99 protein-coding genes, 4 tRNA genes and 4 pseudogenes (2 of these 107 only partly in view) are annotated in these 115343 nt (G+C 38.9%); 60 read left to right on the forward strand and 47 right to left on the reverse strand.

What is annotated here, in order from left to right:
• Both CSB87_RS03350 and CSB87_RS03355 read right to left on the reverse strand, forming a co-directional pair.
• Nucleotides 1-877, reverse strand: partial view of an NAD(P)H-dependent glycerol-3-phosphate dehydrogenase gene (locus CSB87_RS03350; RefSeq protein ID WP_002049214.1) — the 5' portion only. Its footprint begins 197 nt before the window's first position; the window shows 877 of its 1074 coding nt (coding positions 1-877); its start codon is at nucleotides 875-877; its stop codon lies beyond the left edge, outside the window.
• Nucleotides 878-911: 34 nt separating this feature from the next.
• A complete protein-coding gene (locus tag CSB87_RS03355; protein ID WP_031952895.1) occupies nucleotides 912-1487 on the reverse strand; it encodes a nitroreductase in 576 nt (191 codons plus the stop codon).
• A 203-nt stretch (nucleotides 1488-1690) separates the two neighbouring features.
• Between CSB87_RS03355 and CSB87_RS03360 the strand changes: the two genes are divergently transcribed.
• Nucleotides 1691-2071, forward strand: a complete 381-nt coding sequence (locus CSB87_RS03360; protein ID WP_002049100.1) for a hypothetical protein — start codon at nucleotides 1691-1693, stop codon at nucleotides 2069-2071.
• Between the two features lie 39 nt (nucleotides 2072-2110).
• Here CSB87_RS03360 and rhlB read toward each other — a convergent pair whose 3' ends face one another.
• On the reverse strand, nucleotides 2111-3262 hold the full coding sequence (gene rhlB, locus CSB87_RS03365; RefSeq protein ID WP_004886271.1) for an ATP-dependent RNA helicase RhlB: 1152 nt from the start codon (nucleotides 3260-3262) through the stop codon (nucleotides 2111-2113).
• 109 nt (nucleotides 3263-3371) lie between these two features.
• Nucleotides 3372-3584 (reverse strand): cold-shock protein, encoded by a 213-nt coding sequence (locus CSB87_RS03370; RefSeq protein WP_000126912.1) that lies wholly within the window; start codon nucleotides 3582-3584, stop codon nucleotides 3372-3374.
• Nucleotides 3585-3958: 374 nt separating this feature from the next.
• Between CSB87_RS03370 and CSB87_RS03375 the strand changes: the two genes are divergently transcribed.
• The 5 genes from CSB87_RS03375 to CSB87_RS03395 all read left to right on the forward strand — a co-directional run bounded on the left by CSB87_RS03375 (nucleotide 3959) and on the right by CSB87_RS03395 (nucleotide 6689).
• A complete protein-coding gene (locus CSB87_RS03375) occupies nucleotides 3959-4204 on the forward strand; it encodes a sulfurtransferase TusA family protein (RefSeq protein ID WP_004886267.1) in 246 nt (81 codons plus the stop codon).
• Nucleotides 4205-4337: 133 nt separating this feature from the next.
• Complete coding sequence (rpoH, locus tag CSB87_RS03380) at nucleotides 4338-5204, forward strand: RNA polymerase sigma factor RpoH (RefSeq protein WP_002049311.1); 867 nt, start codon at nucleotides 4338-4340, stop codon at nucleotides 5202-5204.
• Between the two features lie 109 nt (nucleotides 5205-5313).
• Nucleotides 5314-5679 carry a DUF423 domain-containing protein gene (locus tag CSB87_RS03385; protein WP_002049118.1) on the forward strand — a complete coding sequence of 122 codons (366 nt, stop codon included), beginning with the start codon at nucleotides 5314-5316 and terminating at the stop codon, nucleotides 5677-5679.
• Between the two features lie 13 nt (nucleotides 5680-5692).
• Nucleotides 5693-5890: a sulfur carrier protein ThiS gene (gene thiS / locus CSB87_RS03390; protein ID WP_022575392.1), complete on the forward strand. Its 198-nt coding sequence runs from the start codon at nucleotides 5693-5695 to the stop codon at nucleotides 5888-5890.
• A 13-nt stretch (nucleotides 5891-5903) separates the two neighbouring features.
• Entirely contained in the window at nucleotides 5904-6689 is a 786-nt protein-coding gene (locus CSB87_RS03395) for a thiazole synthase (protein ID WP_022575391.1), read from the forward strand.
• 217 nt (nucleotides 6690-6906) lie between these two features.
• Here CSB87_RS03395 and yaaA read toward each other — a convergent pair whose 3' ends face one another.
• The gene (gene yaaA, locus CSB87_RS03400) at nucleotides 6907-7686 is read right to left on the reverse strand and encodes a peroxide stress protein YaaA (RefSeq protein ID WP_031952898.1); all 780 of its coding nucleotides are present in this window, start codon (nucleotides 7684-7686) and stop codon (nucleotides 6907-6909) included.
• 125 nt (nucleotides 7687-7811) lie between these two features.
• Between yaaA and CSB87_RS03405 the strand changes: the two genes are divergently transcribed.
• Nucleotides 7812-8444, forward strand: coding sequence for an alpha/beta hydrolase (locus CSB87_RS03405; protein ID WP_031952900.1), 633 nt, complete (start codon nucleotides 7812-7814; stop codon nucleotides 8442-8444).
• Nucleotides 8445-8503: 59 nt separating this feature from the next.
• Here CSB87_RS03405 and CSB87_RS03410 read toward each other — a convergent pair.
• Nucleotides 8504-8701 (reverse strand): annotated as a pseudogene (locus CSB87_RS03410) (sigma 54-dependent transcriptional regulator); the annotation flags it as partial.
• Between the two features lie 5 nt (nucleotides 8702-8706).
• Between CSB87_RS03410 and rtcA the strand changes: the two are divergent.
• Nucleotides 8707-9675: pseudogene (gene rtcA / locus CSB87_RS03415) on the forward strand (RNA 3'-terminal phosphate cyclase); the annotation flags it as partial.
• Between the two features lie 36 nt (nucleotides 9676-9711).
• Here rtcA and CSB87_RS03420 read toward each other — a convergent pair.
• From CSB87_RS03420 to pheA, 5 genes are all read right to left on the reverse strand, one after another.
• Nucleotides 9712-11172 (reverse strand): aminoacyl-histidine dipeptidase, encoded by a 1461-nt coding sequence (locus CSB87_RS03420; protein WP_031952910.1) that lies wholly within the window; start codon nucleotides 11170-11172, stop codon nucleotides 9712-9714.
• Between the two features lie 148 nt (nucleotides 11173-11320).
• The gene (locus CSB87_RS03425) at nucleotides 11321-12751 is read right to left on the reverse strand and encodes a formylglycine-generating enzyme family protein (protein ID WP_031952912.1); all 1431 of its coding nucleotides are present in this window, start codon (nucleotides 12749-12751) and stop codon (nucleotides 11321-11323) included.
• A gap of 233 nt (nucleotides 12752-12984) precedes the next feature.
• Complete coding sequence (locus CSB87_RS03430) at nucleotides 12985-13368, reverse strand: hypothetical protein (RefSeq protein WP_002049301.1); 384 nt, start codon at nucleotides 13366-13368, stop codon at nucleotides 12985-12987.
• Between the two features lie 127 nt (nucleotides 13369-13495).
• On the reverse strand, nucleotides 13496-15742 hold the full coding sequence (locus CSB87_RS03435) for a bifunctional prephenate dehydrogenase/3-phosphoshikimate 1-carboxyvinyltransferase (protein WP_031952913.1): 2247 nt from the start codon (nucleotides 15740-15742) through the stop codon (nucleotides 13496-13498).
• Between the two features lie 108 nt (nucleotides 15743-15850).
• Complete coding sequence (pheA, locus tag CSB87_RS03440; RefSeq protein ID WP_002049199.1) at nucleotides 15851-16960, reverse strand: prephenate dehydratase; 1110 nt, start codon at nucleotides 16958-16960, stop codon at nucleotides 15851-15853.
• A gap of 185 nt (nucleotides 16961-17145) precedes the next feature.
• On the opposite strand from pheA, the gene CSB87_RS03445 reads away from it, so the two are divergent.
• Entirely contained in the window at nucleotides 17146-18090 is a 945-nt protein-coding gene (locus tag CSB87_RS03445; RefSeq protein WP_079377789.1) for an alpha/beta hydrolase, read from the forward strand.
• Nucleotides 18091-18198: 108 nt separating this feature from the next.
• Complete coding sequence (locus CSB87_RS03450) at nucleotides 18199-18822, forward strand: hypothetical protein (RefSeq protein ID WP_031952918.1); 624 nt, start codon at nucleotides 18199-18201, stop codon at nucleotides 18820-18822.
• Nucleotides 18823-18872: 50 nt separating this feature from the next.
• Here the strand turns inward: CSB87_RS03450 and CSB87_RS03455 are convergent, their stop codons facing one another.
• Nucleotides 18873-20018: an acyl-CoA dehydrogenase family protein gene (locus tag CSB87_RS03455; protein WP_004707843.1), complete on the reverse strand. Its 1146-nt coding sequence runs from the start codon at nucleotides 20016-20018 to the stop codon at nucleotides 18873-18875.
• A gap of 159 nt (nucleotides 20019-20177) precedes the next feature.
• Nucleotides 20178-21533: a dicarboxylate/amino acid:cation symporter gene (locus CSB87_RS03460; RefSeq protein WP_002049312.1), complete on the reverse strand. Its 1356-nt coding sequence runs from the start codon at nucleotides 21531-21533 to the stop codon at nucleotides 20178-20180.
• A 498-nt stretch (nucleotides 21534-22031) separates the two neighbouring features.
• Between CSB87_RS03460 and CSB87_RS03470 the strand changes: the two genes are divergently transcribed.
• Nucleotides 22032-23036 (forward strand): glycosyl transferase family protein, encoded by a 1005-nt coding sequence (locus tag CSB87_RS03470; RefSeq protein WP_004886239.1) that lies wholly within the window; start codon nucleotides 22032-22034, stop codon nucleotides 23034-23036.
• Between the two features lie 211 nt (nucleotides 23037-23247).
• Here CSB87_RS03470 and CSB87_RS03475 read toward each other — a convergent pair whose 3' ends face one another.
• On the reverse strand, nucleotides 23248-23520 hold the full coding sequence (locus CSB87_RS03475) for a YeaC family protein (RefSeq protein WP_003650690.1): 273 nt from the start codon (nucleotides 23518-23520) through the stop codon (nucleotides 23248-23250).
• The gene (locus CSB87_RS03480) at nucleotides 23517-24425 is read right to left on the reverse strand and encodes an NAD(+) kinase (RefSeq protein ID WP_002049094.1); all 909 of its coding nucleotides are present in this window, start codon (nucleotides 24423-24425) and stop codon (nucleotides 23517-23519) included. Before CSB87_RS03480 ends, CSB87_RS03475 begins: the two co-directional genes overlap by 4 nt.
• Before the next feature lie 185 nt (nucleotides 24426-24610).
• Between CSB87_RS03480 and mrcB the strand changes: the two genes are divergently transcribed.
• Both mrcB and CSB87_RS03490 read left to right on the forward strand, forming a co-directional pair.
• Nucleotides 24611-27007: a penicillin-binding protein 1B gene (gene mrcB, locus CSB87_RS03485; protein WP_031952920.1), complete on the forward strand. Its 2397-nt coding sequence runs from the start codon at nucleotides 24611-24613 to the stop codon at nucleotides 27005-27007.
• Between the two features lie 20 nt (nucleotides 27008-27027).
• Entirely contained in the window at nucleotides 27028-27579 is a 552-nt protein-coding gene (locus tag CSB87_RS03490; protein WP_031952922.1) for a tetratricopeptide repeat protein, read from the forward strand.
• Nucleotides 27580-27601: 22 nt separating this feature from the next.
• Here CSB87_RS03490 and CSB87_RS03495 read toward each other — a convergent pair whose 3' ends face one another.
• The gene (locus tag CSB87_RS03495; RefSeq protein ID WP_004886228.1) at nucleotides 27602-28504 is read right to left on the reverse strand and encodes an NUDIX domain-containing protein; all 903 of its coding nucleotides are present in this window, start codon (nucleotides 28502-28504) and stop codon (nucleotides 27602-27604) included.
• 136 nt (nucleotides 28505-28640) lie between these two features.
• Between CSB87_RS03495 and hemP the strand changes: the two genes are divergently transcribed.
• A complete protein-coding gene (gene hemP, locus CSB87_RS03500) occupies nucleotides 28641-28811 on the forward strand; it encodes a hemin uptake protein HemP (RefSeq protein ID WP_000993415.1) in 171 nt (56 codons plus the stop codon).
• Nucleotides 28812-28876: 65 nt separating this feature from the next.
• Here hemP and CSB87_RS03505 read toward each other — a convergent pair whose 3' ends face one another.
• The 4 genes from CSB87_RS03505 to CSB87_RS03520 form a co-directional block, all read right to left on the reverse strand.
• Nucleotides 28877-30235, reverse strand: coding sequence for a sensor histidine kinase (locus tag CSB87_RS03505; protein ID WP_031952925.1), 1359 nt, complete (start codon nucleotides 30233-30235; stop codon nucleotides 28877-28879).
• Nucleotides 30232-30894 carry a response regulator transcription factor gene (locus CSB87_RS03510; protein WP_002049133.1) on the reverse strand — a complete coding sequence of 221 codons (663 nt, stop codon included), beginning with the start codon at nucleotides 30892-30894 and terminating at the stop codon, nucleotides 30232-30234. Before CSB87_RS03510 ends, CSB87_RS03505 begins: the two co-directional genes overlap by 4 nt.
• A 104-nt stretch (nucleotides 30895-30998) precedes the next feature.
• Nucleotides 30999-31349, reverse strand: coding sequence for a NirD/YgiW/YdeI family stress tolerance protein (locus tag CSB87_RS03515; RefSeq protein ID WP_031952928.1), 351 nt, complete (start codon nucleotides 31347-31349; stop codon nucleotides 30999-31001).
• Nucleotides 31350-31424: 75 nt separating this feature from the next.
• Complete coding sequence (locus tag CSB87_RS03520) at nucleotides 31425-33182, reverse strand: GspE/PulE family protein (protein ID WP_004707823.1); 1758 nt, start codon at nucleotides 33180-33182, stop codon at nucleotides 31425-31427.
• A gap of 288 nt (nucleotides 33183-33470) precedes the next feature.
• On the opposite strand from CSB87_RS03520, the gene CSB87_RS03525 reads away from it, so the two are divergent.
• Nucleotides 33471-34739: an MgtC/SapB family protein gene (locus CSB87_RS03525; protein ID WP_031952930.1), complete on the forward strand. Its 1269-nt coding sequence runs from the start codon at nucleotides 33471-33473 to the stop codon at nucleotides 34737-34739.
• A gap of 9 nt (nucleotides 34740-34748) precedes the next feature.
• Here the strand turns inward: CSB87_RS03525 and tsaA are convergent, their stop codons facing one another.
• On the reverse strand, nucleotides 34749-35477 hold the full coding sequence (gene tsaA, locus CSB87_RS03530; RefSeq protein WP_004746622.1) for a tRNA (N6-threonylcarbamoyladenosine(37)-N6)-methyltransferase TrmO: 729 nt from the start codon (nucleotides 35475-35477) through the stop codon (nucleotides 34749-34751).
• Between the two features lie 104 nt (nucleotides 35478-35581).
• Here tsaA and CSB87_RS03535 point away from each other — a divergent pair, with 104 nt between their 5' ends.
• A complete protein-coding gene (locus CSB87_RS03535) occupies nucleotides 35582-36361 on the forward strand; it encodes a ferredoxin--NADP reductase (RefSeq protein WP_031952932.1) in 780 nt (259 codons plus the stop codon).
• 53 nt (nucleotides 36362-36414) lie between these two features.
• Here CSB87_RS03535 and CSB87_RS03540 read toward each other — a convergent pair whose 3' ends face one another.
• The gene (locus CSB87_RS03540) at nucleotides 36415-37284 is read right to left on the reverse strand and encodes a PhzF family phenazine biosynthesis protein (protein ID WP_031952934.1); all 870 of its coding nucleotides are present in this window, start codon (nucleotides 37282-37284) and stop codon (nucleotides 36415-36417) included.
• A 228-nt stretch (nucleotides 37285-37512) separates the two neighbouring features.
• Here CSB87_RS03540 and CSB87_RS03545 point away from each other — a divergent pair, with 228 nt between their 5' ends.
• The 4 genes from CSB87_RS03545 (at nucleotide 37513) to abeS (ending at nucleotide 41236) form a co-directional block, all read left to right on the forward strand.
• Nucleotides 37513-38979: a PLP-dependent aminotransferase family protein gene (locus CSB87_RS03545; protein WP_079377790.1), complete on the forward strand. Its 1467-nt coding sequence runs from the start codon at nucleotides 37513-37515 to the stop codon at nucleotides 38977-38979.
• Nucleotides 38980-39035: 56 nt separating this feature from the next.
• Nucleotides 39036-40406 (forward strand): tRNA 5-hydroxyuridine modification protein YegQ, encoded by a 1371-nt coding sequence (yegQ, locus tag CSB87_RS03550; RefSeq protein WP_031952937.1) that lies wholly within the window; start codon nucleotides 39036-39038, stop codon nucleotides 40404-40406.
• A 2-nt stretch (nucleotides 40407-40408) separates the two neighbouring features.
• Complete coding sequence (locus tag CSB87_RS03555) at nucleotides 40409-40672, forward strand: YfhL family 4Fe-4S dicluster ferredoxin (protein ID WP_004707811.1); 264 nt, start codon at nucleotides 40409-40411, stop codon at nucleotides 40670-40672.
• 234 nt (nucleotides 40673-40906) lie between these two features.
• Nucleotides 40907-41236 (forward strand): multidrug efflux SMR transporter AbeS, encoded by a 330-nt coding sequence (gene abeS / locus CSB87_RS03560; RefSeq protein ID WP_000121131.1) that lies wholly within the window; start codon nucleotides 40907-40909, stop codon nucleotides 41234-41236.
• A gap of 70 nt (nucleotides 41237-41306) precedes the next feature.
• Here the strand turns inward: abeS and CSB87_RS03565 are convergent, their stop codons facing one another.
• The 5 genes from CSB87_RS03565 to adeL all read right to left on the reverse strand — a co-directional run bounded on the left by CSB87_RS03565 (nucleotide 41307) and on the right by adeL (nucleotide 45577).
• A complete protein-coding gene (locus CSB87_RS03565; RefSeq protein WP_000438610.1) occupies nucleotides 41307-42083 on the reverse strand; it encodes an ABC transporter ATP-binding protein in 777 nt (258 codons plus the stop codon).
• Between the two features lie 9 nt (nucleotides 42084-42092).
• On the reverse strand, nucleotides 42093-42806 hold the full coding sequence (locus CSB87_RS03570) for an ABC transporter permease (RefSeq protein WP_106105033.1): 714 nt from the start codon (nucleotides 42804-42806) through the stop codon (nucleotides 42093-42095).
• A complete protein-coding gene (locus CSB87_RS03575) occupies nucleotides 42803-43492 on the reverse strand; it encodes an ABC transporter permease (protein WP_000010370.1) in 690 nt (229 codons plus the stop codon). Before CSB87_RS03575 ends, CSB87_RS03570 begins: the two co-directional genes overlap by 4 nt.
• Before the next feature lie 91 nt (nucleotides 43493-43583).
• Nucleotides 43584-44369 carry an ABC transporter substrate-binding protein gene (locus tag CSB87_RS03580; protein WP_031952938.1) on the reverse strand — a complete coding sequence of 262 codons (786 nt, stop codon included), beginning with the start codon at nucleotides 44367-44369 and terminating at the stop codon, nucleotides 43584-43586.
• 176 nt (nucleotides 44370-44545) lie between these two features.
• Nucleotides 44546-45577, reverse strand: a complete 1032-nt coding sequence (adeL, locus tag CSB87_RS03585; protein WP_002049092.1) for a multidrug efflux transcriptional repressor AdeL — start codon at nucleotides 45575-45577, stop codon at nucleotides 44546-44548.
• Nucleotides 45578-45774: 197 nt separating this feature from the next.
• On the opposite strand from adeL, the gene adeF reads away from it, so the two are divergent.
• From adeF to adeH, 3 genes are read left to right on the forward strand one after another with little or no spacing between them, the layout of a single operon-like run.
• Nucleotides 45775-46995 (forward strand): multidrug efflux RND transporter periplasmic adaptor subunit AdeF, encoded by a 1221-nt coding sequence (adeF, locus tag CSB87_RS03590; protein ID WP_031952939.1) that lies wholly within the window; start codon nucleotides 45775-45777, stop codon nucleotides 46993-46995.
• A 6-nt stretch (nucleotides 46996-47001) separates the two neighbouring features.
• Nucleotides 47002-50181 carry a multidrug efflux RND transporter permease subunit AdeG gene (adeG, locus tag CSB87_RS03595; protein WP_004886189.1) on the forward strand — a complete coding sequence of 1060 codons (3180 nt, stop codon included), beginning with the start codon at nucleotides 47002-47004 and terminating at the stop codon, nucleotides 50179-50181.
• 12 nt (nucleotides 50182-50193) lie between these two features.
• On the forward strand, nucleotides 50194-51642 hold the full coding sequence (gene adeH / locus CSB87_RS03600; RefSeq protein WP_031952941.1) for a multidrug efflux RND transporter outer membrane subunit AdeH: 1449 nt from the start codon (nucleotides 50194-50196) through the stop codon (nucleotides 51640-51642).
• A 40-nt stretch (nucleotides 51643-51682) separates the two neighbouring features.
• On the opposite strand, the gene glyA is transcribed toward adeH, so the two are convergent.
• The gene (gene glyA / locus CSB87_RS03605; RefSeq protein WP_002049224.1) at nucleotides 51683-52936 is read right to left on the reverse strand and encodes a serine hydroxymethyltransferase; all 1254 of its coding nucleotides are present in this window, start codon (nucleotides 52934-52936) and stop codon (nucleotides 51683-51685) included.
• A 60-nt stretch (nucleotides 52937-52996) separates the two neighbouring features.
• Here glyA and CSB87_RS20045 point away from each other — a divergent pair.
• Nucleotides 52997-53074: pseudogene (locus tag CSB87_RS20045) on the forward strand (hypothetical protein); the annotation flags it as partial.
• Nucleotides 53075-53182: 108 nt separating this feature from the next.
• Here the strand turns inward: CSB87_RS20045 and CSB87_RS03610 are convergent.
• Nucleotides 53183-54412 (reverse strand): alpha/beta hydrolase, encoded by a 1230-nt coding sequence (locus CSB87_RS03610; protein WP_004707800.1) that lies wholly within the window; start codon nucleotides 54410-54412, stop codon nucleotides 53183-53185.
• A gap of 248 nt (nucleotides 54413-54660) precedes the next feature.
• Here CSB87_RS03610 and CSB87_RS03615 point away from each other — a divergent pair, with 248 nt between their 5' ends.
• The 11 genes from CSB87_RS03615 (at nucleotide 54661) to CSB87_RS03665 (ending at nucleotide 63827) form a co-directional block, all read left to right on the forward strand.
• Nucleotides 54661-55347: a 3'-5' exonuclease gene (locus CSB87_RS03615; protein ID WP_004707798.1), complete on the forward strand. Its 687-nt coding sequence runs from the start codon at nucleotides 54661-54663 to the stop codon at nucleotides 55345-55347.
• A gap of 149 nt (nucleotides 55348-55496) precedes the next feature.
• Nucleotides 55497-56120: a hypothetical protein gene (locus tag CSB87_RS03620; protein WP_031952943.1), complete on the forward strand. Its 624-nt coding sequence runs from the start codon at nucleotides 55497-55499 to the stop codon at nucleotides 56118-56120.
• Nucleotides 56121-56221: 101 nt separating this feature from the next.
• Nucleotides 56222-56298, forward strand: a tRNA-Arg gene (locus CSB87_RS03625).
• A gap of 117 nt (nucleotides 56299-56415) precedes the next feature.
• Nucleotides 56416-57351, forward strand: coding sequence for an ABC transporter ATP-binding protein (locus tag CSB87_RS03630; protein ID WP_002052950.1), 936 nt, complete (start codon nucleotides 56416-56418; stop codon nucleotides 57349-57351).
• Nucleotides 57348-58121 carry an ABC transporter permease gene (locus CSB87_RS03635; protein WP_002052782.1) on the forward strand — a complete coding sequence of 258 codons (774 nt, stop codon included), beginning with the start codon at nucleotides 57348-57350 and terminating at the stop codon, nucleotides 58119-58121. Before CSB87_RS03630 ends, CSB87_RS03635 begins: the two co-directional genes overlap by 4 nt.
• Nucleotides 58118-58930, forward strand: coding sequence for an NADPH-dependent 7-cyano-7-deazaguanine reductase QueF (queF, locus tag CSB87_RS03640; protein WP_017393148.1), 813 nt, complete (start codon nucleotides 58118-58120; stop codon nucleotides 58928-58930). The genes CSB87_RS03635 and queF overlap by 4 nt, the downstream gene beginning before the upstream one ends.
• 23 nt (nucleotides 58931-58953) lie before the next feature.
• Complete coding sequence (locus CSB87_RS03645) at nucleotides 58954-59604, forward strand: hypothetical protein (RefSeq protein WP_002052502.1); 651 nt, start codon at nucleotides 58954-58956, stop codon at nucleotides 59602-59604.
• Nucleotides 59605-59730: 126 nt separating this feature from the next.
• Nucleotides 59731-60873: a rod shape-determining protein RodA gene (rodA, locus tag CSB87_RS03650; protein ID WP_004707770.1), complete on the forward strand. Its 1143-nt coding sequence runs from the start codon at nucleotides 59731-59733 to the stop codon at nucleotides 60871-60873.
• A gap of 19 nt (nucleotides 60874-60892) precedes the next feature.
• Nucleotides 60893-61894, forward strand: a complete 1002-nt coding sequence (mltB, locus tag CSB87_RS03655) for a lytic murein transglycosylase B (protein WP_002052939.1) — start codon at nucleotides 60893-60895, stop codon at nucleotides 61892-61894.
• A 290-nt stretch (nucleotides 61895-62184) separates the two neighbouring features.
• The gene (locus CSB87_RS03660) at nucleotides 62185-62802 is read left to right on the forward strand and encodes a septal ring lytic transglycosylase RlpA family protein (RefSeq protein ID WP_002052473.1); all 618 of its coding nucleotides are present in this window, start codon (nucleotides 62185-62187) and stop codon (nucleotides 62800-62802) included.
• 572 nt (nucleotides 62803-63374) lie between these two features.
• Nucleotides 63375-63827, forward strand: a complete 453-nt coding sequence (locus tag CSB87_RS03665) for a DUF962 domain-containing protein (RefSeq protein WP_106105034.1) — start codon at nucleotides 63375-63377, stop codon at nucleotides 63825-63827.
• 38 nt (nucleotides 63828-63865) lie between these two features.
• Here CSB87_RS03665 and CSB87_RS03670 read toward each other — a convergent pair whose 3' ends face one another.
• From CSB87_RS03670 to rpsB, 6 genes are all read right to left on the reverse strand, one after another.
• Nucleotides 63866-64183: an AzlD domain-containing protein gene (locus CSB87_RS03670; protein ID WP_004707767.1), complete on the reverse strand. Its 318-nt coding sequence runs from the start codon at nucleotides 64181-64183 to the stop codon at nucleotides 63866-63868.
• A 1-nt stretch (nucleotide 64184) separates the two neighbouring features.
• A complete protein-coding gene (locus CSB87_RS03675) occupies nucleotides 64185-64901 on the reverse strand; it encodes an AzlC family ABC transporter permease (RefSeq protein WP_004707764.1) in 717 nt (238 codons plus the stop codon).
• A 94-nt stretch (nucleotides 64902-64995) separates the two neighbouring features.
• Nucleotides 64996-65820, reverse strand: a complete 825-nt coding sequence (locus CSB87_RS03680; RefSeq protein WP_004707762.1) for an AraC family transcriptional regulator — start codon at nucleotides 65818-65820, stop codon at nucleotides 64996-64998.
• 96 nt (nucleotides 65821-65916) lie between these two features.
• The gene (locus tag CSB87_RS03685; RefSeq protein ID WP_004707760.1) at nucleotides 65917-66399 is read right to left on the reverse strand and encodes a DUF3465 domain-containing protein; all 483 of its coding nucleotides are present in this window, start codon (nucleotides 66397-66399) and stop codon (nucleotides 65917-65919) included.
• Between the two features lie 64 nt (nucleotides 66400-66463).
• A complete protein-coding gene (gene tsf, locus CSB87_RS03690; RefSeq protein ID WP_002052897.1) occupies nucleotides 66464-67339 on the reverse strand; it encodes a translation elongation factor Ts in 876 nt (291 codons plus the stop codon).
• A 137-nt stretch (nucleotides 67340-67476) separates the two neighbouring features.
• Nucleotides 67477-68229 carry a 30S ribosomal protein S2 gene (gene rpsB, locus CSB87_RS03695; protein WP_001982118.1) on the reverse strand — a complete coding sequence of 251 codons (753 nt, stop codon included), beginning with the start codon at nucleotides 68227-68229 and terminating at the stop codon, nucleotides 67477-67479.
• A gap of 210 nt (nucleotides 68230-68439) precedes the next feature.
• On the opposite strand from rpsB, the gene map reads away from it, so the two are divergent.
• The 4 genes from map (at nucleotide 68440) to CSB87_RS03715 (ending at nucleotide 73724) form a co-directional block, all read left to right on the forward strand.
• Entirely contained in the window at nucleotides 68440-69264 is an 825-nt protein-coding gene (map, locus tag CSB87_RS03700; RefSeq protein ID WP_004707758.1) for a type I methionyl aminopeptidase, read from the forward strand.
• A gap of 206 nt (nucleotides 69265-69470) precedes the next feature.
• On the forward strand, nucleotides 69471-70589 hold the full coding sequence (locus tag CSB87_RS03705; RefSeq protein WP_004707756.1) for an OmpW/AlkL family protein: 1119 nt from the start codon (nucleotides 69471-69473) through the stop codon (nucleotides 70587-70589).
• Between the two features lie 404 nt (nucleotides 70590-70993).
• Nucleotides 70994-72340: an MFS transporter gene (locus CSB87_RS03710; RefSeq protein ID WP_004707755.1), complete on the forward strand. Its 1347-nt coding sequence runs from the start codon at nucleotides 70994-70996 to the stop codon at nucleotides 72338-72340.
• Between the two features lie 169 nt (nucleotides 72341-72509).
• Nucleotides 72510-73724, forward strand: a complete 1215-nt coding sequence (locus CSB87_RS03715) for an MFS transporter (protein ID WP_022575359.1) — start codon at nucleotides 72510-72512, stop codon at nucleotides 73722-73724.
• A gap of 243 nt (nucleotides 73725-73967) precedes the next feature.
• On the opposite strand, the gene sthA is transcribed toward CSB87_RS03715, so the two are convergent.
• On the reverse strand, nucleotides 73968-75380 hold the full coding sequence (gene sthA / locus CSB87_RS03720) for a Si-specific NAD(P)(+) transhydrogenase (protein WP_002052850.1): 1413 nt from the start codon (nucleotides 75378-75380) through the stop codon (nucleotides 73968-73970).
• 196 nt (nucleotides 75381-75576) lie between these two features.
• On the opposite strand from sthA, the gene lipA reads away from it, so the two are divergent.
• The 3 genes from lipA (at nucleotide 75577) to CSB87_RS03735 (ending at nucleotide 79824) form a co-directional block, all read left to right on the forward strand.
• On the forward strand, nucleotides 75577-76590 hold the full coding sequence (gene lipA / locus CSB87_RS03725) for a lipoyl synthase (RefSeq protein ID WP_001289255.1): 1014 nt from the start codon (nucleotides 75577-75579) through the stop codon (nucleotides 76588-76590).
• Nucleotides 76591-76871: 281 nt separating this feature from the next.
• Nucleotides 76872-79337 carry an acyl-CoA dehydrogenase gene (locus tag CSB87_RS03730; protein WP_106105035.1) on the forward strand — a complete coding sequence of 822 codons (2466 nt, stop codon included), beginning with the start codon at nucleotides 76872-76874 and terminating at the stop codon, nucleotides 79335-79337.
• A 103-nt stretch (nucleotides 79338-79440) separates the two neighbouring features.
• Complete coding sequence (locus CSB87_RS03735) at nucleotides 79441-79824, forward strand: carboxymuconolactone decarboxylase family protein (protein ID WP_031952947.1); 384 nt, start codon at nucleotides 79441-79443, stop codon at nucleotides 79822-79824.
• A gap of 38 nt (nucleotides 79825-79862) precedes the next feature.
• Here CSB87_RS03735 and CSB87_RS03740 read toward each other — a convergent pair whose 3' ends face one another.
• A complete protein-coding gene (locus CSB87_RS03740; RefSeq protein WP_031952949.1) occupies nucleotides 79863-80399 on the reverse strand; it encodes a cysteine peptidase family C39 domain-containing protein in 537 nt (178 codons plus the stop codon).
• Nucleotides 80400-80620: 221 nt separating this feature from the next.
• On the opposite strand from CSB87_RS03740, the gene ahcY reads away from it, so the two are divergent.
• From ahcY to CSB87_RS03770, 6 genes are all read left to right on the forward strand, one after another.
• Nucleotides 80621-82003, forward strand: coding sequence for an adenosylhomocysteinase (gene ahcY / locus CSB87_RS03745; RefSeq protein ID WP_031952953.1), 1383 nt, complete (start codon nucleotides 80621-80623; stop codon nucleotides 82001-82003).
• Nucleotides 82004-82073: 70 nt separating this feature from the next.
• On the forward strand, nucleotides 82074-82910 hold the full coding sequence (metF, locus tag CSB87_RS03750) for a methylenetetrahydrofolate reductase [NAD(P)H] (protein WP_004707740.1): 837 nt from the start codon (nucleotides 82074-82076) through the stop codon (nucleotides 82908-82910).
• A gap of 18 nt (nucleotides 82911-82928) precedes the next feature.
• Nucleotides 82929-83651, forward strand: a complete 723-nt coding sequence (locus tag CSB87_RS03755; protein WP_004886148.1) for a 16S rRNA (uracil(1498)-N(3))-methyltransferase — start codon at nucleotides 82929-82931, stop codon at nucleotides 83649-83651.
• Nucleotides 83652-83785: 134 nt separating this feature from the next.
• Nucleotides 83786-86638, forward strand: coding sequence for a putative bifunctional diguanylate cyclase/phosphodiesterase (locus CSB87_RS03760; RefSeq protein WP_031952954.1), 2853 nt, complete (start codon nucleotides 83786-83788; stop codon nucleotides 86636-86638).
• Between the two features lie 236 nt (nucleotides 86639-86874).
• On the forward strand, nucleotides 86875-89145 hold the full coding sequence (locus CSB87_RS03765; RefSeq protein WP_002052468.1) for an NADP-dependent malic enzyme: 2271 nt from the start codon (nucleotides 86875-86877) through the stop codon (nucleotides 89143-89145).
• A gap of 91 nt (nucleotides 89146-89236) precedes the next feature.
• Nucleotides 89237-90475 carry a multifunctional CCA addition/repair protein gene (locus tag CSB87_RS03770; protein ID WP_031952957.1) on the forward strand — a complete coding sequence of 413 codons (1239 nt, stop codon included), beginning with the start codon at nucleotides 89237-89239 and terminating at the stop codon, nucleotides 90473-90475.
• Between the two features lie 49 nt (nucleotides 90476-90524).
• Here the strand turns inward: CSB87_RS03770 and CSB87_RS03775 are convergent, their stop codons facing one another.
• Nucleotides 90525-91700 carry a S1C family serine protease gene (locus tag CSB87_RS03775; protein ID WP_002052780.1) on the reverse strand — a complete coding sequence of 392 codons (1176 nt, stop codon included), beginning with the start codon at nucleotides 91698-91700 and terminating at the stop codon, nucleotides 90525-90527.
• A 193-nt stretch (nucleotides 91701-91893) separates the two neighbouring features.
• Here CSB87_RS03775 and CSB87_RS03780 point away from each other — a divergent pair, with 193 nt between their 5' ends.
• The 6 genes from CSB87_RS03780 (at nucleotide 91894) to CSB87_RS03805 (ending at nucleotide 94490) form a co-directional block, all read left to right on the forward strand.
• Nucleotides 91894-92652 carry a Nif3-like dinuclear metal center hexameric protein gene (locus CSB87_RS03780; protein ID WP_031952960.1) on the forward strand — a complete coding sequence of 253 codons (759 nt, stop codon included), beginning with the start codon at nucleotides 91894-91896 and terminating at the stop codon, nucleotides 92650-92652.
• Nucleotides 92653-92799: 147 nt separating this feature from the next.
• Nucleotides 92800-93426: a superoxide dismutase gene (locus CSB87_RS03785; RefSeq protein ID WP_000208083.1), complete on the forward strand. Its 627-nt coding sequence runs from the start codon at nucleotides 92800-92802 to the stop codon at nucleotides 93424-93426.
• 147 nt (nucleotides 93427-93573) lie between these two features.
• Nucleotides 93574-93649, forward strand: a tRNA-Asn gene (locus CSB87_RS03790).
• A gap of 8 nt (nucleotides 93650-93657) precedes the next feature.
• A tRNA-Asn gene (locus CSB87_RS03795) sits at nucleotides 93658-93733 on the forward strand.
• Nucleotides 93734-93914: 181 nt separating this feature from the next.
• A tRNA-Asn gene (locus CSB87_RS03800) sits at nucleotides 93915-93990 on the forward strand.
• A gap of 56 nt (nucleotides 93991-94046) precedes the next feature.
• The gene (locus tag CSB87_RS03805) at nucleotides 94047-94490 is read left to right on the forward strand and encodes a DUF2726 domain-containing protein (protein WP_017393161.1); all 444 of its coding nucleotides are present in this window, start codon (nucleotides 94047-94049) and stop codon (nucleotides 94488-94490) included.
• Nucleotides 94491-94500: 10 nt separating this feature from the next.
• Here CSB87_RS03805 and CSB87_RS03810 read toward each other — a convergent pair whose 3' ends face one another.
• The 5 genes from CSB87_RS03810 to glnA all read right to left on the reverse strand — a co-directional run bounded on the left by CSB87_RS03810 (nucleotide 94501) and on the right by glnA (nucleotide 99308).
• Nucleotides 94501-94701 carry a hypothetical protein gene (locus CSB87_RS03810; RefSeq protein WP_004886133.1) on the reverse strand — a complete coding sequence of 67 codons (201 nt, stop codon included), beginning with the start codon at nucleotides 94699-94701 and terminating at the stop codon, nucleotides 94501-94503.
• Between the two features lie 107 nt (nucleotides 94702-94808).
• On the reverse strand, nucleotides 94809-96266 hold the full coding sequence (locus CSB87_RS03815) for an alpha/beta hydrolase family protein (RefSeq protein WP_031952962.1): 1458 nt from the start codon (nucleotides 96264-96266) through the stop codon (nucleotides 94809-94811).
• A gap of 115 nt (nucleotides 96267-96381) precedes the next feature.
• Nucleotides 96382-97260, reverse strand: coding sequence for a 4-hydroxybenzoate octaprenyltransferase (gene ubiA, locus CSB87_RS03820; RefSeq protein ID WP_002052447.1), 879 nt, complete (start codon nucleotides 97258-97260; stop codon nucleotides 96382-96384).
• Nucleotides 97257-97766 carry a chorismate--pyruvate lyase family protein gene (locus CSB87_RS03825; protein ID WP_002052747.1) on the reverse strand — a complete coding sequence of 170 codons (510 nt, stop codon included), beginning with the start codon at nucleotides 97764-97766 and terminating at the stop codon, nucleotides 97257-97259. Before CSB87_RS03825 ends, ubiA begins: the two co-directional genes overlap by 4 nt.
• A gap of 126 nt (nucleotides 97767-97892) precedes the next feature.
• On the reverse strand, nucleotides 97893-99308 hold the full coding sequence (gene glnA / locus CSB87_RS03830) for a type I glutamate--ammonia ligase (RefSeq protein ID WP_002052696.1): 1416 nt from the start codon (nucleotides 99306-99308) through the stop codon (nucleotides 97893-97895).
• Between the two features lie 703 nt (nucleotides 99309-100011).
• Between glnA and CSB87_RS03835 the strand changes: the two are divergent.
• The 3 genes and pseudogenes from CSB87_RS03835 to CSB87_RS03845 all read left to right on the forward strand — a co-directional run bounded on the left by CSB87_RS03835 (nucleotide 100012) and on the right by CSB87_RS03845 (nucleotide 104251).
• Nucleotides 100012-101573, forward strand: a pseudogene (locus CSB87_RS03835) (peptide MFS transporter).
• Nucleotides 101570-103372, forward strand: a complete 1803-nt coding sequence (locus CSB87_RS03840) for an aminopeptidase P family protein (protein ID WP_031959597.1) — start codon at nucleotides 101570-101572, stop codon at nucleotides 103370-103372. Before CSB87_RS03835 ends, CSB87_RS03840 begins: the two are co-directional and overlap by 4 nt.
• 294 nt (nucleotides 103373-103666) lie before the next feature.
• Nucleotides 103667-104251 (forward strand): anthranilate synthase component II, encoded by a 585-nt coding sequence (locus tag CSB87_RS03845; protein WP_031952968.1) that lies wholly within the window; start codon nucleotides 103667-103669, stop codon nucleotides 104249-104251.
• A 96-nt stretch (nucleotides 104252-104347) separates the two neighbouring features.
• Here CSB87_RS03845 and CSB87_RS03850 read toward each other — a convergent pair whose 3' ends face one another.
• Both CSB87_RS03850 and CSB87_RS03855 read right to left on the reverse strand, forming a co-directional pair.
• Nucleotides 104348-107113 (reverse strand): M1 family metallopeptidase, encoded by a 2766-nt coding sequence (locus CSB87_RS03850; RefSeq protein ID WP_079377791.1) that lies wholly within the window; start codon nucleotides 107111-107113, stop codon nucleotides 104348-104350.
• Between the two features lie 13 nt (nucleotides 107114-107126).
• Nucleotides 107127-109859: a TonB-dependent receptor plug domain-containing protein gene (locus CSB87_RS03855; RefSeq protein ID WP_106105036.1), complete on the reverse strand. Its 2733-nt coding sequence runs from the start codon at nucleotides 109857-109859 to the stop codon at nucleotides 107127-107129.
• Nucleotides 109860-110215: 356 nt separating this feature from the next.
• Between CSB87_RS03855 and trpD the strand changes: the two genes are divergently transcribed.
• Genes trpD through CSB87_RS03870 form a run of 3 tightly spaced genes read left to right on the forward strand, consistent with a single transcriptional unit; the run spans nucleotide 110216 to nucleotide 112786 of the window.
• Entirely contained in the window at nucleotides 110216-111265 is a 1050-nt protein-coding gene (gene trpD, locus CSB87_RS03860) for an anthranilate phosphoribosyltransferase (RefSeq protein ID WP_009498528.1), read from the forward strand.
• Between the two features lie 9 nt (nucleotides 111266-111274).
• On the forward strand, nucleotides 111275-112081 hold the full coding sequence (gene trpC / locus CSB87_RS03865) for an indole-3-glycerol phosphate synthase TrpC (RefSeq protein ID WP_031952974.1): 807 nt from the start codon (nucleotides 111275-111277) through the stop codon (nucleotides 112079-112081).
• A gap of 9 nt (nucleotides 112082-112090) precedes the next feature.
• Nucleotides 112091-112786: a Smr/MutS family protein gene (locus CSB87_RS03870; protein ID WP_031952976.1), complete on the forward strand. Its 696-nt coding sequence runs from the start codon at nucleotides 112091-112093 to the stop codon at nucleotides 112784-112786.
• Nucleotides 112787-112796: 10 nt separating this feature from the next.
• Here CSB87_RS03870 and xdhC read toward each other — a convergent pair whose 3' ends face one another.
• Both xdhC and xdhB read right to left on the reverse strand, forming a co-directional pair.
• Entirely contained in the window at nucleotides 112797-113780 is a 984-nt protein-coding gene (xdhC, locus tag CSB87_RS03875; protein WP_031952978.1) for a xanthine dehydrogenase accessory protein XdhC, read from the reverse strand.
• Between the two features lie 6 nt (nucleotides 113781-113786).
• Nucleotides 113787-115343, reverse strand: partial view of a xanthine dehydrogenase molybdopterin binding subunit gene (gene xdhB, locus CSB87_RS03880; RefSeq protein WP_106105037.1) — the 3' portion only. It continues 819 nt past the right edge of the window; only the last 1557 of its 2376 coding nucleotides appear in the window; the start codon falls outside the window, past its right edge; the stop codon is at nucleotides 113787-113789.

Here is a 115343-nt window from a genome sequence, read left to right on the forward strand (position 1 = left end):
CCAATTCTTTACTTGCTTGATCAAGTGTCTTGCCAGAACCTAATGCATATCCGATTTGATAATTACGGCTCAATGGACTATTACATGTCGCAAATAAATCACCCACACCAGACAAACCTAAAAATGTAAGCGGGTTTGCGCCCTGCTTTACCGCGAAACGGCTCATTTCAGCCAAAGCACGCGTTAAAATCATACTTTTGGTATTTTCACCAATTTTATATGCAGCCCCAATTCCCATCGCGACTGCATAAATATTCTTAAGTGCACCGCCCAACTCAACTCCATGCACATCATCGCTACCAAAAACACGGAATAACGCACTATGAAGCGCATGCTGCACGGCATAACGGACGAGTTCAGAATCACTAGCAATCACTGTACCAGATGGCATACCTGCCATAATTTCTTTGGCAAGGTTTGGACCTGACAATACACCATAGGGAACTTCTGGTAGTTCTTCACGAATAATATCGCTCATAAAACTAAATGTTTTAGCTTCAACACCTTTGGTTAAAGATACAACTGCTTGTGCAGTAATATAAGGAGCAATTTGTTTTAAGACATCGCGGAAAGAATGGCTAGGAATTGCAACTAAAATAATATCTCGGTCACATACCGCTTGCTCAAGATCAGACACAGCACGTAGTGAAGATTCTAAAGTGAAGTCTGGTAAATAACGTTTATTAATATGGGTTTTATTAATTTCTTCTGCTGTTTCGGCATCACGAATCCAGATCATGGTATCGCAGCCATTACGAGCAGCTAAATTCGCCATGGCTGTACCAAAGCTACCGCCCCCTAAAACGGTAATACGTAGTGCCGTTTTTTTATCGACCGCAACAGGTTCCACCAAATCTGTAAACTTAAATTCAGCCATGCTTTATTATCCTATTTCTTACTTTTACAGACGCTTAAGCCTGCCAAACTTTTACGAATTCTTTACTTTCAATATCTGCACGCGGTGCAATTGCTTTAGCTGCTGTGCCAACGTAAATAATACCTGAAATTAAATCATGCGGTTGCAGGCCTAAATGCTGTTTTAACCAAGTTGATTCAACAACAGCACCACTACGCCACATAGTTGAAAACCCCTGAGCTTGTAAAGACAACAAGAGATTTTGTACTGCCGCACCAGTACTTAAGATTTGCTCAAAATGTGGCACTTTTGGATGATCTTGTAACTGTGTAAGAGCTAAAATCAGTAGCGGAGCGCGAAAAGGATGTTGCTTAACACGTTCCAGCTGAGCGGGGTCAGACTCTCCTAAATCTACCAATGCTTTTGCTAGAACCTCACCAAAAGCAGCACGTTGTTCACCAGAAATAACGACAAAGCGTGTTGGCTTAAGCCTATGATGATCTGGAGCAGTTAAAGCAGCCTGAAAAGCCAACTCTAATTGATCTGAGTTTGGAGCTGGCTCAACTAATTGGCCAATAGACTGACGCTGATGAATATTTTGGTGAATTATTTGTATTGCTGAATCCGTCATTAATATTGATCTAACTCAAAAATTCGAAATAGATTAGCATAATCTACCGTTAATCCACCATGGAATCTAGCCTATAAACTTAGTGAACTTATAGTTTGACATTTTTTAATACAAAACTTCAAAACTCATACAACGTATTCAAAATCAAATAGAAAACTTATGTTCAAATAGCTATGTCTTTTAGCGATTAACTTAGGTGAATCATGAAAAAAATAATTTTAGCGAGCGCAATGAGCGGCGTTGTTTTATTACTTGGTGCTTGTGCTACCACTCCTAAAAATACTTTAGCAATTCAAAAAGAAAATAATCAATTTGAAGTGACTGGTATCGGCAAAACTAATTTAATTGCAAAGAATAATGCAGTTACTGCCGCACAGAAAACGTGCTCTAAGAATACAACTCCTGTTATTGTTGATGAAAAAACCACTTATCATGGTGTATTAAAAGATGTAGTAAGTGAAAAGACGGGTCAAATGGTAGAAGCCGCTGCAGGTGTTATTGGTACTTTAACTGGTAAAAATGCGTCTTTAGCAAAAGATGATGACTATCAAACAACGCTTACCTTCTATTGTAAAATTAATTAATTGAAAAAAATCCCAATCAATTGATTGGGATTTTTTTTATTAGCAATACCCGTCTAATCGGGTAAGTGGTAGTTTTTTACCAATTGCTTTTTCAATTTCTGGTAAATAGAAAGCATCATCTTCAGACAAGAAACTAATACTCACTCCTTGTGCACCTGCACGACCTGTACGCCCAATACGGTGAACATAGTCATCAGACTGCTCAGGTAAAGTGAAGTTGATAACATGCGACACGCCATCTACATGAATACCACGACCTGCAACATCCGTTGCAATCATGATGTTATGCTTCCCTTGCTTAAATTGCTCTAGCATTTTCAAACGTTTATCTTGAGCAATCTCACCAGATAGCATTCCTACTTTATATCCATCTTTTTTCAAATGGTCATAAAGACGGCGCACTTGATCACGGCGGTTGGCAAAGATCATGACTTTATCAATTGGTTCTTCACGTAAAATATCTTGTAAAAGACGATATTTATCTTGTTTAGCTACGACATAAACACGTTGTTCTACATCGTTATTGGTCTTTTGTTCAGGCTCAATTTCAACTGTTACAGGCTCAAACAACCACTGTCTTGCTAAATTTAAGACGTCGTAACTAAAAGTCGCCGAGAACATCAGGGTTTGACGTTGTTCCTTACGTGGTGAATAACGAACAATACGTTTTACCGAAGGAATAAAGCCCATATCTAATAATCGGTCAGCTTCATCAATCACCAAAAATTCAATTTGATCGAGCCAGACTTCTTTTTGTTCTACAAAATCGATTAAACGTCCTGGTGTAGCAACCATGATATCGACAAAATTAGCATCAAGTTGCTTCTTCTGCTTATCAAAATCAACACCACCCAATAGGGTCACTAAATGTAAATTAGAGAATTTTGTGAGAAACTTTGCATCGCTTTCAATTTGCAAGGCCAACTCACGAGTAGGCGCCAAGATTAAAGCACGAGGTTCACCACGGAAACGTTGTTCTTTAACCGGATTATTGAGTAAATCATTAATTACACTAATCAGAAAAGCAGCTGTCTTACCTGTTCCTGTCTGTGCTCGCCCAATTGCATCGTGCCCGGCTAATGTATATTTTAAAACCTTTTGCTGAATTGGGGTCATTTGAGTAAACCCTAAAGCATCAATCGCCTTTTTAAGTTGCGGATGTAAATTCAAGGTTTCAAAACCAGATGTCATAAATACGCGCTCTAACAAACAATCTCTCGAATGAGAAGATCATTATAAACAAAAACGCCCCAATTCAAAAATTGGAGCGTCCATGATTCATCAAAAAGATGAATTAGTCTTAGTCTAAAGGCTGAACGTTTTCAGCTTGAAAACCTTTTTGACCTTGTACAACGCTAAATTCTACACGTTGACCGTCACGTAGAGAACGGTGACCGTCACCTACGATTGCACGGAAGTGAACGAATACATCGTCGCCGCCGTTACGTTGAATAAAACCAAAGCCTTTAGTGTCATTAAACCACTTTACTACGCCTTGTTCACGAGCTGTCATAAGTCAATCCTCAGATGATGAAAAAAGGACCTTCCGGTGTTGCAAACAGCAGAGCAAACAAGGTTTTAAAATTTTTATAATCTTAAAGCTTGTAATCATTCTGTAAAACTATCAACAATTTCCGGTTACATCCATTTGTTATAGGTTATTAAAACAATTTAACTGTGTGGTAATTCCTAAAACGGTTCGAGCTTAACACGGGTTTATGACAATTAATAGAATTTTTTTCAAATATTTCCCCTATTTTTAGCTCTTTTTTTAAACAGCTTATTACAATAATTTTTATGTATTCCTTTAGCTCTTAATTTTTATAAAACACCTAGAGTTCGTAAAAAAATTTGTTAAAATATTTTTTTTAGTTGTTTTTAAAATGAATGAGCACTACTTCTTCTGCTGTAGCACCTATTGAAATTAATGCCCTTGGTCAACCATGTCCAATGCCTTTATTAATGTTAAAACGTGAACTTAAGAAAGTATCAGGAAAGCAGCTATTTTTATTGAAATCATCTGACCCACATAGTGAAATTGATGTAACGCGTTACTGCACTTTACATCATTTTATGTGTCAAACCATGCAGATTTCAGAAAGAGAATTTCACTATTTAATTGAAACTCAATGATTCTTTGTTAAAATCTAAGATTAGAAACTGCATAAAATTTTACATTTTTCTACCCAATTTTCCTTAATTATGAAGCCAATTCAAATTAAGATGAATTTATTGGTTAATCCATCCTATCCTATAAGGAGAACTCATGAGTGACAGCAGCAATCAATTGATGCCCCTGTCATTGTCTGCGCCCGGTGTAAACCTTGGTGCATATATCAGTACTGTCAATCAGATTCCTATTTTAACGGCCGAGCAAGAAAAAGAACTTGCTGAACGTTATTATTATGACCAAGATCTTGATGCCGCAAAAATGCTGGTAATGTCGCATTTACGTTTTGTCGTTCATATTGCGCGCAGCTATGCAGGTTATGGCCTCCCTCAAGGCGACCTTATTCAAGAAGGTAACTTAGGCTTAATGAAAGCCGTAAAACGTTTTGACCCAAATATGGGCGTACGTCTCGTATCTTTTGCCGTCCACTGGATTAAGGCAGAGATTCATGAATACGTTATTCGTAACTGGCGTATTGTAAAAATTGCAACAACTAAAGCTCAACGTAAACTTTTCTTCAACTTACGTAGTTTGAAAAAATCGAGTAAAAAATTAACACTCGAAGAAGCACAATCTATTGCTAACGACTTAAATGTAACTCCCGAACAAGTTTTGGAAATGGAAGGTCGTTTAACTGCTTATGATGCTGCTTTTGAAGCGCAAGGCGATGATGACGATGATACGCCACATACAGCACCTGCATTATATCTTGAAGATAACCGTTACGACCCTGCTCGTTTAGTTGAAAATGAAGACTGGGAAGAGCAAAGTACATCTGCTTTACATGATGCAATGGACCAGTTAGATGATCGTTCGCGTAATATTTTGCAGCGCCGTTGGTTAGATGATGATAAATCTACCCTACATGAGCTTGCTGCTGAATATAATGTATCAGCAGAACGTATTCGTCAGCTTGAAAAAAATGCGATGGAAAAAATTAAAGTCGCTATGTCAGCAAGCTAAAGTAAATAAAAAATAAAAGGGCGATCAGCCCTTTTGTTTTATCTGGCTATGTTTAGCCAACCTATTCTATGGTAACGTTGCCTTTCATTATTCAGTTGCGTTTTTTGTTATGTGGATTGCCATTTCAGCCCTTAATCTTGCTTTTGCAGTCATGTTGGGTGCTTTTGGAGCACATGGTCTTAAAGCTCACGCGAGCCCTGAACAAATTGCTTGGTGGCAGACTGCAACCGACTACTTTTTTTATCATGCACTTGGGCTATTAGCCCTTGGTATTCTAAGTAAGGTTCTTCCCCATTTCCCAATCAAGTTATCTTTCCTGCTTATTCAGATTGGCATTCTGTTCTTTTGTGGTTCGCTTTATATCATGGCATTAGGTTTACCACGCATATTAGGTGCAATTACGCCAATCGGTGGAGCCTTAATGATTGCTGGATGGCTAGTTTTGGCTTGGAATGCTTTCAAATACGCAAAATAATCGGAATGTGATCATGCAAATTTATTTAAATGGCGAATTAACGGACACGCCTAGCCAAAACCTTTTGCAACTCATTCAGGAGTTGGCACTTGAAGGAAAACGTTTTGCTGTTGAACACAATCAGCAAATCGTACCTAAAAGCAAATTAGAGCAAATTATGATTGCTCAACATGACCGTATCGAAATTATTCACGCTGTTGGCGGCGGCTAAGTCGGAGTTATCCATGCAAGACACCCCTCTCATTATTGGTTCACGTTCTTTTCAATCTCGTTTATTGGTAGGAACTGGCAAATATAAAGACTTAAATGAAACGGATTTAGCTATTCAAGCCAGTGGTGCAGAAATCGTAACTGTCGCAATCCGCCGTGTGAATATTGGACAAAATCCAGATCAACCGAATTTACTTTCAGTTATTCCACCAGAAAAATATACTATCTTGCCAAATACCGCAGGTTGTTTTGATGCTGACAGCGCAATACGTACATGCATGTTAGCCCGTGAATTACTCGATGGTCATAACCTAGTAAAGCTTGAAGTGTTGGGTGATGAAAAAACCTTATATCCAAATGTAACCGAGACTTTAAAAGCTGCTCGCACTTTAATTGATGACGGTTTTGAGATTATGGTCTACACCTCGGATGACCCAATCATTGCGCAAGAACTTGAAAGTATGGGTTGTGTTGCAATTATGCCTTTAGGTAGTTTGATTGGTTCAGGTTTAGGTATTTTAAACCCGCACACCATTTCAATTATTAAAGAAAATGCGAAAGTACCAGTTTTAGTAGATGCAGGTGTTGGTACAGCAAGTGATGCAGCTATTGCGATGGAACTTGGTTGTGATGGCGTGCTGATGAATACAGCAATTGCTGCTGCGCAAAATCCTATTTTAATGGCTTCTGCAATGAAGAAAGCTGTTGAAGCTGGACGTGAAGCATTTCTAGCAGGTCGCATGCCACGTAAACGCATGGCAAATGCTAGTTCACCTGAGACTGGTTATTTCTTTAAGTAATCATTAATTTTGCCTAAATTTTAAAGCACGATAACAAAAGCTATCGTGCCAAGTGGCATGGATGCCACTGTTGAACAGGGGCCACATGGATGTGCCCTCTGTTCAACAAAGGTTTTTGTTACTTTTGACCTTTCAAAAGTAAAGCATAGCCAATATAGAGCTTAATAAATTAAACATGAGACCAAAGGTCGCATATCATGTAAAATTATTAATTTAATTAAGCCACTTGCTCATCGCGCTTAAATACCAACTCTTTTGCCGATGAGTTATCAGCATCAAAGTAGTAACCTTCAGTATTAAAAGCTTTAAGTTCCTCGGCTTTATTTAATTGGTTTTCAACAATAAAACGAGCCATTAAACCACGTGCTTTTTTAGCATAGAAACTAATGACTTTATATTTGCCATTTTTCTGGTCAAGGAAAACAGGCTTCACAATATCAGCCTTAATTTTCTTTTCATTGACAGACTTGTAATATTCATCCGAAGCTAGATTTACCAGCAGCTCAGATTTAATTGCTGCCAAGTCTTCATTAATCTGGTTAGTGATGATATCACCCCAGAATTCATACAAATTATGGCCACGCGTATTTTTTAATTTAGTACCCATCTCTAAACGATAAGGCATCATTAAATCTAAAGGACGCAATAAACCATATAGACCAGAGAGCATACGCAAATGCTGCTGTGCAAAATCAATATCTTTGTCTTTTAAATGATAAGCATCTAAACCAGTGTAAACATCACCTTTAAATGCATAGATTGCTTGGCGAGCATTTGAGAAATTAAATTCGGGATTCCAACCTCTAAAACGGTCTGCATTGAGTGTGGCAATTTTTTCACTAACACTCATTAAAGTCGCAATTTCCGAAGCGGAAAGTTTGCGGCAAACATCAATTAATTGTGCTGAGTTTTCTAATAAGCGCGGCTGAGTAAACTCATCTGTAGGTAACGCTGTTTCATAATCTAAAGTTTTTGCAGGAGAAATTAAAGCAAGCATAGACAACCTGAAAAAATTATTCTTAATACCAACTATAACAGTAGATATTTTTTAATGCTAACTCGTGTTTTCAATGACGACTATCGGTAAAATAGGAATACGTATTGTTATTTATCGATTCTTATATGTCTGAGCAAATTTTCATTCAGGGTCCAGTAGGTAAAATTGAACTTTTTGTAGACCGCCCTGAAGGTGAAATCAAAGGCTTTGCGGTTGTTTGCCATCCGCATCCATTGCAAGGTGGAACTCCTCAACATAAAGTCCCTGCTCTTTTAACCCAAATCTTTAATGAATATGGTTGTATTGTTTACCGCCCAAGTTTCCGTGGTTTAGGTGGTAGTGAAGGCATTCATGATGAAGGTCATGGTGAAACCGAAGATATTTTAGCTGTGATTGAACACGTTCGTAAGCTTCATGAAGGCTTGCCGTTCTATGCAGGCGGTTTTAGCTTCGGCTCACATGTTTTGGCAAAATGTTATGCGCAGCTTAGCCCAGAATTACAACCAGTACAGTTAATTTTGTGTGGCTTGCCAACAGCGACTGTAGTTGGCTTGCGTCACTATAAAACTCCTGAAATTCAAGGTGATATTCTACTCATTCATGGTGAGCAAGATGACATTACCTTACTTTCAGATGCAATTGCATGGGCAAAACCACAGAAGCATCCAATTACGATTTTGCCAGGCGCTAACCACTTCTTTACAGGTTATTTAAAACAGCTTCGTCAAATCATTACACGCTTTATTATCATGAAATAAAGTGTATTTGATGGGCATAGATTGAGTCTATGTCCATCATTTCATAAGCACAGTAACTGCTAAAAATTATTCCAACTTAACCCAAAACGCGCTAAATATTTTTTTACTCGGTCGCTATCATTTGTTGTATTACGTTGTTGGCGAGATACTGAAAAGAGTTTTCTTCCCGCCTCTGCCATTGATTTTGAATTTTCACAGACTTTGAGCACACCTCGTAATTGAATCTGATCAAATTCATCTATTTGCTCTATTTGTTCAGAATCGAACTGCCCTTGCGCTTTCAATGATTACAGGCCAACCGTTTGAATTAATTAATATACGTGCAGGACGTAAAAAACCAGGGCTAATGCGTCAACATTTAGTTTGTGTACAGGCATCTCAACAAATTAGCCAAGCTTATGTGGAAGGCGCTGAATTACATAGCCAGCGTTTATATTTCGCACCTCAGCATGTTCAAAGTGGTAAATATCAATTTCAAATTGGTTCAGCCGGTAGCACAACACTGGTTTTACAAACACTTCTACCTGTTTTGTTATTACAAAATGAAGCTAGCGAACTCACCATTTCAGGCGGTACACATAACCCACTTGCACCAACAGCAGATTTTATTGAACACTGCTTTTTACCTGCTCTAGCGAAGACTGGAATTAACGTAAATTTTAAATTAAATAAAGCTGGCTTCTTTCCAATTGGTGCTGGTGAAATTCAAGTTACCATTCAGCCATGGCAAAATCGAAACAAGCTAAATTTATTAGATCGTGGTGTTTTACAAAGCAATGAAGCTTTTGCAGCAGTATTAAATCTTTCAGAAGAAGCACAAATTGCACAACGTGAATTAACCACATTAAGTAAAAAGCTAAACTTAAGCTCTCAGCAGCAATTTCATTTAAATGGAATTAGCCAAGGTAATACCGTGTATGTGAAAGTTACTCATCAATATCACAGCCAACTATTTACAGCTTTAGGTGAGAAGAGCAAAAGTGCAGAGCAAATAGCTGATCATTTAGCAAAAGATGTAAAGCTATATTTATCTTCGCAGGCTGTTGTAGATGAATATTTGGCAGACCAGTTACTGCTACCTTTGACATTAGGTCAAGGGGGTGAATTCACCGCACAATGTATTAGTGAACACACTTGTACTCAAGCAGCCATGATTGAAAAATTTATTGATTGTGAAATTGAATTTATAGAGTTAAATCCAGATCATTTTCATGTAAAGGTTAAAATTTAAAAAGCTCATAACTGAGCTTCTTATTTCTTAAAAAAATTACTCTACAGATGCCAAAGCAGTTACTAGTAGCTTCCAGCATTTCTCTACAGTATCTACTTTTACTCGTTCGCCCGGTGCATGTGCACCTTGAATATCAGGCCCAAACGAAACCATCTGTAAATGTGGATAATGCTCGGCAATAATCCCACATTCTAAACCCGCATGAATTACTTTTAGATTTGGTTCAATATTAAACGCATTTTGATAGGCTTGTTGTAAGCACTTTAGTGCGGCTGAGTCAGGATTTGGTGTCCAACCTGAAACTAATGGCGTGAGTATAGAGGCGATATTAAATTGACTAAAATGTGCCTGAATTTTTTCGGCAAAATCTTGAGCTTCTTGGTTCACCATTGAGCGAACCATTAAAACAGCTTTTCCGCCTTCTCTATTTAGTCTCACCACTCCAATGTTATTTGAAGTTTCAACCACATCTGGTAAAGCTTGACTCATACTTGCAACGCCATAAGGACTTGTTGCTAAAGCTTGTAACCACTCGTTTTGCTGTTGTTGAGTAATCACTTCTTTCACTTCAGCACCAGTGGGTTGAATACTTAATTGGAAATTGTCATCAATACCCTGTAGCTGTTTTTTCCATGCCGTTTGATATTCAGCAAGTAACTTTTCTAGATTTGATAACTGATTAGGCGAAATTGCAATAGTGGCGCGTGCTTCTCGCGGCAAAGCATTACGGGCCGTACCACCTGTAAACTCAATAAGATGCCCACTAAGTGAGCCTAAATATTGATTTAAAAAACGAGCCAAAATAACATTTGCATTGCCGCGTCCTAAATGGATATCTATGCCAGAGTGTCCGCCTTTAAGACCAGCCACCTGAATATTCACAATATTTAAATCTTTAGAAATTGGTTCATAGCTAAGCGGCTGCTCTACCTCAACATCAATACTACCAGCACACCCTAGATACAACTCCCCCCATTCTTCTGTATCAATATTAAATAACCATTTTCCTTTTAATATACCGGCTTCTAAAAGTCGTGCACCGCTCATACCTGCTTCTTCATCGACTGTTAAAAGAACTTCTATTGGTCCATGAGCAATATCATTTGAATCTAATACTGCCAACGACAAAGCTACCCCTATGCCATTGTCTGCACCTAAAGTAGTGTCTTTGGCAATTAACCAGCCATCTTCGAGGACTGGACAAATCGGGTCTTTAAAGAAATCATGTACCGTGCCAGTGTTAGCTTGTGTGACCATATCTAAGTGGCCTTGAAGAATAACGCCAGATACATGTTCTTTACCCGTAGTTGCATCCTTTCGGATAATTAAATTACCAACTTCATCTACGTAAGTTTCTAAATTTCGACTTTCGGCCCAGTTTTTTAGATACTCACGAAGCTGTTGTTCATGCTTTGAGGGACGCGGAATCGTACAAAGTGTTTGAAAATGCTGCCAAACAATTTGAGGAGATAAGTTTGAAAAATCAAATGGCACCATATATTTATACTCTCACAAATATTCTTAATAAACTTAGGTTTATTCAAAGATAAGAATTTATCAGCGCAGTTTTAGCCTTTATTAAAATCGACGCTGATAAATTAAAAATGACTCTAAATGTAGAATAGATTAGATATAAAAATCAAAGCTAAATTTCACGAACCAAACGGAAACCCCACATGATTGAACGGGCTTGTGAAGTTACATAAGCATTACGATAGGCAGTTCGTACGTTATAAGTGTTATATATCCATGCTCCCCCACGTAAAACTGGGAAGTTACACTGCCCATTATTTTCCTCACCCCAACGACGATTTACACTAGGAGCATTTTCATAATTTGCATGCCAGCAATCATCGACCCATTCTCGGGCATTGGCACTCATATCATATAAACCGAAATTGTTTGGTAAAAACTTCCCTACTGGTGACGTAAAAGGATAACCATCTGTGCAATTAAATAAACTCCAACCACTGGTTTGTGGTAGTGCTACAACTGTTGCTGGATCTAATACATTTGCATATTTACAAGCTTGGTCAAGATTAAGGTCATCTCCCCAATAATAGGCTGTTGTCGTTCCAGCACGAGCCGCATATTCCCACTCAACCTCTGTTGGTAAACGGTAAGTCTGGCCCGTTTTTTTAGATAACCATTTCGCGAATGCTCTTCCATCTTCACGGCGTACACATACAACAGGATCCTGAGGTGTCTGATTCATACCCGAATTATTTGTATTTAAATCATCTCGATACCACATATTGAAAACACCATTTCGCGTTTCCCAATTACGGCATCCTTCGACTTCCCAGCCAGTTTCCTTTTGGAAAGCCTGAAACTCAGCAATTGTTGTTTCATAAGTTGACATTGCGAATGGTTTTTCGACTTGTACTAAATGTTGAGGTAATTCATATGGCCGAGATTGAGCAGGTACATTTTGTTGCTCTTGCTCATTTATATTTCCGCCCATTAAAAAGCTACCAGCTGGAATAACCGTCATTTCTGGACAAAAACTATCTGAACAATCTTTGAATTTAGATTTTGCTGCCGTTAATTGATTAATATTGATATTGGTTAATGACGCTAATTTAATTTCAGGATTCATACTAGGAGGATTATTGATTTGACGAATTAATAAATTAATTGTTCCTTGCCATTCACTTAACATTTCCCTTAGCATGGCAGGTCGTTCAATACTTACGCCTGTTCCATCATAGTCAGGAGCATTACATCTCGCTCTTAATACAGTCGACTCATCGGTAAGCTGAGCTAGTTTCGGAATAATTTGATTATCAAGAAAAACTCCTAAATTATTTGAACTCGCGATATTGGCTCTTAGTTCTGCCGTTGATTTTTGAGCAATTGTCGCCTCACCGATAACTTTAGAATATACACTATCACATTGATTTTCTTGCCATACCAAAGTTTGTTTAAGATTTTCCAAGGAAGTAATAGTTTCTTCTAGCAACTTCTGATTCTTCGAATTTATGGTTGTATCTTTATCATCATTATTACAAGCTGATAATAAGGAGATAATCAATATACCAAAGCCTTTTGAATAATTACTGGAAATTATGTTCATGTTAATTCTCTGTAAAATAATATAAATAAAAAGAGGAAATTGATTAATTGTTTGTTAAATAGCATTTTTAAATTAATAGAAATTTAGATCAAAATTCAAACAATATTGTTTTTTTGTTTGTTAATTTTTATTAAATAATGTCACTACAAAAATAAAAAATTCTTATCAATATTAATAAATCAAAAGGGTGAACAAATATGTTCACCCTCTCTTCACAAAATATGCTTAATTGGTCAAGACTTCCAAACAAATTCGGAGAAACTCTGATCGGCTTTCAAACTATTTTCAACAGCCTGCGCAAGCTGACGAATAATGCTTTGTGTTTCGATTTTCTCAAACCAGTCTTGCTCTTCATCTGGATTGGCAGAAATTTCACACATTAAATGCCCATCGTGGTCCGTTTTCTGGCAAGTAATAGACAACGGCAAAAGATGATTATCAATACTTACTTCTACTTTTTCATGCTCATGTACAATATGCTGTGCATCAAAACCATAATGCCCCAATTGTTTAAATAATAAGGCCGCTACATATTCTTGAGTGATATGGCATTCATTTGGTGGATGATCAAGCACCCCATGTTCTGGGCAACTGGCAATAAATTGTAATTTTTTCATCCTTTGTCCTAACACTATTATCATTATCTGCACTTAGCATAAGCAATAAACAAACAGCAGCCAAGCCTTTAGCTCGCTGCTGCCGTTGCTATTGTGTTAGCAATTATAAAATGTATTAGGTCAAAAGTTATTGGCTAACTTCAATCGTTAAACCTGCACGATTCGCCAACTCAGTAAATGTTGGGAAACTTGTAGCAACAGTTTCAGTACCATGAATTGTAATCGGACCAGAAGTACGAAGACCTGCCATACTAAAACTCATAGCAATACGATGGTCATGATGCGATTCGATTTCACCGCCAGCAAAGATTGGTGACCAATCGCCAGATTTGCCTTTTCCTTCGATAATGATGCCATCTTCAGTTGGTGTGCAGTCAATACCCATGATTTTTAAACCATCTGCCATAACTTGAATACGGTCAGATTCTTTCACACGAAGCTCTGCCGCACCTGTGAGTACTGTTTGCCCTTCAGCACAAGCCGCTGCAATAAATAATGCTGGGAATTCATCAATTGCCAAAGGTACTTGATCTTCAGGCATATGAATACCTTTAAGGGTACGTGAACCTTTAATATGAATATCAGCAATAGGTTCGCCACCAGCAATACGTTCATTTTCAACAGTCAGGTCGGCACCCATCTGTTTTAAAATTTCAATTACACCTGTACGTGTTGGGTTAATGCCTACCGCTTCAAGTACAACGTCTGCACCCTCAGTAATTGCAGCACCCACCATAAAGAAAGCAGCAGATGAAATATCAGATGGTACTTGAATATTAGTACCTACTAATTTTCCACCACCAACGAGTGAGATTTTATTACCTTCAGTTTTAACATCATAGCCAAATGCACGAAGCATACGCTCTGTATGATCACGTGTTGGTTCCGGCTCAGTTACCGAAGTTTCACCTTCAGCCCATAAACCGGCAAGTAAAATACCAGACTTCACTTGAGCAGATGCCATAGGTAAATCGTATTGAATACCTTTTAATTGCTGACCACCAGTAATACTTACAGGTGGTGTACCTTTCTCGCCTGTTGTTTGAATTTGCGCACCCATTAAACGTAAGGGTTTAGCAATACGCTCCATTGGACGTTTAGAAAGTGATGCATCACCTGTCATAACAGAATCAAACTTTTGTGCAGAAAGCATACCTGAAAGCAAACGCATGCTTGTACCAGAGTTACCCATATACAATGCACTTGCTGGTGCTTTTAAGCCATGCATACCCACGCCATGAATGGTCACTTCACCATTTTTAGGGCCTTCGATGCTTACACCCATATCACGAAAAGCTTGTAAAGTTGCTAGAGCATCTTCACCTTCTAAGAAGCCAGTTACATGGGTGGTGCCTTCGGCAATAGCACCAAACATAATGGAGCGATGTGACACAGATTTGTCACCCGGTACGGTAAATTTACCTTTAAACGCCTTATTTCCCGGTAAGATACTGAATTGCTGTGTCACCTTATTTTTCTCCATTAAAGGTTTTTTGGCTAACATATGATTGAAATGTTGGCGTGCTGCCTGAGCATGGCCGAGTAAACCCATTAATGCATGAGAATCTTCGTTTTCAATCAATTTTCTAAGTACGGTAAGTTGCTTTTCGAAGCCATCTACAGCATTTAAGATAGCGGTTTTATTGGCAAAGAAAATGTCATGCCACATTTGAGGATCACTTGCTGCAATTCGTGAAAAGTCACGGAAACCACCAGCCGCATAACGGAAAATATCCAAGTTATCTTCACGGTTTGCAAGTTGCTCGACTAGATTAAATGCCATTAAATGCGGTAAATGGCTCGTATGTGCCAAAACCTCATCATGCTTGGCAACATCCATACAAATAACTTCAGCTTTAGCAGCTGACCAAAGTTGAATCAGTTTATCAACAGCCCATTCTGCACTTGTTGGTAACGGCGTTAAAATCACTTTATGATTTGCAAAGAGATCGACCTTACCTGCATGAACACCCGTGTGTTCACTACCTGCAATAGGATGCCCTGGTACAAAACCTGTTGGTAAATTTTCACCAAATACAGCTTTTGCTGCATCAACCACATTACCTTTTGTACTTCCCACATCGGTCACAATTGTGGTTTCTGACAAATAAGGCTTAATTTGCTCAAGCACTTTTTGTGTAGCACGTACAGGTAAGGCTAAAACAATTAAATCCGCCCCTCTCACGGCCTCTACAGGATCGGAAAATCCTTCTTGTATTAAACCAAGTGATTTTGCATCTTCTAAAGTTTTCTGTGAACGTGTAGATGCCACAATAGTTGTCGCCAACTTTTCGGCAACGATAACGCGAGCCAAACTCGACCCGATGAGTCCTAAACCAATAAATGCAACTTTTTTAAATAGGGGTTGTGACATAACTTCAACTTTGCTTTTGCTCAAAGTTATTTAAATCTTTGAGCAATTTGTTTTTTAAGCTTAATGACATATTCCTTTGAATATATGTCATTATTCCAACGTAAGTAATTAAAGAACAGCAGCAGGATAAGAACCTAAAATACGAAGCTCTTTTACCATTGGACGGATATCATTGATTGCAGCAGCAACGTTTTCTTGATCAATATGACCTTCTAAATCTATAAAGAATACATAAGCCCATTTTTCAGGTAATGCTGGACGGGTCTCAATACTCGTTAAGCTAATATTATGTTTTGCAAACGGCGCTAAAATTTCTAATAAAGCACCTGCACGATCATGTGCTGAAATTAATAACGATGTTTTGTCATTGCCACTTTGTGGAATTTTTTCACGGCCAATCACTAAGAAACGAGTGGTATTTTCCGGATTATCTTCAATATTGCTATGCAAGATTTCAAGATTATACATACCTGCTGCAATATCAGATGCAATTGCTGCTGAGTGCCATTCGTTGCGAATACGGCGTGCAGCTTCTGCATTTGAGTTTAAGGCAACACGTTCAACACCTGGATAATGCGCGTCTAACCACTGACGGCATTGCGCCAACGTTTGCTGGTGCGCATAAATCTGTTTAATGCTATCTTTACGCGTATTTTCAGAAACCAAGAATTGATGATGAATACGCAATTCAACTTCACCAATCACATTTAAATTCGATGTTTTAAAGCAATCTAGTGTGTGGTTCACAATACCTTCAGATGAGTTTTCAACTGGAACTACACCATAATGTGCACTACCCGCTTCTACTTCACGGAACACTTCATCAATAGTTGGTAATGGACGTACAACTGCATCTTTACCAAAATGTTTAAGCACAGCAGATTGCGTAAAAGTACCTTCAGGTCCTAAGAATGCAATGCTTTGCGGAGCTTCTAAAGCAAGGCAAGCAGACATAATTTCACGGAACAGACGCGCCATGGTTACATCAGATAAAGGTCCCTGATTGCGTTCCATAACTTTGCGTAATACTTGTGCTTCACGTTCAGGACGATAAAACAAAGGATTCTCTTCGGAAGCAAATTTAGCTTTAGCAACAGCTTCAGCAAGGCTTGCGCGGCGATTTAATAACTCTTGAATCTGTTGATCTACGCTATCAATATCTTCGCGAATTTGTTCTAAACTAAGAGAAGTCGTTTTGTTTTGATCATCGTTGATCATTGGAATGCAGCCTCAGAAAAATCATCTTTTAAACGAGAGTATAACAATAGTCGGCTTTGATTTGTTAGGCAATATCGGTGTACTGGCTTTTTTCGTTAATCACTCTCAAACCTGTCAATAAGATTACTTTATTTGATAATGATTTTCATTTATTATTTTACTTATAACATTTTCTTAACTTTATTATGCTTAAACCATTTTTCTTTTTATCTTGTAGTTTTCTCTTGGGAACTTTAATAAGTATGCCTGTTTTGGCTCAACCTTCAATAAAAGATCAATCAAAAATCGTTTTTCAAAATAATCAGGCACAATTCCAAATCAAATCTAAAAATACAGGTCATGAATATCTAATTCAAATTTATAAACCGCCTGTGGCCCCGCCCCAACATGGTTACCCTGTACTTTATATATTAGATGGAAATGCAACTTTCCCTAGTGCTGCCAATATTGCTCAGTCAATTGGAGCAGGTTCGACTAAATTAGGTTTAGATCCACTCATGATTGTAGCTGTTGGTTATCCACATCAAAAAACCTTTGATGTGCAAAAGCGTGCTTATGATTACACACCAGAACCTTCTGCCCAATTTCAAGCACACGGTAAATATAAATATGGTGGTGCTGATCAGTTCATTGCCTTTTTAAATAACGAACTCAAACCTGAAATTGCAAAACAGTTTCCGGTTAACAGCCAGCAACAAAGCCTCTATGGGCACTCTTTTGGAGGCTTGTTTGTACTTTATCATTTTTTTCAAAAGCCAAATGCATTTCAGCGTTACTTCGCTGCAAGTCCTTCTTTGTGGTTTGATCAAGGCATGTTATTTCAACAGTTAGAACATTGGCAAAGTCAAAAACTAAATCATTTCCCTTTACTCATGACCACAGTCGGTACACATGAACAAGGTGGCCCTCTTACTCAACTTAATAATACGCTTAATGAAGCAGACTTTTTTAAAGCTTTAGAAAATAAACGTTCAAACGAATTTAGTTATTGGCATTTTTATAACCCTGCCGAACAACACATTACAAATTTGTATGCGAGCTTACCTAAAGCACTTATGTTTGCTTCTTGTCAAAATTTAGAAAGCTGTAAATCTTTATTTGATGGACCATTAGATCAGCCAGCCAAGTAAAAACATAATTACATTTAAAGCTGATTATTTCGTTGTTCTTAAAGATAGCCCTCTTAATGCATGGATTGGTTATACTGACCCAATATGTCATAACAACAGTAAAATAGAATGAATAAAATTATTGTTTTAAGCCTATTGGGTTTTACAACTTTTAGTTTAACGGCTTGTGGCGGTTGTCCAATAATTGCAGGTTGCAATGGTACTGATAATTCTCCGTACTATATGACGACTGTCAGTAATCAAATTCGTGGTATTCCAATCCCACCTCAAACCAAGCTGACCTATCAATCGCAAAATTTCAGACAGAAATTTGAGCAAACACATGCTTTAAAAGAAAAAAATTTATCAGGCATTGCATTACCAGAAAATACAGCAATCATTTGGGGAGGTATGCCAGTAGATATGTTTATACAATTTTCTAATCCCGAAATGAAAGGCTTCTCGGTCTATCCAGCAGGAGGATTTAAAACAGAATTATCAAATGAGTTTTTACATTTATGGAAAAGCTGTGAAAGTGATTTAGACATTAACTTAAAGAATCCAAATGACTGGTCATTTAATCCTGAAAATATGGAAATAACGGGTTGTGGCATCAATCAAAAACGTAGCAAATATACCGAAGACTCTTTTCGTCAAGATGAAGCCGATGCATTTTTAATAAAGATCAATCAGGCCTTACACAAGTTACCCAAGCAACAAGACTATCCTGTTATTTATCGAACTAACAAATAGGTAATATAAAAAAGCCTACTCAAAGGTAGGCTTTTTTTAAAACTATTTAATTAGGCTTTACCAATTAAGCCACGCGCTACGATTTCTTTCATAATTTCATTTGTACCACCGTAAATACGTTGAATACGGGCATCTACAAAGAAGCGTGAAATTGGATATTCAGTCATATAGCCATAACCGCCAAAAAGTTGCAGCAAGTTGTCAGCTACTTTCATTTGCATATCCGTACTAAAACTTTTAAGTGCGGCTGCTGTTTCAACATCAAGTTTACCTTCTTGATATAGAGCAACGTTTCTCTCGTAAAAAGCAGCCGTAGCAAGCTCATCAATTTTTGCTTGAGCTAAAACAAAACGCGTATTTTGGAATTGAGAAATAGGCTGGCCAAATGCATGACGTTCTTTTACATAAGCCGTTGCTAAATCAATTGCACCACGAATAGCTCCAATTGCGGTAGATGCAATAGCGGTACGTTCACGTGGTAACTCTTGCATTAAATAAGCAAAACCTTGTCCAGCTTGACCGAGTAACTGGTTTTTAGGAACCTTAACATTGTCAAAAAATAGCTCAGAAGTATCTTGAGAATGTAAACCGATTTTGTCGAGGTTGGTACCTTTCTTAAAGCCATCCAAATGTGTATCTGCCAATAATAACGATACCCCTTTCGCACGCGCTTGAGGATCGGTTTTTACTGCAAGCACCACAAGGTCAGCATGTTGACCATTTGAAATAAATGTTTTTGATCCATTTAATAAATAATGGTCATCTTGCAAAATAGCGCTCGTACGCATTGATTGTAAGTCTGAACCAGCACCCGGTTCAGTCATACCAATTGCCCCAACCACTTCACCAGTTACCATTTTCGGCAACCAATATTGTTTTTGCTCTTCTGTACCAATATGTAAAATATAAGGTGCAGCAATTTCAGAGTGACATGAAATAGCAGTTGATAATGCACAAAAACCAGCTCGAGCAGACTCTTCAACTAACATTAATGAATAGTAAGTTGGAACCCCATAACCGCCATATTCTTCTGGGACATCCACACATAAAAAGCCATTTTCGCCCAGTTGATTCCACACTGAACGCGGCATAATTCCTTCACGTTCCCATTGGTCGTAATGTGGAGCAATATGCTCATTCATAAAACGTTTAAAATTATCACGGAATAATTCTAAATCTGCATCATATGCCAACATAATATTTTCCTTCGGCTTTATTGTTTTATCGAATCTCATTGCTGTGCATGCTAATCATTTTTTTAGTTACTGTCATGGCATAGCTGCTCATTTAAACTGTACTTTTCAGTCAGCCAATAAAAAAGGAAGCTTAGCCTCCTTTTTTATTACGATAAATGATTAGTGAGATGCCTCAGCAATTACACTTTTTTGCTCAAGCATTTTTCTATCTACTTCATCGGGATTATTCAGTGCATCATTTAGTTTATCTTTATCTAATGCACCAACCCATTTCGCAACCACAATCGTTGCTAAAGAGTTACCAACAAGGTTCGTTAAAGCACGTGCTTCTGACATGAAACGGTCAATACCTAAAATCAATGCCAAACCTGCAACTGGTATATGACCAACAGCAGATAAAGTTGCAGCCATAACAATAAAGCCAGAACCCGTTACACCCGCCGCACCTTTAGATGAAATTAAAAGTACCAATAGCAAAGTAATTTGATGCTGGATATCAAGCTGTGTATTTGTTGCCTGAGCAATAAAGATTGCAGCCATGGTCAAATAAATTGAAGTACCATCGAGGTTAAATGAATAACCTGTTGGGATGACTAAACCAACCACAGACTTTTCACAACCTGCGATTTCAAGCTTACGTAGCATACGTGGTAGAACTGACTCAGAAGAAGATGTACCAAGTACAATTAAAAGTTCTTCACGAATCAAACGCACCATTTTAAGAATGCTAAATCCACTCAAACGGCTGATGGTTCCTAATACTAAGAAAATAAATAATAAACAGGTAATGTAGAAACAGAGGATGAGCTGGCCCAACTGTACCAGTGAACCCACACCATATTTACCGATAGTAAACGCCATTGCCCCAAAAGCACCCAGTGGAGCAAGCTTCATGATCATATTTACAATGTTAAAGAACACATGAGCAATTTGATCAATTAACTTTAAAACTGGACGTCCTGCATCACCTAGCTTATGCAGTGCAAAGCCAAATAGAATGGCAAAAAGAAGGACCTGCAAGATTTCACCATTTGCAAATGCACCCACTACTGTATCTGGGATGATATGCATTAAGAAATCAACGGTAGATTGTGACTCACCAGAAGTGACGTATTTTTGGATACCTGAAGTGTCCAGAGTCGCAGGATCAATATTCATTCCTACGCCTGGCTTTGCAATATTAATCACCACAAGGCCAATCAGAAGTGCGATTGTTGAAACGATCTCGAAGTATAACAACGCAACACCGCCAGTTTTACCCACTGACTTCATACTTTCCATACCAGCGATACCACTGACCACTGTACAGAAAATAACAGGTGCAATGATCATTTTAATCAAACGAATAAAAGCATCACCTAATGGCTTGAGTTGCTCACCTAAACCTGGAATATGGTGTTCAACACCATTCACTATTTGCGTTGTACTTGGTGAGAAATGCCCAACCAGAACACCCGCAATAATCGCAATAATCACTTGAAAATAAAGTGATTTATAAATCGGTTTTTTAGCCATAACTTTACTTCAATCTATATTTCCAAGTCCGTTGGAAATATCAAAATGAAACGTCTATTCTTTACGAATACACAGCCCTAACCTTTCACATAAACACCGCAAAAGGGAAACGGTTTTTTGGGAACAAAAAACCTTCCTACTACCTCAATGAAAACGAAATACAGTTTTCTAAAACAGGAGAATACCTGAAGTTTCCAACCACTTTGAGTAGCCAGAAATAACCTCTTACTTTTCCAATAAAAAGCTGAAGATATAGGAGAATCACATAAAATTATGATATGAGTGCTCAAAAAAGCACGTGAAAGTTTACTCGAATTAAATAGCAATTCGGTTAAAATTTTGGCTAATACGCACAAAAAACACTCATGCAGCCTTAAGACTTTAGTATGAGAAACACTTTTGATATTTTTTCAGCAGTTTTTTATGTCATATTGATAAGTCCTTGTAGACAATTCATTTTGAGCTGTCTCCCCCTTATTTTTACTGTTTTGAATTGCCATGAATACTAAACGTAATATCTATAAAGATGCTGAACATCCCTTTGCTCAATATGTCCGTATTTTAGGTAAGGGGAAAACCGGCTCTCGCTCACTAAGTTATGAAGAGGCCTATCAGGCTTTTACCATGATTTTAAAAGGTGAAGTTCTTGATGTTCAGTTGGGTGCTTTTTTAATGCTGCTACGTGTTAAAGAAGAGTCCATTGATGAGCTTGCAGGCTTTGTACAAGCCACCAAAGACCAACTTAATTTTCAACCTTTAGATGTGGACTTAGACTGGTCATCTTATGCAGGCAAGCGGAAACATTACCCTTGGTTTTTATTAGCAGCTCTTACCCTTGCTCACCACAGCTATAAAATCGTCATGCATGGCGCTTCTGGACATACGATTAACCGGGTCTATACCGAACAAGTTTTGCAATATTTAGATTATAAAATTTGCCATTCTGAACAAGAAGTCCGCACACAATTGGCCGAACAGAATTTTGCTTACTTACCATTAGATGTAATTTCACCTGTTTTAAGTGATTTAATTTCTTTGAGAAATGTGATGGGTTTACGCTCGCCTATTCATACGTTAGCCCGCCTCATTAATCCTTTTAGCGCTAAGGCCACCTTGCAAGCCATATTCCATCCCGCGTATAGAACTTCCCATCAGCATAGTGCGCTTCGCTTAGGCTATCAAAATAGTGCAGTCATTAAAGGTGAAGGCGGTGAATTTGAACGAAACCCAGACGCGAAAACCCTGATTTGCGGAATTAAAAATGGAGAACTCTATGAGCATGAGTTGCCAAAGCTTACGCCTGAACGTAGCCCAATTGAAGAAGAGTTAGACTTAGCCACCTTTAAAGCGGTCTGGCTTGGAAAGCAAAATCATGAATATGGGGAAATGGCCGTAACAGAAACTATGGGTATTGCGTTATATACCATGGGCGTTGTTTCTAATTTTGAGGAAGCAATGCAAAAAGCAAAAGTGTTATGGGAAACACGTAATTCAAGCCAATAAAACTAATATAAGACCATACAGCCTTCTATAGCATGTTTTTCTTATATTGCTACATATAGGCAATACTTACTTTTCAAAGATGAAAAGTAACAAAAATCTTTTGTTGAGCAAACAGTACTTCCATGTACTGTTGCTCAACTGGCGACATCCATGTCGCCGACGCGATAGCAAATGCTAACTAGGATTTATTCTTTTGTTTTAAAATACGGTTTTAAACAAAACGAATCGGTTTAAATTCAGGCTCATGCTTGTGATGATCATCTTCACAAACCTCACCCTCTTCTTTTGTACCACGGTCAATATAACCGCTACGCTGTTCTTCCGGTAAGTTCTTTAACTCCCAAGCAATCACGGCTTGCATACATGTTTCGCGCTGCTCTTTCGTTAAAACAACACCATTTGGCCATTTACCAATTTCTACTGCTGTTTTTAAACGCTCTACAATTTCAGGGTTTAAAACAGATAGCATTTGTTCAATATTCATGATTCATCTCTTTGAAAAGATTCAAAATCTTGGTTCCAACCCAGTTTGGTACGACAAGCCATATAGAAATCATAACCTGGTGGGTGTAATAAACTTAATTTAAATGGGTGTTTGCGGATGTGCAAACTGTCACCAACATTGAGCGATACACTATGTTGCCCATCTGCACTCACCATCGGTAATACCCGATTTTCGCGAATGACGATTTTAATTTCACTTTGCCCACCAACTACGATCGGGCGTGAAGATAATGTATGGGGGTGCATAGGGACTAATGCAATAGCATCCATACTCGGATGTAAAATTGGACCACCACCTGACAATGCATAAGCAGTTGATCCTGTCGGGGTCGAAACAATTAAACCATCACTATGCTGACGGTAAACATATTGACCATCAATATTAAGTTCAAAGTCGATCATATGTACCGACTTACCTGAGTGTAGTACAACGTCATTTAAAGCAATTGCATCATAAATGACTTCACCATTGGTCCGTACTTCCATTTCAAGCAAGAAACGGCGATCAAGTTGGAAATGACCTTGTAATACCTGATCAAGTTTAAAAATAGCTTCCGCAGGCTTAATATCAGTTAAAAATCCTAAACGCCCACGGTTAATACCAATGACAGGTGTATTGTAGCGAACTAAAGCTCTAGCTGCATGAAGTAAAGAACCATCACCACCTACTACAATCACCAGATCAGCAACTTCACCTAATAAGTGACGACTAACAACTTGTGCATGATCATAGGGCACTAATTCGGCAGTTTCCTGATCAAAAATGGGGTTTAGGCCTAAACTTAGCAAATGGTCATGAATTAAACATAGTGTTTCTACAACTGATGATTTATCCGGTCGACCAATTAACCCGACGTTTCTGAAGGACTTATGTGAAATTTGCACGAATGAGTAAGCTCCGCTGCGATTCTACGCTATCATAACATTAACCTGATTAATTTAAAAAAACATAACAACAAGATGCTGTAAAATTCAATCTAAGTTTTCCATTTATTCACAGTTTTATCATTGCAAATTGATGACAAGCTATCGCATCATTAACGTATTGTTTAGGGTTTTATCTCATTTATATGAAGTTTGAACGTGGTATCGGTTTCTTCGCACTAATTTTTTCCATATTGGTGATTGGTGCTTTTATTGCTCTTAGTATCTATCTGATTCGTTTAGATAATATTATCCGTGAAAAATTTGAAGGACAGCGCTGGGACATTCCTGCCAAAGTGTTCGCTCGGCCTTTGGAAATTTATAATAATGCCCCAATTACTCAAGCAAATTTTACCCAAGAATTAAAATTATTAGGTTACAAAACTTCAAGTAATTATGACAAGTCTGGAACCTTCGTTGCTCAAGGCAGCAACATGTATGTACATACACGCGGTTTTGACTATGGTGATAGCGTAGAACCGGAACAAGTTTTAGAACTTAGCTTTGCAAATGACCAAGTTGCAGAGGTACGCAGTACAAAACCTTCTTCAACAGGTGTGGCTCGTTTAGAACCTTTACTGATTGGTGGGATCTATCCTCAGCATAATGAAGACCGTGTTCTGATCAAACTCAATAATGTTCCTAAACCACTCATTGAAGCTTTAATTTCTACAGAAGACCGTAATTTCTACCATCACCACGGTATTTCAATTCGTGGTACAGCACGTGCTTTAGTAAGTAATGTCACTGGAGGACGTCGCCAAGGTGGTTCAACCCTGACACAACAGTTAGTCAAAAATTTCTATCTAACCCCTGAACGTACATTAAAGCGTAAAGTTAATGAAGCATTAATGGCTTTACTTATTGAGCTTCATTACAGCAAAGATGAAATTTTAGAAGCTTATTTAAATGAAGTAAATTTAGGCCAAAATGGTAACTATTCAATTAATGGTTATGGCTTGGCTTCGCAGTTTTATTTTGGTTTACCACTTCGGGAACTTAATGTCGCGCAACAAGCTTATTTAGTCGGTTTAGTTCAAGGGCCATCTTTATATAACCCTTGGAAAAACCCTGAAGGAGCAAAAAATCGTCGCGATACAGTATTGAATAACATGCGTGTAATGGGTTATTTAACTCAAGCCGAATATGAAACTGAAATTGCACGTCCTTTAGGTGTTCTCAGCAAGCCAAGCTTAGGTCCTGCAAAATTCCCTGATTTCCTAGATATTGTGCGCCGTCAGTTACGTACCGAATATCAAGAAAGCGATTTAACTAATCAAGGATTACGTATTTTTACGACCTTGGACCCAATTGCACAAACTCAGGTTCAAGATGCATTTAAAGCATCTGTAGAACGTCTTACTCAAAGTAACCCTGCCCGCTTGAAAAACTTGCAAGGTGCGGTACTGATTGCACATCCTGAAAATGGTGAGTTGATTGCAGCCGTTGGCTCAACTCAAGATTTTACTGGCTTTAACCGTGCTTTAGATGCAAAACGTCAAGTCGGTTCTTTATTGAAGCCAGTGATTTATTTAAGTGCAATTGAGTCTGGACGTTATAACTGGGCAAGTAAGATCGAAGATGCTCCTATTAGCATTCCGGTAGATGGCGGTAAAAGTTGGACACCGAAAAACTATAGTGGCGGTGGTCATGGCGTTGTAAGTTTAAGTGAAGCCTTAGCAAACTCTTACAATCTATCTGCAGTTCGTCTAGGTCAAGAATTTGGGTTATCTACATTTACCAACAACTTAAGAAAATTTGGCGTTGAATCACCAATTCCAGCCTACCCTTCTATTTTCCTTGGTGCAGTTAATATGTCACCAATGGAAGTACTCGGTATTTATGAAAACTTCGCTACAGGTGGTTTCAAATATCCAACTCGTGCGATTCGTTCTGTGGTAGATGCAAATGGCCGTTTACTTGATCGTTATGGTTTAAACGTACAACAAACCATTGACCCTTCGGTTGGCTATATCATGAACTATGGCCTACAACAGGTCATGTCATCAGGTACGGGCCGCGCAGCGTATAACAGCTTACCTCCTACTTTAAAATTGGCTGGTAAATCAGGTACAACTAACGATACACGAGACTCATGGTTTGCCGGTTATTCGGGGAACCATGTCGCTGTAGTATGGTTAGGTCTAGATGACAACAAAGTAACTGGCTTAACAGGTTCATCTGGTGCATTACCAGTGTGGATTAATGTGATGAAACAATTACGTCAAACACCAGTAAATCTACGTCAGCCAGACACGGTACAGTGGCAATGGATTGACCATGTAACAGGTGATTTATCAGCACAAGCTTGTGCTGGCGCGATGTATATCCCTATGCTGACACATACGGTTCCGCATCGTGCTACGCCATGTGGAGCACCGTATTATCAAGTTGATCCAACATACGCACCACAAAGTGATAACACAGCACCAGCTTCTCAACCGGATAATAGCGATAGCTATATTCGTGAGAGTGAAAGCCAGATGGAACAAGATCTGTCGAATAACACACGAGTGATTTCTAGTGGTAGTTATAACAACTAAGCATTAACAGGAAACAGGATATGTTAAAGAAAGGTGTTTTTTATATTGGTGCTGTACTTATGGTCGGCTGTACAACTTTACCGGATCATTCAGCTCCAAAAGACAAAACACCACCTGTTACTGAAAAAAAGAATGCTGAGACACCATCTGGTGTAAAAATTACACCCTATGATCATCCAGATATTCAACGTAAAAGTTTACAGGTGATTGTTCCTCAGCAGAAAAAGCCCCAACGCTTTAATGAGGATGGAAGCCAGTTACCAGCTTTTAAAACTTTAATGCAAAAAACTGAGCAAGCTTACAAAAACCAGCAATGGTCAGATGCAGAGCGCTACGCCCTTCAAGCCCAGCGTTTAGCTCCACAGGCCGCCGAGACTTATTTATTTCTTGCACTGACTGCAAATCATAAACAGCAATATGCTAATGCTGAGTCTCTTGCAAGACGTGGTTTAAGCTTTGCTCAGAGCCAAGCGATGAAAAAACAGCTTTGGCTAACAATTTTAAAAGCGGGTCAACAACGTAATAACCCAAAAACTGTTCAGGAAGCTCAGCAAGCATTAAAAGCGCTCTAGCTTTTAATGCTTTTATGTCTTTTTAAAAATTACGAATACCTGCCAAGCCATACGCACCATATTGCTGTGCTGTGGCTAAATCATCAGGACTCATGCCCCCTAAAGCAAAGACGGGAATCTGGCATTTGTCAATTAAGTCAGCAAAACGATCCCACCCTAATGCGATAGCGTCAGGATGGGTCTCTGTTACTTTGACAGGGCTTACAAAAACAGCATCACAACCAATTTGCTGAGCATGCTGTAAAGAAACCGCATCGTGGCAAGCAGCAATAAAACGTACTCCCACTTCTAAGTCGCCTTTATGCAAACTCATTAATTGAGACTGTTTAAGATGTACTGTTCTTATACGGCTTTTTAAATCAGGTTTTAGTTTGTGCCAAACATCGACATTCATGATTAATTTTGAAAGCTGATTTGTATCTAAAAGAGCTAATTTTTCTAGATCATCCTCACTAACATTATCTTTTTCACTGCGCCAATACACTAAAGTTTCATCATTTTCGGGTAGTGTGAGCGTAGCGCTAATTTTAATAAAATGCGGCCAATACAATCTTTTAATAATATCTTTATTGGCTTTCGGGAAGTTTAAGTTAACTAGCTGATCACGCGTATACCATGTCCAAGGCTGATGAATAAGATTTAATAATTCATCAGGTACATAGCTATGGAACAAATGAAGGTTGACGATAATGTCATCATATTCATGGTGAATATAATCAAACTGATGCCAATCTTTTAAACCAATACCGACTTCTTCATAAATTTCACGGCGGCATGCTTCTTCAGGCGTTTCACCCTGCTCAACCTTTCCTCCTGGAAACTCATGCTTTCCACCTTGATGCTGCTGTTCACCACGCCATCCAACTAATATTTTTCCGCGATGAATTAAGATAGCTATTGCGACATCGACTATCGGTTTAGGCATTTTTCTACTCACTCAAATTTTTCCCAAGTGTAAGCAAATTTTATCAATTTATAAATTCTTTAAAATCTCATTGACAGATCTATTCGATAATGATTATCATTTAAATCGTTCAAGAATATACCACGGAGCACAACAAATGAACGCACCTTTTAGCTTATTTACTCGTAACACTGACTCAGCTCATGCCTTACCAATGCTGCATTCTAACAACCTATTTGCATTAGGTCGTGAAATTCGAATTATGCATGCTGGCGAGGAATATCGACTACGCCTTACTCGCAATAACCGTCTCATTTTAACTAAATAAGAACTACCCTCGCGTTTCAATAATATTCGTGGGAAAACAAAAAATGGATAGCATGGGCAACCATGCTATTTTTGTATTTCATGATTAAAAGGCAATGTCACCTCAACTTTTAAACCACCTTGGTTTGCATGCATAAATTGCAGTTCCCCACCATGGAGTTGAATAATTTTTTTAGTAATTGATAGTCCTAATCCTGAGCCTTGTTGCTGCGTACCTAATACACGAAAAAAACGCTGTCCTAGACGTCTTAAAACTTCATCATCTACGCCATTTCCAGTGTCTTCTATAGAAATTTTTAATTGTTGCTGATCATGACTGAGCTCAACATGAATAAAACCCAACATAGGACTATAGCGAATAGCATTATCAAACAGATTTCTAAAAGCAATGAAAAGTAATTCTTCATTTGCAAATATTTTGGTTTCATTTGACAAAATATTTGTCTCAATCATCATTTGTTTGGCTTGTGCATCCATACTTACAGTTTCAATTACTCGAGACAATAGATGGTTTAAATCAATCACACTCTTAAAGAGTTCTGGTTGTTCTATTTCATTAGGTTCCAAACGAGCAAGAAGCAGTAAATTTTCAAGAATTTTGGTACTTCTTGAAACATCTTCTTGGATGCGTTCAAAGTCTTGATCAAGCTCTGGAATATGCTGATATTTACGTTGTAAAACTTGCAGACGCATTTGTATGGCAGATAAAGGTGAACGTAACTCATGTGATGCATCTGCGGTAAATCGCTGTTCAGCAACGAGTGCCCTTTGGAGCCTTGCAAGTAACTGGTTTAATGCATCTATGACGGGTTGAATTTCTGTAATGACATCTGGGTCTTGAATCGGTTCTAAATTTGATGCGGTTTTTTGAGCAATACGTTTAGAGAGTAGATTGAGAGCCGCCAATTGTTGTTCGGTACGCCAACTTACAATGACCCATTGTAGTAGCCAGAACAAAACCATAAGACCACTATATCCAGCGAGTGCTTTGAGTACCTCTTCAACACGAGTACTCATGGGTTGAAAAACCTCAACTTGCAGCTCTGAATCTTTTTGTTGTGCGGCCAGACTACGCCATAATTGACCATCAAACCAAAAATATGAAAAACCTTTTGATAAATTGCCTTGTTCAAAAAGTTCATGTTGGTAGGTATGAGAATGAGTAAGCAATTGACCAGAATTTAATAATTCATACTGAATATCAAACTCATCACTGAGCTCGTCAAATTGTCTCATAGAATGTTTAGAGAGATCAGAAACCAATAAGGTATCTGAAATTTCATCCATGATTTCATCTTGCACTGACATGTTGTGATAAATCGAAAATATGGTAAGCAAGCTTAAAGCGAGCAGCCCCACCACGATACTGCTCCACATAGTGGTTTTAACCAGTTGAGACTGCAAAGAGGAGCGATTCGTTTTCATTTTAAATCTCCCATACGGTAGCCTAGTCCCCGTATGGTTTTAATACTGCTACTGCCGATTTTTTTTCGAAGTTGATAGATAAAAACCTCTATTGCATTACTTTCAATCTCGTCCCCCCATGCATAGAGCGCTTCTTCTAATTGATCCCGAGTAACAATATGTTCAGGATGAACCATGAGCTTACGTAAAATTTGGAACTCTTTCGCTGTTAAATCAATGGAATTTCCGGCCAACGATACAACTTTTGCTTGAGTATCTAGATGTAAATCTCCCCATATTAAAATCGATTGCTGAGTTAAAGTTTGATTACGTAATTGAGCACGGATTCGGGCAGATAACTCTTCTAAGCTAAAAGGTTTAATCAAGTAGTCATTTGCGCCTAAATCTAGTCCCTCTACCCGGTCATGAATGCTGTCACGCGCTGTAATAAAAATGACAGGTACATTTTTTTGTTTATAACGGATTGTTGTTAAGACTTTTTCACCTGCCAGTTGAGGTAAACCTCGATCAAGTAAAATACAATCATAGTCATGCTGCTCAATCGCAGTAAGGGCATAATCACCTCTTTCGACCCAATCGACTTGATAGCCATCTAACTCTAACCAAGATTGAATACTTTCCGCTTGAGAGCGATCATCTTCCGCAAGCAAAATTCTCATCTATTTTTCCTGTTATATTCTGTCTTGATCTTGCCAAGCCTTTATTAAAAAAGCAAAGCCGCATCATCAGTGCGGCTATAAATATTATATGTAAAGTCCAGTGCTTAAAACTGGATTTGTTCTACATCAATTTCTACATGTTTTGAGGGTTTAAAGTCTATATCTACTTCACCAACTAAACCAATATTAGTTGTTGGGGAAATAGGATGGCCTTGCCAAAGCTCATCATCTACATTAATAGTGATAGTACCTGTTTTATCTCGGAACTGATATTTCTCATCTCCAATAGTTTTCACGACTTGTCCATGTAGTTTTACAGGCGTATCGTCTTTTGCCGTTAATGCTTGCTTAACAGTAGTGACCGTTGCAGATATAGCCGCTGCTTGACTCATAGATATAGGAGCTAGCGCTATACCAGTAAGAGCTGTCATCAAGATCACTTTAAATGCTTTCATAAAATCACCTATTTGATTACATCTTGGAATGACATCAGTAAAACAAGCATAAATGAGGTGAATCTTAAGAAAATTTTAGTTTAATGGAACAACTCTTAATACCTCTTCTAAAGTGGTAAGCCCTTCAATGACTTTATGTGCTCCCGCAATTCTCAAAGGCTCTACACTTTCTTTTTTGGTTTGGCTTCGTAGTTCATTTAATGTCGCATGGCTGCTAATAAGATGCTTAAGCTCAAGACTAACGGGCATAAACTCATAAATACCAACTCGACCTTTATAGCCCGTATGTCGGCATTGTTCACACCCTACTGCTTGATAAACTTTTTCAGGCATTTCCATAATATAGTCAAATGTTAGGTGCTGCCATTCTTCCTCATTTATATGAGTTTCTTGTTTACAGTGTGGGCAAAGTCGTCGCACTAAACGCTGAGCCAATACCCCTAAAATAGTCGCTGCTGTTAAAAATGGTTGTACGCCTAAATCGTGTAAACGGGTCAAACTAGACGGCGCATCATTGGTATGTAAAGTTGATAAAACCAAATGACCTGTGAGTGCTGCCTGAATGGCCATATTTGCAGTATCTTGGTCACGAATTTCCCCAATCATAATAATGTCTGGGTCTTGACGCATCAGGGCACGCACACCATCAGCAAAGCCCAGCTCAATTGCATTATTGACCTGCATTTGGTTAAAACTAGGCTCTAGCATTTCTATCGGGTCTTCAATGGTACAGACATTGACCTGCTCGGTTGCAAGCTGCTTTAAAGAAGAATATAGCGTTGTGGTTTTACCAGAACCTGTTGGACCAGTAACCAAAATAATGCCGTGACTATTTTGTGTTATGCGTTGCCATTGTTGCAGCAATGACTGGTCAAAACCCAATTGCTGAAAGGAACGTACCAGTACATCTGGATCAAAAATACGCATAACCAGTTTTTCACCAAACGCTGTTGGTAAGGTAGATAAACGGAGCTCGGTTTCTTGCCCTTTCGGTGTGCGTGTTTTTAACCGACCATCTTGCGGTTTACGTTTTTCCGCTACATTTAATCGCCCTAAAATTTTAATTCGGGAAATCACGGCAGTCAGTGTATTTGAGGGCATGTTATAAATGGTATGTAAAACACCATCAATACGGAACCGAACTTTGCCATTGTCTTTACGCGGTTCCATATGAATGTCACTGGCGCTTTGTTCAAATGCAAACTGTAAAATCCAGTCGACCAATTTCACAATGTGTTGATCATTGGCATCAGGGTTTTGGCTATCACCAAGCTGTAAAAGTGCTTCTACTCCCTTGTTATCACGGTCATGCGCAGCATCTTTCTGAGCTGAATTTACTGCTCGGCTAACCTGATAATATTCTCGCAAATAACGTTGCAACTGTTCGGGATTAAGCAGTACGCGTTCAATTTTCTTCGGTGCCAGGCTTCTTTCCAAATTGTTTAACCAATCTGTTTTAAAAGGCTGGTCTGTACCAATCACAATTCGGTCCGCATGAACTTCTACAGCTAAAATATGGTTTCGAATTGCAAACTCTTGTGACATGACTTGAGTTAAAGCGCTTACATCTGCTTTTAAAGGATCAATCACAAATAAAGGTAATTGCGCTCGATCGGCAAACCATTGGCACAGGCGGTTTAGACTTAAATGTGCTTGTACGTGCTGTTGGTCTTTTAAATTAAAATGTGCAATCCACTGTAATGGATGCCATTTCAATTGATCTTTTTGTCTATTTGTCGTTTGTACCAATAATTTGTCCCGTTCAGTAATGCGGCCTTCTTGTAATAGTTGTTCCAGACACCAATGTGCGTCTATTTCTACATGTGCATTCATGTGTTATCCCCAATATATTTTTATAATATAGCAGAGATGTTTTAGATTTAGCTGGTCTAAAAATCTTCAAATTTAGCTTTTAAATATCTTTTAACTTCAAATAATTAAACCAATTCTCAACTTAGATTTTTTTTGCGTCATAGATCATATTTATAAAGATATTTATTATGATAGTTTGATTAAAAAAGAGACTAGGCTCAATACAATAAAAAGCATAAACTGGACATGAATATATGATTTAAAAATGACTGACATCTACATATAACAATAAACCCAAGAGGAAGTATTATGAATCTTCCAATGACAATGTCATTACAAACTGCATCATTTGAAGAATTTATCACTATCATTGCTGCTGCATTGGGCTGCGGGTTATTAATTGGTCTGGAGCGCGAACGAAGTAAGTTAAAACACGAATATAAAACTTTCGCAGGTTTTCGATCTTTTGCAATTAGCTCCCTACTCGGAGCAATATGCTTTTTATTTGGTACTGAAATTGGGATTGTAGGTGCTCTACTTATAGGCGCGATCAGTATTGTCTCTCTTAAAAACCAGCCGAATGACCCCGGTGTTACTACAGAACTCGCTTTTATTATGACTTACTTTATAGGAGCGCTTTGTATCTGGAATATTTCGTTAGCTGCGGGTCTCGCAGTCATCATGACGATTATTTTATTAGCAAAACAATCGATGCATGGCATAGCCAGTCAATGGATTACCGAATCAGAATTGCGCGACGGGATTTTTTTACTGGCATTACTTTTAATTGCCTTACCCTTAGTCCCCAATAAACCTTTTTGGGGCCCCGTTCTAAACCCTCATGTGATTTTAAAGTTACTGACGTTGATTTTATTTGTGCAAGCCCTCGCACATATTGCAAAGCGGCTTTTATCTTCTAAAAATGCTTTATTACTCTCTTCTTTAGCATCAGGTTTTGTTTCAAGTACCGCCACTATCGCGAGTCTGGGCTTGGAAGTACGCTCTGGTCGTGCAAATGCCAAGACAAATGCAGGTGCAGCATTAATGTCATGTGTTTCCACATTGGTACAAACCTTAATTATTGTCGTCGGTATAAGTTTGGCATGGTTCAAACTCATTATATTTCCAACACTCATTGCATTGGCTTTTTTAGCGGTATGGGCTTTCATCTTATTACGTAAGGCAGAACCAAGTACGACTTCATCTGAACTCGATACCAGAATGTTCAGCTTAAAAGAAGCGATTATTATTGCTGGGACACTTACGCTCATTCAGGCAGGGGTTTATGGCCTAAGCCTATATTTAGGTAATGCAGGCTTAATCGCTGGGACACTACTTGCCTCTTTGTTCGAAATACATGCCGCTATTGCAGCAGTGATTGTACAAGGTGAACCAAATAACTCTCAGACGTCGTTATTAATCGCGTTCATGGGTGGCTTTGCTGTTCATGCGATTGCTAAAAGCATTAACTCGGCTATTTCTGGTGGACTGCATTATGCCCTTGCTTTCATACCTGCCCAAATTTTGCATATGACAATATTTATTGGCTTGCTCTGGATGAACATACATTGGTTCTAAATAGCTTTATTACACGAGCGATGTGTCTTTCACCATATCAACAACTGTAATGACATTGCCATTAACTTTAAAATGAATATCAAAATTCGAAAATTTCATTTTATAGACTCGTTCAGGGTCTTCTTGATAGGCAGGTCTAGGATCTAATGACAATACTTGTTCTAATTCATCAAGATATTGTGCATTAATTTCTTTATTTTTAAAAAGAGGCTGCTGGGAAGACAATGCATTTTCAGACCATAAGACCGATTTTCGTTCTGGTTCGGCCTGCGCATAACCACTTTGAGCATCAACAATTGCATCTGAATATTGAATATAAGGCTTAATATCTAAAATTGGCGTGCCATTTAATAAATCACTGCCAGTAACATAAACTCTTAATGATTTACCGACTTTTTCAACCTTGTTTAAACGTACTACAGATAAGCCTATAGGCGCCGGACGATACATACTACGTGTTGCAAACACACCTATTTTTTCATTGCCCCCTAGACGTGGTGGGCGAACTTGAGGCCGAAACTTAGTTGCAGTCTCCTGATTTTTATTGTCATGAAACTGCCAGATGAGCCAAAGATGACTAAATTGTTCGATTCCCTCAAAAGCTAATAAGTCATTATAAGGTTCTACCATTTCGATATAAGACTCGATATTGACCAAATTAGGCTGACGTGGAATACCAAATTTTTCTCGAAAAGGTGAGCACATGTGCCCGACTATTGGGAGGGTGACAGAATTCATCATCACTTTTTCTTATAAACACAATTAAATATATTCAGTTTATCGGGAATGAAATTAGATTAGAATAGCAACCTGTTTTCTTTTAATCGTGATCGAGACCTTTAATGGCTGCTTTTAACGTTGAACGCATTACTCATGTGCACCACTGGAATGACACCCTTTTCAGTTTTAAAACTACACGCGACGCTAGCTTACGTTTTAAAAATGGTCAGTTCGTGATGATCGGACTTGAAGTGAATGGCAAACCGTTAATGCGTGCATATTCGATTGCAAGTGCGAACTACGAAGAAGAGTTAGAATTCTTCTCGATTAAAGTACAAGACGGTCCTTTAACTTCGATTTTGCAAAAAGTACAAGTTGGCGACGAAATTTTAGTTTCTAAAAAACCAACAGGTACATTGGTTCATGATGATCTTTTACCAGGTAAAAACTTGTACCTTTTATCTTCCGGTACTGGTCTTGCTCCATTCTTGTCAATTATTCGTGACCCAGAAACTTACGAACGTTTTGAAAAAGTAATTGTTGTTCATGGTACCCGCTATATTTCTGAATTAGCTTATCAAGACCTGATCTTGAACGAATTACCAAACCATGAATTCTTTGAAGAGTTAGGTATTAAAGACAAACTTGTTTATTACCCTACTGTTACTCGTGAACCTTTCCACACACAAGGCCGTGTAACAACTGCAATTGAAACAGGCGCTTTATTTGAAAAAATCGGTTTACCACGTTTCAACCGTGAAACTGACCGTGCAATGCTTTGCGGTAGCCCTGCATTCTTAAAAGACGTTGCTGCGTTACTTGACCAACATGGTTTAGTTGAATCACCTCGTATGGGTGAAATGGGCGACTACGTGATTGAACGTGCGTTCGTAGAAAAATAAGATTTTTTAAATAAAAAACCGAGGTAAAGTCCTCGGTTTTTTTATAGCTCTTTTTATAAGGTGATGCTGCCATCAATACAGGTAACAGCTGTTCCACCCACTAAAATTTTACCTTGATGCAATTCAAGCTTAAGTTGTCCATTGCGCCCTAAAGCACGACCTTGTGAAGAAAGCACAAGGTCATTTTGTGCTGGCAAAATACCATAGTAACGAATAAAAGACGCTACACTCCCATTACCACTACCACAAACTGGATCTTCGTTTACACCACATGAAGGTGCAAATGAACGGACCTCTATATGCTTTTCTACATCATCATTTTCATAAAAACCGAAAACTGTCGCACCCGTAACTTTCATTTCTAAATCATGTTCTTTTAGAGCAGCAAAGTCGGGTTGGCTATCTAAAACAGCCTTAGCATTTACAGCTTGTAATACAACCCAACGCGCACCTACATCTATCAATGCTGCATTCCATTGTGTATTAATTTTACATTTTAAAATTTCTGCCAATTTTTCAGTATGCATTGCATCGAGTGGAGTAATTTTAGGCTTAGGGAGTTCAAATGAAATATGCTTTGAATCACTTACAGTCAAAGTCACCAAACCTGCACCGCATTGCTGTACTAACTTACCTTCTTTAGCAGTCACTATACCCGCTTCAAGCAAAGCATAGGCGGTACCAATTGTGGGATGTCCTGCAAATGGCAACTCACTTTGTGGAGTAAAAATTCGAACCTGATAGTCAGCTTGTGAATCAGTGGCTGGAAATACAAATGTGGTTTCAGAAAGATTGGTCCAGTTCGCAATGGCTTGCATCTGCTCAGACGTTAAAGTACTGGCATCCATAATGACCGCAACAGGATTACCTTGAAATGCTTGTGAAGTAAAAACATCAACTTGTTTAAATGCAACAACAGACATAGACCACTCCTACTGATTTTATAATTAAAAAATATGGCTTTAAATGCTCACCATTTTTTGATCTTACTAATTTATTTTTGATGGTCACAGTATCAGTTAATATGAAAAATAATAGACACAGTTCTTAAAAATAAATCCTGCTTAAAGGATTAATCTAAGCGAATAACAATATTTGAGATAAATACCAGATCACTATAAAGTGTATCAATTGCTTTTACTTTTTAATAAATTGACATGTACAAATATAAAAAAGTGAGTGATGACCTCACCCTTCAAATCCAGAATGGTAGGCAGCCTGTAGGTTCTAGGCTGCCTTCAATTCGTGGCTGTGCGCAACATTATCAGGTCAGTATTAACACCGTAAAAGAAGCTTATCGTCAGCTTGAAGACCAAGGTTTAATTTCAGTTCGCCCACAGTCTGGCTACTATGTTTGTCATGCGCCTTCAAACTTACTAGAACTCGAAGAGCGTTATGTCAGTGAAGAAAAAGTATCTCTTTCAGGAATTAGCTGTTTTCTCGCACAAATTGTTAAAAAACAGATGGAGCCTGACTATGCCAATTTAGCTCTAGCTTGCCCTACTGGAGAAAACTTCTATCCAATAGAAAGATTAAAACGTTTAACTGCTCAAGTTTTACGGACACAGCCAGACATTTTTAAAAACTACACTTTACCGCCCGGCTCTATACGTTTACGTACTCAAATTGCGAGGCGAAGTTTACAGCTTGGTATGTTTCTTTCAGCAGATGATATTGTACTCACTCATGGCACGATGGAGGCTTTAAGTCTCGCGATTATGGCAACTACTCAAGCGGGTGACAGCATAGCACTTGAAATACCTACTTTTCATAACCTGTACCCGCTTCTTCATAATTTAGGGCGAAAAATCGTAGAAGTGCCGACTTCGCCGCATACAGGGATGTGTCTAGATGCACTTGAAGAACTCTTAAAATCTAAAAGTGTACAAGCCATATTAACTATTCCGACAGGACATAATCCTCTTGGTTTTAGCATGCCTGAAAGCAATCGCCGGCGTTTAGCAGAGCTCGCTAATCAGTTCCAAATTCCGGTTATTGAAGATGCAATGTATGCTGAACTACAACTCACCGAGCCTCTCCTACCCAACATTAAGGCATTTGACCAAAATGGATGGGTCTTGGTCTGTGGTAGCTATACCAAAACTGTGGCACCTGACTATCGAATTGGTTGGCTAGAAGCTGGACGCTTTCGTAATATTGTGCAGCAAATTAAATTAACAACAACCGTTGCCGAACCAACTTTACTCACCGAAACTTTAGGACTTTTTTTAGAAAATGGCGGATATGATCTGCATTTACGTCAGCTCAAAAAACGCTATCAACAACAAATCGATACCATCAACTCTTATATTTGTCGCTATTTTCCACTCGGTACTCGAGTTAGTCGTCCACAAGCTGGATTTATTTTATGGTTAGAGCTACCCGAATCTATTGATACATTAGAACTGTTTGATCAAGCAATGGATGAAAAGATCTTATGTATGCCAGGAATTTTATGTTCGGCTGATAAACGTTTTAGTCATTGTTTACGTATAGCAGCCTGTTTCGAATTAAATCCGAAAATGTTAAATGCTTTGATGCGCTTAGGAGAGTTAGCAAAAAATATGCTACCCGCGCAAAATGATATAACTCAAATTCCTACTAATTCAGTAGGTTGAATCAAAAATGCGGAGTTAATAAAATAAAACCATATATTTTTTATGCCTTTTATTTTATGAAAACCGAACTTCTCTCTCCCGCAGGTTCTCTTAAAAACATGCGCTATGCATTTGCTTATGGTGCAGATGCAGTATACGCAGGCCAACCTCGTTACAGCTTACGTGTACGTAATAATACTTTTGATCATGACAACTTAAAAATCGGAATTGATGAAGCCCACGCTTTGGGTAAGAAGTTTTATGTTGTGGTAAATATTCAGCCACATAACAGCAAATTAAAAAACTTTATACGCGATCTTGAGCCAATTGTAGCTATGCAGCCAGATGCTTTGATTATGTCTGATCCCGGCTTAATTATGATGGTACGTGAGCATTTTCCAGAAATGCAAATTCATCTATCGGTTCAAGCCAACGCTATTAACTGGGCCACTGTTAAATTTTGGAAAGACTACGGCCTAAGTCGTGTGATTTTATCGCGTGAATTATCTTTAGAAGAAATAGAAGAAATCCAGCAACATGTGCCAGATATTGAACTCGAGGTTTTTGTACATGGCGCTCTATGCATGGCCTACTCAGGCCGCTGTTTACTTTCTGGATATATGAACAAGCGTGATGCCAACCAAGGTGCTTGTACCAATGCTTGCCGTTGGGACTATAAACTGCATGAAGCCCAAGAAGATGCAAACGGCGATATAATTCCAGTTACTCAGCTCAATGAGTCAGAAAAGTCTTGCTGCTCATTAGCACAATCAGAAACAACCTCGGTTCAAACTTTACTCGTACAACGTAATAATGAAGAAATGTTTGCTGCCGAAGAAGATGAACACGGCACCTATTTTATGAACTCTAAAGATTTACGTGCGGTACAACATGTAGATCGTTTAACAAAAATGGGCATTGCCTCACTGAAAATTGAAGGCCGTACTAAATCCTATTTTTATTGTGCTCGCACTGCTCAAATTTATCGAAAAGCCATTGATGATGCATTAGCAGGTAAACCTTTTGACCCAAGTTTAATGACCCAACTCGAAGGTTTGGCAAACCGCGGTTACACTGAAGGCTTTTTAAGACGGCATGTATATAGCGAATATCAAAACTATACTGACGGATCATCACACTTTGACTATCAACAATTTTGTGGTGAAGTTTTAGAACGTCACGGCGATTATATTCGCATTGAGGTGAAAAACCGTTTTGTGTTTGGCGACTCACTTGAACTCATGACGCCTCAAGGCAATATCAGCTTTACCTTAACCGAAATGCGCGATTTAAAGGGCAATCCAATTACAGATGCTAAAGGTTCGGGACATTTTGTTGAGATTCCACTTTCACAAGATGTTGATGTTAGTTATGCCCTACTCATACGCAATTTGCCGCATGCGAAAGAAAGTATTACTGCCTCTACATTGGCTTATTCAGTGAGTTAAACATGGCCCTTTTGATTACGAATGACTGCATCAATTGTGATATGTGTTTACCCGAATGCCCCAATACAGCTATTTTTGAAGGAAGCAAAGTTTATGAAATTGATTCATCTCGTTGTACCGAGTGTGTAGGCTTTTACGATGCGCCAACATGTAAAGCGGTTTGCCCAATCGATTGTATAGAACCAGACCCTGCACATATTGAAAATAGAGAGCAATTATTAGAAAAATTTAAAGGTCTGAATTTAATCGGCTCATTCTCTTCTTAAAACCATTTAGAGGATCAAGTTAAAATCACTGATCCTCTTAAATGACCATGCAGATCAATGATTGAATAAACGAATAAATAGCTGAGACCACTTTGCTAGTGATAAAATCAATTTATCAGTTCAGTTTGGTTTACTGGTACTTTTGTACCAAAAAATTGAACAATCGTTAAAACTGGTCAAATCATTTCAACATTTCATATAGATTGATTAAAACCCTTTCTGGCGCAGCTTCCCATGTCTTATCTTTATTTAGCAATTGCGATTGCTTGTGAAGTTATTGCAACTTCAGCATTAAAAGCATCTCAAGGCTTTACTGTTCCCATTCCGTCTATTATTACGGTTGTGGGTTATGCAGTTGCTTTTTATTTATTATCTCTTACGCTCAAAACAATTCCGATCGGGATTGCCTATGCCATTTGGTCAGGCGCAGGTATTATTTTAATTTCTGCAATTGGCTGGATATTTTACAAACAGCATTTAGACTTAGCTGCCTGCATTGGTTTAGCTTTAATGATCGCGGGTATTGTGATTATTAATGTATTTTCTAAAAATACTCATCTATAAAATATAATTAAAAAGCAACCGAGTATGATGAGAATGTTAAAAAAGTTTCACCATACTCGGTATCAACAGCTTATTTTAAACTGCCCGTCAAAAATTGCTTTAAACGCTCACTTTTCGGGTTGTTAAGTACTTCATCAGGATGTCCCTGTTCCTCAATTTTCCCTTGATGCAAGAAAATCACCTGATTAGACACATGACGTGCAAAGCCCATTTCATGTGTGACTACAATCATAGTACGACCTTCTTCAGCCAAGCCTTGCATTACTTTTAGTACTTCACCTACCAACTCTGGATCAAGTGCGCTGGTTGGTTCATCAAATAACATCACTTCCGGTTCCATAGCTAAAGCACGAGCAATTGCTACACGTTGCTGCTGACCACCAGATAAAAATGCTGGATATTTACTCTCAACACTTTCAGGCAATCCAACTTTACGTAGATACTTGCGTGCACACTCTTCTGCTTCAGCACGTTTTACTCCAAGTACATGGATTGGCCCTTCAATGACATTTTCTAGCACTGTCATGTGTGACCATAAATTAAAGTGTTGAAACACCATCATGAGCTGGGTACGCATTTTTTGTAGCTGCTTTGGGTCAACTACTTTTAAATTGCCTTTTTTATCAAAGACTGTGCGTAGTTTTTCACCATTGAGCTTAATCGTGCCATTACTCGGTTGTTCTAAAAAGTTGATACAACGCAGCAAGGTACTTTTACCTGAACCAGATGAACCAATAATACTAATTACATCACCGGCATTTGCATCAAGTGATATTCCTTTAAGTACTTCATGATCGCCAAATGTTTTGTGTAAATCACGAATCACTAGTTTTGCAACCTGTTCCATTTATGTCTCCTAATGATTCGATGGCTTTAAAAATGCCAACCAACGTTTTTCCAACTTACGAAATATCCAAATCAAAATAAAAGCCAGCACTGCATATAACACCGCAGCAATGCCAAAAGCACTGAAAGTGTCATAGGTTGCTGCATTCACATCACGCGCAATTTTTAAAATGTCAGGAACTGTTGCTGTAAATGCAATGGTTGTGGCATGCAACATTAAAATGACTTCATTGCCATAAAACGGTAAAGCACGGCGTAACATCGACGGAATGATAATACGTGTGTAGAGTTTCCATTTTGACATACCAAAAGCTTGAGCAGCTTCAATCTCACCATGTGGAATAGAACGAATCGCTCCAGCGAAGATTTCAGTGGTATATGCACCAGTATTGAGCGCGAATGCCAAAATGGTGCAATTTATGCCCTCTCGAAAGAATGCATCGAGAGTTTGATGTTCATGGACATAATCAAAGCTATAAATACCCGAGTAAATAATTAACAGTTGGATGTACAGTGGTGTGCCACGAAAAATATAAGTAAACAACCAAACTGGACCACGCAACCAGATATTTTCTGATACTCGTGCAAGTGACAAAGGCACAGCAAGCACAAACCCAATACCAATAGAAAGCACCAATAACCAAGCAGTCATCGCGACACCGGTCATTTGTAGGCCATCAGTCCAAAGGTATGCTTTCCAATATTGTTGAAGGATTTCAATCATAATTGCCCCTTCCTCACACCAGCAGAATAATGACGTTCAAGCCACATTAAGATCAGGTTCGACACGGTAGTAATGACCAAATAAATAGCGGCAGCCACGATGCTGAAAAAGAACAGTTGCATGGTACTTCTACCCGCATCTTGCGTAATTTTTACAATGTCAGTCAGGCCAATAATGGAAACCAGCGCGGTCGCCTTAATCAAAACTTGCCAGTTGTTACCAATGCCAGGCAACGCAAAACGCATCATTTGAGGGAATAATACACGGTGAAAAACCTGCCACGGCGTCATCCCATAGGCCATTGCTGCTTCAATTTGTCCCCTCGGAACCGATTGAAATGCACCACGAAAGGTCTCGGTAAAATATGCACCATAAATGAACGCTAATGTAATGACACCAGCCACAAATGGGTTGATATCAATCTGGTCCATTTGCAGTGCTTCAGTAATTTGGTTTAAACCCAACTGCAAGCTATAAAATAACAGCAGCATAATCACTAAGTCAGGCACACTACGGATGAGTGTGGTATAGGCGGTCGCAATATAACGTAAAGCTTTAATATTAGAGAGTTTTGAACTCGCACCAATTAAGCCAATAATGACAGAAAGCAAGAGTGATAACAGCGCAAGCTGTATGGTCATCCATGTTCCGCTGAGAAGGAGTGGCCCGTAGCCAGAAAAAGACATGACTCATCTTCTCCTTAAAAACAATATCTAATATTGATGAGATGAGAATAGATTTAAAAATGTCGGCACTTAGCCGACAATTTTCACATCATTAGTAAATGCTAAAAGAGAAGTATTTTTTCTCGAGTTTCTTGTATGTGCCATCCGCAATGATTGCAGCGAGTGCCTTGTCAATATTCGCTTTCAAGTCTGCATCTTCTTTACGTAAACCGATAGCCGCACCTACCCCCAATGTTTTGACATCAACCACATTGCCGCCAGCAAAAGAGAAGTTTTTACCTTTCGGTTGTTTTAAGAAAGCGCCATCAACCATGATTGCATCTTGTAAAGTTGCATCCAAACGACCAGACATCATGTCTTGGTAAATCAAATCTTGAGTTGGATAAGGAACAACACTCACACCTTTTGGAGCCCAATAGGTTTTAGCATATGTTTCTTGAATAGTGCCCTGCTGTACACCGACACGCTTACCTTTTAATGAAGTAGGTGTTGGTAACAACGGCGAACCTTTTTTTGCAACCATACGGGTTGGCGTGTTGTAGATTTTGCTGCTAAATAAAATTTGTTTCGCGCGTTCATCAGTAACGGTCATTGATGAAAGAATGCCATCAAATTTTTTCGCTTTAAGCGCGGGAATCATCCCGTCAAAAGAGTTTTCCACCCAAACACATTTGGCTTTAAGCTTTGCACAAATGGCATTACCTAAATCAACATCAAAACCAGTTAACTTGCCATCTGGTGTTTTATATTCAAACGGCGCATAAGACGACTCAGTACCAAAACGAATCACCTTCCAATCCTTTGCTTGAACATTCGTTACAACAGCAGCCAAAACTAAGGTTGTTGAAACGAACATTTTTTTCATAAAGCTTGCCATCTTGAAGCTTCTCCTTAAAATCCTAATAAGGTGATAAAAACTTGAGCAATTTCTAAATTACTCTTCTGCCGAAATAATTGCAATTTCTATACCAGTAAATTAAGGATTTATGAAGATGTCTAAGCAATGAACTGTATTGACGGTTTAAATGTTGAAAAATCAATCAAATTTTAAGATTAAGTTTTGAGTGTATAAGCTTCAGCAATATTGTGCTGCTCGACCAAAGTACGAATTGTATATTCATGACCAGTTTCTTTATCACAGGCAAATTCACATTTCTGGTCGAAAGGTAAAGCCGTACCGCCAAGTAATGGACAACCTGCAAAAAGTTCAGCGACCCAATCTACAAACACTTTTACTTTGAGCGATAAATGACGATTTTGAAGATAAACTGCTGAAATCGGCATCGGCGCTGGCGTCCACTGAGGCAATACTTCTTTTAACAAACCCGATTCTAAATGGTTGGTGAGCATATAACGTGGGCCTTGAATTATACCGAAACCCTGCAAAGCTAAGTCGATGTAAGCATCACCGTCATTTACAGAAACACGTCCACGTACTGATACACTTTTAATTAAATCATCAACGACAAAATCCCAATCGAAGTTGCGTCCGGTACGGCTTGAAAAGAAGTGAATCGCTTTATGGTTTTTTTGCAAATCTTCAATTGAGGTAGGTTCGCCATATTTTTCTAAATAAATCGGTGAAGCAGCAGTTGCACACTGGAAAGTTCCGATACGACGCGCAATTAAGCTTGAATCTTTTAATTCACCGACCCGAATTGCACAATCAACTGCTTCTCCCACCAAGTCTACAGGTCGGTCATTTAGACCAATCACTAAATCAATATCAGGATAGCGTGCATGAAAATCGCGTAGTCTTGGAATTAAAATTAAACGGCCAATGGATACAGGCACATCAATACGAAGCTGACCTCTTGGCCCCCGCTCTGCATCATGAAAGGAAGATTCAATATCGGAAACATCCGCTAAAATACGGGCTGTCCGATCATAATATACGGCGCCATCCGGTGTGAGACTAATTTTTCGTGTTGTCCGATTCAGCAAACGAACTTGTAAATGCTTCTCTAAAGCCTGAATAGTTGTGGTCACAGAAGCACGCGGTAAACCCAAACTATCAGCTGCTAAACTGAAACTATTTGTTTCAACCACTTTGTTGAACACTCTCATGGCATGAAATAGATCCACACGCACACTCCTATTAATGCATTTCTTTATTCAGATACATCAATTGTTATAAAAATACGAATAGTGTTATCAAATTTAATATATTTATTCGTGATTGACAAACTTTTATGCTCCGTCCATTCCATAAACCCTGTTTCTCCCATACGGACCATAACTAAAAGTCTGAAAACAGGTATCCAAATAACTAGGAGCACCTCATGTCATTTTCCCGCAAACAGTTTGCACTGTCTGCCATCTTTGTCGCCATTTTGGCTACAGGGGGCAGTTTTATGTTTTTACATGAAAATGCCGATGCAAAAGCTGCACCGACCAGTACCCAACAAGCTGCTACTGTTGATGTAGCCCCTGTAGTAAGCAAAACCATTACCGATTGGCAAGAATATTCCGGTCGTTTAGAAGCCATTGATCAAGTTGATATTCGGCCTCAAGTTTCAGGAAAACTTATTGCCGTACATTTCAAAGATGGCAGTCTTGTTAGAAAAGGCGATTTACTATTTACCATTGACCCGCGTCCTTTCGAAGCAGAACTGAATCGTGCCAAAGCCCAGCTTGCATCAGCTGAAGCACAGGTAACATATACCGCCAGCAATCTTTCGCGTATTCAACGTCTCATTCAAAGTAATGCTGTTTCTCGTCAAGAGTTAGATTTGGCAGAAAATGATGCACGTTCCGCCAATGCAAACCTACAAGCCGCTAGAGCAGCAGTTCAATCTGCCCGCTTAAATCTAGAATATACCCGTATAACTGCACCAGTCAGTGGTCGAATTTCCCGTGCCGAAGTCACCGTTGGTAATGTGGTTTCTGCAGGTAACGGAGCACAAGTTTTAACAAGTTTGGTTTCTGTGTCACGCCTATATGCATCTTTCGATGTGGATGAACAAACTTACCTGAAATATATCAGTAATCAGCGCAATTCTTCGCAAGTACCTGTCTATATGGGACTTGCCAATGAAACAGGCTTTACTCGCGAAGGTACGATCAACTCAATCGACAATAACCTGAATACAACCTCAGGTACGATTCGTGTTCGCGCAACTTTTGACAATCCAAATGGTGTTTTATTACCGGGTCTATATGCACGAATCCGTTTAGGTGGAGGCCAACCTCGCCCAGCGATTTTGATTAGTCCAACCGCGGTTGGTGTCGACCAAGATAAACGCTTTGTTGTAGTCGTTGATGCGAAAAATCAAACTGCTTACCGCGAAGTAAAACTCGGCACACAACAAGATGGCTTGCAAATCGTAAATAGCGGATTACAAGCGGGTGACCGTATTGTAGTGAATGGTTTACAGCGAATTCGTCCGGGTGACCCTGTTACACCGCATCTCGTGCCTATGCCAAATTCACAAATCACTGCTAGCACTACTCCTACTCAACCTCAGCCAACAGATAAAACATCAACTCCGGCAAAAGGTTAATCACATATGAATATTTCTAAATTTTTTATTGATCGGCCGATCTTTGCTGGTGTGTTATCAGTACTGATTTTACTCGCCGGTCTCCTTTCGGTATTTCAGTTACCGATTTCTGAATATCCCGAGGTTGTTCCGCCATCTGTGGTGGTACGTGCTCAATATCCGGGTGCAAACCCAAAAGTGATCGCTGAAACAGTTGCTTCTCCGCTCGAAGAATCAATCAACGGTGTCGAAGACATGCTGTATATGCAATCTCAAGCAAACAGCGACGGCAATTTAACCATTACGGTGAACTTTAAGCTCGGTATCGATCCAGACAAAGCACAACAACTGGTTCAAAACCGTGTGTCTCAGGCCATGCCCCGTTTACCTGAAGATGTACAGCGCTTAGGTGTCACGACTTTAAAAAGCTCACCTACTTTAACCATGGTAGTGCATCTGACCTCCCCAGATAATCGCTATGACATGACCTACTTACGTAACTATGCGGTACTCAACGTGAAAGACCGTTTAGCGCGTTTACAAGGGGTTGGTGAAGTCGGATTATTTGGTTCCGGTGACTACGCGATGCGCGTGTGGCTCGACCCACAAAAAGTAGCACAGCGAAATCTCACAGCCACTGAAATTGTGAATGCCATTCGTGAACAAAACATTCAGGTTGCAGCAGGTACAATTGGTGCTTCGCCAAGTAATTCACCTTTACAACTTTCAGTCAATGCTCAAGGTCGTTTAACCACTGAGCAAGAATTTGCAGATATTATTTTAAAAACTGCACCAGATGGCGCAGTTACCCGATTGGGTGATGTTGCTCGTGTTGAACTTGCAGCTTCACAATACGGCCTACGTTCATTACTTGATAATAAACAAGCAGTCGCAATTCCAATTTTCCAAGCTCCGGGTGCGAATGCTTTACAAGTTTCCGATCAAGTGCGTAGCACGATGAAGGAGCTTTCGAAAGATTTCCCATCTTCAATTAAATACGACATTGTTTATGACCCAACTCAATTCGTACGTGCCAGTATTAAAGCGGTTGTTCATACCTTACTTGAAGCAATTGCACTGGTTGTTGTTGTCGTTATTTTATTCTTACAAACATGGCGTGCCTCAATTATTCCATTGCTTGCTGTACCGGTTTCAATTATTGGTACATTTGCCCTTATGCTCGCTTTTGGTTACTCCATCAATGCGCTTTCACTGTTCGGGATGGTACTTGCTATCGGTATTGTGGTCGATGATGCGATTGTCGTCGTCGAAAACGTCGAGAGGAATATCGAAGCAGGCTTAAACCCAAGGGAGGCAACTTACCGCGCCATGCGAGAAGTGAGCGGGCCGATTATTGCGATTGCATTAACACTTGTTGCCGTGTTCGTTCCACTTGCCTTTATGACAGGCTTAACTGGGCAATTCTATAAACAATTTGCCATGACCATTGCCATTTCAACAGTCATTTCGGCATTTAACTCACTTACCCTTTCTCCAGCTCTGGCAGCAATGTTACTTAAAGGACATGATGCTAAACCTGATGCCTTAACACGTATTATGAATCGTGTATTCGGACGTTTCTTTGCACTGTTTAACCGTGTGTTTTCACGTGCTTCAGACCGTTATAGTCAAGGTGTCAGCCGTGTTATTTCCCATAAAGCTTCGGCAATGGGTGTCTATGCAGCACTTCTAGGTTTAACCGTTGGTATTTCTTATATTGTTCCGGGTGGCTTTGTTCCCGCTCAAGACAAACAATATTTAATTAGCTTTGCGCAGCTACCAAACGGCGCATCATTAGATCGTACCGAAGCAGTCATTCGTAAAATGAGTGATACTGCGCTTAAACAACCTGGTGTAGAAAGTGCGGTTGCCTTTCCTGGCCTATCAATTAACGGTTTCACCAATAGCTCAAGTGCCGGTATTGTCTTTGTGACTTTAAAGCCATTTGATGAACGTAAGGCAAAAGACTTATCTGCAAATGCAATTGCAGGTGCGCTCAACCAGAAATATTCAGCTATTCAAGATGCTTATATCGCTGTTTTCCCACCACCACCAGTGATGGGCTTAGGTACTATGGGCGGCTTTAAACTGCAACTTGAAGACCGAGGTGCCTTAGGCTATTCAGCCTTGAATGATGCTGCACAAAACTTTATGAAAGCAGCACAATCAGCCCCTGAACTGGGTCCAATGTTCTCAAGTTATCAAATTAACGTACCTCAACTCAACGTAGATCTGGACCGTGTAAAAGCTAAACAGCAAGGCGTTGCTGTGACAGATGTTTTCAACACTATGCAGATTTATTTAGGTTCTCAGTACGTTAACGACTTTAACCGCTTTGGACGTGTTTATCAGGTTCGTGCACAAGCCGATGCGCCTTTCCGTGCTAACCCTGAAGATATTTTGCAGCTTAAAACCCGTAATAGTGCCGGACAAATGGTGCCATTATCTTCATTGGTGAATGTAACTCAAACCTATGGTCCTGAAATGGTCGTTCGTTATAACGGTTACACATCAGCAGATATTAACGGCGGCCCTGCCCCAGGTTATTCATCTAGCCAAGCAGAAGCTGCGGTTGAACGTATTGCTGCACAAACTCTGCCGCGTGGTATCAAGTTTGAGTGGACAGATTTAACTTACCAAAAAATCTTGGCTGGTAATGCAGGACTTTGGGTATTCCCTATTAGCGTATTACTCGTGTTCTTAGTATTAGCTGCTCAGTATGAAAGCTTAACCCTACCATTAGCAGTTATCTTAATTGTACCGATGGGAATCTTAGCGGCTCTGACAGGTGTCTGGCTGACGGCTGGAGATAACAACATCTTTACCCAAATCGGTCTAATGGTACTGGTCGGGCTAGCCTGTAAAAATGCCATCTTGATTGTTGAATTTGCGCGGGAACTTGAAATGCAAGGTGCGACTGCCTTTAAAGCAGCCGTTGAAGCAAGTCGTCTACGTTTACGCCCAATTTTAATGACCTCTATTGCATTTATTATGGGTGTCGTACCACTGGTGACTTCAACTGGCGCAGGTTCTGAAATGCGACATGCGATGGGTGTTGCCGTATTCTTCGGCATGATCGGTGTAACATTCTTTGGTTTATTCCTCACCCCGGCCTTTTACGTTCTGATTCGTACCCTCAACAGCAAACATAAACTACATTCTGCGGCAGTTCATGAAGCGCCGTTAGCTAGCCCACACGATCATTAAGGAGGGCATTTGGTGATTACATCAAAACAAAACTGGTTGTTGTCCTCACTCATGGGAAGCCTGCTCCTTGCAGGCTGCTCATTAGCCCCAGAATATCAACCTGCAAAAGTTATAGTGCCAGTCAAATTCAAAGAATCTGATCCAAAAATTGAAGATAATAACTGGAAGATTGCCCAACCTGCCGATCAACAAACTCGTGGTGAATGGTGGCGCATTTACAATGATGCTCAACTGAATGAACTTGAACAGCAAGCTATCGCAGGCAATCAGAACCTTAAAGCGGTGGCAGCCAATATTCAGGCTTCACGTGCACTACGTTCGGCAGCTCAAGCTGAGCGCTTACCAAGTATTGATGCCGGATTTGGGCCAACCCGCCAAAAGCCGTCTCCGGCTTCACTCGGTTTAGATGACAATGCACATACTTCGGCTCACACCTTATGGCGCGCTCAAGCCAATGTTTCATATGAGCTCGATTTATTTGGTCGTGTAGCAAGTAGTGTCAATGCAGCAACAGCAGATCTACAGCAACAAGAGGCTTTATATCAGTCGGCACTTTTAGCTCTACAAGCAGATGTTGCTCAAGGCTATTTTCTGATACGTCAACTTGATACCGAGCAAGCAATTTATAACCGAACAATCAAATTACTAGATGAAACACGAGATTTAATGCAGCTTCGTTTTAAAAACGGACTGGTCAGTGAATTAGATGTTTCTCGTGCACAAACCGAACTTGCTACCGCACAAACCACTGCCCTAAATATTGCTCGTAACAGAGCCAGTGCAGAACATGCGCTTGCAGTCTTATTAGGAAAACCACCAGCGGACTTTAACTTGCCAGTTCAACCTTTAACTGCAAATAGTATCCGTCTCCCTACTGGTTTGCCATCAACTTTACTTGAAAGAAGACCCGACATTGCGGCTGCAGAGCGTGCAATGGCAGCAGATAATGCACGTATTGGAATTGCTCGTGCAGCATTTTTCCCAAAACTCAGTCTTACAGGAGCTTTAGGTTATGAATCTTCAAGTTTAAGCGAGTTGGGTAAATGGTCGAGTCGGACTTTTTTACTAGGACCTGTCGCCGGTACTATTTTGTCGTTACCTTTATTTGATGGTGGACAACGTAAAGCAGGCGTTGCTCAAGCACGAGCAGCTTATGAAGAAAGCGTTGCGAATTATCGGCAAACTGTACTAAACGCATTTCGCGAAGTTGAAAATGGTTTATCTGATCAAAGAATTCTCGATCAGCAAATTCAAGCTCAAAACCAAGCACTCTCCTCTTCTCGTCATGCCAATCAACTTTCTCATTTACGTTATCGAGAAGGTGCGATTAGCTATCTTGATGTCATTGATTCTGACCGTACTATTTTGCAACAAGAACAATTAGCAGCTCAGCTGAAAGGTAGCCAAATCATTGCAAGCATCAATTTAATCCGTGCTTTAGGGGGCGGTTGGAGTAGTTAATAAAAAAAGCGCCTTACGGCGCTTTTTTTATATACACAAATTATTTTGCATATACAGGGAATTTTGCACAAACAGCTTCAACTTTTGCTTTTACATCAGCAATAACTTTTTCGTCACCTTTGCTGTCAATCACATCAGCGATCCAACCAGCAAGTTCACGAACTTCAGCTTCACCAAAACCACGAGTTGTTACTGCCGGAGTACCGATACGGATACCAGAAGTCACAAATGGAGAACGTGGGTCATTTGGTACTGAGTTTTTGTTCACAGTAATGTGAGCAGCACCTAACCAAGCATCTGCATCTTTACCAGTTACGTCTTGTTTGATTAAAGATAACAAGAATAAGTGGTTGTCTGTACCACCAGAAACAACATCATAACCACGTGCGATGAATACTTCAGCCATCGCTTGAGCATTTTTCACAACTTGTTGTTGGTAAGTTTTAAAGTCATCAGACATTGCTTCTTTGAAGCAGATTGCTTTAGCAGCAATCGCATGCATTAATGGACCACCTTGGTTACCAGGGAATACAGCTGATTGAAGTTTTTTCTCGATTTCTTCATTCGCTTTCGCAAGGATTAAACCAGAACGTGGACCACGAAGTGTTTTGTGAGTTGTCGTTGTCGTTACGTCAGCAATTTGAACTGGGTTTGGATATACACCAGCAGCAACAAGACCAGCAACGTGAGCCATATCAACAAAAAGGTAAGCGCCAACTTTGTCCGCGATGTCACGGAAACGTTGCCAATCTACAACACGGCTATAAGCAGAGAAACCAGCAACGATCATACGTGGCTTGTGTTCTAACGCTAAACGTTCAACTTCTTCGTAATCGATCTCGCCAGTTTCAGCATTTAGTCCATACTGAACAGCGTTATACGTTTTACCAGAGAAGCTAACTTTTGCACCGTGAGTCAAGTGACCACCGTGAGCCAAGCTCATACCCAAAACTGTGTCGCCTGGGTTAAGAAGTGCTAAATACACAGCAGAGTTAGCTTGTGAACCAGCATGTGGTTGAACGTTTGCGTAATCAGCACCAAAAAGTTCTTTAGCACGGTCAATCGCCATTTGTTCAATAACATCTACATATTCGCAACCGCCATAATAGCGTTTGCCAGGATAACCTTCTGCGTATTTGTTCGTAAGTTTTGATCCTTGCGCTTCCATCACAGCAGGAGAGCAATAGTTTTCAGATGCAATTAACTCGATATGTGCTTCTTGACGCTCACCTTCAGAAGCAATTGCTTGAGCTAATTCTGGATCAAATTCAGAAATGGAAATATTGGCAAACATTAGCGGGGGTCCTATAAATTAGGGCTTTTAAGCCGTGCTAAGATTGCGGCATATTGTAGCATGAACTTTATAATTAAACAGAATCAAGTTAGCTCAGTTTTAAATAAAAATGGCTCAATTTTTATAAAAAATGAGCCATCAAATCTAAAATAATTTATAAACACTTAAAAAGCTTTTAATTAATAATTTTCCAAAGTTAAATTTAGCTTTTCATAGCAATAAAAAAACCTTAAATATCAAATACTCTTATTGAGCTGCCAGCAAGTTTTGTACATTTCCAACAATGTTATCTACATTACTGCTCATTGCCGCCTCATGGTCCCAATTACCCGTTACATAGCTATTAATCTTTGTACCGACGACAGTGGCATTAGATATCAAAATATCAGTAGCTACTTTCGGAACTGTTGTATCTGCTAGCCCCTGATAAATAATAATCGGTGTAGTGACTTTTGCCTGTAAAGGTTGAGAATCTTTATCTAAGAATGTTTTAACTAAAGGTACTGCCATAAAATTAGGTTGTGTACGCGTATATCCATCCAGTGTTCCATTATGCTCTGTAGCATACTTAGTCATACCTGCACCAAAGGCTTGCCCCAATGGCCCTGCACAAACTGTTTCCGCCTGCTGTGCAGTACTTGCTGTTTGTGAAGTAAATACTTGGGAATAATCAAAGCTTGGCTGTGTATTTCGAATGCCGGCTGTCACTAAAGCAGTATATGTATCAAGCTGCGCATACATTGGAATCTTTTTATCCACAGTTGCATTAGCAACAGCCTGTTCACCTGCAATTAAAATAAATCCTAGATTTGAAGCTGGTGCTACCGCTACTGTACCTTTATAGTCTAGCTGCGCACGGCTCGCATATTGTGCAGCGCCCAATGCAGCATGCCCACCTTGCGAATGTCCTACAGTAACCCACTTTTTCGAAGTTAATAAATTCCGTTGTAATAAATAATTGCGTGTTGCTACTACTGCATCGGTAATTGAATAAGCTTCACTTTTAATATTTAAAAATGGATGTATACCTGGTGTACCTAATCCCTCATAATCTGGTGCAACCACCACATAACCCGCTGCAAGAAGTTTACTAATTAAATCTTTAGTACTGTCTGTTAATGCCGATTTACTCGGTGCACATGCATCTGCAACCCCTGTCGTACCATGTGCCCAAACCACAATTGGCCAACCGCCTGCTGGTGGTGGAGTAGTTGGTGTAAATACTAGACTTGTTGCCTGCACCTCTTGTCCACTTTGACCTAACATTTTATAAGTTAAAATACTACTTTCAGCAGCAACCGCTCCTAAGTTAGTACTTGTATAAGCATCGACCTTAACCACTGGATTTTGAATATTATTGGCTGGAGTACCTGATGGATCAGTAGTTGCTGGACTGTCATCGCTACTTCCATCTCCACATCCCGTCAATAGTAAACTTGTGCTAAGAACACTGGTCATGAACAATTTCATTTTCATTCGTATATCTTCCTTAAATTCAATTTTTGTTGTGCTTTAGTTTTTAATGAACATTTTAAATGTCTTACAAACAATTACGCCTAATCTTCATTTTTCGCAAGTGATATTTAATCAAAATGAACAGCGAGATTTTCTACTTTTCAACATAAATTGCATTTGATAGCTCATCTAGCCTTACTCTATGTTTTAAAGTAGATAGCCAACTGTTAAGATTGATGATTACTTGTAATTGTTTAAAGGTTCAAAAGATGCAAGCCATTATTTTAGATACAGAAACTCATACACTAAATGGTTTGCCTATTGAAATTGCATACGCCCCTATTGAACTTAATGCAGGTAAACTCACTTTAGATAAAAGCAAATTGTTTGATCAGCTTTATCAGGTGGGAGCTCCGATCTCTTATGCTGCAATGGCTGTTCACCATATCTTAGAGTCCGACCTAGAAAATCAGCCTCACTATAAAACCTTTAAATTACCTGATAGCACAACTTATATTATTGGCCATAATATTGATTATGATATTGCCGCAATTGCTCGCTGTGGCGTCGATGTTTCTCATATTAAACCGATTTGTACTTTAGCTTTAGCACGTAAAGCTTGGCCAGATGCCGAAGCTCATAATATTTCTGCACTCATTTATATGATTTCCCAAGGTAGCGGTAAAGCTCGAGAAATGCTGAAAGGTGCTCACCGTGCCGACGCTGACATTATTTTAACTGCCAATATTTTGATGCATATTATCTATCATTTAAATATTCAAGATATTGAAGAGCTTTACCAAGTTTCTGAAGAAGCCCGTATTCCGCATACGATTAATTTTGGTAAGCATAAAGGTACGGCAATTGCTGAACTGCCTAAAGATTATATTCAATGGCTTCTACGTCAGGACGAGCTCGATGTCTATTTACGCAAGGCATTAGAAAGCGCATTTTAAATTCCTTAAATAGATGATATTCATAAATCCTTCATCAAATTGTCATTTTTGAGTTTTATCTTTAACCCCATTTATATTTTATTAAGAACAGTACTGTTTGATAGAGAAAAATCAAACAGACTGCTTCATTTTTATATTGGGGAAATACAATGTCTGGTTTTTATCGAACCAATTTGGGAAGAGTTGCGCTTCAACAACGTAATATTACGTTAAATGCAAAACAAAGACGTTTACTTCTATTAATAGACCATGAAGATTTTCAAAGTCTCGATACTGAGTTTAAAAAGCGGATCGCCCCACCAGAACTGATACAACAGCTCATTGACTTAAAACTAATTGCACCTTCTAATGAAAATTATTCAGAGTTACCTGAACAAATATCTCCCCAAGAGTCATCTATAACAACTAAAGAAATACATCAAAAAAATGTTGACGAGAATAAAAGTAATGATTTAGTTGGAGAAATTCAGGTTCCTCACTCAACGTCTGCGCCTTCTTCAAATATTGAAAATAACCAACCAAGCATTCCAGTTCAACAGCTCTCTTTTGAAGAAATACAACAGTTGATGAAGCAAAGCTTAAGCCAATACTGTGGCCTTATGGCAAAGCCACTTATTCAAAAAATAGAGCAAATAAAAACACTTCAAGAACTTAAAATGTGCCAAATGCAATGGATTACCAGTTTGCAGGAATCACGTATTCCTCCTCATGAGCTAGCACATACGCTCCATTCTATTAATTATTCAATTCAGCTTATTCAGCAACGCATCTAAAATAGAACAAGCTGCTGTTTAATTAAGCATTAAACTCACTTGATACGTATTTCGTGCTTTACCTACCGGTGTTTTTTTCCTATGATGTGCCCCACACATGTGCGCTCGTAGCTCAGTTGGATAGAGTACAGGTTTCCGAAGCCTGGGGTCGTGGGTTCGATCCCCGCCGAGCGCACCAATTTATATATAATAACTTCATAAATTTATCTCAATTTCATAAAATTCCGACTATTTTACTTGGTTTATTAATCATTATCGCTCAAAATATACCCCTCTTTCATAATGTGAGAATTTCATGACTGATGCTTTGGTTTTAAGAGATTTGTCCAAAACATATCGTAATGGTTTTCAGGCGTTAAAAGGTATTAACCTCACTGTGCCTGAAGGTGAATTTTATGCGTTGTTAGGCCCAAATGGTGCCGGCAAATCAACAACCATTGGTATTATCAGCTCCCTCACGAAAAAAACTTCAGGAACTGTTGAGATTTTTGGACATAATCTCGATACTCATCCATCGTTGGCAAAACAGCAGCTTGGCGTTGTCCCTCAGGAATTTAACTTCGGGCAATTTGAAAAAGCATTCGATATTTTAGTTACCCAGGCTGGTTATTACGGTATTCATAAAAAGATTGCCGAGAAACGAGCGGAACATTATTTAGAAAAACTTGGCTTGTGGGAAAAACGTAATATACAAGCACGTATGCTGTCTGGTGGTATGAAACGCCGACTAATGATCGCCCGCGCCATGATGCATGAACCTAAACTTCTTATTCTAGATGAGCCTACTGCGGGTGTAGATATTGAATTACGCCGTTCTATGTGGGATTTTCTGACTGAAATGAACGAAAACGGTACTTCTATTATTTTAACGACACATTATCTCGAAGAAGCAGAAATGTTGTGTCGTCAAATCGCCATCATTGACCGTGGTGTCATTAAAGAAGATACCAGCATGAAAAATTTCTTAAACCAGCTGAGTGAAGAGTCTTTTATTTTTGATTTAGCAGAACCAATTGCCCCACTCCAGCTCAATATTATTGGTGTGAAGTTCAACTTAATTGATAGTAGTACTCTAGAAGTAACAATGGATAAAGCACATACATTAAATGACTTATTCCAACTTTTAGAGTCACAAGGTATTCGTGTTCGTAGTATGCGTAACAAATCGAATCGTCTTGAAGAGCTATTTGTCAAAATGGTCGAGAAAAATCTTGAAGGAGCGGCGAAATGAACTTTAACCAACTGCAAATTGCCCTCTGGACTTTAGTTCGTAAAGAAGTACGCCGTTTTCTTCGTATTTGGCCACAAACTTTATTACCACCTGCGATTACCATGAGCTTGTATTTTGTCATTTTTGGCAATTTGGTTGGCTCACGTATTGGGCAAATGGGCGGCGTGAGCTACATGCAGTTTATTGTACCTGGCTTAATCATGATGGCTGTTATTACAAACAGCTATGCTAACGTGTCTTCTAGTTTCTTCAGTGTTAAATTTCAAAAGAGTATTGAAGAACTCATCATGAGTCCCGTACCCTTACATATTATTTTATGGGGCTACGTGATTGGTGGTATTTGTCGTGGTGTCTTGGTTGGTGCCATTGTTACTGCGATGAGCATGTTCTTTACCCATCTTTTTATACATAACTGGTTCGTAACTATATATACAGTATTAATTACATCCGTTTTATTTTCCTTAGGCGGCTTTATTAATGCAGTCTATGCAAAATCATTTGATGATATTTCTATTATTCCAACCTTTGTACTTACTCCACTCACCTATTTAGGTGGTGTGTTTTATGCCATTAGTGCACTTGGTCCTTTTTGGCAAAAACTTTCTTTAATTAATCCTATTGTGTATATGGTAAATGCTTTCCGTTTCGGCATTTTAGGTCATAGTGACGTGAACGTTACGTTCTCTTTAATCATTGTGACATTATGTTGTGTTGTACTTTATGGAATTGCCTACTATTTACTTGCTCGTGGTTCAGGAATGCGTGAATGAGTGTCGAACAGTCTTTATTGGGTAAAGAAACCCAATATCCAACTAGCTATCAACCCGATGTGTTATTTCCAATTGCACGTGCTCAATCTCGTGAAAACTATTCACATATTGAAGGTATTAACCAAGGTAAAGATTGGTGGCATGTTTTTGAAATATCTTGGTTAAACTCGCATGGTATTCCACAGGTTGCGATTGGCAGAATTACCCTGCCTGCTTCTTCACCAAATTTGATTGAATCAAAGTCATTAAAGCTATACTTCAATAGTCTTAACTTCACCCAATTTGGCTCTAAAGAGTTATTTATTGAAACGGTTGAAAAAGACCTATCGTCTGCAGCTGGTGCCAAAGTTGAGCTAACGCTATTTCAAGTAGATGAACTTGATATTTCTAAACCACAAGGCATTTGTATTGATGATCTAACACCTGAACGTTTAGAACAACGTCCCGATGCATCACTTTTAAAATTGGATGAGTCTGGTGAAGAAGTCGAAATTGAACTGTATTCTCATCTTTTGAGAAGTAACTGCCCAGTCACGGGACAGCCAGATTGGGGTACAGTTTTTATCCGTTTTAAGGGCAAAAAACCTTGTTATCGTAGTGTTTTAGCTTATATTATCTCGTACCGTCAGCATAACGGTTTCCACGAACAGTGTGTTGAGCAAATCTTTGCAGATATTTGGCAAAATTTGCGACCTGAAAAGCTGATGGTTTATGCAACTTATACTCGCCGCGGTGGACTTGATATCAATCCTTGCCGAGTATCGGATCTATCATGGATGCCAAAACCGATTCGATTGGCACGACAATAAAACGAATAATTTGAGGATACACCATGCCGTTTTTTGGTTTTACCCCTTCTGAAGGCTTATTGAACGATATACAGACTGGAATTGCGAATAAGAATTCCAGTGAACCGTTATATCCACTTCGAGACAAAATTGCTTTACAACTTAATGAGGAAATTATTGAAAATGTACTGACTCAGTTAGTACAACATTTCCCAGCGAGTGAAAAAAGAGATACTGCCGAAAAACTAGCTGGTTATGTCAAATCAACAGTTGCTGTGCTTTTAAAGCAATTACTGAGTAAAGCACCAAACGATGTTGTTAAACAATCCGTGGAGTTTTCAGAGAAAAGCTTATTTAAAGACCCACAAGGTCAATATAAAGTTGGTGTAGCTTTAGATGCTGGTTTAGTTACTAATTTGAAGCATAATTTTGCCGAGCTTCAAGCAGGTAATGACATTAATAAAGCAGCCTTAGCAGAACTATATAAACAGTTTGGTGATGCTATGGTTAGACACTTTATGTCTGATTTTAATAAAACATTAGATTTAGGCATGATTAAGCGCAAAGCAGCCGATATTGGCGCAGCAGCTGTAACAAAAGCAGTCCACATTGCGATCGACAAACTTATTCCAAGTTTAAATCGCACTGAACTAAAAGCGATGGCTGAATATCACGATAGTTTATTCTTTAACTAACAGAAAATAGACTATCGGAAACCTGGCGAGAGCCAGGTTTTTTTATTGCAAAATATTGATATACATTGCCATTAATCAGGTTTATGTTAGCATGCGCCAAGCACTGATTGACCTAGTTAAAGCCGCATGTCTCCTAGTCCACAATATAAATTTTTACGCCAAGCTCCTCGAGATGGTCTTAGTACTGCCATGCAACCATCGCGCTGGCAGCAACTTCATATTGACCCGTGGTTATGCCTATTTTTATTCCTAAATGCCCTATTAGGTTTAACGGTACTATATAGTGCATCTGCACAAGATGTAGGCTTAGTCAGTAAACAAGCCATGAGCTTTGGTATTGGCTTTTTAGTCATGATTAGTCTGGCTCAAATTCCCCCTAAGGTTTATCAAGCTTTTTCACCTTACTTTTATTTATTTGCATTATTTTCCTTAATTGGAGTTATGGTCTTTGGTGAAGTCCGCATGGGGGCTAAACGCTGGATCGATATTCCCGGTTTCGGAAGCGTGCAACCCAGTGAGTTCATGAAAATTGGCATGCCAATGATGATTTCATGGTTTTTAGCACGCAAACCACTTCCTCCAAGCTTTTCTCAAGTTGTTTTATCATTAATGTTAATTGGTGTTCCTTTCTTACTGATTGCAGAACAACCTGACTTAGGAACCTCCCTACTCGTATTAGCAAGTGGTATTTTCGTACTATTTTTAAGTGGGTTATCTTGGCGCATGATCGGTGCCGCAGCAGCTTGTGCAGCTATTGTTATTCCAATTGCCTGGGAATTTCTTTTACACGACTATCAGCGTCAACGGGTTCTAACGCTACTTGACCCAGAAGCAGATGCATTAGGAACGGGCTGGAATATTATTCAGTCCAAAACAGCTATTGGTTCTGGTGGTTTCTCAGGTAAAGGTTTTCTTGAAGGTACACAATCACATTTACACTTTTTACCCGAAGGCCATACTGACTTTATTATTGCGGCTTATTCCGAAGAATTTGGCCTAATTGGCGTACTTATATTAGTTATTCTTTATTCAGCTATTATTTTTAGAACATTTCAGATTGGTTTACAGAGCTTTCATAACTACGGTCGTTTAGTTGCTGGTGCCTTTGGTTTGTCTTTTTTTGTTTATGTATTTGTAAACGCAGGAATGGTCAGTGGTATTTTACCTGTAGTGGGTGTTCCTTTACCTTTTATGAGTTATGGCGGTACCGCTATTATTACTTTAATGGCCACTTTTGGTTTAGTCATGTCTATTCATACACATCGATAATTTGGAATTTTAAAAAGATATGTTGTCTCAATTTATTAATAAAACTTTAAAAGCGCTTGCCTTGTGTACCGGCCTAGTGAGCACAAGTCATTTTGCTCAAGCCAATGATTTTGTAAATGATCCTAATTATTTAAATTTTAAACAAAAAGCCATGAATACTTATGGTTTAAGTAGTGTACAAGTAGATGCCGCGATGAGCGGTGCAAAAAATTTACCAAACATTATAAATATTATGACTCGTCCAGGAGAAAGTAAGCCTTGGTACGATTATCGCTCTATGTTTTTAGTTGAAGGTACTATTCAACGTGGTGTCCGGTTTAAAAATCAATATGCAGATGCGCTTAACCGAGCTGAACAGCAATTTGGTGTCTCTCAAGCTGTTATTTTGGGTATTTTAGGTGTTGAGACTGGATATGGGGCAAATAAAGGTTCTTTTATCACTCGTGACGCACTTGCAACATTAGCATTTGGTTACCCTCGCCGTGCTGATTATTTTAGTGATGAGTTAGCTGCTCTGATTGCATGGACTTACAAAGAAGGCTATCCAACCAATAGTATTGTTGGCTCTTATGCTGGAGCAATTGGCTATCCACAGTTTATGCCAAGTAATATCAGTAAGTATGGAGTAGATTTTGATGGTAATGGTCATATCGATCTTCGTAACTCTGCGGAAGATGCGATTGGTTCAATTGCAAATTACCTAGCAAAGCAAGGTTGGCAACGTGATCAGCCAATTGGTTTTATGGCTCGTTATGTAGGCTCAAATCCAGAAAGTATTATTGCTAAAGATCTCACTCAACCTACTCCGTATGGTGTGCTCAAAAATCAGGGAATTTCTCCATTAAACCCATTAGTTAAAATTGATGACTTAGATATGGTAAATGTTATTCAATTACAAGACTATAACGGTCCAATTTACTATTTAACCTATCCAAATTTTCAGGTAATTACAACCTATAACAAAAGTCGAATGTATGCGACTGCTGTATGGTTATTAGGCACAGAGGTAGCTAGCCGATAGGCTAGCTTTTTGATGAGTTTATGTAAAAGTCAATAAATATTTTTGTTAAATCGATCACAATACATACATTTTAAATACTTTGTTACATATTTGGTTATTTTTTAACCTAAAACTGTAAGTTTTTGCCCTTTTTGTAACTATTTCTCGTTAAAGACTAGACACTCTCCGTAAGCGATGAATATTATCCACCCCAATCAAGCAATTGCAAAAGTGAATAATTAGGCATGTTCACTTCAATTTTTAGCCTGTTGGCTAAAAGAAAAAGAGCATGTTCTCAGGAGTTTATATAAATGCAGTTATCGCTGAAATACATTCTTGCACTGACGGCTAGTTTAAGCATGGCCCCACTGCACGCTGAAATGATGCAGTCATCATCATTAAACAGTGATGTAGATGGTCCAAATGCAAATTTAGCTGCACGTGTATTGAGTAAAGATACTCAAAGCTTTAATTCTCGTTTTTCTAACATTAACAGTCTTTCAATCACTGAACGTTCTGGCGATCAAATTCGTCGTCAAGCTATCGCAGCTAAAATTGAAATCCCTGAAGATGAGCCTTCAGTGATTGAAAAACTTAACACAGTAGCTTCAAATACTGTTCGTAAGTTTAGCCAAACTGGTATGGCATCTTGGTATGGTCGTCAATTTCATGGCCGTAAAACTGCAAGTGGTGAAACATTCGATATGAATGCACTTACTGCTGCTCACCGTAGTCTGCCATTGAACTGTTATATCCGTGTTACAAATAAAGACAATGGTAAAAGTGTGGTAGTAAAAGTAAACGACCGTGGTCCATTCCATGCAAATCGTGTACTTGATTTATCATACGGTGCTGCAAAACGTCTTGGTATTACCAATGCTGGTACTGCAAAAGTAAGTATTGAACGTGTAGACGGTCCTACTTCATAAGCGATTACTCCTAGAGTTCATGAAAAAGCCACAAATTAATTTGTGGCTTTTTAATTTTTAGACCCAAAAATATAAAAATTATGCTAAAAATTTTGTTTTTTTACTCATTTTTTAATTACAAAATTGATTAATTTTTAACCCAAAAACACATCATTTTATTACTCATCCATTTTTGCTTATATTTTTTGATTAGAGCCATTTTAAAAAAATTCCGCTACCCTAGTACCACCTTAGTGCCAAAAAAGCTGTTTATAGCGTTTTAAAGCAAGTTGAGTTGAGCTTTTTTCTATTATTTTCCAACTTTTCATAAAAAAGTGGTTTTTGTAAGGATTTCCCCCACTTCAAAATCCAAAAATAAATAGCCTGATTTTTTAAAACGATTGTGCTGCCTTTTAAGAGTGTTTTTTAATTTTTCCACCCTGCTTTTCCCAGATGATCAGTCCTTAATTTTTAAGGTCACATGAATGTACGATAAGGAAGATTTTTGACTTTTCTTGTCTATCTACATAACAACAGGATAAAATATAGACATAAAAAGAATGACTCAAAATTAGACATGGAGAACAAGGTCTATGAAATCTATTGCTGAATGGTTTGATGAATACAGTGAAAGCCATCAAAATCCAACGAATAAGAAAATTCATTGGGTATGCGTCCCAGCTATTTTGTTTTCTATTATCGGAATCATCGCCCACTTTAGTGCTTTGCTCACTGCTTTACTCATTGTACTGACTCTTATTTTCTATGCTCGACTCGATCTTGTACTTGCAGTAGCGATGGCTGCGCTTCTCGTTGTGATGGCTTGGCTCATTTATGCCCTACCTGTAGGTATAGGGTTTTATATTGCAATTTTTGTGATTGCTTGGGTTGGACAATTTTATGGACATAAAGTTGAAGGTAAAAAGCCCTCTTTCTTTAAAGATTTGCAATTTCTATTGATTGGCCCAGTTTGGTGTATGGATGCCTATCTTGGAAAAATATTGCCAAAGTGGAAAAGTCGGCAGAACAAATTTATTACTCAATAATTTATTAAAAAGCTGAATCTTTGAGGTTCAGCTTAAGTTTACTGATTTATTAGAAAATTTATAAAATAGAAAAATGCCAGACTGAGTAGCACACTTGGTAAGACTTTTTTTAAATAAAAAGCAATTACAATACAAAATATTGTCGCATATAAATATGGATTATCTAAAAGACCTCTTAGTTCATTTCCTTCAAAAAAAATTACTGGTATACAAATAGCAGTTAATAAGCAAGGGGCTGAATAATTCAACATTTTATTCATCAATATAGGTAATTTTACTTTTACACTGGGTTCCAAAAAATAATAACGATTAAAAAACACAATAGCCGCTAATCCTAAAATCATGAGCCATGACATCTTATTTTTCTCCTGTTCTATTTTCTGCAACAACAGCAATTAGCATTCCCAATAAACCGGAAATCAGAATGGCGCCTTCAACATGAAAAAATTTGAGAATAAAACCACTAAAACAAGTTGTTAAAACTCCGGCTATGACAGGCTTTTCCTTACACATAGGGATAATCATGGCCACAAAAATAGCAATAATCGAAAAATCTAAATGGTAGGACAATAAATCCGGAATCGCCGTAGCCAATAAAATTCCAACTAGACTAAAAATTACCCAAAATAAATAAAAACATATACCCGCCCCCAATAAATAATGAGGATGCCTTTTTTCGTTCGGAGCACTTAAGGCAAACAATTCATCTGTTAGTAAAAAACCTAAACTTAATCGTTTGGGCAAAGACAAAATAGAAATATCATTTCTTAAAGTTAATGCATAAATAAAATGTTGAGCAGTAAGAAAGAAAATCGTGATATAGATTGTTAATAATGAAGCACCCTCCATCACCATACTCAAACTGACCAATTGTGCAGCACCAGCAAACACAATTCCTGACATTGCCAATGCTTTATAAAATGATAAACCTGCATGAATTGCCATTGAACCAGCCAAAATAGCCCACGGAATAACCGAAATAGACAATGGCAGTATATCTACCGCCCCTCGTAAAAAAACATGCGGAGGTCGGCTTTTAGAAAATCTAATAGATTGATTTAAAGGAGTATTCATCTCTAGACATCTATAATATTAAATATTTATAGATTTTCTTCTATGCAGGTTAACTTCTCTTGAACAAAATTGCGTTTAGAAATAAAAATAAATTTTAGAGATTAAGACTTGCTACATACTGGGTAGGTGTAACACCCATGGCCTTTTTAAAATGACGGTTAAAATGACTTTGATCAGAAAATCCACATTGCTGTGCAACCATCACAATTTGATCACCTTGCTTTAACAACTGTCTCGCTTTTTGCAAACGTGCCTGCACTAACCACGCATGAGGTGGCAAACCCACATGTTTTTTAAATTGTCTTAAAAAATGCCAAGCACTTAATCCGGCCATGTCAGCCAATTCCTGCAAAGAAAAATTCTTTTCAGGCATATCTGCCAACAAATCTTTAACTTTTAATATTTTCGAATAAGCTTCTGGTAATTCACAAAAGGTGTGTCGAGATTTACCGTGGCGCATCATTAAACATGCTAATGTGGATAGATACATGGTTTCTTTAAGTAAAAAATTGTCTTTTTGTTCTAATAAATCAAATAATAAACAAAGTTGTTGAGACAAACCCAAGTCCTGAATAACTGCTTGCGGAAACCAAGGTGCCCCATGGCCTTGCTCAAAAAAATCTTGGCTTACTTCAGCAAGCATTTCGGGTGTAGGATAGATTGCACGGTAACGCCAGCCCGATTCAACAGCAGATGAGCCTGTGTGAATTTCATCTGCATTCACCAAAATAATGTCGCCTTTAGGAGCGACATGTAATTGACCCGTCCTAAAAAAAGACTGTGCACCTTCTTCAATAACACCAATACAATATCCCTCATGGGTATGCTTTGAAAATTGCGTTTGATGGTAATGTGCTTTTAATAATTCTAAACCGCCCAACTCTCGCAAATGCAAGTAGTCAGCCTGTTCCCGGTGCATATATACATCTCATCTATTTATCTAAAAAAAACATAGCATGTTTTAAAAAGATGCATAGAACAAAATTGCTGTTAGATAGAAATGTATACTCTATTTCTATTGGTAAATATGCCCGTTATGTTTCAACCAACCATTTTCATGGCGGTTTTGTGGGTCATGATGCGTCCAATGCAATACACCACCTTTTTCGTTATATTCATACTCACCATTAAATTCGACAATATCCCCTTTATGTAAATCTTCAATTTTTGGTGCTAAATCAATATTATGTGCGACCAAAATTGAAAGACCATTTTTTAATACAAGAATAAATTTCTGATGTTTTGTCCCATCATTATCTTCTCTTAAAATTGCTTTTACTCGACCACTTCCCTGCACTTGAACATTACTTTGTCTGCGATCGTAGGCAGCTTTTATAGTATCTATCCCATCATTTGAAAACGTAGTTTCAGTATGCTGAGTGGCAGGACTTGATGATGGCGATTGATTTTTCTTATGCCCAGATAAATCCAGACCGAAATATGCAGCGATTAATAAAATAATAATGCCGCCAATACTCAGATTTTTTTTATTTGTCATCTTTATATTCCGATTTCAACAGGGATAAAAAAAGCCCCATAGGGGCTTTTTTTGAAGATACGAATTACTTCGCAGCAGCTTGAGCAGCAGCAACTTCTTCAGCAAAGCTAAGTTCAGCTTTTTTCTCGATACCTTCACCAACTTCGAAACGTACGAAGTTAGCAACAGTTGTACCAGTTGCTTTTAATACATCAGCAACTTTTTTCTCGTTGTCGATAACGTACATTTGACGGTCAAGAGCAACTTCGTTTAAGTATTTCTCAACAGAACCAGTTACCATTTTCTCAACGATGTTCGCTGGCTTACCAGATTCTAACGCTTTCGCTTCAGCAATTTCTTTCTCTTTAGCGATAAGGTCAGCAGGAACAGCTTCAGCGCTTACTGCTACTGGGTTGAATGCAGCAACGTGCATTGCGATACCTTTACCAGTGTCAGCATCACCAGTGTAAGAAACTACAACACCGATTTTTAAACCGTGTTTATAGATAGCCAAGTTTTCGCCTTCAACGATTTTCGCGCGACGAACTTGGATGTTTTCACCGATTTTTTGAACAAGCGCAATACGAGCTTCTTCAACTGATTGGCCATCAGCCAATTTTAATTCAGCGATTTTAGCAGCATCAGTTTCGCCAGCAGCTAAAGCAGCAGCAGCAACTGCGTGTGCAAAGTTAGAGAAGTTTTCGTCTTTAGCAACGAAGTCAGTTTGACAGTTTACTTCAACTAAGATCGCTTTATTACCGTCTTGAACGATAGTGATTGCACCGTCAGCAGCAATGTTGCCAGCTTTTTTAGCAGCTTTAGCTTGACCAGATTTACGAAGGTTATCAATAGCAAGTTCGATGTCACCGTTCGCTTCTGTTAATGCTTTTTTGCATTCCATCATTGCAAGACCAGTACGGTCACGTAATTCTTTTACCATGCTTGCAGTAATTGCAGTCATGTTGATCTCCTAAAATCGGTAGAAAATAAATCTGTTCAACAAAAACGGCCCAAAGAAACTCTGGGCCGTTTGCACTCTCGACGCTTAATTTGCCACCATTACATGTCGCAAAAATGACAAGCCTGCGTCAAAACGCATTAAGCCTCAGAAGCGTCTTTCGCAGCGTCATCGCCTTTTGCTTGAGCGTTCGCTTGAGATTGAGCGTATTCTTTACCAGCAAGAATTGCATCAGCCATAGCTGAAGCATATAAAGTTACTGCACGGATCGCATCGTCGTTACCAGGAATAACGTAATCAACGTTATCTGGGTTAGAGTTTGTATCAACGATACCGATAACAGGAATACCTAAGTTCTTAGCTTCTTTAATTGCAATCGCTTCGTGATCAACGTCGATTACAAATAATGCGTCAGGTAAACCACCCATGTTTTTAACGCCGCCTAAAGAGCGCTCAAGTTTTTCCATCTCACGAGTACGTTCTAAAGCTTCACGTTTAGTAAGCTTAGCAAAAGTACCGTCTTGAGATTGAGTTTGAAGATCTTTTAAACGGTTGATAGATTGGCGAAGTGTTTTCCAGTTCGTCAACATACCACCTAACCAACGGTGGTCTACATATGGTTGACCAGCGCGTTGAGCTTGTTCACGGATGATGTTAGAAGCAGCACGTTTTGTACCAACGAACAAAACTTTGTTCTTTTTGCTTGCTAATTGGTTAGCGAAGTTCAAAGCATCATTTAACGCAGGAACAGTGTGCTCAAGGTTGATGATGTGAATTTTGTTGCGCGCGCCAAAAATGTATTGACGCATTTTTGGGTTCCAGAAACGAGTTTGGTGACCAAAGTGCGCACCTGCTTGAAGAAGGTCGCGCATGCTTACGTTGTAATCTGCCATTTTCTTTACCTTAAAAGTTGGGTTAGGCCTCCATATATCCGCATTCTCCACCTTTTTACGGGCACCCAGAGTAATGTGACGATATATGTGCGGATTTTTTACTCCACCTATCAAAATTCTTCGTAAAAGATATTCACGAAAAGCATTTGATAAAATGGGCGGCTATTTATACCATAGACGCTTGTAAATTACCAAAAGTTTTTAGAGATCATGAACAGTACTTATACAGCTCCACGTCGATTAATCAAAACACCAGATGAAATTGAAAAAATGCGCATTGCAGGACGACTGGCGGCTGAAGTTCTAGAGATGATCAAGCCGTATATTAAGGCCGGTGTAAGCACCCTCGAACTTGATACGATTTGCCGTAATCATATTGAAAATGTACAACACGCTATTCCAGCCTGCGTAGGTTACGGCGGTGCTCCAGGACGCCCTGCTTTTCAACACTCTATCTGTACTTCGGTTAACCATGTTGTATGTCATGGTATTCCTTCTGAAAATAAAATCTTGAAAAACGGCGATATTCTTAATATTGATGTAACCGTGATCAAAGACGGTTATCACGGCGACACTAACATGATGTATATCGTGGGTGGTGAGACTTCTATTTTGGCAAACCGTTTATGTAAAGTTGCTCAAGAAGCAATGTATCGTGGAATGGCAACGGTTAGAGACGGTTCATATTTAGGTGATATTGGCCATGCCATCCAAAAATATGTCGAGTCAGAACGTTTTAGCGTAGTACGTGAATATTGCGGCCACGGTATCGGTACTGTCTTCCATGACGAACCTCAAGTATTGCACTATGGACAACCTGGTACAGGTATGCGTTTAGAAGCAGGTATGACTTTTACCATTGAACCTATGGTCAATGCGGGTGTTTGGCAGACTAAATTGCTTGGTGATAAATGGACTGTTGTAACTAAAGACCATAAACTTTCTGCTCAGTATGAACATACTATTTTAGTGACTCAAACAGGTATTGAAGTGTTAACAGCTCGTCCTGAAGAAGACCTCTCACGCTTCAATTAATAATTTAATCAGATTTAATAAAAGGCTACTTTATGTAGCCTTTTATTTTTTATTTTGTACTTTTTATTAATAAATCTTTCTAAATATAAACAAATATTTCAAAAACATTACAATTATTAATTTTTATTACACAATCATTTTAATAAAACGCGCTATGGTGGGCTCAATAAAAATCAGTAAACAAATGTCCGGACATGGAGTCCTTTATGATGAAAAAGTCATTATTTTGTATGACAGCTGCCTTTTTTGCTCTGCCTACAGTCACTTTCGCTGCTTCACCATATTTTAGTTTTAAAGATGGTGATGGTTTCAAGCGTTTTTCGGTTTCTGCTGGCTGGTTACATGCCATGCCACAAGGAAGCGCAAATCCAGTTAATATTAATACTAGTGTTGCAGAAGGAACTACTTCTAAAGTTGGAGATGTATCTACAAAAGCCGTTTTAGACGCAATCGACCAAAGTAAACCTTCAGGAAAATTCTGGTATAGCACTATTAGCCTTCTGGATAAGTTTACTGACACCCTTCCCTCATCACTTGCAGGTACAGCAGAAATTAATGGTCTGTCTCAATGGGAACAACAAGGTTCTGGCTTAGAAGCTGCTGATGTTGATACTGCCGGACTTATGTTTAACTACAACTTTACGGACAATTTATCTTTAGAAATTAAAGGCGGTATTCCACCTAAAGTAGATATTAATGGAAAAGGTAATATTTATGCTCCTCTTTCTGGTAAAGCTACTCCACTAAAAGATGGATCTGTGATTGGAGGAATCTTAGGAGATGGTATTGCCAAAGCGGGTGGGGATATTCCTTTAAAACAAGACATTCATATTACTGATCTTTCTCAAGGGGGTAAGGCTGCGACTGCACGTGCATGGTTACCAGCTGTGGAATTGCAATATCAGTTTGGCAAAACAGGAGTAAATAAGTTCCGTCCTTATATTGGAGCTGGTGTGATGTATGCCTACTTTAATGATTTAAAAATGAATTCTGGTATTGAAGCCGATTTAATTCAAGCGGGTCACATGATACAGAATATTCATGATAATAAGGCAGGTGCAGCACTAGATCGTAAAACATCTTCTGCAGATCCAGTTGTAAAACTTAAAGCGACTGATGCTTTTGCGCCAATTGTTACATTAGGCGCAACCTATGACTTTAAACCAAACTGGTTTGCTGTAGGTTCAGTTTCATACTCAAAAATGAGCAGTGATGCCAAAATTAATGTAATTGATCGCAATACTGGAAAAGAGTTAATTCGTGCAAAAACGACCATTGATATCGATCCACTGATCACATATGTTGGTATAGGTTATCGTTTCTAATTTTTTAAAAGCACCCCAGCTATAAAAGCTTTACTAAAGGCTTTTATAGCTTTTTTATTAAAAAAATTAAAGCTGCTTCTTTTTAAACCAATATGCTAAAAAAATGAGCATTTCTTATTAAAAGAATCTCTCATCATTTTCCTATTGCTTCCTATTTTCTTAATTTTGTTTTAGTCATTAATTTTCTTAATTTCTAACTAATTTAATAAAATTAAAAACTAAAGTTTTCCTCTTAGTAAAAATTATTTTTTGGCACGTCCTTTGCTTTATTACAACATGATGAATCAATGGCGATTCAATGGATAAACCAAGACGGCCAATGACGTCCGCTCTGATCGGTATGCAAATAGACAATTCATTTTGTCATGCAAATTAAAATTTCGTTCAGTTCAGGGGGACGGCGTATGTCTTCAAATATCAATCTAGATGCAAAAAAAGCAACTGAGATTAAATTATTTAGTTTCTCAACTCCAGCCATGCGTGCGTTCCATATGTCTTGGCTCGCATTTTTTGTGTGTTTTTTCGCATGGTTTGCATGTGCTCCTCTAATGCCTGTTATTAAAGGCGAATTTGGCTTAACAAAAGATCAAATTGCCAATATTAATATTGCCGCCGTTGCGATTACGATTTTAGTACGACTTGCTGTAGGACCACTTTGCGATAAATATGGTCCACGAATTACCTATACAGCCCTACTCTTACTCGGCAGTATTCCGGTATTTGGTGTCGCTGCTGCTAACAGTTATGAATCTTTTCTATTCTTCCGCTTGCTGATTGGTGCAATTGGCGCAAGCTTTGTCATTACGCAATATCATACAAGTATTATGTTTGCGCCTAACGTTGTAGGCACAGCAAATGCAGCAGCAGCTGGTTGGGGCAATGCTGGTGGCGGTGCAACTCAAGCGTTAATGCCTTTATTACTCGGTGCAATTGTCATGTTTGGTGTCGAACAAACTATGGGTTGGCGCATTGCTCTCATCGTACCTGGTGTAATGATGGTGATTGTGGGAGTGCTTTACTGGAAACTAACTCAAGATTGCCCTCAAGGAAATTTTAAAGAAGTTCGCGCACAAGGTATTGAAGTTGGCAGTGGCAAAAAAGGCGGTATGGCAATTTTAATGCAAGCTGCTCGTAACTACCGCGTCTGGATTTTATTTCTTGCTTATGGCGCATGCTTCGGTATCGAAATTTTTATCCATAACGTGGCAGCGATGTACTATGTTGATCAGTTCAAAATGGATTTAAAAACTGCGGGCTTAACGGCCGGAATATTTGGCCTTCTCGCATTATTCGCACGGGCATTGGGAGGCATTATTTCAGATAAAGTCGCACTTAAAAAAGGACTAGACGGACGCACTAAAGTACTTGTACTGATGATTTTAGGCGAAGGTTTATTTTTGATTCTTTTCTCTCAAATGAACGGCGTCACTCTCGCTATTCTTTCAATGACTATCTTTGCACTATTTACTCACATGGCCTGCGGCGCAACGTATGCATTGGTACCATTTATTGATCGCAATGCATTAGGCGGTGTTGCTGGAATTATTGGTGCAGGTGGGAATGCTGGAGCAGTAGCAGCTGGTTTCTTGTTAAAAGGTGTACTTGATGTTCAAACTTGTCTCTTTATTTTAGGTGGACTGGTTATGGTTGCAGGTTGTAGCGTAATTTTGATTCGCTTCACAACCGAGCATAAAGAAAAGGAAAAAGTACTTTTTGAACAAGCTCTACTTGAACGTAATTCCGCAGCTTAATTTTCATAATAAGCAGAAATTAAAATGATTTCTGCTTATTTACTTTTTATAGCGTCACATACCTCTTTCAAGCTTTTTAATTCTTCTTAAATATTTTTATAGATATATCGATATTATTCGATATATTTTTTACAATGATTCATCACATTCTTATAACTTTACACTCACAATGACTAAAACAAGCAACCAGTTTTCTCAATCACTCATTTATATGCTCATTGGTAGTGCCATTATTTTGGCTCTTTCATTAGGTGTACGTCATGGTTTCGGACTTTATCTGGTCCCAATGAGCCATGATTTTGGTTGGGGTCAGCATGTTTTTAGTCTCGCAATTGCTATGCAAAACCTAATTTGGGGAGCTGTGCAGCCTTTTACCGGTGCAATCGCAGACAAATATGGCAGTAAAGTTGTGGTTGCTGTCGGCGGATTACTTTATGCCCTTGGTTTACTCTTAATGGCTTTTAGCTCAAGTGTACTCATTTTGAATTTGAGCCTAGGTCTTATTATTGGTTTAGCTTTATCAGCCACTTCATTCACAGTATTACTTAGCGCAGTAGGCCGAGCTGCTCCACCAGAAAAAAGAAGTATGGCAATGGGCATTGCCAGTGCAGCTGGTTCTTTTGGCCAATTTATTATGCTGCCTTCCACCCTTCTCTTACTTAAAACAGTGGGATGGTCGTCAGCTTTAATGGTAAGTGCGCTGTTAATCGCTCTTATCATTCCTCTAGCATGGATGTTAAAAGGGCCAAGCAACCAAGCCCCAAAAGCAATCGCTCAACCTCAGCTCACCTTTAAACAAGTACTAAATATTGCTAGAAAACATAAGCCGTTCTGGTGGTTAGCTTTAGGTTTTTTAGTGTGCGGATTCCAGGTTGTTTTCTTAGGTGTCCACCTACCAGGCTATTTAATCGATCACGGCTTTGATGCAGCCACAGGTACAGTATTTCTTGCTTTGGTCGGGTTGTTTAATATTGTGGGAACTTACGGTGCAGGTTGGTTGGGAGACCGTTTCTCGAAACCTAAACTATTAATGGCACTTTACGGAAGCCGTGGCATCGCAATCATTGCCTTTCTATTATTACCTTTAAGCACTTATACGGTATATGCTTTTGGCATCATCATGGGACTTCTATGGCTCTCTACAGTTCCGCTTACAAACGGTATTGTGGCAAATATGTTTGGTGTTAAATATCTTTCAATGCTGAGCGGAATCGTGTTTTTCACCCATCAAGTTGGTTCTTTCTTTGGCGGTTGGCTTGGTGGTGTTAACCATGACTTAACAGGTAATTACAATGCGATTTGGCTCTGCTCTATTGCATTGAGTATATTAGGGGTAATCGTACATTTCTTTGTAAATGAGGAGGCTGTTATTCATGACGCATAATGCCTTACTTTTGAAAACAATTATGACTTTCTTCATTGCCGCTCTTCTGGTTCTTTCTATCGTATTATGGAAGCAGACACCTGATTTATTTGAATATTTTAATCAAGCATTTTGTCCACACTAAATAGATGAGACATGGAAATCACTCTGCACATTGTCATAAAAATATAAAAATCGTATGGTCTAATGAAAATAAAAAAGCCCGCAAGTTTGCGGGCTTTTTTATGAAAAACTTATTTAAAATCAAAATAAACGATTCATACCATTAAGTGCAGCTACACGATATGCTTCAGCCATTGTTGGATAGTTAAACGTCGTTTCAACAAAATATTTCAAGGTATTATTTGGGCTGTGCATAACTGCCTGCCCAATGTGGATAATTTCGGCAGCATTATTACCAAAACAGTGAATACCTAAAACTTCTAAAGTGTCGCGGTGGAAAAGTATCTTCAACTCACCCACGGTATCACCCGTAATTTGTGCACGTGCTAAATGTCGGAAAGATGCCTGTCCCACTTCATATGGAATTTTCTCTTCCGTTAATTCCTGTTCATTCTTACCAATCGAAGAAATTTCAGGAATTGTATAGATACCTGTTGGAATATCACGCACTGGCTTCGCATCTTCACCACTCATGTTCGCACCAGCACAGCGTCCTTGGTCATAAGCAGCCGAAGCAAGTGAAGGCCAACCAATCACATCACCAGCAGCATAGATGTTTTCAACTTCAGTTTGATACTGATCATTTACAGAAAGTTGACCACGACTATTCGGTACTAGTCCAACATTTTCAAGACCCAAACCTTCTGTATTTCCTGAACGGCCATTACACCAAAGAATCGCATCAGCTTTAATCTTTTTACCACTTTGTAAGTGTAAAACAACGTGGTCATCAAACGTTTCAAGATGATCCATTTGCTCGTTGTGGCGAATTAACACTCCTTGCTCACGTAAGTGATAAGACAGAGCATCAGCAATTTCATCATCTAAATAACTTAATAGTTTTTGCTGAGTATTAATTAAATCAACTTTATGGTCTAAACCAATAAAGATTGAGGCATATTCACAGCCAATAACGCCTGCGCCGTAAATAATGATTTTTTGAATTGAATAATCAAGATCAAGAATTTTATCTGAATCAAATACACGAGGATGGTCAAAGTCGAGGCCTTGTGGATGATAAGGACGACTACCTGTCGCAATCACGATTTGCTTACAGATAATTGTTTCTTTAATACCTTCATGGCTAAAAACTAAAACTGTATTTTTATCTTGAATATATGCACGGCCATGGAATACACCGATTTTGTTACGATCATAAAAGCGTGTATGTGTATCAACTTGTTGTTGAATTACTTTGTGTGCATTACGCAAAACCTGCTTCATGGTGAACTGTTTCCATTCACCTACTTTTTGAAACATTGGATCACGTTGATAGCGAATAATACTAGATACTGTTTGACGCAATGCTTTACTTGGAATAGTCCCTACGTGAGCACAGTTACCACCAAGTTGATCACGCACATCTACAATTGCAACACGCTTACCCGCTTTTGCAAGCTTCATTGCCGCGCCTTCACCTGCAGGTCCAGAACCGAGAACTACCGTATCGTACTTAACGAAATTCCCACTAACGACCTCTTTTTTACGTGGCATTGAAAGCTCCTTCCTCTCTTGAATGACCATATTTTATAATAGATTATGACTAATATGCGGTGAATTTATGTATTTCTCAACCCTATATTTCTGAATAACCACATTTATTATATGAATAGTTATTTTCCGCTATTAACCAAAGAACTCCGCTATAATACAATGTCAATGTCTCTATAAACGAGTGGAAAAGTTAAATATGTCAGAACACCGTAAACCTGAACAGGGTGTAAAACTTCGTGGCGCAGAAAAAGTCGCAAGAATTCCTGTAAAAGTTGTACCTACGGTTGAAGTGCCGCGTAAACCTGACTGGATTCGTGTCAAGATGACGGCACCAGAAGAAGTTCAGCGTATTAAAACGACTTTACGTGCTCAAAAACTCCATACCGTTTGTGAAGAAGCAGCTTGTCCTAACCTACCAGAGTGTTTTGGTGGTGGTACAGCAACATTCATGATTATGGGCGATATTTGTACACGTCGTTGCCCGTTCTGTGATGTAGCACATGGTCGTCCAAATGCATTAGACCCTGATGAGCCTCGTCACATGGCAGAGACAATTGCCAATCTTAAGCTCAAATATGCAGTAATTACTTCGGTTGACCGTGATGACTTACTCGACGGCGGTGCACAACACTTTGTGGACTGTATTAAAGAAGCTCGTGCGCTTAGTCCAAATACATTACTCGAAATTTTAGTGCCAGACTTCCGTGGACGTATGGATATTGCTTTACGCATTATGACTGAATGTCCACCAGACGTATTTAACCACAACATTGAGACTGTACCTCGTCTGTATAAAGCCATGCGTCCAGGTTCAGATTACCAACATTCTTTAAACTTATTGAAAATGTTTAAAGAATACTGCCCGGACATTCCAACAAAATGTGGTTTGATGGTAGGTATTGGTGAAACTGAAGAAGAAGTGATTGCATTACTTGATGACTTACGTGCTCACGATGTCGACTATGTGACTATCGGTCAATATTTACAACCTTCTAAACAACACGCGCCAATTGACCGTTTTGTAACACCAGAAGAGTTTGAACGCTATGCAGAGCATGGCCGTAAACTTGGCTTTAGAAATATCTGGTCTGCACCAATGGTTCGTTCAAGTTATTTTGCTGACCGCCAATATCATGGTGAACCAGTACCAGAAGTTCGGCGTAAAGTAGATCCTGCTAAAAAAATCGCGGTTCAGGTCGTCGAAGCTTAATCTAGTAAATCTTTTTAAAAAGCCCTCTAATCTGAGGGCTTTTTATTTGTATAAGAAAATCAATAACATTTCTTGACAAATCGATAAAACAAGCCATTACACATTCATTTAAAAATATCTTATATCTAAAAGCACGATATATCCCTGCTCTAGCATATACATCAATTGCGACATAAAAAATTAAATTTAAACAGCATTAAAAAATTAGCTAGTTAAGCCTTAATCTCTCCTCGCTTTTTTTGTAACTTCCAACTTGAGGGCTTATCTAGCAAGGAGCAAGTATGATTTTCCTACTCTTTGTTTTAAGTATTGTCATTCAGCTCATTGCAATATGGGCAATTTTCTTTTTTAACCTAAACAGAGTCATTGGCAGTATTCTTATGATTGCGGTCGCCATACTTACTGCATTCATTTTAACGCCATGGTCATTACTCTTAGGTATTCCTCTTATTGCGCTGAGCATTATCATTTTATTTAAACCTTTACGGTTTAACTTAATTACTCAACCTGCATATAAAACTCTGGCAAATTCAATGCCGAGCATCAGCACAACCGAACAAGAAGCTTTAGAAGCAGGAACAAGCTGGTGGGAAAAAGAATTGTTTATGGGGGCTCCAGACTGGTCGCAATTTGAAAAATATCCCTATCCTACACTTTCGCAAGAAGAGCAAAGTTTTATCGATAATGAAGTTGAAGTGCTATGTAGTATGCTTGATGAATGGGAAATTCATCATCAATTAAAAGACCTTCCTCCTGAAGTTTGGCAATTCATTAAAGATAAAGGTTTCTTAGGCCTAATTATTCCAAAATCCTTTGGCGGTAAAGAATTTAGCTCATTTGCTCAAAGCCGCATTATGAGCAAAATTGCCTCGCGTTCGTTAACTGCTGCGGTGAGTTGTATGGTTCCTAACTCATTAGGACCCGGCGAACTACTCATGCACTACGGTACTGATGCACAAAAGCAGCAATACTTACCAGGCCTGGCTAAAGGTGAAGAGATCCCATGCTTTGGTTTAACGAGTCCAGAAGCAGGTTCAGATGCAGGCGCAATTCCAGATTCGGGAGTGGTTTGCTACGGCGAATACGAAGGCGCTCAAGTTCTTGGTCTACGCATGAATTTCTCTAAACGCTGGATTACGCTTGCTCCAATTGCCACCGTAGTTGGCTTAGCATTTAAGCTTTATGACCCTGAAGGTCTACTCGGCAATAAAAATAAAACCGAATACGGTATTACCTGCGCACTCATTCCTGCAAGCCATGCAGGTGTGAAAATAGGTGCACGCCATTATCCCGGCTCTCCATTTATGAATGGAACAGTAGAAGGTGAAGATGTCTTCATTCCAATTGACTGGATTATTGGCGGACAAGAAAATGCTGGTAAAGGCTGGCGCATGCTGATGGAATGCTTAGGCGTCGGTCGTGGCATTTCCCTTCCAGCATTAGCCACAGCCGCAGGTGAAATGAGCTATTTAACTGTCGGTGCTTTTGCAAGAATTCGTCAACAGTTCAATATTTCTGTCGGCAAATTTGAAGGTGTACAAGAAGCAAGTAGTGAAATTGCCAGTGATGCCTATATGCTTGAAGCATTCCGTTATTTAGTGACATGTGGTTTAAATCAAGGTGGAACCCCTGCCGTGATGACCGCCATGGCAAAATACTATGCAACTGAAACCATGCGCAAAGTGGTTAATCACGGCATGGATATTGCTGGTGGACGTGGTATTCAGCTTGGGCCCCGCAACTTCCTTGCACTTACCTATCAAGCTATTCCTATTGCAATTACAGTCGAAGGTGCAAATATTTTAACCCGTTCATTAATGATTTTTGGTCAGGGTTCAATGCGCTGTCACCCTTATCTTTTTGAAGAACTACAATTGCTTCAGTCTGAGGATAAAGCCAATGCAGTTCAAAAATTCGATAACCTGTTATTTAAACACTTAGCCTATACCTTTAACCGTGGTGCAAAATCATTTGCTTATGGTTGGACAGGTGGTTCAAGTGATGCACCTCAATCATCAGATCAGTTCACTGCGAGTTACTATAAAACGATTAACCGTTTTAGTGCCAACTTCGCACTTGTTTCTGACATGTCGCTTGGCTTACTTGCCGGAGATTTAAAACGTAAAGAAATGCTATCAGGACGTTTAGCCGATATACATGCGCATTTATTTATATCTACTGCAATTTTAAAATTTTATGAAGCTGGGCAAAAAACTGAAGCTGAACAACTGCATGCTAAACTAGCATTACAAAAAGCATTCTTGAATATTCAGGAAGCATTTTGGGGGTTATTTGATAACTTCCCAGCCAAGTTTCCAGCAGCACTTGTAAAATGGATATGTTTCCCGTTAGGCCGCATGATTTCAAAACCTGACGATGAGTTAAAACAACAAGTAGCTGAACTTATGATGGAAGAACACCCATTTAGAGAGCAACTTAAACACCATGTGTACTATTCAACTGAACCTAATGACGTGACTGGACGTCTGGAACATACATTCCAGATTTTAAGAGCCATCGAGCCCCTTTGGGATAAGTTTAAGAAAGCTGAATCTAAAGGAAAATTTACAGGGCTTACTTTTGAAGAGAATATTACGCAGGCTACAAAAGAAGGCTTTATTTCTGATAGCGAAGCTCAACAATTGTTGCAATACAATGCAATTCGATTTGACAGCATGCTTACCGATGTTTTTGATGAAAAACTCGACAAGGATCTGCCTTTATCAAACCCTCATCAAATAGTGTGACTGATGCCTCCACCAATTCACTATTGCAATCATTTTTGATTCGCATTAATTAATAAATAACCATAAAAGCGTCACTCGACGCTTTTATTTTTAGGAGAAATTAATGTCTAAGCAAGATTACGAAAATGGATTAAAAGTACGCACAGAAGTGATGGGAGAAGCTTTTGTAAAACGTGCACAAGAAAATACGGTACCCTTTACACAGCCTTTACAAGACTGGATTAATGAACATGCTTGGGGTTCGACTTGGCAACGTGAAGGTGTGCTATCACGTAAATATCGCTCATTAATCACTCTAGCAATGTTAACTGCGCTTAAATCTCCTACCGAGCTTAAAGGCCATGTCCGTGGTGCACTCAACAATGGTTGTACAGTGGAAGAAATTCAGGAAACTTTATTGCATAGTTTGCCATATTGCGGCGCTCCCGCTACTCAGGAAGCTTTTCGCGCTGCTTTAGAAGTCATTCAAGAATATCAACAACAATAATTTTAATCTGAGCCAGAACTCTACTGGCTCACTTTGACCTAATTTAATGTAGTCGAATAAATATTTAAATTACGATCACCAATTATAATAGCCTGACGGCAAATTCCTTCTACATTACGCTGGTTCTCAAAAACTGTTGCCGACATCGGCTCAAAACTATCAAAAAAGCAAATTTCATTTTGATCTATAGAATAAACCAGTGACTGATTACCTACGCCATCTAAAGTGTCGTAGTACACAATCATCATTTTTCCATTATGAATAGCAGCTTGAATATCTTGATAGCTGAAAGCAGATCCTATTGGAATTTTTAGTACCTTTGCTTCTTTATAGCTCATGCGTTCGCTCGGGCTAATATTGGGATCATGATCTGAGTGAAAGGACACATTAAAACCAAACTTTTTTAAAGCAACAGCTAAAGCAATGGTATAGGTACCATCTTGCTCATATCTGCAAACTTTAATCAACTCAGCGACATCAATTTCTATCCCATAATGCTTTAGTACCATCCAAACTGCGAAAACTCCACTGTTCGCTTCGAGATTTGCCAAAGATTCGGGAATATTTAAGGCCATAATTTAAACCTAAAGTCGTAATTAAGCAGATAATAAACAAAACTGGATTGGCACTAAAAGCTTTTCCAAGTACAATGTTTCGCTAGTCGAGGGATGCTGCGACAAATGATCGGCACTAAAGATCATTTTGCCAGGCTCGACGATCGGTTAAACACTCGTTTTAACCAACAACGGCATCCGCGAACAGAATGATCAATACTATTTTTTCCTAGGAGATCCTGATGAACGCGGTTAATGCTTCATTTACAGATTACAAAGTTGCTGACATCTCACTTGCTGACTACGGCCGTAAAGAAATCAAACTTGCTGAAGCAGAAATGCCAGCTTTGATTGGCTTACGTAAACGCTATGCAGCTTCTAAACCACTTGCTGGCGCAAAAATTCTTGGTTGTATCCACATGACCATTCAAACAGCTGTTCTTATTGAAACGCTTGTTGAATTAGGTGCTGAAGTTCGCTGGACATCTTGTAACATTTTCTCTACTCAAGACCATGCTGCTGCTGCAATTGCTGCTCGCGGTATTCCAGTTTTTGCTTGGAAAGGTGAAACTGAAGAAGAATATGTATGGTGCTTAGAACAACAGATCAATGTAAATGGTCAACCTTGGGATGCCAACATGATTTTGGACGATGGCGGTGACTTAACTGCTCTTGTTCATGAAAAATATCCTACTCTTTTAGAGCGCATTCACGGTATTACCGAAGAAACAACTACAGGTGTTCAACGTCTTATCGAAATGTGGAAAGACGGCACTTTAAAAGTACCTGCAATTAACGTAAATGACTCGGTTACTAAGTCTAAAAACGACAACAAATATGGTTGCCGTCACTCATTAAATGACGCGATCAAACGTGCAACAGATATGCTTTTATCTGGCCGCCGTGCGCTTGTGATCGGTTACGGTGATGTAGGTAAAGGTTCTGCTCAATCTTTACGTCAAGAAGGCATGATCGTTCGTGTAACTGAAGTTGACCCAATTTGTGCAATGCAAGCATGTATGGACGGCTATGAAGTTGTATCTCCATATAAAAACGGCGTACAAACAGGTAAAAAAGAAGATATTAACCACGATCTTCTTGGCAACACTGACCTTGTTGTAACAACAACTGGTAACTACCACGTGTGTGATGCCGCAATGCTAGACAGCTTAAAAGCTGGTGCAGTTGTATGTAACATCGGTCACTTCGATACAGAAATCGACACAGCTTATTTACGTGGTTACAAGTGGGTTGAAGTTAAGCCACAAGTTCACCAAGTTTATCGTTCAGAAGACGAAAACAACTACCTTATCCTTCTTTCTGAAGGCCGCCTTGTGAACTTAGGTAATGCAACTGGTCACCCATCACGTGTAATGGATGGTTCTTTTGCTAACCAAGTTTTAGGCCAAATTCACTTATTCCAAGAGAAATTTGCTGACCTTCCTGCAAGCGAAAAAGCTGCAAAAATTCGCGTAGAAGTTCTTCCTAAGAAACTTGACGAAGAAGTTGCTGCAGCAATGGTTGCAGGTTTCGGTGGTGTACTTACTCAGTTAACTCAAGAGCAAGCCGATTATTTAGGTGTTGCTGTTGAGGGACCATTCAAATCTGACGCTTACAAATACTAAGAACTTAAGGGCAGACGGTGAACCGACTGCCCTTTTTTCTAAAATGTTTCGCTGTTTACAAGGATTTGACATGACTAAACGTACACCTATTTCTTTTGAGTTTTTCCCGCCAAAAACTGATGCCGGTGCTGAAAAACTTCGTATTGTTCACCAAGAATTACAGCTATTAAATCCAGAGTTTTTCTCGATTACTTATGGCGCTGGTGGTTCTACTCGCGAACGTACACTTGCCGCTATTGAAGATTTCAACGGTAAAGGCACTCCTGTTGCCCCTCACCTTTCTTGTATTGGTGATGATAAGACGCGTATTGCTGAACTACTCGATTTATATAAAGCTCAAGGCATTGACCGTATTGTCGCTTTACGTGGTGACTTACCATCTGGACAGGTTGGTCTTGGCGAGCTTCCTTATGCTCAAGACTTAGTACGTTTTATTCGTGAGCACTCAGGTGATCATTTTCATATTGAAGTTGCAGCTTACCCAGAAATGCATCCTCAAGCTGAAAGTCTTGATTCAGACATCCAACGTTTTATTGAAAAAGTACAAGCTGGTGCCAATGCTGGAATTACCCAATTCTTCTTTAATCCAGATTCATACTTTTATTTTATGGAGCGTTTGGAAAAAGCTGGAATTAACATTCCGGTAGCTCCTGGTATCATGCCGATTACCAATGCAAGCAACTTAATTCGCTTTGCAGATGGTACTGGTGCTGAAATTCCTCGCTGGATCCGTAAGCAGTTACAAGCCTATGGCGATGACAGTGAAAGTATTAAAGCTTTTGGTCATGAAGTTGTTGTTAAGCTATGCGAACGCCTGATTGCAGGTGGTGCACCAAGCTTGCACTTCTACTCAATGAACCAAGTCGAACCAACTCGTCAACTTGTTGTTGATCTTGGTTTAAATTAATTTTGTAAGGCGTACCCAATGAATCGTTTTTTTATCGAAACTGAACTTACAGTTGGCTCAACAATTCAGCTGACTGAATCGGTATTCCATCATTGGGTACGTGTTTTACGTGCACAACTACAAGAACAAGCGACTCTATTTAATGGACAAGGCGGAGAATATCTCGCAACATTGACCGAAATTAATAAAAAAAATGCATTTGTCACAATTGAGAGTTTTAATCCTGCAAACCGTAACGCTCCTTTTAAAGCTATTCTTGGTCAGGTCATGAGTAAAGGTGACCGAATGGATTATGCTATTCAGAAAGCCACTGAACTTGGTGTTAGCAAAATTCAGCTTTTAACCAGTGAACGTTGTGAAATGCGTTTGAAATATGACCGAGACCAAAAAAAATTAGACCATTGGCAAGCTGTTGCGATTGCAGCATGTGAGCAATGTGGACTTAACTTAGTCCCAGAAGTTTTAGCTCCTATTTCGCTTAATGAATGGCTAAGCTCTTCTGAACTTCCTGTATCTAAATTTGTTTTAGCTCCTGAAAAAGAACAAAAAGATGTATTGTCAGGGATTCAGCCTGAACTTGCCCTATTAATTGGACCAGAGGGTGGTTTAAGCGAAAATGAAATTACGCAAGCGAATCAAGCTGGTTTTATGAATTGGTGTATTGGAGATCGTGTATTACGCACTGAAACTGCACCTGTTGTAGCATTATCTATTTTAAATTATCGGTTTTTATCCATATAAACTAATTGAACATTGATTAAATCAACAATTAAAGTTAACTTACTTTTACTGTATGAATATTAATTTAAATTTTTTTCCACTGATAAATCAGATTCTTTCTGTATAAATGTAAAAAAATAGGATAGAAAAATCTTATGTCTGGCCTTCAGGAAGAATATTTACAGCATCAAACAAAAATTGAACAGCTCCGGCTCTCAATTCAATATATTCGCTGGTATCTGATTAGCCTAATATTACTTTGCCTAATTTCAGCCCTTATTTTCTCTTGTTACTTTACTTCTTACATTACAAAGTTTATTTGGTCAATTGGCTTTACCGTTTTAACTTTTACATGTCTATTATTTATTCCAAAACTTTTAACACAATATCGCGATATTAATTTTATTAAAAAAACTGATTTGACCTTGCAAGCTATTTGTTTGCTCTCTGGAATTTTAATGGGAATAAATATAATTGTTCTTCATTTTTCGCTTCCAGCTAGCTTAATCTCCGTATCCGATGTTCATATCCTAATCGCCCTATTTATTACTTCAGCACACATTATTGGTCTTACTTTTTTAACTCAGCAGCCCCGATATTTTTATTTACTCTTTATTCCAAGTACAGTTCCACTCCTTATTAGTCAATTTACCCATTCTCAAGTCACCCAACTTCCTTTTTACTTTGCTTATAACTTAGCCTTTGTAGCAACTTTGCTTTGTGCATATGCAACTCAACGTAACTATCAAAAAATCTCTCAACTATTATTTAAAAATAAGCAACTTGTACAAGTCGCGGAACAGCATACTCAATGGGCTGAAGAGTTATGTGTACAGCTCCAACAAGAAGTAAATAAATCCAAAGATATTGAAGCACAGCTTCAATTTAATAATCATTTACTCGAACAAAAAGTACGTGAAAGAACATACGACTTAACCAAAATGAATGAGAGGCTTGAAAGTCATCGTCATAATTTAGCATTTGCCCATGAAACTGCAGGTATTCGACCGTGGGACTGGGATATTGAAAAACAAAAACTAGAAATCACCTTTTTTGATCAACAAAAACAAACGCAAAATACGTCTTTACATCTCAAAGCCATATTAGAGCGTATTCATCCGAATGACCGAAAATTATTTGATGAACGTTTAAAAGAACACTTGGAAGGTAAATCTGATCATTTCAATATTACTTTTCGTATTTTACGTCGTAATGGCTCTTGGCGCTGGATTCATGATGTAGGGCGTGTCATTAGCCGTGATCCTAAAACCAATAAAGCTTTACGCATGGTTGGAATGACCAGAGATATTCATCAGGAAAAAAAAGATCAAGAGCATTTAAGACTCTGCGCTATTGTGCTTGAACAAGCTGCTGAAGGAATTTTCATTCTAGATGAAAAACTTAATTATATTGATGTTAATCCTTATTATGAAAAATTAACTGGTTTTTCGAAATCTGAGTTATTAAACCAGCAGTTATTTAACATCGCAATAAATCAGAAATTGCAGCAACAACAGTTTCATGACTCTATTACCCAACAACTTCTTAAAACTGGTGAATATATGGGCCAGTTTGATGAAAAATTTGCTTCGGGTAAGAGTGTTTATTTATGGCTTCATATCAATGCGGTTAAAGATGAACACAATCAAGTCATTAATTATATTGGTTTTGCACGTGATTTAACTGAGCAAAAACGCCAAGAGCAACATTTATCTTATTTAAAAAATTATGATAGTTTAACTCACCTTCCTAACCGTTTTTATTATTACAATCAATTACATCAATATTTAGTCAATCCCTCTTATAGTTTTAAAAATCTGGCATTAATTCGAATTAATATTGATAGATTTAGAGCATTTAATGAGTTCTTAAATAATGATAGTGGTGACGAACTACTGAAACAATTTGCACAGCGTCTACGTCTCACTAATATTAATGCTATTTTAGTCGCTTATTTAAATGGGGATGATTTTGCGATTATTTATGAAATATCACCGATTCACCCAAATATTGAGCAATATTGTCAAAATATATTACAAGCTTTGAATGCACCTTTTTATATTGATCAGCAGGAATATTTTATTACAGCATCTATTGGAGTCGCTTGTTTTCCAGAACATGGCAGACAAGTTGACCATCTTAACAACCACGCTGAACAAGCATTGTCAGAAGCAAAACGTCTGGGCGGCAATACTATTAGCTATTATTGTAATAAAACAACAAATCCATATAAGACAGCCGATTTAGAACAAGAACTCCGTAAAGCCATTCAAAATGATGAGTTCGTTGTTTATTACCAACCGAAAATTAATTTAAATGACAAATCAGTTAAGGGTTTTGAAGCTTTAATTCGCTGGCAACATCCTGAAAAAGGACTAGTTATGCCAAATATGTTTATTCCTTTTGCTGAACGTAGTAGCCTTATTTCTGATATCGGTAAAGTCGTTTTAGATAAAGTCGGCAAACAATTACAAGAATGGAAAAAAGCTGGCTATACAGATATCCAAGTCTCGGTAAATATTGTTGCCCAACAAATTCATCGAGGCCTTTTACTCAATGACTTGGATGAGTTTTTAGAACAATATCAGTTAGATGGTTCAAATTTAGAGCTAGAAATTACCGAATCGGCTTTATTAGACAATACTGATAATGTGAAAAAATTATTGCATTCAATTAAAGAACGCAATATTTCAATTGCACTCGATGATTTTGGTACAGGTTATTCATCTTTAGCTTATCTAACAGAGTACCCAATCGATATTTTGAAAATAGATCGAGCCTTTATTTCTAAAATTGGTGATCAAAAACAAGAAGCGATTGTCAATGCCATGATTGCGATGGGCAAAAGTATGGGATTAAAACTAGTTGCTGAAGGTGTTGAAACTGAGGAACAAGTCATTTATCTACAAAAACAACAATGTGATTTTTTACAAGGCTATTTCTTTAGTCGCCCACTCCATCCAAATCAGATTATTCAATATCTACAATCAAATACGTATATTTCATAATTGTTTTAACAGTCTATTTTACATGCGCTGGTTTTTCCAAAAATGAGCGTTTTTGACTGTGAGAAATAAAGAAGTAGTGTTATATTCTTTAGCATTTAGCTCACTACGGGGCTATTGGCAATTCGTCTACTATTCTCTTAATTGGTAAAAATTAAAGCAAAGTAAACGAAATGAGTTGCCTCCCCCTAAATGAGTGATTTGACTAGTTTGCTTTTTTGTATCAAATAGAGACTCAGATGGACGATCAATCTTTAAAACAGGCCGCTTTAAATTACCACGAATATCCAAATCCAGGGAAAATCAGCGTCACGCCTAGTAAGCAACTCGTCAACCAACGAGATTTGGCTCTAGCTTATTCACCAGGGGTTGCTGCTCCATGTTTAGAGATTGAACGTGATCCTTCAGCTGCTGCAAAATACACAGCGCGTGGTAACTTAGTTGCTGTTGTCAGTAACGGTACTGCGGTTCTTGGTTTAGGTAACATCGGTCCATTAGCTTCTAAACCGGTAATGGAAGGTAAAGGCGTTCTGTTTAAAAAGTTCGCTGGTGTTGATGTATTTGATATTGAAATTGCTGAAAACGATCCAGATAAAATCGTTGATATTGTTGCTTCATTAGAACCAACTTTTGGCGGCATTAACCTTGAAGATATCAAAGCACCAGAATGTTTCTATATTGAGAAGAAACTTCGTGAACGCATGAAAATTCCTGTGTTCCATGATGACCAACACGGTACAAGTATTATTGTAGGTTCAGCATTATTAAATGCTTTACAAATCGTTAATAAGAAAATTGAAGAAATCAAAATCGTTGCTTCAGGTGCAGGTGCTGCTGCCCTTTCTTGTTTAGATTTACTTTGCGCGTTAGGCGTAAATAAAGAAAATATCATTGTTGCCGATTCTCGTGGTTTACTTACGACTTCACGTGAAGGCTTAGATGAATCTAAAAAGCGTTATGTACAAGACATTAAAGCGACTCAATTACATGAAGTAATGGCTGGCGCAGATATGTTCTTAGGTCTTTCAGCTGCAGGTATTCTCACCAAAGATATGGTGAAACAAATGGCTGAAAATCCAATTATTTTTGCATTAGCAAACCCAGATCCAGAAATTCTGCCTGAACATGCACATGAAGTACGTCCTGATGTCATTATGGCAACTGGTCGTTCGGACTACCCGAACCAAGTAAACAATGCGTTATGTTTCCCTTATATCTTCCGCGGTGCACTTGACGTAGGTGCTACAACAATTAACGAAGATATGAAAATTGCATGTGTACACGCAATTGCACGTATGGCTCACGTAGAAGCTGACGCAGCTACTTATGGTGAAAAATCTGCTTCATTTGGTCGTGACTACTTAATTCCACGCCCACTTGATCAACGCTTAATTTTAGAAATCGCACCTGCTGTTGCTAAAGCAGCAATGGATTCAGGTGTTGCAACTCGTCCTATCGAAGATTTCTCTGCATATCGTCAAAAACTTTCTGAGTTTGTTTATAACTCAGCATTCTTGATGAAACCAATCTTTGCTCAAGCAAAAACAGATCCTAAACGTATTGCATATGCTGAAGGCGAAGATGAGCGCGTATTACGTGCTGTTCAAATTGCAGTTGATGAAGATTTAGCTAAACCAATTTTAGTTGGTCGTACTGCAGTCATTGAAGCAAACATCAAAAAATTAGGTCTACGTTTACAACACGGTGTAAATATTGAGATTGTAGATCAAGAACAAAACCCGATGTATGAAGAGTTTTGGAAAGACTACTACCAAACAATGCAACGTAAAGGCATTACTGTTGAATATGCTCAACGTGAAGCTCGCCGTCGCTCAACTTTAATTGCATCTCTTCTGGTTAAATTCGGCAAAGCAGACGGTATGTTATGTGGTACTTACAGTAGCTATAACATTCACCTTGACTTCGTACGTAATGTCATTGGTCTTAAAGAAGGTATGAATAACTTCTTCACGCTAAATGCATTAATGCTTGAAGATCGTAACTTGTTTATTGCTGATACGTATGTAAATACTAACCCGACTGCTGAACAACTTGCTGAAATGACAATTTTAGCAGCTGAAGAAGTACGTCGCTTTGGTATTACACCACGTGTAGCTTTACTTTCTCACTCAAGTTTCGGTAGCGACCAGACTGATTCAAGCGCTCAAAAAATGCGTGAAGTTTATCGTATTTTATCTGAGCAAGCTCCAGAGCTTGAAGTTGAAGGTGAAATGCATGGTGATGCAGCATTAGATGAAAGCATTCGTCAATATGCTTTCCCAGGTTCACGTTTCAAAGGCTCAGCAAACTTGCTTATTATGCCGAACCTAGATGCAGCAAACATTTCATTTAACTTGTTAAAAGCAACTTCTGGTAACAACGTTACAATTGGTCCAATTTTGCTAGGTGCTGCTAAACCAGTTCATATTTTGACACCTACAGCGACGACTCGCCGCCTTATCAATATGACTGCTTTAACTGTTGCTGAAATTCAACAACAAGAAAAGTAATTTAGAAACTGCTTTTTACGAAAAGCATCTCTAATCACTTGAGAAAACCTCTATTCTGTAGCATGATTGCTTGAAGAATAGAGGTTTTTTCATGCAAGTGTATTTAGTAGGCGGTGCCGTCCGAGATTTTTTACTTGGGCATCCCTATCAAGAAAAAGACTATGTTGTTGTCGGTGCAACGCCGGAACACATGCTCGCCCAAGGTTTCCAGCCTGTAGGCAAAGATTTCCCTGTGTTTCTTCATCCTCAAACCAAAGAAGAATACGCACTTGCACGAACCGAACGAAAGTCTGGTCAGGGATATCATGGGTTTCAATTCTTTACTGATACAACCGTAAGTTTAGAAGACGACTTAATTCGCCGTGACTTAACAATTAATGCAATTGCCATGGATCAAGATGGCAAAATATATGATCCATATGGTGGTCAAAGCGACTTAGAAAATAAAATTCTACGTCATGTTTCAGAAGCATTTGCTGAGGATCCCCTACGGGTTTTGCGTGTCGCTCGTTTTGCTGCACGATATTTTCCATATGGTTTTCAAATTGCGCCAGAGACTTTGCAACTTATGCAAACCATGGCAGAGTCAGGTGAACTAGATGCATTAACACCAGAGCGTGTTTGGAAAGAGACCTCTCGCGCTTTAATGGAAACGCATGCAGATATTTATTTTCAAACTTTGCGTGATTGTGGCGCATTAAAACATCTTTTCCCTGAAATTGATGCTTTATTTGGAGTACCTCAACGTCCTGAATATCATCCTGAAGTAGATTGTGGCGTTCATACCCTTATGTCATTACAACAAGCTTGTAAATCGAATTACTCACTCGATGTACGTTTTGCTGTTTTAGTGCATGATTTAGGTAAGGCTCTTACTCCAGCCGATGAGCTTCCTCGTCATATCATGCATGAAGAACGTGGAATTAAACCAGTTACTCAATTATGTGAACGTTTAAGAGTCCCAACGCAAACCAAGCAGTTGGCATTATCAGTGTGTAAAGAACATTTGAAATGCCACCAGATTATGTCATTAAAGCCAGGTACTTTATGGCGTCTATTACAACGCTTAGATGTTTTACGTCGTCCAGAAAGAGTAGAAGCTTTTGTCCAAGCCTGTGAATGTGATGCAAAAGGCAGATTAGGACTAGAAGACCGTCCATATCCTCAAGCTCAATATATGCGTGAAGCCATGCAGATTGTTCGCTCTATTAAAGTTCAGGATTTACCTGACAACATTAAGGGTGCAGAAATTGGTGAAATGCTCATTCAATATCGAATTGAGGCTTTAGCTGAGTTTAAAAACCAACATCAAAGTTTTAGCCATTCTTAATCAGTAGTCATAAAAAAAGCCTCACGATGAGGCTTTTTTTATTGAGGTTTTAACGTTTAGGAAGCGGGATATACTGAGATTGAGTATTTTGCGCTTTTCGCTCGCCCACAGTCACAACAAAGTTTTGTTGTTTACCATCTCGTTCAACCAATACATTAATTTCACTATTTGGCGCCTGTAAAGCAACGTAGTTAATCAAATGAGAAGCCGAAGTAATCGGTTCATTATTCACCTGAACAATTTTATCACCCACTTTAATACCCGCAGAAGCCGCTGGACCATTTTTTAATACATCAGCAACGATTACACCAACTGGTGGTTTTGGTGCCAATACATCGTCTTGTGTTGGTGGTAGTAAACTAATACCTAACCAACCACGGACCACACGGCCATCTTTTAAAATTGAGTTAAGTACTTGTTGACAAACCTTCGCGGGAATAGCGAAACCAATACCTAAAGAGCCACCTGATTGTGAAAAAATAGCCGTATTCACACCAATCAAGTTACCAGCAACATCAATTAAGGCTCCCCCTGAATTCCCAGGGTTAATTGCTGCATCAGTTTGAATAAAGTCTTCATAGGTATTAATACCTAAATCTGATCGACCTGTCGCTGAAACAATACCTTGAGTTACCGTTTGTCCTACACCAAACGGGTTACCAATTGCTAAAACAACGTCACCCACTTCATTACCACTTAATTTAAATGGCAATACTGGCAGTTTATCTAAATCGATTTTAATAACTGCCAAATCTGTATCTGGGTCAGTCCCCACAATTGTAGCTTCTGCACGGCGTCCGTCATGTAAAGCAACTACGATCTGGTCAGCTTGGGCAATCACATGGTTGTTGGTTAGAATATAACCATCAGCACGAACAATAACCCCTGAACCTAAGCTATTTTCATTTTGCTGTTGTTGTTCGGGAACCTGATTTCCAAAAAATTCACGGAAAACTGGATCACTTAATAAAGGATGATTTTGTTTAACTTTCTGGGTCGTAAAAATATTAACAACTGCCGGCGCTGCAACTTTTACCGCAGCACTATAAGATACCACCCCACCCGTTCGAGAAGTATTCACCAGAGGCTCAACTTTCTCAGCAGGCATTTGCACCCCATCAACTGCAACAGTTGGTTTCGGCTGATGGTATTTTTGCCATGCAATAAAACTGGCAATTACAATAATAAGTAACACCCAAGGTAACCATGTAAAGGTGCGGCGCACGTTCATATCCTCTACGCAAAGAAGTTTTTAATTAAATTAATATATTGAACAAAAAGAGTTTTCAGTTAAGCATTTTAAATTAAATATGTCGATATACATAAAAAAGTCAAAAAAGATTTGTCTAGCTTTAGTTACACAACAAAATATGTTTCTATAGCTTTAGCAACTTTTACTACTCAATTCAGGAAATATCATGGCAAATTTGCATGAAATTATTCAGTGGTGCGACCAAACCTTAAAAGCAGCAGAATTTAAAGATTACGCACCAAATGGCCTGCAAATTGAAGGTTCAACTGAAGTAAAACGTATTCTTTGTGCAGTGACTGCTTCTGAAGATGCAATTGATGCAGCTATTGCTCAAAATGCCGATCTATTACTTGTACACCACGGTTATTTTTGGAAAGGCGAACCGTATCCTATTACTGGTATGCGAGGCAACCGCATTAAAAAACTCATTCAAAATAATATTTCATTAGTCGCTTATCATCTACCTTTAGATGCACACCCATCTTTGGGCAATAATATCGCCATTGCAGAAAAGCTAAACTTGCAAAGCTTAGAACCACTCGATTTAACCGAGAAACATCCAATTGGTAACATTGGTTATTTAGAACAAGCACTTTCTGTAGATGACTTTAAAGCAAAACTACAAAACAGCTTTGATTTTAAAGTGATTCACTTACCAGCCGAGAAGAAAACGATTCAAAAAGTAGGTTTCTGTACAGGCGGTGCTCAAGATTTTATTGCTAAAGCTGCTTTGCAAAACTGTGATGCTTATATTTCAGGGGAAGTCAGTGAACGAACTTTCTATGAAGCAAAAGAATTAGGTGTTCATTATTTTGCCTGTGGTCACCATGCAACCGAACGTTATGGAGTCCAACGTTTGGCACAAGCCATTTCAAAACAGTTCACAGTTGAATCTGAATATTTTGAATTGAATAATCCGATTTAATTAAGTCTTTTTTTCAATCTGTGTTATGCGTATTAATTAGATCTTTATTGTGTATAGTTCTTTAAAACGATGCCCTATTGTTAACAGAATCATTTACAATAGAGCCACTTAATATTGTATAACCCAGCAAATGCAAGGAATAGGAACATGACAACCATTACTTTACCTGCACTTCCATATGGCTATGATGATTTAGCGCCACATATCAGTAAAGAAACTTTAGAATACCATCACGACAAACACCACAACACCTATGTTGTTAACTTAAACAACTTAATCAAAGGCACTGACCTTGAAGGTAAAACTTTAGAAGAAATCATCAAAGCAACTGCTGGTGACGCATCTAAAGCTGGTATTTTCAACAATGCTGCTCAAGTTTGGAACCACACTTTCTACTGGAACAGCATGAAGCCAAATGGTGGTGGAAAGCCTACTGGCGCAATCGCTGCTAAAATCGACGAAGCTTTTGGTAGCTACGAAAAATTTGCAGAAGAATTTACTGCTGCTGCAACAACTCAATTCGGTTCAGGTTGGGCTTGGTTAGTTGCTGATGAAGTAAACGGTAAACTTTCTATTACTAAAACTTCAAATGCAGACACTCCACTTGCACATGGTCAAATTGCTGTATTAACAATTGACGTATGGGAACATGCTTACTACATCGATTTCCGTAACTTACGTCCTAAATACATCGCAACTTTCTTAGAAAGCCTTGTGAACTGGGACTATGCAAATGCAAAACTTGCAGGTCAGCCAGCTGGTGTAGAGAAATAATTTTATTTCTTTATAAAAAAACCACCCTCTTTAGGGTGGTTTTTTTATTTTTAAGGCAACAAAAGCATATTAATCAAGCAAACGATTCATTTTCTTTAATATTCTTATTGACGCTTTTAGATTTCATCCATAAAATGCGCATCAGATTCTCCAATAGCTCAGTCGGTAGAGCGACGGACTGTTAATCCGCAGGTCCTTGGTTCGAGCCCAGGTTGGAGAGCCATCTACTAATCTCCCATAGCTCAGTCGGTAGAGCGACGGACTGTTAATCCGCAGGTCCCTGGTTCGAGCCCAGGTGGGAGAGCCAAGATTCTAAAAGCCCGCATTTATTGCGGGTTTTTTCTTTTCTAATCATCTAATAACTTTCTATTATTTTGAATAAAATCAATGTTTCGTGTATTTTTAAGCCAAACGATTAGATATTCTCACTAATTCTGCTATTAAGGCTTGACCCAGCCCCCTTTCCTGCCTAAAATCCTTTTCCAGATTCTCCCATAGCTCAGTCGGTAGAGCGACGGACTGTTAATCCGCAGGTCCCTGGTTCGAGCCCAGGTGGGAGAGCCAAGATTCTTAAAAACCCACTCATTACGAGTGGGTTTTTATTTGTATGATGTTGTCACATGTTCGAATCGAGTCACTTATTTTTTATTATTTTAGGTTGCTTAAGCACCTGTATTTTTCTTGTTGTTTGTTTACGTCCCTATTTATTCCCAAAACAAAAATTCTTTGCTCGTCCTGTCATTACTAATTTTGAAACTCAAATGTTTATACGTCTAAAACAGAGTTTCCCAAGTTGCCATGTTTTAGCGCAAGTGGCGTTTAGCGCATTAATCACCAGCAATGACTATAAGGTTCGTAGCCAGTTCAATCGTAAAGTTACCGACTTTGTTTTGCTTAATGACAAAATGGAAGTAATTGCTATTATTGAGTTAGATGACCCTACTCATCTTGAAAAAGCAGAAGAAGACCGTCTACGCGATCAAATGCTGACAGAAGCCGGATATATCGTAAAACGTTATACAAGCATACCGAGCGTACGCCAACTACAAAGAGATATTCATTGAACAGCTAATGCTATTTCTTATCTGAATTTGCAGCCTCTTTTTCAGCTATTCTTTTTTCCATTTCTATACGTTGCTGCTCATATTGTTTTTTATTCTTAGCATCACTCTTTGCAGCCAAGAAAAGTATTCCAATAATTAAAAAAGGAATAAGTAAACCCAACCCCATTAATAACCAAGGAACAGATTTTTTTTCAACTGATTGCTGACTCATAAGTGATTTAAACTCGAACATCATTAATTTTAAGCTATGTAACAATATAACAAAAAAGAGCCTATATAAAGGCTCTTTTCTTAAGCTAAATGCTAGTTAAATAAAACTTAGAACTTACCTGTACAGTGCGGGCTTTGGCTAGCATCTTTCTGTGCATCAGTTAGAACAATACCGGTACCTGCTGACATATTCGTTTGAATAAAATCTACGGCATTTGCATTTTGACATACGATTGCTTGTGTATGAGTCGCATTCGGTACAATGGTTAAGTTATATCCCTTATCGTACCCAGCTTGAGGGAAAAATTTCAAAGCATTCGCTTTCATATTTGCGAATAAGGCTTGTGTTACTACAGGCAATACTGCTTGATCTTTTTCACCTTGAATAATAAATACAGGTGCTTTAATAACTTTTTCAGCTGTAGCATTCGTTGCAGGTTGAGTCGATGTTAAAAAACTTTGAACTACTTGATCGGTCTTGAATTTATTTAGATCAATACCGTACTGTGAAATTTGATGTGTAGGATCAGCCAAGAAAGCTAGGATTCCTGCTTTAAATTTCTCCTGTAAACCATTTGCAGTATCAGGTGCAGGATAACTTAGACATGTACCATCATCTCCTGTACGACCATAAGCCAATTCTGCAATATCAGCTGCCCCTGATGTAAAGATTGACTTCAAATCATAATTTGGTTGCTGTGCTTTAATCCCAGCGCTTGCAAAAGCAGCATATGCTAACAATTCGGCATATCCTTCTGCAGTTTTATCAATTGTTGGTACAGCAAGCGCCAGTGGATCATTTGGAGACATTTGCCCTGCAGCAATCGCTGCATCAATTTGTCTACGCGCTATAATTGCCTGATCTAGCTTACTAACTGCAAAATTACTATCTTGATTCATTGCAGGATCAATATAAATTTGAATAATTGTGCCCAAGCTTGATGCCGGCGCCCCAGCTACAGCACCTTTATAACTTGTATCTGTATTGGCGAATTCAGCAGTACCTAATGATGCATGTCCACCTTGTGATTGGCCAATTGACATCCAATCGCCTTTCAACTGATTTCCATAATGGTCTTTTGCTGCCTTGACTGCTGCTAATGCAGATTTTGCTTCACTAGATAAGTTTAAGTACGGATGTACACCTGGCGTACCTAAGCCCTCATAATCTGGTGCAATAATCACATAACCTGCTGCTAATAAGTTTTCAGCTAAAATTTTAAATCGCGGATTAATTGCATTTTTACTTGGCGCGCAGCTATCTCCTACTCCTACAGTTCCATGCTCCCATACAACCACTCGATAACCATCTTTAGGTTGCGATGCTTTTGGGAACAATACCATAGCAGTAGCAGTGGCTGTTTTTCCCTGCACATTTGTCATGTTATAAGTCATGACTTTAATTGATGAAGCATTATCAACTTTATCTATAGCGTAATTACTTTCAGACAAAAAGGTCTTATTTGAATCTATCCCAGTGTAATCGTCATTGTTGTCATTACATGCTGTAAGAAATAATGCTGAAACCGATAATGTTATAGCTAAAGCAATTTTTGACCGTTTCATAAAATATCCTTTTTATGTTATGTGTTATTTATTCCGCATAATTTTTATGCACAAATATTAAGACATAAAAAAAGTGCTCTGCATAGAACACTTTTCAACCTCACGGTCATTTTTACTATATGAAATTTAAAAATATTCCTAGAAAAATGATTAATCCTACCCAGCGATTGTGACGAAATGCCCAGAAACAAACCTGAGGGTTGCGGTCTTTAGTTTTAATTGTTTGATATATAAAATCGAATGCCACAACAATTAAAGCAACGATTGCCCATGGAAATAAGATATTTTCTAAATATAACGCCGTTCCTATCAAGACAAGACTGGTTGCTTGTAGGAGTGCAATAATCTGGATGTCATATCGACCAAAAAGAATAGCTGTAGATTTCACACCAATCTTTAAATCATATTCACGGTCTGTAATTGCATATTGAGTATCATAAGCCACTGTCCAAGCCAAATTACCAAAATACAGCAGCCAGCAAGTCAGATCTGGAGTTTTACCTACCGCAGTAAAGGCCATTGGAATTGACCATGAAAATGCTGCTCCTAAAAAAACTTGCGGTAAGTTGGTGTAGCGTTTCATAAATGGATAAATAAACGCTAAAAATAATGCGCCAAATGACCAATAAAAAGTTTCTATAGGTAAAAAGAACAAAAGACATGCACTTGCTAAAACAAGACCTAAGAATACGTATACTGCTTCCCTCGCACGAATGACACCTGTTGCCAAAGGACGAGTTTTTGTACGCTCTACATGACCATCTACTTTACGATCAGCAAAGTCATTAATCGCACATCCAGCAGCGCGCATAAAAATAACGCCTAAAATCATGACGAATAAAATACCTAAATTCGGTATTCCTTTTGATGCAACCCAAAGTGCCCACATGGTTGGCCAAAACACCAGTTCTGTACCAATTGGCTTATCAAATCGGCATAGATAATAATAAGCTTCTAAACGCTGACGCCATGTTGTACCTGTTGCAGTCGTCATAGTAATTCCTTGTCGTGCTGCTGATATAAAAAAGCTTCAAAAGCCGGTAAGAATGTTTCTTGAACAATAAATTTACACCCATGCCAAGTATAGCAACTTTGTCGCGTCCAGCCTTCTGGTAAGCGAATAACACGGCGATCACACAGTGGCGTAGTTCTTTGAAATAAAAAACGACCTATCGGTTTAGAACCAATATGCTGAAATATACGGGCTTTTTTTTGTAAACTTCGAATTGGAAAAATACTTTTTGCTTTAACCCAAGGTTCCACTTCACAGCCATATAAATATGTTTCCCTTACCCATGAAGTATGAGTATGAGGCATATTCATCCATTGACTGTCTGCAAAAGTTAAACGCTGAAAGTGTTCTTTAAAAGGTTTTACGCTGAACTGTCCACCGCCAAGTTCAGTCAATTGTTGGGTCAGAGAACCAGACGCATACAACCATGTTTTCAATGCAGGATTTAACACTTCTTCCTGTTTAAGTACTGGTTGTCGTTTACGCATAATCTGCTCACATGAAAACTCGCACCTAGTTTACCCCAATTTTTTGATAAAAAACGTAGAGAATTCAATCAACATTCCAAGCAATAAAAAAAGCCTGCATAAGCAGGCTTTTTTACGAAATACGTATTACAAGCTGTAGTACATATCGAATTCAACTGGGTGAGTAGTCGTGTTAAGACGACGTACATCTTCAGTTTTAAGTTCAATATATGCATCAAGCATTTCTTTAGTAAACACGCCGCCTTTTAACAAGAATTCGTGATCTGCTTGAAGTGCTTCAAGAGCCATATCTAAGCTATGAGCAACTGTTGGGATTTTTGCTTCTTCTTCTGGAGGAAGATCATACAAGTTCTTATCAGCAGCTTCGCCCGGATGGATCTTGTTTTGGATACCGTCGATACCAGCCATTAACAATGCAGCGAAACCTAAGTATGGGTTCATCATTGGGTCTGGGAAACGAGCTTCGATACGCTTACCTTTAGGGCTAGAAACGTATGGAATACGGATAGACGCAGAACGGTTACGCGCTGAGTAAGCAAGCATAATTGGTGCTTCGAAGTGAGGAACCAAACGCTTGTATGAGTTTGTAGATGGGTTTGTGATTGCATTCAATGCACGAGCGTGCTTGATGATACCACCGATGAAGTACAACGCCATTTCTGAAAGACCAGCATATTCATCACCAGCAAACAAGTTCTTGCCATCTTTAGAGATAGACATGTGAACGTGCATACCAGAACCGTTATCACCTACCATTGGTTTAGGCATAAACGTAGCTGTTTTTGCATATTGATGTGCAACGTTCCAAACAGCATATTTGAACTGTTGAACTTCGTCAGCTTTACGAACAAGAGTATTGAAGCTCACACCAATTTCTAACTGGCAAGAAGCAACTTCATGGTGATGTACTTCTACACGACCTGGGCCCATGATATCTTCGATTTTTGCACACATTTCTGCACGCATATCTTGTGAAGAATCAACTGGAGGAACTGGGAAGTAACCGCCTTTAACACGTGGACGGTGACCAGAGTTACCAGACTCATAATCTTTACCAGTAGACCAAGCAGCTTCTTCAGCGATTAATGTATGACGAGCGCCAGACATATCGATGTCCCATTTCACTTCGTCAAATACAAAGAATTCTGGTTCTGGACCGAAGAATGCAGTATCACCGATACCTGTAGATTTTAAGTATTCTTCTGCACGGCGAGCAATCGAACGTGGGTCACGCTCATAACCTTGACCAGTTGAAGGTTCAATAACGTCACAAGTCACAACTACAGTTGGTTCAGCAAAGAACGGGTCGATGAAACCAGTTTCCGCATCTGGACGTAAGATCATGTCAGATGCTTCAATACCTTTCCAACCAGCGATTGAAGAACCATCAAACATTTTACCGTCTTCAAAAGTATCTTCATCAATAGAATCAGCTGGGTAAGTTACGTGCTGTTCTTTACCCTTAGTATCAGTAAAGCGAAAATCGACCCATTTTGCGCCACTTTCTTGTATGAGTTGAAGGACCTTGTTCGCCATGCTCATTTTGCTCCAATGAAATTTTGTTGCACTTGTTAAGTGCGTGTTAGTTGCTGGTATTTATTAAGCAATTCTCATACCAACTTTATAAGACTTACCTAAAACATTGAATTACTTATAAGTATTCATGATTTAGGCCCCTTGTCTTGAACCCATTATACTGTTTGCTTGTGCAAATGCACCATATTCACACATTTTCAAATTATGGCATATTTAAATAGCTTATTATTGCCCTAATTTAGTGCAAAATTGTTGCACTGATATAATCCGCTGCATCAATTTCTAACAGTCGTTCATGATCATAATACTTTCTTATATATAATGTTGAGATTCTTATTAGATTACACAAAAAATATTTATGCTTTTTAAAGTATTCATTCTCACTCATTTTTAGGTTGTTTAGATGACTTAAGCGCCTTGGTTAAGCCATCCAAGTAAGTTCTTTATTGTTTATTTACAATCTACCAAATAGTTTTCATTTTGATGAATTCTTATAGAGCATTTCAGTACTCGGCAGTTCTTTGATTCTTCAAATGAATACTCCTTTGTGTTATTCGCTATCTACAAACTCCACTATTCATGTTCTTTTTCATTCACTGTTTTTATACAAGGTAAATTTGCTTTTATTGTTAAAAATAACTAAAAAATAAAAACATAAATTTTGGTTATAAATAAAAAAACTAAAAGTTATGTTTATAAAAAACATAAAATCATTCAAGGATTTGAATAATGAAACATGAACTTGAACAGACCGATAAAGCATTTTTCGGTCATCCAAAACCATTAAAAACTTTATTTTTTACAGAACTTTGGGAAAGATTTTCTTATTACGGAATTCGCCCCTTACTTGTTCTTTATATGGTTGCTATGGTGAATGACGGTGGGCTAGCACTTGATCGACCAACTGCCGCAGCTATTGTGGGATTATTTGCAGGCTCAATGTATTTAATGACAGTTTTTGGTGGTTGGATTGCTGATAACTGGTTAGGTCAGGCACGCGCTGTTTGGTACGGTTCAATTATTATTGCTTTAGGGCACTTATCAATTGCGCTCACCACCATTTTTGATCAATTCTTTTTTTATTTCGGTCTAGTTCTGATTGTTCTTGGCTCAGGTTTATTTAAAACTTGTATTTCAGTGATTGTCGGAACTTTATACAAAGCTCAAGATAGTAGACGAGATGCCGGATTCTCCATTTTTTATATGGGAATTAATATGGGCTCCTTTATTGCACCACTCATTACAGGTCTATTAGCGCGTGATCATGGTTGGCATTTAGGCTTTGGTATCGGCGGCCTTGGGATGTTGATAGCGTTGTTAATTTTCCGCTTTTTGGCTATCCCGCAACTTCAAACTTTTAATGAACTGCGTCAAGAATCTAACACCTGTAGCAAACCTGTCGTAGAAAATAAAAATGCACCCAAAATTGTGTTTAGTTTTTTATTTTTGGTTGCAGTGGTTATTGGACTAACTTTCTTTGGCATCATTCACATCAATCCAGTCGTTGTTTCTACCTACTTAACTGTAGGAATTAGCATTGGGATTATTGCTTATTTTGCATACTTACTACTTTTCCTGAATTTAGAGCAAAATGAAAAATTTAAAATCGTTATTTGCTTCGTTTTATTAGCAGCATCTGCTCTATTCTGGTCAGCTTTTGAACAAAAACCCACAACTTTTACTTTATTTGCGCAAGATTATACAGACCGTATTGTTTTCGGTTTTGAGATTCCAACGGTATGGTTTGAATCAATCAATGCTCTTTTTATTATTATCTTTGCTCCAGTTGCAGCTTGGCTATGGGCTAAACTAGGTAAGGCAAATAAAGATCCAAGCTATATCAGCAAATTTATTATTGCGTTGTTATTCGCAGCAGGTGGCTTTTTGCTTATGACTTTAGCCAGTCATTTTGCTATTCATGGTGGGGCAGTTTCACCATTTTGGTTAGTCGGTACTTTATTTCTTCTGACGATAGGTGAACTTTGCTTAAGCCCAATTGGCTTGTCAACCATGACCAAACTTGCACCCGATGTTATACGCAGTCAAATTATGGGTTTATGGTTCACTGGTTCAGCTTTAGGCAATCTCATGGCAGGTCTCATTGGCGGACATGTATCGGCAGATGGTATTAATCATTTACCTAGCCTATTTATGCGCTGTGTATTGGCCTTGGTTATTGGCGCAATCGTGTTATTTTTATTAAAGAAACCAATGAATAAATTAATGGGCAAAAGTACCAGCAAAGTTCAACCTGATTTGGAAACGATATGAACAACTTAACTGTTCCAGAAAAACTAGCGAAACTTCGAGAACTCATGACCAATCAAAGTATTGATGCTTTGGTTGTGATGAGTGCAGACCCCCATATGTCTGAATATTTACCAGACTATTGGAAAGCAAGGCAGTGGTTAAGCGGTTTTAGTGGCTCTGTTGGCACTTTAGTTGTGACCCAAAACTTTGCAGGACTCTGGGCCGATGGCCGCTACTGGGTACAAGCCGAACAACAACTCGCTGGAACTGGCTTTCAATTACAAAAACTGACCAGTGATGAGTCTTCAACACATCTCGCCTGGATTGAGAAAAATCTACCAGCTAGTTCGGTCATTTCAGTAAATGGACAAACACTTTCAATCCAGCAGTTTAAAGCGTTGGAAAATACGGCAAATCAACGTGGTTTTAAGCTTGAAACACAGCAAGATTTAATCGGCTCGATCTGGTCTAATCGTCCAGAACTTCCTTTAGAACAGATTCATTTAATGCCTGAAGGGTTAAATGCGCTATCTCGTAAAGAAAAAATTCAGGCAATACGCGATGCTTTAAATAGTAAAGCGATTGAAGGACATTTCATTTCATCTTTAGATGATATTGCCTGGGTTTTAAATGCACGCGGACAAGATGTAGAGTACAACCCTGTATTCCTTTCCCATTTATATATCAGTGCTCAACAGGCTGTTTTATTCATTGATAGCATTAAAGTTGATTCAACCATTCAACAAGCTTTCAAAGCTGATGGCATTGAGATTCGTGACTATCGAGATTCAGCTCAGTTTTTAGCAAATATTTCTAATGCATCTGTGCTGTTAGATCCAGCCAAAGTATCGATTTTTCATGAGCAAGCCATCGCAAAAGATATTCGGATTGTTTACGACATCAACCCAAGTACACTTTTTAAATCGCGTAAGCATGAAAGTGAAATAGCTCATATCCATCATGCCATGGTGAAAGATGGTGTTGCCCTTTGCCACTTTTTCCACTGGTTAGAAAAAGCCCTTTATCAAGGTCAACGCATTTCAGAACTCACCATTGATGAGAAAATTACGGCTTTCCGTGCTCAACAAGAGGGTTTTATAGGCCCTAGTTTTTCAACAATTGCCGGCTTTAATGCCAATGGTGCTCTACCTCATTATCGTGCAACTGAAGAACACTACTCATTCATTGAAGGCGATGGCCTATTACTCATTGACTCTGGCGGGCAGTATGTTGACGGAACAACGGATATTACTCGTGTTGTTCCTGTCGGGACTCCAACAGAACAACAAAAACGTGACTATACCTTAGTTCTAAAATGTCATATTGCTTTGGCAAAAACCATTTATCCAGAAGGTTTAGCTGCTCCTCTACTCGATTCAATTTGTCGTCATACTTTATGGCAACATGGTTTAGATTATCGCCACGGCACAGGTCACGGCGTAGGCTTTGCACTTAACGTGCATGAAGGACCACAAGTGCTTTCTTATTACGCGCCTATTCATGCCTACAGCAAATTGCGTGAAGGTATGATTCTTTCTAATGAACCAGGCTTATACCATGAAGGACAATACGGTATTCGTATTGAAAATCTGGTTGCAAACAAACTTCACTCAGGGTTTGAGAAAACTTATGGCGATTTCTTAGAGTTTGAAACGCTGACCCTTTGCCCGATTCATTTAGATTGTATTGTCGTTGACATGCTAACGAATGAAGAGAAAGACTGGTTAAATGGTTACCATCAAACTGTTCAAGAAAGACTGGCTGAACATTTATCTGGCGATGTTTTAGATTGGCTGATTTATAACACACGAAAGATTTAATCTTCTTTTTGCTTAAGGCAGAATAGTTTTTTATTTACAATACAAGCTTATTCTGCCTTATTTGTACTTATCTATAATTTCAAAAAGCCTCACTTCTTAAACCATTTTTTCTGCAAATTTCTAACGAATGAAATAGTTAAACTGGTTACTTCTTTTTTTGCTATATTAGCCCATTAGAAAACGGCTTCTTATTTTTCAAATCTAAAAAGTCTTTTCTAAACAGTGAGTATGAATGTGAGTAATATTTTAACTACTCATTAAATATATTTTAATTATCATGAGGTTAAGTTCATCATGCTTCTAATGATCGACAATTACGACTCTTTTACCTACAACATCGTCCAGTATTTTGGCGAGTTGAATCAGGAAGTAAAAGTAGTTCGCAATGATCAAGTCACATTAGAGGATATTGAACGATGGCAACCTAAATACCTCGTAATTGGCCCTGGCCCTTGCTCTCCAAGTGAAGCTGGTATTTCAATTCCTGCAATTAATCACTTTGCCGGAAAAATTCCATTGCTTGGCGTGTGTTTAGGACATCAAAGTATCGGGCAAGCTTTTGGCGGAAAAATTGTAAGAGCCAAAACGGTGATGCACGGACGTTTATCTGATATGTACCACAGCAATAAGGGTATTTTCAGTAATCTGCCTAGCCCATTCTCGGCAACTCGTTATCACTCGTTGGTCATTGATCAGGAAACGCTACCTGACTGCCTTGAAGTAACATGCTGGACCAATGAAGTAGATGGCTCAATGGAAGAAATTATGGGCGTTAAACATAAGACACTTCCTGTTGAAGGCGTACAATTCCATCCTGAATCCATTTTGAGTCAACATGGCCATCAAATCTTTAAAAACTTTTTAGACATCTACGCATAAGTCAGCCGTCAATAGATTGTTTTAAAAGTAATTTGATAAGAACCCTTAATAAAAAAGCCAACTACGATCAGTTGGCTTTTTTCATGGCTGAATCAATTACAACTTTAACTGTTGCACAATTGATCCATCTTGTTTTGCCACCAAAGATTCGCAGAGTTGAATACGTTCTTTGGTTTGTTTCAATCCTCTTTCCACCCCAACCAACTCTTTAGTTCGTGGTGCAAAAAAGTCATTTAACTGTGCCGCTTGTTGTTGGGTACATGCTGCCCCACTAAACATTGCAGGAAAACGCCCAGCCGAAGACTTACCTAAACGGTCAAACACTGCCTCATGATTTACCTTAAACCAAGACCATAAACCGCCTTGTTCATCTCCATAATTATTAATGGAGTTAACTACGGTACGAACTTCACCAACTTTAACACGCGGGTTCAAAATCAACTGACGGGCTTGTTGACGTGTTGCTTCTTGATTTGCCGAGCCTAAGGCTGTAAGGATTGCTAGACGTTGTGTTGGTTGAGTCACGTGTTGTAACTCTCCAGACAATCGGTCAAAAGCTGGTTGACCTTTTTCTTGTACACGTACAGCTAAAATGGTTGGCAATAATTCAGGTGTTACTTGCGCAAAATTAAGCTGCTTTTGAGCAAATAGAGCATCTGACTGTTTTAACAGTTGTGTACGAACTTCAGGAACTTGAATATCTAAAGCAAGAAATCTAACTAACTCACTACGCCATAAACTGTCTTCAGCTGATTCACCTGTTTTACTGACATAACCCAACTGATTTAATTTAGGTAAATATAAATTTGCCAAAACTTTTCTAAAATGTTCACGTTCAGCTTCTGTTTTCAATACATGACGATGAATGGTACTTAACTGGGAAAACAGCGCTGTACTAATTTGTCGGCTATTTGAATTAGCGAATTTCTTCGCAGCATCTACGACAGCCAACAAATTAATATCCCCATGGTTAAATGCAGCTGAAATTGCATAGGCATAAGCTAACTGTTCAGTGTTAGAAAGCTTTTCTGTAGCGGCAGTCAGACGAGTAAACTCTTTTTGTGGCAAACTAAATTGGTAGTATCCTGCCGCATCTGCATTTGGTATATACCAACTGTCAAAGCTGGCACCTTTGAGTTCAATCTTGGTTTCTGCTTGGTCTACCAGTTCACATTGCACTTTGCTACCTGCATTTGGAACTTCATAACGTACACATAATGGTACACCCCACAGGCTTCTTGCATCACCTTTTGAACCCACAGGTAAATAACGGCTTTGCTTCACATTTAAAAAGACTTTATTGCCTTCTTGCTCTAATACGGTGTTAATTAAAGGCACACCTGGTTGATCAAGAAAACTTTTCATCGCTCTAGTAAAGCGCTCACCTTGTCCAGATTGCTCTGCTAAAGCGCTAATTAAATCATTGGCTGTCGCATTACCGTATTGGTGCTTATTAATATAATTGCGCACCCCTTGTTTGAATTTTTCTTCACCCAAATAGCTTTCAAACATATTTAAAACAGCTGCACCTTTTTGGTAAGTAATACCATCAAAAGCGGTTTGAATATCGGCATTACTTAAAATAGGCTGGCGAATACGGCGTACACTTACCAAGCTATCACTTTTCATCGCATCTGCGGTGTCTGAAATACGCTCTAAATCAGCGTTAAATTCCGGATGTAATTTTTGAGTAATTTTACTTTGCATCCATGTGGCAAAAGATTCATTTAGCCACAAATCATCCCACCACGGCATCGTGACGACATCACCAAACCATTGATGTGCAAGCTCATGTGCATTGACATTAAATGAATTCTGTACAAAAGAGACTGGCGAGTCCTTATCTAACAACATTAGATAGTCTCTAAAAGTAATTAGCCCCGGATTCTCCATTGCTCCGGCAGCAAAGTCTGGTGCTGCCAGTAAGTCGAGCTTGTCAAATGGATAACCAAAGGCAAAATAATCTTCTAAAGTTTTTAAAATGGCTGGCGTTTCAGATAAAGCATGCTGCATTTTTTCAGCTTTAGCATCGGGTGCAATACCACGTAACTGGATCGGCTGCTTACGCCATGAAGTTGCTCCAATATCAGGCCCTTTTTGTAATTGCCACGGTCCGACAGCCAATGCAAGTAAATAGGTTGGCAGTGGTTTTGTCTGTGCAAAACTGAGCGTTTTCCAACCCGACTTATCGACTTGCTCCGACGTTTGTTGGGTATTGGCAAAACCTGAATATTTGCTTGGAATCGTCAAACGAATATTAAACGGCGTTTTAAAACGTGGTTCATCAAATGATGGGAATGACTGGCGTGCACTAATTGCTTCCATTTGAGTCATCACATAAGGTTTACCCTCAAACTCAATTTTATAAATACCGTCGAGCTGCTGGTCATATGCTGCATTAAAATCTAGAACAAGTTGATACTGTCCTGCGGGCAAGGTCTTGGCAAATTTAATTTTACTCACCCCATCTACTTCGGAGGCTTGCTCATATTTTGCTTTGGTTTTGACGCCCTCTGCCGATGTGATATTCACATCTTTCACCGTCAAAGATTTACCATGAATCCAGAGGTGATCTGTGGCTTGAGCCAGTTTTAAATGAATAGTAGTTTTACCGGTATAGCCTTTTTGTGCGGGATCAATCTTAAAATCTAAATCATAAGATTCGGGTACAACCCACTCGGGTAATTTACCAATCGGGATTTGTTCACTGTTATTAGATGCAAAAATCTGTGTAGCAGATAAAGATAATAATGTTGTAAGTAGCAATCTTTTTTTAAATGAAGGCTTGACCAGCATAAGGGGTTTTATCCTCTGTAGTTTTAAATAAAAAGATGCAGCAAATGCTGTACCACTTCGCTGCATCCATACATCATTCTTAGAATTTATAGTTAAACTCCAACCAACCTTGACGGCCGAATGGTGAATATGATCCTACCGGATAATACGGCCAACCGCCTGTGTCATCTCGTTTCACTTTGTCAAACACGTTATTAATAATGATTGAAGCAGAAGCTTTTGGAGAGATTTGATAAGTACCGCTCCAGTTCACCAAATACGTTGGGCTTAAATAGGCAGTTTGGTTACCATTTGGAATTTTGCCATAACGATTAACTAATACTGTTGATGCCCAATCACCAAAGCTCCAGCTGAGACTGGTATTAAAACGGTCACGCCAATCAGGAATAGTTAAATCTTTTAAATAGTCATCTTTCTCGTGATCTTTTGATTGTTGATATTCATGTTCTAGTACACGGCTATAATTTACCGTCCAGAGAAAGTTACCAAAACTGTCTGTTTTCCAGCGCCATCTACTAGTGAAATCAATCCCGCGGGTATGGTCTGATGCTGCATTAATCGGAACGATATTAATATTCTTAATCACATTTGGATCGACAACTGCATTTGCAGGGTTACGCTCTACACGTGCCAAAGCATCGATACAGGCCGCAGAGTTAATATCTTGGTTGCCTAAACGACAATCTGCTTCCAAACGTAGAATTTTGTCCGCACTTAAATTCGTCACAAGATTATCAATTTTGATATCCCAGTAATCGACGCTGATATCAAATTTATTGGTGGGTGACCAAACAAAACCTGCACCATAAGATTTACCCTCTTCAGGTTTCAGCTCTTTGTTTCCGGTTAAAGTGTAGTTCGCCCCAGGTGCGTAATCTTTAAAGCTACATTTATCTAAAGGTTGTCCCGTTTGGCTACAACGTAAATAATCCGTTGTACTTGGGAAATAACCTTTTTGTTTATTTAAAAACAGATAGTTCATATCTGGTGCACGAAAGCTGGTCGCATAGTTACCGCGCACTAATAAAGTTGGATGTGGTCTAAACTCGAGACCCGAACCGAAAGTTAGCTTATCAATGCTGTTATCTGATAAAGCATAACGGTCATAACGTCCAGACAAGGTTAAATTTAATGGTTTTGCTAAAGGTAAGAATAATTCTGCGCCAAGTGCTTGGCGGGTACGTGTACCTCCATATTCGCCACTAGAGCTTAAATTATAATATTCACCATTTTCGATCGCCTCATCTGGCTTAATCGAGAAGCCTTGACGCCCAATTTCAGCCACAGCCGCAAGTTTGGCAGTTCCTGCAGGTAGCTTAAATACGTCACCATTCGCGCTTAAGGTTAAACTTTGCGCCCACGACTTATCTTTTTCTTTTGTTGTGCCCGAAATGCTTTCAAATTCACTTGCTGTGAGTGGTCGACTTAAACGATCTAAGCGAGGTGAATAAATAGGAATACCATCTGCATCTGTACCAAGTTGCTGACCTAAGAAATATTCATCAACATTCGAACGTAATAAGCCTTGGCGGTGTAGCTGACTAGTATAGATGGAACCATTATAGGCTGCTTCATAACTCCAGCTCGTCTCCCCAATATCGCCTCGAATTCCAAAATTTAAGTTCGAAGAAAGTTCTTTCCATTTTTTATTTATGCGTTCTACCCCACCTAATTCTTCAGGCGCAAAACGACGATTCCAAATTTCATAATTTCCCGAATCTTGATTTAGAAAATAACCACTCGATGCACCTAAAGAGGTCCATATCGGACTACGGGTATTGTTTTCAATTTGATTTGCCCCAATCAAAAAATCTGCAAATAATTGAGTTTTATCATTTAACTCATAGTCTAAACCGAGATAACCATTTTGACTGCGATTTTGAGTTTGAACAGTCCAATAAGTCGGTCGAGCCAAACCACTGGCACAATTGTCCGCCCCTGCTTGCCCTATATTATTGACTGATCCGTTAAATAAACCATTAAAGGCCTGACACCCTCCAATTGAAAGGTATTTACCAGTATCGGCATTTTTCCGACCCACAATCGTGTCAGGTTTCTCCCCCAAACGAGTTCGACTCGACATAAAATCTCGATCGGCCGCCCATATCGGTTCACGGCCACTGAGTTCAACCCCATAAACAAGGCTGAGCTTGTCTAAAGTTTTACTGCCACTCAGTTGTAAACGTAAGTTTTCACCACCCTCTTTGGTTCCGCCTGCCTTGATATTAAATTGTGTGCCGTCTGTTTTCTTTTTCAGAATAATATTCACCACACCTGCAATTGCATCTGAACCATAAATTGCAGAAGCACCACCGTTTAATATTTCAATACGGTCAATAATGGCAGTGGGAATATTGGCTAAGTTTACGAAATTGACAGAGCCATCATAAGGCACAGGATAGTCTGCAACCCGATGTCCATTAATTAAAGTCAAAGTATGATTTGGACCTAGACCTCGCAAACTAATGGCATTAGCCGCAGGCGTAAACGTATTTCCATAATCGGCACCTTGTACGAAACCTGTGTTCTGCGTCAGGTTATTGAGTGCGTCAAATGCATTACTAAAACCTTGTTTTTCAATATCGGCTGCGGTAATGACGGTCACACTGGTCGGGCCATCTTTTTGTGCTTTTGAAATCCGAGAACCTGTCACCGCAACACGAACTACTTTATCTGCTTTAGCTTGGTTTTGTGGTTGCTCTACAGCTTCTTGTGCATAACTTTCTAACGGATGAAACAGTGCAACAAATACGAAAATAAATGAGCGCTTATTTTTTAAAGCCCCTACATATTTCAAGTTATTTAAATACATATTTATTAGTAGACAAAATAAAGATCGCCCTACTATATCCACTTTTATTTGTTTGATTTATACAGATTTTTTCTAGATATATTGATGTTTAAGATATACCAAATGGTTAATTATTTATCATAAAAACTCACAACAAACTAAAACCTTTTTCAATAAATGAATTCTGTTTATAACTCAAACCTATACCCTAACTGAGCAAAATTTTTAATTCTCTTATCGAACAGCAAAAATCTTTGATTATTTTCTGCTAACATAGCTCCCCTAGCTAGTGAATCATGGAACGCAATAGGCCGAACCTCCCACACTCGATCAACTTCACCTAAAAATTTTAATCATTAATGCTGTAAATCATGACTATGAATATCCAACAGGCGCTTAACCACATTACCAAGAACATTCATTTGACTCAGCCTCAAATGGAAGAAATTATGCGCAGCATCATGCAAGGTGAGGCAACCGAGGCACAAATTGGTGCTTTAATGATGGGCCTACGCATGAAAGGTGAAAGCATCGACGAAATGACAGCGGCTGCACGTGTCATGCGTGAATTTGCAATTAAGATCGATGTGAGTGATATCAAACATTTAGTAGATATCGTGGGAACTGGCGGTGATGGACAAAATTTATTTAATGTGTCTACAGCGTCTAGCTTTGTGATTGCAGCAGCAGGTGCGACCATTGCAAAACATGGTAACCGTGGCGTTTCAAGTAAATCAGGTTCATCAGACCTACTTGAGCAAGCAGGTATTCATCTTGATCTAGATATGCAACAAACTGAACGCTGCATCCGTGAAATGGGTGTGGGTTTCTTGTTTGCACCAAACCACCACAAAGCCATGAAATACGCTGCTGGCCCACGTCGTGAACTTGGTATTCGAAGCATTTTCAATTTACTTGGCCCATTGACCAACCCAGCTGGGGTAAAGCGCTTTGTGATTGGTGTGTTTTCAGATGAACTGTGCCGTCCAATTGCAGAAGTGATGAAACAACTCGGTGCCGAACATGTCATGGTTGTTCATTCAAGAGATGGTCTTGATGAAATTAGTCTTGCAGCGCCTACCACTGTTGCCGAACTCAAAGATGGCGAAGTTACTGAATGGACACTTAATCCGGAAGATGTCGGAATTGAGTCACAAACATTAAATGGTTTAGTGGTTGCTGATGCATCGGCGAGTCTAAAGCTCATTAAAGATGCTTTAAGCAAAAATAAATCCGATATTGGTGAAAAAGCAGCAAACATGATTGCGCTTAATGCGGGCGCAGGTATTTATGTAGCAGGCATTACCAAAACTTATGCTCAGGCTGTTACTTTCGCGCAAGATATTATTTACGGCGGGCAAGCATTAGAGAAAATGAGTGTTTTAGCTGAATTTACTAAAACATTAAAACAATCTCAGGCAGATTAAGGACTTCTCATGATTAATATTCAAAATACCATTTTAGGTAAAATTGTTGACCGTAAACATGAGGAACTTGCTGCGCGTTTAAAACAACGTAATTTGCAAGATGTAGAAGAGCTTGCAAAAGCAGCGTCTCCGGTGCGTGGCTTTGCAAATGCTTTACAACATAAACGTCCGGGTGTGATTGCTGAAATTAAAAAAGCATCTCCATCAAAAGGAATCATTCGCGCAGACTTTAATCCTGCTGAAATTGCTCAGCAATATGAACACGCTGGAGCAGCATGTTTATCAGTACTGACTGATGTGGATTTCTTTCAGGGTGCAGATGAAAATATTGCGATTGCCCGCAATCATTGTGCCCTACCTGCTTTACGTAAAGACTTTTTGGTCGACCCATATAATGTAGTTGAAGCACGTGCTTTGCATGCTGACTGTATTTTATTAATTGTTGCTTGTTTGTCTGACCAGCAACTCGAAGAAATGTCTAAAACTGCGTTTGAACATCAACTTGATGTATTGGTTGAAGTTCATGACGAAGAAGAGTTAGAGCGTGCCTTAAAGCTTTCTGATCAATGTTTATTAGGCGTGAATAACCGTAATTTAAAAACCTTTGATGTAGATTTAAATACTACTATCCGCTTGAAAAAATTACTTCCGTCCTCACGTTTACTGATCACTGAAAGTGGCATCGCGACACCAGATGATGTGCGTATGATGCAAGAGCATGATATTCACAGTTTCTTGGTTGGCGAAAGTTTTATGAAACAACCACGTCCAGATCAAGCTTTTACTGCTCTTTTTGGACAACCTCAAACGGTTTAATGAAGATATATGAGTAATAAAGATTCATCGCTTTCTAAAGAGCAACAAAAGTTATTGAAGCAATTTAAAAAGCAAATCTCCAATCCTCATTCAAGCAAAATCGCAAATCAGCCTGAGACGAAAAAATCTCAGGCTGAGACTGAAGAATTGGAAGATACATACCTGTTTCAACAGGCTGTTGCAGGTGTAAAACGCATCAACAATAGTAATATTGCCGATGTAAAAACACCTCGTGCCAAAAAAGTCGATGCACAAACTTTGGCAAAACGTGCAGCTGCCGAAGGTGGTCGTGATACCGAACATGCCGAGCTATCAGATACACAAGCTGCCTTAAATCCAGTCGCAAGCCAAGCAACGTTAAGCTATCGCATTGCGACCCTTCAACATAAGGTTTTTGAAGACTTAAAAGCAGGCAAGATGCGTTGGTTTGAAGCTGTAGATTTACACGGCTGTACCATTGAACAAGCACGTGACGCAGTTTTACAAATCATCCAGATGGCAAAAGATGAAAATCAAAATGTCATCAAAATTGTGCATGGTAAAGGCCCAGAAGCGGTCTTAAAAACCTATGTCAACGGATGGCTACGTCAACACCGCGATGTGTTGGCCTTTGTAAGTGCCCCTGAAAACCAAGGTGGTACAGGTGCCGTTCTCGTACTGCTTAAACGTGCAGAAAAAAATCCTAAGTTCGAACAAAAAAAATGATCCTTTGGGATCATTTTTTTACATCAAATACCTGCAATAATTGAGCAACCACTGCAACGGCAATCGTTGCAGGTTGTTTCGATGAAATCCCTTCTATCCCGATCGGGCAAACCAAACGTTGTAATGTTTCCTGAGTATAACCTCGCACCTGCATACGTTTTTCAAAAATGGCCCTTTTACTCTTCGAACCAATCATCCCAACATAAGCAAATGGTTTTGCCGTAGGTTTTAAGGCTGTAAAACACAATTGCAGATCTAGTTGATGATCGTGCGTTAAAATTAAAACTGCACCTGAACGGTCAAAATGCTCTATCTCGGTGTCTAAGGTATCAATTGTTATACAGTGCACCTGTTTCAGTAAATCGGATGGGAAAATATCATCACGCGGATCAATCCATTTCACCCTCACACCAATAGGCAATAAGCAACGAACAATTGCTTCTCCCACATGACCTGCACCACAAACCAGTACTTGCATGGCATAAGGCTGAATCTGCTGGCTAAATTGCCATTCTTCACTGCTGCCAGAATGTAACTCGAAACTTGGTTGTTGTTCCATCTCTATAGCCTGCCAAGTGGATGCATATTGATGTGAGACGGTACGCGATATATGCTTTCCAGCTTGCCACGCTTGGAAACTTCCAGACAAATCCGACGCAATTTCAGCGGGTAATATTTTTTCAAATAATAACCACATTACTCCGCCACAACACTGCCCAAGCCGAGCACTGAGGTTAAAACGTTCAATACGCCTCACACAAGTTCCCGTTTCACTTAACATTGCTTTAGCAATATCAATTGCCTGAAACTCTAAATGCCCCCCACCGATCGTATCCGACTGCTGCCATTGCTGTTGTAAATTAAACCGCAACAACATCGTTGCACCAACTTCTCGTGGTGTTGAACCATCTGCACGGACCACTGTGACCAATACCATAGGCAACGCATCGGCTTGCCAAGCTACAAAATCAGTCCACCATTGTAAATGTTGCATAATCTTCTACATTCTAGCTTGTGGGCGATCTGCCAAAGCTTGTCCCCGTCCAATAGCAATTGCACGTAAAATTTCTTCGGCAGTTGCCGGAGCATTGAGTACGAGCGGTGCATTTTCTGGTATAGCCGCCTGTACAGCCTGCCGAATTGCAGAGAAAACTGACAATGCCAACATAAATGGCGGTTCACCTACAGCTTTAGAGCGATAGATGGTGTCTGCCTGATTTTGATTATTAAACAGTTTGACGTTAAAAATATGAGGAATATCTATACTGGTCGGTATTTTGTAAGTTGAAGGTGCATGGGTAAACAAACGGCCTGCGTGTGGGCCCTGCGGCTGCCAATACAACTCTTCTGTCGTGAGCCATCCCATCCCTTGCACAAAACCGCCTTCAATTTGCCCAATATCAATTGCAGGGTTAATTGACTGCCCAACGTCATGCAAAATGTCAGTACGTAATACTTTCATTTCCCCAGTTAAGGTATCTATTGCGACCTCACTAACCGCTGCACCATAGGCATAATAGAAAAATGGGCGCCCTAAATGGTTGACCTGATCATAGTGAATTTCTGGAGTTTTATAAAAACCACTGTCCCATAGTTGTACACGTGCCATATATGCCCGTTGAACCAAGTCAGGAAATGTCCATGAATGACCATTCCCTGTTGAAACCATACTATCTTCAAACTGGACTTGTTCAGCTTCACTTTGACTTATTTCGGCTGCAAGTTTTGCCAGACGCTCACGAATTTTAATACAGGCGTTTTGAACAGCTTTACCGTTTAGATCTGCGCCACTCGATGCAGCAGTTGCCGAAGTATTTGGCACACGAGAAGTATCTGTTGCAATTAAACGAACGCTATCGATTGGTAAACCCAACTCATATGCAGCAACCTGCCGTACTTTGGTATATAGCCCCTGTCCCATTTCTGTACCGCCATGAGTAATAGAGACAGTGCCATCCATGTACACATAGACCAGTGCCCCTGCCTGATTGTAATGCACGGCGTTAAACGAAATACCAAACATTAATGGGGTTAACGCAATACCACGCTTAATGATGTCATTATTCTGATTAAAGGCATGGATGCTCTGTTTGCGTTTCGCGTAATCACTACTTTGCAATAGTTCGGCTACTAATTTTGGCGCAACATTATCACGAACTTCTGCCCCATAGTGCATACGGTCACGTCCGGCGCCGGGCTGCTCGGCAAAGAAATTGCGCTGACGAATTTCAACTGGATCACAACCTAAATAACGCGCAATATCATCAATAATATTTTCAATGACAAACATGCCTTGCGGTCCACCAAAACCACGATATGCGGTATTGGAAACAGTATTGGTTTTACAACGCAAGTTACGTAGCTCAACTGCATTTAAATAATAGGCGTTGCCAATATGGCAAATCGCCCGTTCATTCACTGGCCCAGAAAGATCAGCCGAAAAACCGCAGTTTGAAGCCAGTTGCACCTTTAAGCCTTGCAAAAGACCACTGTCATCAAAAGCCACAGACCATTCATAAGCAAAACCGTGACGTTTGCCTGTAGCACTCATGTCATC

This window comes from Acinetobacter sp. AR_0276 (assembly GCF_003000705.1).
Classification (GTDB): Bacteria; Pseudomonadota; Gammaproteobacteria; order Pseudomonadales; family Moraxellaceae; genus Acinetobacter; species Acinetobacter nosocomialis.

Excerpts from the sequence above, each read along its gene's own strand:
- CSB87_RS03565 (WP_000438610.1), bottom strand. The coding sequence starts at position 42,083 with ATGGAACAGGTTGCAAAACTAGTGATTCGTGATTTACACAAAACATTT.
- glyA (WP_002049224.1), bottom strand. The coding sequence starts at position 52,936 with ATGTTTGCCAATATTTCCATTTCTGAATTTGATCCAGAATTAGCTCAA.
- CSB87_RS03450 (WP_031952918.1), top strand. The coding sequence starts at position 18,199 with ATGAATAAAATTATTGTTTTAAGCCTATTGGGTTTTACAACTTTTAGT.
- CSB87_RS03870 (WP_031952976.1), top strand. The coding sequence starts at position 112,091 with ATGAGTAATAAAGATTCATCGCTTTCTAAAGAGCAACAAAAGTTATTG.
- CSB87_RS03845 (WP_031952968.1), top strand. The coding sequence starts at position 103,667 with ATGCTTCTAATGATCGACAATTACGACTCTTTTACCTACAACATCGTC.
- CSB87_RS03780 (WP_031952960.1), top strand. The coding sequence starts at position 91,894 with ATGGCAAATTTGCATGAAATTATTCAGTGGTGCGACCAAACCTTAAAA.
- CSB87_RS03630 (WP_002052950.1), top strand. The coding sequence starts at position 56,416 with ATGACTGATGCTTTGGTTTTAAGAGATTTGTCCAAAACATATCGTAAT.
- CSB87_RS03855 (WP_106105036.1), bottom strand. The coding sequence starts at position 109,859 with ATGTATTTAAATAACTTGAAATATGTAGGGGCTTTAAAAAATAAGCGC.
- CSB87_RS03505 (WP_031952925.1), bottom strand. The coding sequence starts at position 30,235 with ATGAAAACGAATCGCTCCTCTTTGCAGTCTCAACTGGTTAAAACCACT.
- CSB87_RS03610 (WP_004707800.1), bottom strand. The coding sequence starts at position 54,412 with ATGAAAATGAAATTGTTCATGACCAGTGTTCTTAGCACAAGTTTACTA.
- tsf (WP_002052897.1), bottom strand. The coding sequence starts at position 67,339 with ATGACTGCAATTACTGCAAGCATGGTAAAAGAATTACGTGACCGTACT.
- CSB87_RS03430 (WP_002049301.1), bottom strand. The coding sequence starts at position 13,368 with ATGAAAAAATTACAATTTATTGCCAGTTGCCCAGAACATGGGGTGCTT.
- CSB87_RS03805 (WP_017393161.1), top strand. The coding sequence starts at position 94,047 with ATGTTCGAATCGAGTCACTTATTTTTTATTATTTTAGGTTGCTTAAGC.
- CSB87_RS03815 (WP_031952962.1), bottom strand. The coding sequence starts at position 96,266 with ATGAAACGGTCAAAAATTGCTTTAGCTATAACATTATCGGTTTCAGCA.
- CSB87_RS03355 (WP_031952895.1), bottom strand. The coding sequence starts at position 1,487 with ATGACGGATTCAGCAATACAAATAATTCACCAAAATATTCATCAGCGT.
- CSB87_RS03680 (WP_004707762.1), bottom strand. The coding sequence starts at position 65,820 with ATGCACCGGGAACAGGCTGACTACTTGCATTTGCGAGAGTTGGGCGGT.
- ubiA (WP_002052447.1), bottom strand. The coding sequence starts at position 97,260 with ATGACGACTGCAACAGGTACAACATGGCGTCAGCGTTTAGAAGCTTAT.
- CSB87_RS03405 (WP_031952900.1), top strand. The coding sequence starts at position 7,812 with ATGTCTGAGCAAATTTTCATTCAGGGTCCAGTAGGTAAAATTGAACTT.
- glnA (WP_002052696.1), bottom strand. The coding sequence starts at position 99,308 with ATGAGCATGGCGAACAAGGTCCTTCAACTCATACAAGAAAGTGGCGCA.
- CSB87_RS03445 (WP_079377789.1), top strand. The coding sequence starts at position 17,146 with ATGCTTAAACCATTTTTCTTTTTATCTTGTAGTTTTCTCTTGGGAACT.
- CSB87_RS03675 (WP_004707764.1), bottom strand. The coding sequence starts at position 64,901 with ATGAATACTCCTTTAAATCAATCTATTAGATTTTCTAAAAGCCGACCT.
- xdhC (WP_031952978.1), bottom strand. The coding sequence starts at position 113,780 with ATGCAACATTTACAATGGTGGACTGATTTTGTAGCTTGGCAAGCCGAT.
- metF (WP_004707740.1), top strand. The coding sequence starts at position 82,074 with ATGACTAAACGTACACCTATTTCTTTTGAGTTTTTCCCGCCAAAAACT.
- CSB87_RS03730 (WP_106105035.1), top strand. The coding sequence starts at position 76,872 with ATGATTTTCCTACTCTTTGTTTTAAGTATTGTCATTCAGCTCATTGCA.
- CSB87_RS03840 (WP_031959597.1), top strand. The coding sequence starts at position 101,570 with ATGAACAACTTAACTGTTCCAGAAAAACTAGCGAAACTTCGAGAACTC.
- CSB87_RS03395 (WP_022575391.1), top strand. The coding sequence starts at position 5,904 with ATGCAAGACACCCCTCTCATTATTGGTTCACGTTCTTTTCAATCTCGT.
- CSB87_RS03850 (WP_079377791.1), bottom strand. The coding sequence starts at position 107,113 with ATGCAGCGAAGTGGTACAGCATTTGCTGCATCTTTTTATTTAAAACTA.
- CSB87_RS03665 (WP_106105034.1), top strand. The coding sequence starts at position 63,375 with ATGAAATCTATTGCTGAATGGTTTGATGAATACAGTGAAAGCCATCAA.
- CSB87_RS03660 (WP_002052473.1), top strand. The coding sequence starts at position 62,185 with ATGCAGTTATCGCTGAAATACATTCTTGCACTGACGGCTAGTTTAAGC.
- CSB87_RS03455 (WP_004707843.1), bottom strand. The coding sequence starts at position 20,018 with ATGTTGGCATATGATGCAGATTTAGAATTATTCCGTGATAATTTTAAA.
- trpC (WP_031952974.1), top strand. The coding sequence starts at position 111,275 with ATGATTAATATTCAAAATACCATTTTAGGTAAAATTGTTGACCGTAAA.
- sthA (WP_002052850.1), bottom strand. The coding sequence starts at position 75,380 with ATGCCACGTAAAAAAGAGGTCGTTAGTGGGAATTTCGTTAAGTACGAT.
- CSB87_RS03525 (WP_031952930.1), top strand. The coding sequence starts at position 33,471 with ATGAATCTTCCAATGACAATGTCATTACAAACTGCATCATTTGAAGAA.
- adeF (WP_031952939.1), top strand. The coding sequence starts at position 45,775 with ATGTCATTTTCCCGCAAACAGTTTGCACTGTCTGCCATCTTTGTCGCC.
- CSB87_RS03420 (WP_031952910.1), bottom strand. The coding sequence starts at position 11,172 with ATGGTGCCATTTGATTTTTCAAACTTATCTCCTCAAATTGTTTGGCAG.
- CSB87_RS03385 (WP_002049118.1), top strand. The coding sequence starts at position 5,314 with ATGTGGATTGCCATTTCAGCCCTTAATCTTGCTTTTGCAGTCATGTTG.
- CSB87_RS03635 (WP_002052782.1), top strand. The coding sequence starts at position 57,348 with ATGAACTTTAACCAACTGCAAATTGCCCTCTGGACTTTAGTTCGTAAA.
- CSB87_RS03575 (WP_000010370.1), bottom strand. The coding sequence starts at position 43,492 with ATGTCTTTTTCTGGCTACGGGCCACTCCTTCTCAGCGGAACATGGATG.
- CSB87_RS03475 (WP_003650690.1), bottom strand. The coding sequence starts at position 23,520 with ATGAATATTGAACAAATGCTATCTGTTTTAAACCCTGAAATTGTAGAG.
- CSB87_RS03435 (WP_031952913.1), bottom strand. The coding sequence starts at position 15,742 with ATGTCACAACCCCTATTTAAAAAAGTTGCATTTATTGGTTTAGGACTC.
- CSB87_RS03620 (WP_031952943.1), top strand. The coding sequence starts at position 55,497 with ATGTCTGGTTTTTATCGAACCAATTTGGGAAGAGTTGCGCTTCAACAA.
- CSB87_RS03760 (WP_031952954.1), top strand. The coding sequence starts at position 83,786 with ATGTCTGGCCTTCAGGAAGAATATTTACAGCATCAAACAAAAATTGAA.
- CSB87_RS03540 (WP_031952934.1), bottom strand. The coding sequence starts at position 37,284 with ATGTCTGTTGTTGCATTTAAACAAGTTGATGTTTTTACTTCACAAGCA.
- trpD (WP_009498528.1), top strand. The coding sequence starts at position 110,216 with ATGAATATCCAACAGGCGCTTAACCACATTACCAAGAACATTCATTTG.
- ahcY (WP_031952953.1), top strand. The coding sequence starts at position 80,621 with ATGAACGCGGTTAATGCTTCATTTACAGATTACAAAGTTGCTGACATC.
- yegQ (WP_031952937.1), top strand. The coding sequence starts at position 39,036 with ATGAAAACCGAACTTCTCTCTCCCGCAGGTTCTCTTAAAAACATGCGC.
- map (WP_004707758.1), top strand. The coding sequence starts at position 68,440 with ATGAACAGTACTTATACAGCTCCACGTCGATTAATCAAAACACCAGAT.
- CSB87_RS03740 (WP_031952949.1), bottom strand. The coding sequence starts at position 80,399 with ATGGCCTTAAATATTCCCGAATCTTTGGCAAATCTCGAAGCGAACAGT.
- CSB87_RS03810 (WP_004886133.1), bottom strand. The coding sequence starts at position 94,701 with ATGAGTCAGCAATCAGTTGAAAAAAAATCTGTTCCTTGGTTATTAATG.
- CSB87_RS03570 (WP_106105033.1), bottom strand. The coding sequence starts at position 42,806 with ATGATTGAAATCCTTCAACAATATTGGAAAGCATACCTTTGGACTGAT.
- CSB87_RS03490 (WP_031952922.1), top strand. The coding sequence starts at position 27,028 with ATGTTAAAGAAAGGTGTTTTTTATATTGGTGCTGTACTTATGGTCGGC.
- lipA (WP_001289255.1), top strand. The coding sequence starts at position 75,577 with ATGTCAGAACACCGTAAACCTGAACAGGGTGTAAAACTTCGTGGCGCA.
- mltB (WP_002052939.1), top strand. The coding sequence starts at position 60,893 with ATGTTGTCTCAATTTATTAATAAAACTTTAAAAGCGCTTGCCTTGTGT.
- tsaA (WP_004746622.1), bottom strand. The coding sequence starts at position 35,477 with ATGAATTCTGTCACCCTCCCAATAGTCGGGCACATGTGCTCACCTTTT.
- rpsB (WP_001982118.1), bottom strand. The coding sequence starts at position 68,229 with ATGGCAGATTACAACGTAAGCATGCGCGACCTTCTTCAAGCAGGTGCG.
- yaaA (WP_031952898.1), bottom strand. The coding sequence starts at position 7,686 with ATGCTTGCTTTAATTTCTCCTGCAAAAACTTTAGATTATGAAACAGCG.
- CSB87_RS03510 (WP_002049133.1), bottom strand. The coding sequence starts at position 30,894 with ATGAGAATTTTGCTTGCGGAAGATGATCGCTCTCAAGCGGAAAGTATT.
- CSB87_RS03495 (WP_004886228.1), bottom strand. The coding sequence starts at position 28,504 with ATGCCTAAACCGATAGTCGATGTCGCAATAGCTATCTTAATTCATCGC.
- queF (WP_017393148.1), top strand. The coding sequence starts at position 58,118 with ATGAGTGTCGAACAGTCTTTATTGGGTAAAGAAACCCAATATCCAACT.
- CSB87_RS03735 (WP_031952947.1), top strand. The coding sequence starts at position 79,441 with ATGTCTAAGCAAGATTACGAAAATGGATTAAAAGTACGCACAGAAGTG.
- CSB87_RS03425 (WP_031952912.1), bottom strand. The coding sequence starts at position 12,751 with ATGAACATAATTTCCAGTAATTATTCAAAAGGCTTTGGTATATTGATT.
- CSB87_RS03470 (WP_004886239.1), top strand. The coding sequence starts at position 22,032 with ATGAATACTAAACGTAATATCTATAAAGATGCTGAACATCCCTTTGCT.
- abeS (WP_000121131.1), top strand. The coding sequence starts at position 40,907 with ATGTCTTATCTTTATTTAGCAATTGCGATTGCTTGTGAAGTTATTGCA.
- CSB87_RS03755 (WP_004886148.1), top strand. The coding sequence starts at position 82,929 with ATGAATCGTTTTTTTATCGAAACTGAACTTACAGTTGGCTCAACAATT.
- adeG (WP_004886189.1), top strand. The coding sequence starts at position 47,002 with ATGAATATTTCTAAATTTTTTATTGATCGGCCGATCTTTGCTGGTGTG.
- pheA (WP_002049199.1), bottom strand. The coding sequence starts at position 16,960 with ATGATCAACGATGATCAAAACAAAACGACTTCTCTTAGTTTAGAACAA.
- CSB87_RS03685 (WP_004707760.1), bottom strand. The coding sequence starts at position 66,399 with ATGACAAATAAAAAAAATCTGAGTATTGGCGGCATTATTATTTTATTA.
- CSB87_RS03535 (WP_031952932.1), top strand. The coding sequence starts at position 35,582 with ATGGCTGCTTTTAACGTTGAACGCATTACTCATGTGCACCACTGGAAT.
- CSB87_RS03375 (WP_004886267.1), top strand. The coding sequence starts at position 3,959 with ATGAGCACTACTTCTTCTGCTGTAGCACCTATTGAAATTAATGCCCTT.
- mrcB (WP_031952920.1), top strand. The coding sequence starts at position 24,611 with ATGAAGTTTGAACGTGGTATCGGTTTCTTCGCACTAATTTTTTCCATA.
- CSB87_RS03710 (WP_004707755.1), top strand. The coding sequence starts at position 70,994 with ATGTCTTCAAATATCAATCTAGATGCAAAAAAAGCAACTGAGATTAAA.
- CSB87_RS03615 (WP_004707798.1), top strand. The coding sequence starts at position 54,661 with ATGCAAGCCATTATTTTAGATACAGAAACTCATACACTAAATGGTTTG.
- CSB87_RS03705 (WP_004707756.1), top strand. The coding sequence starts at position 69,471 with ATGATGAAAAAGTCATTATTTTGTATGACAGCTGCCTTTTTTGCTCTG.
- hemP (WP_000993415.1), top strand. The coding sequence starts at position 28,641 with ATGAACGCACCTTTTAGCTTATTTACTCGTAACACTGACTCAGCTCAT.
- CSB87_RS03715 (WP_022575359.1), top strand. The coding sequence starts at position 72,510 with ATGACTAAAACAAGCAACCAGTTTTCTCAATCACTCATTTATATGCTC.
- CSB87_RS03770 (WP_031952957.1), top strand. The coding sequence starts at position 89,237 with ATGCAAGTGTATTTAGTAGGCGGTGCCGTCCGAGATTTTTTACTTGGG.
- CSB87_RS03460 (WP_002049312.1), bottom strand. The coding sequence starts at position 21,533 with ATGGCTAAAAAACCGATTTATAAATCACTTTATTTTCAAGTGATTATT.
- CSB87_RS03515 (WP_031952928.1), bottom strand. The coding sequence starts at position 31,349 with ATGAAAGCATTTAAAGTGATCTTGATGACAGCTCTTACTGGTATAGCG.
- rhlB (WP_004886271.1), bottom strand. The coding sequence starts at position 3,262 with ATGACATCTGGTTTTGAAACCTTGAATTTACATCCGCAACTTAAAAAG.
- CSB87_RS03765 (WP_002052468.1), top strand. The coding sequence starts at position 86,875 with ATGGACGATCAATCTTTAAAACAGGCCGCTTTAAATTACCACGAATAT.
- CSB87_RS03645 (WP_002052502.1), top strand. The coding sequence starts at position 58,954 with ATGCCGTTTTTTGGTTTTACCCCTTCTGAAGGCTTATTGAACGATATA.
- CSB87_RS03360 (WP_002049100.1), top strand. The coding sequence starts at position 1,691 with ATGAAAAAAATAATTTTAGCGAGCGCAATGAGCGGCGTTGTTTTATTA.
- CSB87_RS03555 (WP_004707811.1), top strand. The coding sequence starts at position 40,409 with ATGGCCCTTTTGATTACGAATGACTGCATCAATTGTGATATGTGTTTA.
- thiS (WP_022575392.1), top strand. The coding sequence starts at position 5,693 with ATGCAAATTTATTTAAATGGCGAATTAACGGACACGCCTAGCCAAAAC.
- CSB87_RS03825 (WP_002052747.1), bottom strand. The coding sequence starts at position 97,766 with ATGCGTAAACGACAACCAGTACTTAAACAGGAAGAAGTGTTAAATCCT.
- CSB87_RS03580 (WP_031952938.1), bottom strand. The coding sequence starts at position 44,369 with ATGGCAAGCTTTATGAAAAAAATGTTCGTTTCAACAACCTTAGTTTTG.
- CSB87_RS03670 (WP_004707767.1), bottom strand. The coding sequence starts at position 64,183 with ATGTCATGGCTCATGATTTTAGGATTAGCGGCTATTGTGTTTTTTAAT.
- CSB87_RS03520 (WP_004707823.1), bottom strand. The coding sequence starts at position 33,182 with ATGAATGCACATGTAGAAATAGACGCACATTGGTGTCTGGAACAACTA.
- rpoH (WP_002049311.1), top strand. The coding sequence starts at position 4,338 with ATGAGTGACAGCAGCAATCAATTGATGCCCCTGTCATTGTCTGCGCCC.
- CSB87_RS03370 (WP_000126912.1), bottom strand. The coding sequence starts at position 3,584 with ATGACAGCTCGTGAACAAGGCGTAGTAAAGTGGTTTAATGACACTAAA.
- CSB87_RS03785 (WP_000208083.1), top strand. The coding sequence starts at position 92,800 with ATGACAACCATTACTTTACCTGCACTTCCATATGGCTATGATGATTTA.
- rodA (WP_004707770.1), top strand. The coding sequence starts at position 59,731 with ATGTCTCCTAGTCCACAATATAAATTTTTACGCCAAGCTCCTCGAGAT.